A 112229-nucleotide genomic window follows, 5' to 3' on the forward strand; every position below is an offset into this window, starting at 1 on the left:
GCTTCCGCCGACACGCTGACCGAACCGGTGACGGTCGTGCCGGAGGCTTCGATCACGCTGTTGTGCGCGCCGGTGGCGTTGCCGTCGCTGTCTTCCGGGGTGATGACCGGAGGCGCGTCGGTTTGACCGGTGACCGTCACGGTCAGTGTGGCGGTCGCGGTGGCACCATCCGCGTCCGTGACGGTGTAGGTGATCGAAGTCGTGGCGGTTTGGCCGCCGTTCAGGAACTGGAAGTCCGGACCCGGATTGAACGAGTACGAGCCGTCGGCGTTCAGGGTAAACGTACCGCCATGGGAACCGGCGACCGGCTGGCCGACGCTGGCGTCGTTGTCATTGACCTTCGAGACCTTGATGGTGTCGCCGTCGGGATCGCGGTCGTTGGCCAGCACGCCGTTCTGGGCGTCGACGTTGAAGGAGGATTCCTCATCGGTCGTGCCGGTGTCGGACGTGGCGACCGGAGCGGGGTTATTGACGTCCCATTCGAATGTCTGGGTGACCGTGGCGCCAGCCGCGTCCTTCGCCGTGACGACAATGGTGTAGACGCCCTCGTTGCCGCCCTGCGAGGCCGACGAGTCGAGTTTGCCCGTGATCAGGCCGGTGACGGGGTCAAGGGTCAGGCCAGGCGGGAGGCCAGTGGCGCTATACGTCAGCGTGTCGCCCTTGTCGGCGTCCTGGAATTGCTTGGCGATATCGACCGGAGTGATGGTGTCGCTATCGTCGTTGGTCAGATCGCCGAGCGTGACGCCCGGGGTCAGGATCGGGGTGTCGTTGGTGCCGGTGACCGTGATGGTCAGCGTGGCGGTATCCGTCGCGCCTTGCGCATCGGTCACCGTGTAGATGACCGATGTGGTCGCCGTCTGGCCCGCGGCCAGTTCCTGGAACGACGAGCCGGGGTTGAACGTGTAGGTGCCGTCGGCGTTCAGCGTAAACGTGCCCCCATTGCTGCCAGCCACGGCTGCGCCCACGTTGGCTGCGGCACCGGCGACCGTCGAGACGCTCAGGCCGTCGTTATCCGGGTCAGCGTCGTTGCCAAGCACGCCTTCGGTGCGATGCTCGACCACCAGCGTGTTGTCTTCCGTCGTGGCGCCGCTGTCATCGGTCGCAACCGGCGCGGGGTTACCCACGTTCCAGACGAAGGTCTGGGTGACCGTCGCGCCGGACTTGTCGGTGGCCGTCACCGTGATGAGGTATTCGCCCTTCACGCCCGTATTGGTGTGGTCCGACGCCCAGTTGGCGAACGTGCCGGAGAACGTGCCGGTGGCGGAATCGAACACCAGACCGCCGGGAACATGGTCGACGGTGTAGGTCAGGACATCGTCGTCGTCCAGGTCGCTGAATGCGCTGGAGACGTTGTAGGTGACGGTATCGCCATCCATGTCGCTCTGGTTCTGCAGCGCGACCGCGGTGGGAGCGTCATTCGTGCCCGTTATCTCGACCGTCAACGTGGCGATGCTGGTGCCACCTTCACCGTCCGAGACCGTATAGGTAATGTAGCTGGTCGCCGTCTGGCCGGCGGGCAGGTGCTGGAAGCCAATACCCGGATTGAACGAATAGGTGCCGTCGGCATTCAGGGTGAACGTGCCGCCGCCTACGCCCGAGACCGGTTTGCCCACGTCGCCGGGAACGCCGTTGACGGCGGACACAACCAGCGTGTCGCCGTCCGGATCACTGTCGTTGGCCAGCACGCCGGCGCTGGGATCCGTGACATTCAAGACCGCGTCTTCGTCCGTCTTGCCGGCATCGTCAATGGCTACGGGGGCCGGGTTCGTGACGTCCCAGGTGAAATCCTGCGTCACAGAGGCGCCGCTCTTGTCCGTAGCGGTGACGGTGACGGTGTAGACCCCGTCGTTTCCGCCTTGCGAAGCGGAATGGTCCAAGGTGCCGGAAATGATGCCGGTGACCGGGTCGATGGTCAGGCCCGGGGGCAGCCCGTCGGCCTTGTACGTGAGGGAGTCGTCATTGTCGGCGTCGGAGAACTGGCCGGAGACGTCGACCGGGGTGATGGCCTGCGCGTCGGCGCCGTTCTGGTTTTCCAGGGTGACGCCCGGGGTCAGGATCGGGGTGTCATTGGTGCCGGTGATCGTGACAGTCAGGCTGGCCGTGCTGGTGCCGCCTTCGCTGTCCGTGACCGTGTAGGTGATGGAACTGGTGGCCGTTTGGCCCGCGCCCAGCGTGTTGAACGTGGAGCCCGGGTTGAACGTATAGGATCCGTCGGCGTTCAGGGTGAACGTGCCGCCATGAGAACCGGCTACGGCGGCGCCTACGTTGGCGGTGACGCCGTTAACCTGCGAGACGGTCAGCGTATCGCCATCCGGATCCTTGTCGTTGGCCAGCACCCCGTCCTGGGCAGTGACGGTCAGCGTCGTGTCTTCGCCGGTCGTACCAGCATCGTCATTGGCCGTGGGCGCGGGATTGGTCACGTCCCAGTCGAACGATTGGGAGGTCGCCGCACCGGCGGGGTCCGTGGCGGTGACGGTGACGGTGTAGACGCCGTCTTTTCCGCCTTGCGACGCGGAATGGTCAATGGTGCCGCTGATGACTCCGGTGACCGGGTCGATGCTCAGCCCAGGCGGAAGGCCGGTCGCGGTGTAGGTCAGCTTGTCGCTGGTGTCCTTATCCGAGAAGTGGCTGGAGACGTCGTAGCGCACTTCCGTTTGGGCGTCGATGCCGGAGGTGTCCGAAATGACGGTCGAGACCGGACCGTCATTAGTCCCCGTGATCGTGACGACAACAGTCGCCGTGGAGGTGGCGCCGCTTGGGTCCGTGATGGTGTACGAGATCGTGCTGGTGGTCGTCTCGCCCTGGGCCAGGTTGTCATACTGCCCGCCCGGCGTGAAGACGTAGCTGCCATCTGGCTGGACGGTGAACGTGCCGCCATTGCTGCCGACGACGGTGACGCCGCCCGGGGTCATGGGACGGCCGCTGACCGAAGTGATCGCCAGCGGGTCGCCGTCGGGATCGGAATCGTTGTTGAGCAGGTTGCCGCGGACCAGGCTGTTCTGGTCGCCGCGGCCTGCGTCGTTCAAGGCATTGGGCGCGTTGTTGACGGTGGCGGGCGTGGCCGCGTCGTCGTCGTCGTCGCCCAGGCCGGCGCCGGACACACGGGGCAGCGTGTCGTTGGCGCGGGCCGGGTTCGGGTAGGCCAGATCCAGAGGCGTCGTCGTTTCCAGGATGCGGGCCAGGCGGACAAAGCTGCTGCCGCCGGCATCACCGCTGCCGGCCACGATGGCGGCGGTAGGGTCCAGTTCGTCGAACGGGTCGCGGCCGGCTTGCAGCGCAGCCAGCAGGCGGTCGGAGTCGGTGCCGGTGGGCGGGACCACGGCGGCTTCGCTGGGGTCGGCCAACGGACCGCCCATGTCGCCATTGACGGCGACTTCGCGGCCTTCACCGATGACGATCGGCATGCCGTTTTCAACCTGAAGGGAAACCGTGGCGCCCGAGGCAGTGACGATGTCGCTACCGGCAGGGACTTTGCTGCCTTGATGCAGTTCGGTCAGGGAACCGTCGCTATTGCGTATCCACGCGCGACCCGAGATTTCATTGACGACTGCGGGGGAGGTGTTGGCCATGTTGGTTCCGATTCAGGGAGTTATCCAAGATGGCCAGATACTAGAGGTCGCCGCTGGGGCGGGATATTGTCCTCAAGGACAGTATCAAGACGTAATTTTGCTCCGCGTGTCGGCCGGCGCGGAAATGCCGTGAACGAGCAGGGCCAATTGCAGGCGGTCGGACACCTTCAATTTTTCGAAAACGGCTGAAAGGTGCGCCTTGACGGTGCGTTCGGTGATGCCCAGGGCCTCGGCGATCGCGGCGTTGGGTTGGCCGCTGGCGGCGTACCGCGCAACCGTGATTTCCCGTTCAGTCAGCCTGCCGCCGTCCCAGGAATGGGAATCCTGCGCGCGTTCCGTTACCAGTTTAAGCAGGCGCGTGACCAGGGAACGGCCCATCCAGATGCCGCCGGACGCCACGACTTCCAGCGCCTGCGCCAACGCCGCGGCCGGCGCATGCGTATGGCAATAGCCGTGCGCACCCGCGCCCAGCGCTTGTGTGCCTTGCTCGTCGTTGGGGCTTGGGCTGGCGACGACCAGATGCATGCCAGTCAGGGTGGACGGCCAGACGGGATCCTGCCAGGAGGGCAGGCGGGGCACGTCGGTATCCAGCACGGCCAATGAGCGGCCTTGCTCGCGCCAGCGCTGCAAGTCGGCCAGGCCGCGTCCGCGGGCCGCCAGCCAGCGCGCGGAGTCCAGCGCGCGCCAGTGTTGCCACAGCAGATCGTCGTGCGTAATCAACAAGACGGGAACAGGTTTCATAAAGGCTTCCAGCTCTCCTTTAACGTTCGGTGAAGGCATTTGCCTTGGCACGCAAAATCGGTTTAAGCAGGTACTGCAGCACAGTGCGCTTACCCGTCAAGACATGAACCTCCGCCACCATCCCGGGGATGATGGGCAATAGCTTGTCGCCCACCGTGCTGCGATCCGTGCGGACGCGCACGATATAGTAGGAATTGCCTTTCTCGTCGGTCACGGTGTCCGCGCCGATCTGTTCGACCTTGCCTTCCAGCCCGCCATAAATGGCGAAGTCATAGGCCGTGAATTTCACTTCCGCCTTCTGGTCGGCATGCAGGAAACCGATATCGCGCGGCTGGATCCGGACTTCAAGCAGCAGCGTGTCGTCCTTGGGCACGATTTCGATAATGTCCTTGCCCGGCTGCACCACGCCGCCCACGGTGTTGTTGAATAGCGTTTTGACGGTACCCGCCAGCGGCGCGCGGACTTCGGCCAGCTTCACGCGGTCGGCCAACGCCAGCTTGCCCTGACGCAGCGTGGACAGTTTGGTGTTGGTTTCCGACAGTTCGCTGCGCGCCTGGTTACGGATGTTCAGCTCCGATTCTTCAAGCTTGCTTTGCGCTTCTTTGATCGACGCCTGGAATCGGTCGATCTGCGCTTCGGCCCCTTTCTGCTCACCGCAGTAGCGCGCCACGTCGCGTTGCAGGCGCAGCAAATCCACTTCGGACACCGCTCCGCTCTTGAGCAGCGGCCGCGTGACCTGCAGTTCACGGGAAGTCAGGCCGCAACTGGCCGACGCTTGATCGCGCTTGGCGATCGTTTCGCGCAGGTCTTCCTGGCGCTGCTTGAGTTGTTCGCGGGCGACGTTGACGGTGGCGTTCAACTCGGTATTGCGGGCTTGCCAGGCGTTGCGCTCCATTTCCGCAAGGCCGGGCGCTTGTTTAAGCACTTCTTCCGGCGCCACGAAAGGTTCGCCAGTGGCCAGCGCATGCAGACGGGCCGATTTGGCCAGCAGGGACAGGTATTCCGCGTTGTTCTCGCCCAGCGACGACGCGAAACGCGTGGAGTCGATTTTCAGCAGGATTTCGCCGGCCTGCACTTCCTGCCCCGGGCGAACCAGGATTTCCTCGACGATGCCGCCATCCAGGCTCTGGATGATCTGCACTTGGCGCGATGGCACAACTTTGCCTTCGCCCCGGACGACTTCATCGATACTTCCGGTGCCTGCCCAGACCAGCAACAGCACTACGGCCAGCAGCGCCACCCATAACAGGATGCGCGAACTGCGGGCCTGGGATTCGTGGATCACCCATTCCGCATTGCCGACGTAATCGGAACGCTTTTCCTGCTTGCCCTTGTCGGCGCCGTCCAGCAGCCGGTCGAAGAAGAATACGAAGACATTGCGCAGTTTGAGCCACAAGCCTCCGATCAGGCCATGCTGAGTCTCGCCTGGATTTTTCTGCATGAGGTCCCTTAGCTCCCGCGTCCAACGCGTCCTTGACGCAGTGCTTCGACAACTTGTTCCTTCGGGCCGTCCGCCACGATGTGACCGTTGTCGATCACGATCAGGCGTTCAACCAGGTCCAACAGCGCGGTACGGTGCGTGACCAACAGGATCGTCTTGGTGGCGCTGGCCTCGCCAAGCCGCTTGCGCAACTGGGATTCGCTCTGGTGGTCCATATTGCTGCTGGGTTCGTCCAGCAGCAGAATCGGGGGATCGTTGATCAAGGCGCGGGCCACGGCAACAGACTGCCGTTGGCCGCCCGAGAGCGATTCGCCGCGCTCGCCGATCACCATGTCGAACCCATTGGGGTGCAGGTTGGCGAAATCGGTGACGCCGGCCAGGTTGGCCGCGGCCAGGATGCTGGCGTCATCGGCGTAGGGCGCGCCCATGGCCAGGTTGTGTTTCAAGCTGCCGTAGAACAGCGTCGGATCCTGCGGCACGTGGCCGATCGCCCGGCGCACGTCCGCCGGGTCGATCTGGCGCACGTCCACGCCGTCCAGCAGCACGGCGCCTTCGGTGGGCTGGTAGAGCGCCAGCGCCAGCTTTTCCAGTGTGGTCTTGCCCGAACCGATGCGGCCGATGATGCCGACCTTTTCACCGGGTTTGAGCTTGAACGACACCTTCTTCAGCACCGGCTGCGTGCTGCCGGGATAGGTGAAGCTCACGTCGCGGAATTCCAGGCCGCCATGGAACACCGGGCGGTGCAGGAACTCGGCCTCGGCCGGGCGTTCGATCGGCAGCTTCATATAGTTGTCGATCGAGCCCAGCGACGTGCGGGCGTTCTGGTATTGCATCAGCAGGCCGGCCACCTGGCCCAGCGGCGCCAGGCAACGGCCGGCAATCATGGACGCGGCGATGATGCCGCCCATGGACATGGCGGATTCCTGTGCCTGGTACACGCCGATGATCACGACCGCGATGGACACCAGTTGCTGCACGGCTTGCACGAAGCCCACGGTGGATGACGAGATCAGCTTGAGCTTGCCGCCGGTCTGCGCGATGAATTCGGTGGCGCGTTCCCAGTTGCGCTGGATCGCGCCCTGAGCGTTCAGGGTCTTGACGGCCTCCAGGCCGGTCAGCGCCTCGACCAGCGTCGCGTTGCGTTGCGAACTGGCCTGGAAGGAGGCCATCGTCAAGGATTCCATGCGCGCCTGCGCGGCCAGCGACACCAGCAGAATCAGCACGATCGCCACGAGCGGCGGCAGGATCATCCACGGCGAGATCCAGGCCAGAGCGGCCAGGAACAGCACGATGAAGGGCAGGTCGACCAATGTCGTGATGGTGGCGGACGCGATGAAATCGCGGATGGATTCGAACGACCGCAGGTTCGCCGCGAAAGACCCGACCGACACCGGGCGGCCCTCCAGGCGCAGGTCCAGCACGCGTTCCATGATCTGCGCCGACAAGCGCACGTCGACCCGCTTGCTGGCGCTGTCCACGACGTGCGAACGCGCGGTGGAAAGGATCATGTTGAAGATCACCACCAGCGTGATGCCGATCGCCAGCACCCACAGGGTCTCGACGGCGTTGTTGGGCACCACGCGGTCATACACGTTCATGGTGAACAGCGGCATTGCCATGGCGAAGATGTTGATCAGCAGGGCGGCGATCAACGCGTCGCGGTACAGGCGGCGGTTTTCCATGATGGCGGCCCAGAACCAATGGCGCTCGCGCACCTTGGCCACTTCAGGGGACCGCGCGTCGAATCGGAATTGCGGACGCACGAAGCACACCAGGCCGGTGTACTGCGCGGCGAGCGCTTCGGGCGTCATCTCGACGGAACTGCCGCCCAGCTCGGGGTGGCTGACGACATACTTGCCATCTTCTTTCTTCAGCAGCAGGCAGGCGCGTTCACCCTGCAACAGCAGAATGGCGGGCAGCAGGTCCTGAGAGATGCTGTCGAGCGTGCGCTTGACCACGCGCGCCGACAATTGCGCGCGCGCGGCGGCGCGGGGCAACAGGGCAGGCGTCAGGCGATGTTCTTCCAAGGGCAGGCCCGAGGACAGCGCCTGGGCCGTCGCCGTCACGCCGTGCAGGCGCGTGATCTCCACCAGGCAATCCAGCAGCGGATCATCATGCGCCGCGCGAGCGTCCGCGCGCCATTCCCTGCCGACCTTTTCAGATAACTTGTCCATCTTCGTCATCCAATAGGTCCAGATGTTCCGAGAGGCGCGCGCGTTGCTGCTTGCGCTGCGAGAGCTTTTGCTGCGCCTGAATAGGCAGGTCCGTCATGCGCAAGGTGCCATTGGCGATCAAGGCGTCGATCAGGTCTTCCAGAACGCGGACAAAGTCCGCGTCCAATTGCGAAAATTCGTTGCCCTGGGGCGTCATATGGCCTCCTTGCGACCCAACCCCGGTCAGGGCTTGGCGTTGGGCGCGTTCAGCGGCACGAGCGTGGGCGGCAGCGTGCCTTCGTTGTATTGAACGCGCACCGGAGCCAGGCGGGCAGAGTCGGGAACCGTCGAGTTGCAAAGCTTGATCACTTCGTCGGTCACCGCCAGCTTGCCGTTTTCCTCGGGCATCTCGTTGCGCGCGGGTTGCAGCGACAGCGCGGGCAACAGCGCATGCGACAGCGCCAGCCAGCGATATTGCGCAAGCTTGAGGTCATACAGACCATTGGTCAATGCGCGGCGCGATTCAAACAATTCGTTTTCGGTGTCCAGCAAGTCCAGCAGCGAACGCTGGCCAATCTGGAACTGTTGGCGATAGGCATCGCGCACCTTGGTGGTGGCCACTTCGTGGTCGCGCAGGAACGGCAGCTTTTGGCTCAGGCTGGTGATGTTGTTCCAGGCCACGGCCAAGTCCTGCTGAACGTTGCGGCAGGTGTAGTCACGGATGTCGCGCGCCGCGTAGGACTGCGCCGCAGTCTGGCGCACGCGAGCGGAATCCGCGCCGCCGCGGTACAGGTTGTAGCTCATGACAACCTGAACGCTGGAGCTTTGGATGTCGCGGGTTTGCGGGGTGGGGTCGTTCTGGTCGCGGCCGGTGGAGGCCACGAACTCGAACTTCGGAGAGAACGCGCCCTTCGACGACGATACGCCAGCCTCGGCGGCTTGCAGCCCCGCTTGCTTGGACAGGAAGCTGGGATTGCGGCGCAGCGATTCATTGAAATCGCCCGGCTTGGTGGGCAGCTTGCCGGCAACGTCGGGCGGCGGCTGCATGGACTCGGGCGGGAAGGCGCCGGTCACGCGCTGGAAGCGCTGCTGCACATCCAGCAAGTTGGCGGTTTCCGTCATCAGGTTGGTCTGCGCCAACGACAGGCGGCCTCCGGCCTGTTCCAGGTCGACACGACGGCCGACGCCTGATTCGGTGCGTTCGCCGATTTGCTTCAGCGTTTCTTCATGCAGGGAATAGTTCTGGCGGGCCAGCAATTCCATGTCGCGATAACGCTGCAGATCGATATAGGCCTGCACGGCGGCAAAGGCGGTGGAGTCGCTGGTGGCCAGCACGTCATAGAAACGGGCCAGCTTGTCGAACCCTGCTTGCTTGACGTCGTTGCTGGTGCGGAAACCGTCAAAAATCAGCTGGCGCAGCTCGACGTTGTAGCCCGGCCGGCTCCAGCTTTGCGAACCCACGGCGGGCACGTTGCTGCGGTATTCCCGGCCCAAGTAGCCCTGTGCATTGATCTGCGGAAAAAATGCGCCGCGGGCCACGGCCTGGCCTTCCAGGGATGCCTGGAAGTCATGGTATTTGGCCTGGATCTCGGGATTGCTAAGCAGGGTTTGCTCAACGATCTGGTTCAACGTCACTGCGGACTGTCCTGCGGCAGGGGCGGCGGGTGCCGTCGTCTGCGCGAAGGCAGCGGGAACAAAAGCCAGGGCAAGTATCGAAGTCGTGCGTTTAAGCAAAAACGAAGCCATAGTGATTATTCGCGAGTCAGGTTGGATTGAGTGGCCGCCATGTTGTATGCAAATGTCATATTGTTCGAGTCAAGATTTGTTAAGTCTTGCGGGATGCAACGGACAGGCCAGGAGGTTTCTTCGCGCAACATCATCTAAAAACACCGAATTTGCACGAACTTAACAATATATGAGCGCCGCAGTTTTTATTAATACGGTTTATTGCGTATTATTTCGAATGCTGGGCGAACATCTTGAAACGCGATTATATCGTTTAGATAATTCTGTATCTGTTTTCTTTAACTAAATCTTTCTGTGTGATTAATTTTCCACACTCTTTGCCCGGCTGGACTGATGACGCGCCGGGACCGGCATCCACATCAACATGGTAGTTGTTGTACTAGTATGTCTGGTGTGGTTGTACTAGGTTCAGAGCCTGTGCATAATTCCTCCATGCCGCAGTGGCCGGCGCGGGAGCGATTTGCTTTTCAACCGCGCGAGGCTCAAGCCGGATTGTCTATTTGCAGAGCGCATCCATGGCCCAAACCCTTTACGACAAACTCTGGGACGCCCACATCGTCCACCAGGAATCAGACGGCACCTGTTTGCTGTATATCGATCGCCACCTGCTGCACGAAGTCACCAGCCCGCAGGCGTTCGAGGGCCTGGCGATTGCCGGGCGCAAGCCGTGGCGCACCGGCGCCAACCTGGCCGTCGCGGACCACAACGTCCCCACGCTGAACCGCGCTCAGGGCATCGATGACCCCGTGTCGCGTTTGCAGGTAGACACGCTGGACAGCAACTGCGACAAGTACGGCATTACCGAATTCCGCATGAACGACTTGCGCCAGGGCATCGTGCACGTGATCGGACCCGAGCAGGGCGCGACCTTGCCCGGCATGACCGTCGTCTGTGGCGACTCGCACACCAGCACGCACGGCGCGTTGGGCGCGCTGGCCTTCGGCATCGGCACGTCCGAAGTCGAGCACGTGCTGGCGACGCAGACGCTCTTGATGAAAAAAGCCAAGAGCATGCTGATCAAAGTGGAAGGCGAATTGCCCTTCGGCTGTACCGCCAAGGACGTAGTCCTGCACATCATCGGCATCATCGGCACGGCGGGCGGTACCGGCCACGCCATCGAATTCGCTGGCAGCACGATCCGCGCGTTGTCCGTGGAAGGCCGCATGACGGTCTGCAATATGGCTATCGAAGCGGGCGCCCGTTCAGGCATGGTGGCGGTGGACGACAAGACCGTCGAATACTTCCGCGGCCGTCCCTTCGCGCCCATGGGCGTGGTGTGGGATCAGGCGGTTAAGTACTGGCGCACCCTGCACACCGACGACGGCGCCAAGTTCGACACCGTGGTCGAGGTCAATGCGCGCGATATCAAGCCGCAAGTCACCTGGGGCACGTCGCCCGAAATGGTGCTGCCGGTGGATTCCCGCGTGCCGGACCCCGACCGCGAAAAAGACGACGTGCGCCGCAGCGGCATGGAACGCGCCTTGGCCTATATGGGCCTGAAGCCCAATACGCCGCTGACCGATATCCGCGTGGACCGCGTCTTCATTGGTTCGTGTACCAACTCGCGCATTGAAGACTTGCGCGCGGCCGCCGTCGTGGCCCGCGGCAAGCGGGTGGCGTCTAACGTGCGCCAGGCAATGGTGGTGCCGGGTTCCGGCCTGGTCAAACAGCAAGCCGAACGCGAAGGCCTGGATAAGATCTTCATCGAAGCCGGCTTCGAATGGCGCGAGCCGGGGTGCTCGATGTGCCTGGCCATGAACGCCGACCGCCTGGAACCGGGCGAGCGTTGCGCGTCCACGTCGAACCGCAACTTCGAAGGCCGCCAAGGCCAGGGCGGCCGCACGCACCTGGTCAGCCCCGCCATGGCAGCCGCCGCCGCGGTGGCCGGCCATTTCGTCGACGTCCGCACGTTCCGCTAAGCGAATCAGCCCCGAGTACCGACATCATGCAAGCATTTACCACTCACGAAGGCCTGGTGGCTCCGCTCGATCGCGAAAACGTCGACACGGACCTCATCATTCCCAAGCAATTCCTCAAATCCATCCAGCGCACGGGTTTTGGCCCGAACCTGTTCGACGAACTGCGTTATCTGGATCATGGCGAACCCGGCATGGATAACAGCAAGCGTCCGCTGAACCCGGATTTCGTGCTGAACCAGCCGCGTTACCAGGGCGCCTCGGTGCTGTTGGCGCGCAAGAACTTCGGTTGCGGCTCCAGCCGCGAGCACGCGCCATGGGCGCTGACGCAGTTCGGATTCCGCGCCATCATCGCGCCGTCTTACGCCGACATCTTCTTCAACAACAGCTTCAAGAATGGCCTGCTGCCGATCGTGCTGTCCGAATTGGAAGTGGCGCGCCTGTTCGACGAGGTCAAGGCCTTTCCGGACTACAAGCTGAACATCGATCTGGACCGCCAGGTCGTGATTGCCCCGGACGGCCGCGCGATGGGCTTCGATATCGAACCCTTCCGCAAGTATTGCTTGCTGAACGGTTTTGACGACATCGGCCTGACCTTGCGCCATGCCGACAAGATCCGCGCCTTCGAGGCCGAGCGCCTGGCCCGCCATCCGTGGCTGGAAAGCCGTCCCATCGCCTGAACCCCATTCTGACCCTAGGATCGTTCCTTAAATGACCCACAACATTGCAGTCTTGCCGGGTGACGGCATCGGCCCGGAAATCGTCGAACAAGCCGTGCGCGTCCTGAAGGCGCTGGACGTTCCCTTCGATATCAAGCAGGCCCCCGTGGGCGGCGCCGCATTCGACCAGTTCGAACATCCGCTGCCGCCGGCCACGCTGAACCTGGCCAAGGAATCCGACGCCGTGCTGTTCGGCGCCGTCGGGGATTGGAAATACGACAGCCTGCCGCGCGAATTCCGTCCGGAACAAGCCATCCTGGGCCTGCGCAAGGCGTTGGGCCTGTTCGCCAACCTGCGTCCGGCCATTCTGTATCCCGAACTGGCCAGCGCCTCGTCGCTGAAACCAGAGATCGTGTCCGGCCTGGATATCCTGATCATCCGCGAACTGACCGGCGATATCTATTTCGGCACCCCGCGCGGCGTGCGCTCGTCACCCGACGGCGCCTTCACGGGCGAACGCGAAGGCTACGACACGATGCGCTATGCCGAATCCGAAGTGCGCCGCATTGCGCGCATCGGCTTTGAATCGGCGCGCAAGCGCAACAAGAAGCTGTGCAGCGTGGACAAGGCCAACGTGCTGGAAACGTCGCAATTCTGGCGCGACATCGTCATTGAAGTGGCGCGCGAATACCCCGACGTCGAGCTGTCGCACATGTATGTCGACAACGCCGCGATGCAGTTGGTGCGCAACCCGCGCCAATTCGACGTCATCGTCACGGGCAACCTGTTTGGCGACATCTTGTCGGACGAAGCCGCCATGCTGACGGGCTCGATCGGCATGTTGCCCTCCGCGTCCTTGAATGCGGGCGGCCAAGGCCTGTACGAACCCAGCCACGGTTCCGCGCCCGATATCGCGGGGCAGGGCATCGCCAACCCGCTGGCGACGATCTTGTCCGCCGCCATGCTGCTGCGTTATTCGCTGAACCTGGCGCCGCAGGCCGATCGCATCGAAGCCGCCGTGCGCCGCGTGCTGGCTGACGGCCTGCGCACCGCCGACATCTTCGAAGCAGGCACAACGAAGGTCTCCACGGCGGGCATGGGCGACGCCGTGCTCAAAGCCTTGGCCTGAACGCCGCAAGGGGCGCGCCCTTGCGGGCGCCCCGTTTCTCAAAGGGGCCGCTTCTTGTAGCGGCCCTTTTTTCGCCCGTGTTGTGACGGCGCCGCGAAAGCAGTTGGGCGGTCTTCCGACCCTAAATTTTTCTAGCTGCGCCGCAACATCTCTCCGTGCATTCTGATAAATTGATGAATTGCACGACTTTTTCTACCCGGACCTTGTCTCCACCTTTATAGAGCGATTGAAATGAATCAAGCAGTAGGCCTTGTCGGCTGGCGCGGAATGGTCGGCTCGGTGCTCATGCAACGCATGCGCGACGAGAACGACTTCGCACTGATCGAACCGGTGTTCTTTTCCACCAGCAATGCTGGCGGCGCTGCGCCCACGTGGGCCGACGGCGCGGGCCCGTTGCAAAACGCCTACGATATTGATGCTCTGAAAAAACTGCCGATCATTTTGACGGCACAAGGCGGCGACTACACGTCCGAGGTCTACCCCAAGCTGCGTGGCGCGGGCTGGAACGGCATCTGGATCGATGCGGCCAGCACCTTGCGCATGGCCGAAGACGCCATCATCGTCCTGGACCCGGTCAACCGCCCGGTCATCGACGCGGCGCTCAAGCGCGGCGTGCGCAACTTCATCGGCGGCAACTGCACGGTCAGCTGCATGCTGATGGGCCTGGCCGGCTTGTTCAACAACGACCTGGTGGAGTGGATGACGTCCATGACCTACCAGGCCGCATCCGGCGGCGGCGCGCAACACATGCGCGAATTGCTGACCCAGTTCGGTGAAATCAACCAGGCAGTCAAGCCCCTGCTGGACGACCCGGCGTCGGCCATCCTGGAAATCGACCGCGGCGTGTTGGGCAAGCAAAAGGATCCGGCGCTGCCCCACGAGCATTTCGGCGTGCCGCTGGGCGGCAACCTGATTCCCTGGATCGACAAGGACTTGGGCGACGGGATGTCCAAGGAAGAGTGGAAGGCCGAAGTCGAAACCAACAAGATCCTGGGTCGCGGCGCCGCTTTCGGCACGGCGCCCACCCCGATCGACGGCTTGTGCGTGCGCATCGGCGCGATGCGCTGCCACAGCCAGGCGCTGACCATCAAGCTCAAGCGCGATGTGCCGCTGGACGAAATCGAATCGTTGATCGCCCAAGGCACGCAATGGGCCAAGGTCATCCCCAATACCAAGGAAGCCACCGTTTCGGGACTGACCCCGGTCGCCGTCACCGGCACGCTGGACATCCCGGTGGGCCGTCTGCGCAAGCTGTCGATGGGTTCCCAGTACCTGGGTGCCTTCACGGTGGGCGACCAGTTGCTGTGGGGCGCCGCCGAGCCGCTGCGCCGCATGCTGCGCATTGCGCTGGCTGAAGCCTGATGCCGTTTCAGGCGTCGCAAGCGCGACGCCTGATCTTGCAGCAAGGCAATCAAGGGCACCTGCGGGTGCCCTTGACGTTTAAAGAAGGGTCGATGCAATGTGGCGCGTGTGCCTGCGAGCCAACGCCGATGCGCCTTTCAGGTTTGTGAAATGCGCGTCATCCATTACACTTTTCCCGTGAATTAAGGCCTGTTCCCACTTAAATGGGTGCGAACGGGCGATAGCCCGTAATTCGACTACAAGAACGGAATTCCAGCTTATGACCCAGCGTTCGCGCCACGTGAAGCATGCCCGCCGTTTGAAAACCCTTCAATGGGCGATCGCCTTGGCGATAGGGTCGAGCATGTGCAGTTCGGCGCTGGCCATGCGCGTGGGGCATTCGCGCGTCGTTTCCGTGCCGGGTGCGCCGTTGCAGGCCGTCGTGGGGCTGCAGGAATTGACGCCCGACGAAGTGGCGTCGCTGAAGGTCTCGGTGGCGGATGAAGCCGCTTGGCAGCGCGCCGGCCTGAAACCGCCGGTACCGTTGGCCAGCATGGTGGTCAGGGTCGAGGACGGTTTGGATGCCACGCGCAAGAACTTGCGCGTCCGCGGCGCGCAGCCGCCGGCAAGCGGCGCCGTGGACTTGTTGTTGGATATCAGTTCCAGCTCTGGGCAGCGCCAAGTGCAGGTCAGCGTCCTGGTGCCGCTACGCGGTACCGGCGCCGACGTGACACCCGCTGCTGTCGGCACGCCAGCGCGCGCCGGTGGCACGGCGGGCTCCGTCAATGTGAAGTCGGGCGACAACCTGTTTGCCATTGCCCAGCGTAATGCGGTGCCCAACGCGTCGGTCTACCAGATGCTGGTTGCGCTGTGGCGCGCCAACCCCGAGGCGTTCATCCAGAACAATATGAATCTGGTGCGGGCCGGACAAAAACTGAATATCCCGGACGCAGCGACGGTCCGGGCGGTCGATCCCGCGGAAGCGCGCCGAATCTTCAATGAACACGCCGAGGCGTTTGCCAAGTACCGCGCCCGGCTCGGCGCGGCTGCAGGCGCCAATCCGTCCGTGGTGAAGGGCCAAGACGCGGCATCGGGCACCGTCGCCCGCCCGGGCGACAACGGCGTGGCCAGCGCTGCGCCCACGCAAGACCGGGTGCGCCTGTCCACCGGCCAGACGCAGAACGGCGCCGCGGCGCAGGCGGAAGCGCAAGCCGATGCCAGGACGTCCTCGGAACGCGCGATGAAAGACGTCGAAGGCCGCGTGAACCAGTTGCAGGCCAATGTGGACGACCTGAACAAGGCCGTCGGTCAGCAAGGGGGGGCAGGAGCAGGCGACGCGGCGGGTACGCCGGGTGCCGCCGGGGCTTCGGGGGCATCGGGTGCGGCAGGTACCTCTGGCGCTACGGGCACGCCGGGCGCAGCGGGTACCCCGGGCGCAGCGGGCACTTCGGGCACTTCGGGCACTTCGGGCGCTGCGGGCACGCCAGGCGCAGCAGGCACGCCGGGCGCAGCAGGCACGCCGGGCGCAGCAGGCACGCCGGGCGCAGCAGGCACGCCGGGCGCAGCAGGCACGCCGGGCACAGCAGGCACGCCGGGTGCAACCGGCACGCCGGGCGCAGCGGGCACGCCGGATGCAGCAGGCACTTCGGGCCCAGCAGGTACGCCGGGCCCAGCAGGCACGCCAGGCGCAGCGGGCACGCCAGGCGCAGCAGGCACGCCAGGCGCAGCAGGCACGCCAGGCGCAGCAGGCACCCAGGGCGCCGCAAGCACCCCCGGTGCATCCGCGGACAAGGCCGCCGGAAGCCCGACGGCCAACGCCAAGGACATCACGTCCGGCATGCCTGCCTGGCTTGCCGACAATCTGCTCGTCATCGTGACCGCGGTGCTGGCGCTGATCGCGTTCGCGATCGCCTGGCTGCTGCGCCGTGCCGGCGCCCGGCGCGGGGACGATGATGAGGAAACCTACGCCTATAACGAGCCTGCGCTGGACACGGCAGCGCTGAACCGCAAGCTCGATACGATCAATCTCGACCTGGACGAACCGCCCACGGACGAACCGCGCCGAGTCAGCGGTCCCAGGGTTTGAATAATGTCTAGAGTTGCATTGGGGCTGGCGTATGACGGCTCCGCTTGGCAGGGTTGGCAGACGCAGCCGCATCGGCAGACGGTGCAGGACACGCTGGAGTCGGCCTTGGCAAGTTTTTGTGGGGTGGAAGGCGTCGTCCCCACGGTCTGCGCAGGCCGTACCGATACGGGCGTGCACGGCGCAATGCAGGTGGTCCATCTGGATACGACGCTGGATCGCCGGATGGAATCCTGGGTGCGGGGCGTGAACGCGTTCCTTCCTTCCAGCGTGTCGGTGCAATGGGCGCAGCCGGTGTCCGACGAGTTTCACGCGCGCTTTTCCGCGCACGCCCGCACGTATGTCTATTTGCTGTGGCGCGGCCGGGTTCGGCCGGCGCTATGGGCGGGGCGGGCCGGCTGGTGTTTCCAGCCGCTGGACGTGGATGCCATGCGGGCTGCGGCGCAAACCTTGCTGGGCGAACATGATTTCTCCAGCTTCCGGTCTTCGCAATGCCAAGCCAAGCACCCGGTGCGCCACATGCACCGGCTGGACATCGAGGAGCGCGGGCCGTTCCTGGTGTTCACCTTGAAGGCGAATGCGTTCCTGCACCATATGGTGCGCAACATCATGGGCGCGCTATTGCAGGTCGGGCAGGGCAGGGAGTCCGTGGACTGGATGGCGCAGCTGCTGTCCTGGCGCGACCGCAAACTGGGCGCGCCAACGTTCTCGCCGGATGGCCTGTATCTGTCCGCGATTGATTACCCTGCCGAATTCGGCCTGGAAGAACTGGACGGCGGTTCGCTGTTGTTGTCGCCGTTCACGCAAACCTATTAGGAAGCCGCCGCAACCCAAGGCGCCTTTTCCGCGCTCACTTGGAGGTCTTTGCCATGCAACGCCGCGCGTTTTTGAAACAAACCGCCTTGGGCGCCGCCACGGCAGGCAGCGCCGCGCTGGCCGTGCCGGCCTTGGCCCAGGAAGCGCCTACCATTACCTGGCGGTTGGCTTCCAGTTTTCCGAATGAATCGCCCACGCTGTTCGCAGGCGCCGAAGATGTCGCGCGGTATGTCGCTGAAGTCACCGATGGCCGCTTCAAGATTGAAATCTTCCCCGCTGGTGAGCTGGTGCAGCCCGGCCAGGTGCTTGAAGCCGTTCAACACCGCGTCGTGGACTGCGGCCATACCGCGTCGACCCGATATTTCGACATTGATCCCGCGCTGTGCTTCGACGCAGGCGTGCCGTTCGGCCTGAACACCCGGCAAATGAACGCCTGGATGAGTCAAGGCGAAGGCCTGGCGCTGACGCGCGTGCTGTTCGACAAATACAGCATTCTGAATTTTCCCTGCGGCTATACCGGGGCGCAGATGGGTGGCTGGTTTCGCGGCGAGGTCAAGACGGTCGATGACCTGCGTGGCTTGAAGGTCAAGGCCGGTGGCTTCGCCCGCCATGTGCTGTCGCGGCTGGGCGCTACGCCGGTCGATGTGCCGGTTGCCGAATCCTATGCCGCGCTGGAGCAGGGCACGGTCGACGCCGTGGCATGGATCGGGCCTTATGATGACGAGAGCCTGGCGCTCTATAAAGTCGCCCGGAACTACTATTTTCCGGGGTGGTGGGCGGGCACGCTGCAGCTGTCGCTGTACGTGAACCAGGACGCCTACGACGAATTGCCCAAACCGTTTCAGTCGGCGTTGGCGCTGGCATGCCAGATGGCAACGGGCAACATGATCGCCAAGTACGATGCGGGCAACCCCGACGCGTTGCGCCGGCTGGTGGCGCGCGGCGCCCAACTGAAAGCATTCCCCAAGCCGGTCCTGCAGGCGTGTTACGAGGCGTCGTTGGCCGCCTATAACGAAATGAGCGCCAAGGATCCGATGTTCAAGAAGCTATACGAAAGCATGGCGGCGTTTCGCGACAAAGAGGTGCCGTGGTTCCGCGTGGCCGAAGGCGGCTTCGATAACCTGACCGCGACGATGGGCCAGCCCCGCGGCTGAACGTTTTTTTGACCCCGGATATACTGGTCCGACATGTCGCGCTGGGCGACACAGGTATGGATGTCATGCGTACTCGCATCAAGATCTGCGGCTTGACCCGCGAACAAGACATCGAAGCCGCCGTTTTGGCCGGCGTCGATGCGATCGGCTTCGTCTTCTACGCCAAAAGCAAGCGCTGCCTGACGCCAACGCGCGCCGCGCAACTGCGCCGCACGGTGCCGGCGTTCGTGGACGTCGTGGCGCTGTTCGTGAACCCGGATCCCGCCGACGTTCAAGCTGTGCTGGACGAGGTCGGCCCCGAATTACTACAGTTTCATGGTGACGAGACGCCGCTGGATTGCGGCCGTTACGGCCATCGTTTCCTGCGCGCGTTCCGCGCTGGCGCGCCGGGCCTGGATACCGCCGAACGCCTGGCTACGCACTGCCGCGCCTACGGTGAAGCGGCAGGGTGGCTGTTCGACAGCTACAGCGCCGGATACGGCGGCAGCGGCCACGGGTTCGACTATGCCTTGCTTGACGACGTCCGGGCAGACCCGGTGTCGCGCCCATTGATCCTGTCGGGCGGCCTGAACGGCGACAACATTGGTCAGGCGATCGAGTTGGTGCGGCCTTGGGCGGTCGATGTCAGCAGCGGCGTCGAGGTCGAGCAAGGAATAAAAAGTTCTGATAGAATCTCGTTCTTCGTTGATGCGGCACACGCTGCGGACACGAAGTTGAAGGGAAAAAAGTAGTGCTTATGTAGTGGTTATGCTGTGGTTTTATGGACGGGGTTTGACCCCGCGGTTGTGAACGAAAACCAGGCCTTGCGCCAAGTTTTCAAACGCAATGAAAACAGCAAAAAGTCGGCAAAGACGATTTGCACAGTTTAAAAAAGCACTATATAATTCTTCTTCTTTGCAGGCGGTTAGCTCAGTTGGTTAGAGCGCCACGTTGACATCGTGGAGGTCGTTGGTTCGAACCCAATACCGCCTACCAGAATTCCTGCAAAGCAGTGCCCAGCACTGCCTTAAAAGCCGCATAAGTCTATGACTTTGCGGCTTTTTGCATTGGGCTTGTGGTGATGGCGGCGGGGGATGGCAACTGCATTTGCGCGTTGCGTATGTCCCTGCATTTGATTACGCCGCATGATTAATGCGCCTGCCTTCGCATTGACGGATACCGGATACCGGATAACGGATTTCCCCTTATTTCCGCTCGCTTTGGATAATCCGCGGAATTCCTTCGGATATTTATCTGATATGTTCGCGGTAATCTTTATCACCGGCATGGACATGCGTCACTCCCTTCAGGCAATACTCCTGGTCCCCGCGCTGATGCTGGCTGCCTGCGCAGCCAAGCCGCGGCCGGAGGCGCCGGCCCAGTCGCGCATCGATGAATTGCCGATGTATGGCGGCATGGATCGGGCGGCCGCCGCGGAACGGCAGACGGGCGACAAGAAACTCATTGCCGACGCCACGCAGGCCTTCGGCTCCGCCGAAAAAGCCTCAAGAGCGTGGGTCTCGCAAGGCTATCGCTTTTATCAATCCGACCAGCTCGGCATGGCCATGCGGCGCTTTAACCAGGCATGGTTGCTGAACCCGGATAACCCCGAGGTGTATGCGGGCTTCGCGGCGGTGCTGCATGACCAAGGCAAATATTGCCAAGCCATGAGCATGATGGACCAGGCGATCAGCCATGATCCGCCCACCTTCCAGGGCATCTACGCCGATGCGGGCCGTATCGCGGCCCGCTGCGCGGCCGAGGACAAGACCTTGCCGCCGGAAGCCCGGGTGGCGGCCACCGCCCGGTCGGACGCGTGGTATCGGAAAGGCGAAGCCGTGGAGCCCAACAAGGGCTATTTGTATTCGTCGTGGGCAACGGCCTATTACTGGCGGGGCCAGTACGACGAGGCATGGGCGATGGTCGTCAAGGCGCGCGCCGCAGGCGGATCGCCCGGTCCGAAGTTCATGGACCTGCTGCGCGCCAAAATGCCTGAACCCCGGACATAGGCCTTGCGTCATATCGGCCAATCCGATTCCTGCCCGGCATTTGCGATATTCTGCTGACCATCATGATGAAAGCGCTTTGGTTGGTGTTGGGCTGCGTGATGTTGGCACTGGGCGTCATCGGCGCGTTTTTGCCGGTCATGCCGACGACGATATTCCTGATTCTTGCCGTGGGCTGCTTCTCGCGGTCTTCACCGCGGCTGGAAAAATGGCTGCTCGAAAGCCCCACCTACGGACCCGCGTTGCGCACGTGGCGCGAACAAGGCGCGGTGTCGCGCAAGGGCAAAGCCTATGCTTGCCTGGGCATGGCCGCGGGCTATGCGCTGTTTTGGTGGAGCGCGCATCCGTCCTGGCCGCTGGCCGTGGGCGTTGGCCTGTTTTTTATCGCCAGCGCGGCATACGTGGTCAGCCGGCCGGCGCCGAAAATCTGATTGGGTCGGTATTCAGACGCGCGCGCGGGTCGGGATGCGCGATTCTTCGCAAGGCCGACACAGACGAGGACCGGGCAAGCCCGGCACGAGGAGCCCCGTGACCGGGCGGGTCCACCGAATGGGCCGCGTTCAGCGGCTTTTTCGTGGCCGCTTAGTGGGAATGCCGCGGATCGCCGCGCGTTTCGATGACCTTCAGATATAGCGTGGCAGGCTCCAGGCAGCCGCCCGTTGATAACTGACCGACCAATTGCCGGTACAGCTCTTGCCAGGGCGTCTGTGACGCCGGCACCTGGTAGGGCGGTTCCTGCTTCCGTCTGGCCATTTCGGCATCGTCCACCAAGGCGGTGACGCTACGCTGGTTCAGGTCGACGCGGATCTTGTCGCCGGTGCGCAGCAGCGCCAAGCCTCCGCCGACCGCTGCTTCAGGCGACATGTTCAAGATCGAGGGGCTGCCCGAGGTGCCGCTTTGCCGGCCATCCCCCAGGCAGGGCAGGGAATCAACGCCGCGCTTGATCAGGTGGGAGGGCGGCGCCATGTTGACGACTTCGGCGCTGCCCGGGTAGCCCACGGTGCCGGCGCCGCGGATAACGAGAATGCAGTGTTCGTCGATGTTCAGCGACGGGTCTTCGATGCGGGCGTGGTAATCCTCCGGCCCTTCGAACACGATGGCGCGCGCCTCGAAAGCGTTCTCGGAGCCGGGCTCGGACAGGTAGGCGCGGCGGAATGCTTCGCCCACCACTGACATCTTGATGATGGCGCTGTCGAAGAAGTTGCCCGACAGCACGATGAAGCCTGCGCGGTGCTTCAACGGCGCGGCGCAACTGCGGATGACATCGGCGTCGCGCGTCTTGGCGCTTGAGGCGATGTCGCCGATGGTCTTGCCGGACACGGTAGGGCAGTCCGGGTGAAGGCGTCCGGCCACCAGCAGTTCGTGCATGACGGCGGGGACGCCGCCCGCACGGTGGAAGCCTTCGCCCAGATGCTCGCCCGCCGGCACGCAGTTGACCAGCAGCGGCACGTCTTCGCCCAGCCGTTGCCAGTCTTCCAGGCCCAGGTCAATGCCGGCATGCCGCGCCATCGCTATCAGGTGGGGCGGGCAATTGGTGGACGCGCCCAGCGCGGATGCCACGACGATGGCGTTCTCGAACGCCTGCCGCGTCAGGATGTGGGAAGGCCTCAGGTCTTCGCGCACCATGTCGCAGATGCGCATGCCGGTGGCGTAGGCCATCTGGGCGCGTTCGCGGTAGGGGGCGGGGATGCTGGCGCAGGTGGGCAGTGACATGCCCAGCGCTTCAGCCAGCGAGTTCATTGATAGGGCGGTGCCCATGGTATTGCAGTGGCCGACCGACGGCGACGACGCAGTGGCCAGCGTCATGAAGCCCTCGTAATCCAGTTTGCCGGCCGCCATCAGGTTTCGGGCGTGCCAGATGACGGTCCCGGAGCCGACCCGCTGGCCGTCGTGCCAGCCGTCCAGCATCGGCCCGCCCGACAGCACGATGGCGGGCAGGTCGACCGTGGCGGCGGCCATCAGGCAGGCGGGCGTGGTCTTGTCGCAGCCCGTGGTCAGCACCACGCCATCCAGCGGATAGCCGTGCAGGATCTCGACCAGGCCCAGGTAGGCCAGGTTGCGGTCCAGCGCGGCCGTGGGCCGCCGGCCTTGTTCGGCCAGCGGATGCACGGGGAACTCCATTGGGATGCCGCCCGCGTCCCGGATGCCCGCCTTGACGCGCTCGGCCAGCGCCAGGTGATGGCGGTTGCAGGGCGCCAGATCGCTGCCGGTCTGGGCGATGCCGATGATCGGCCGCCCGGACTGCAGCTCCTGCCGCGTCAGGCCGTAGTTAAGGTAGCGCTCGACGTAGATCGCCGTCATGTCGGCGTGCGCGGGATCGTCGAACCATTTCTGGCTGCGCAACTTGCGGGGTATCTGAGACATGGGAACTCGCTTGCTTCGCGTGGGCGTCAGTGAAAAGGCGTCAGTTGCGCGCCTTCTGGATCTCGTCATTCAACTGCTTGACCAGGTCGGGGCCCAGTTCTTGCGTGTATTTGTCGACCACCGGTTGCACCTTCTGGCGCATGCGCGCGACTTCTTCGGGGCTGACCGTGTTGATCTTCATGCCGGCTTTCTCAAGCGTGGTCATGGCCTTGGTGGAATCCGCGCGGCTGTCCTTGCGTTCGAAATCACGCGACGCCTCGGCGGCCTGGCGCACCAGTTTCTGTTCGTCGGGCGACAGCGTGTCCCACCATTTCTTCGATGCCAGCACGACCCACGGCGTGTAGACGTGGCGCGTGATCGTCAGGAAAGGCTGCACCTCATAGAACTTGCTGCTTTGGATGGTGGTGATGGGGTTTTCCTGCCCGTCGACCGTGCGCGTTTCCAGGGCGGTGAACAATTCCGAGAACGGCATGGGCACGGCGTTGGCGCCCAGCGTATTGAAAACGCCCAGCGCGATCTGATTCTGCATGACCCGCAGCTTGATGCCTTGCAGGTCTTCCGCGCGTGCGATCGGGCGCTTGGAATTGGTCATGTTGCGAAAGCCGTTTTCCCAATAGACCAGGCCCACCAGCCCCTTGGCTTCCAGCTTCTTCAGCAGGTCTTGGCCCAGTTGGCCGTCCAGCACGGCGTCGGCTTCCTTTTCGCTATTGAAAAGGAAGGGCAGGTCGAACACGCCGAATTCCTTGACCATCCCCGCCAGCGGCGCGGTTGATCCGACCATCATTTCCTGGGCGCCGCCGGCCAGCGCGCCTTGCATCTGTTCGTCCGAACCCAGGTTGGCCGACCCGAACGTCTTCATTTTCAACTTGCCGCCGCTGACTTTTTCAAGCTCTTGCGCCAGGAAGCGCGCGGCGCGGCCCTGGACGCTTTCTTCGTTCAGGCCGTAACCGAAACGGATCAGGCGCGGCTTGACGTCGGCCGCGGCGGCCACGCCGGCAACGGCGCAGGACAGCGCGGTGGCCAGCACGAGTAAACGGGTTTTGAATCGGTGGGTCATGGTGCGTCTCCTTGGGGGTTTTTTGCCGCTAGTGCATCCAGCGTGCGGGTACGGTGATCAGCTCGGGGAAGATCACCAGCAGGACCAGCAGGCCCGTGTACGCCACGACGTAGCGCCACACGCCCCTGCAGATGGTTTCCATATTGATGCGGGCCACGCCGCAGACCACGTTCAGCACGGTGCCGACGGGCGGGGTCAACAAGCCCACGCAGCCGACCATCACGAACATGACGCCGAAGTAGACGGGGTCGATGCCGGCCTTGGTGACCACGGGCATCAACACCGGCGCCAGGATCAGGATGGTGGGCGTCAGGTCCATGACCGTGCCCACCAGAGTCAGCAAAAGCAGCAGGGCGAACATCAGCAGCTTGGGCTGGTCCATGACCGGTTCAAGCAACGCAATCAGGTCTTGCGGCATGTCCGCCAGCGTGATCATGTAGGACGACACCATCGCGGCGGCTACCAGGAACATGACGACGGCGGTGGTGCGCGCCGCGTTAACGAACAACGGCAAGAGGTCCCGCAGCCCGATCTCGCGGTAGACGAACAAGCTGACGCCCAGCGCGTACACGGCGGCCACCACGGCGGCTTCGGTCGGCGTAAAGATACCGCCGCGCAGCCCGCCAATGATGATGACGGGCAGCATCAGCGCCCACACCGATTCGCGCAGCGCCTTCAGGCGGTTGCGCCACGGCTCACGCGGCGATGGGGTGATGCTGCCGTGCTTGCGGGCCACCCAGGTCCAGACCGCCACCAGCGTCAGGCCCATCATCAGCCCGGGCGCGATACCGGCGAAGAACAGCTTGGTGATCGACACATTGGTGGCCACGCCGAAGATGATGAAAGAGATTGACGGCGGAATGATCGGGGCAATGATGCCGCCGGCGGCGATCAGGCCGGAAGCCTGGCCGGCGTCGTATCCTTTTTCACGCAACATGGGGATCAGCAGGGAGCCCAGCGCGGCGGCGTCGGCCACGGCCGAGCCGGACAACGCGGCCAGCAGGACGCTGGCAAAAATCGCCACGTAGCCCAGCCCGCCCTGGATATGGCCAACGAACATGCTGGCCAGGCGCACGATACGGCGCGATATGCCGCCGGCGTTCATCAGTTCACCCGCCAGCATGAACAGCGGTACGGCCATCAGCGTGAAGCTGTTGGCGCCTGTCAGCATGTTCTGCGCGAGGATCTGGGTGTCGAAAAAGTCCAGCTGGAACATCATGGCCAGTGCGCTGAGCAGCAGCGCGAAGGCGATCGGCATGCCCAGGGCGATCAGCCCCAGCAATACAAGCAAGAAGATGGTCAGGATCATTGCAAAGGTCCGGGCGGGGAAGGGGCGGGCGCGTTGGGGGGCGGGCGGGGCCCGACTCAGACCGAGGGGTCTTCGGGGCTGGATTCCGCCGGCAGGGGGCCGCCGGCCAGGACACGAATAAGGTCGATCACGGTCAAAAGGCCCATGGCCATGGACGCGTACAGCGCCGCCGTGTTGAACACCGCCAGGCGCATGCCCGTAACCGGCAGCACGGTGTCCATGCCGATCACCGTCTGCACCCAGCTGCCACGTGCCATCAGCCACAGCACCCACAACACCAACAGTTGGCAGAAGATGTGTGAGACGCGACGCGCGGCGGGGCCGAAGCGTTCAACCAGCATGGTCACGCCGATGTGCTGGTGGTCGCGCAGCGCAATGACGGCGCCCAGGAAGATCAGCCAAACGAAGGCCAGTCGTGACACTTCGTCAGAGGCGTTGATGCCGGAATTGAACAGGTAGCGCAGCGCCACGTTGCCGAATAGCAGCACGACCATGACGACCAGACAGGCCACCATCAGCCAGGTCTGTAGCGCAAAACACCAATCGGCGGCGCGGGCTAGCGGTGACCCGCCGCGCCGCCCGGAGGGCAAGGCTTGCATGTTTGTCTCCTACCCCGTTTTTCGGGGCTTTTTTCGTTTATGCTTTGGCGGATGTTAGCGCTAACATTTCAACTTTGGCAAGCCCCTGTTTTTTGCGTCAGACTACGCGCTTCCCACCCGATTACGAGGGTCAATGTCCGTCCGTAAACCCCGAAGTTCGCACGCTGGCCGCGTCACCATGCAAGAGGTGGCGCGCCGCGCCGGCGTCAGCGCCATCACCGTGTCGCGCGCATTGCGCACGCCGGACAAGGTGGCCGAAGCGCTGCGGCTGCGCATTGCGCGCGTCTGCCAGGAACTGGGCTATGTGCCCAACCACGCCGCCAGCGCGCTGGCGTCGGCGCGGTCGCAGACCATCGTGGTCTTGATCCCGTCGTTAAGCAACGTGGTGTTCGTCGACATTATTTCGGGCATCAAGGAAGTGCTGGACCAGCATGGCTATCACATGCTTATCGGGGTTACCGGGTATTCGCCGGACGCCGAAGAAGCCTTGCTGCGCAAGTACCTGCAGCATTCGCCGGATGGGTTGATCTTGACGGGCATCGACCACAACCCCGGTACGTGGGCGTTGCTGCGCACGCAGCGGATCGCCACGGTGCACACCATCGAAACGCTGGCGGATGACGGCGACATGAGCGTCGGCTTTTCGCAGTTTGACTCTGGCTACGCCGCGTGCCTCCACCTGGTGGAACGCGGGCGTCGGCGCATCGGCATCATTGGGGCCCAGCTGGATCCGCGTTCCTTGCGCCGCTGCGAAGGCGCGCGGCAGGCGTTGCGCGATGCGGGCTGCTACGACGCCACGCTCGAAATCATGACGCCCGAAAAATCTTCCATCAGCCTGGGCGCGTCCTTGCTGGAAACCTTGCGCCAGCAACATCCGGATTGCGACGCCGTCTTCTTCTGCAACGATGACTTGGCGCAAGGCGCGGTGTTCCAGTGCGGCAGGCTTGGCGTGCGCGTGCCCGAGCAAATGGCGTTGATCGGCTTTCATGACCTGGCCGGTACGGCCTGGACCACCCCGCCGTTGTCCACCATTGCCACGCCGCGTTACCAGATCGGCGTGTCCGCCGCCGGCTTGCTGATGCAGCATCTGGCGGGCGAACCGGTTGCCCAGCGGCACGTGGACCTGGGTTTCACGCTGGTGCAGCGTGAAACCAGCTGACACGGCAGGAGTCAGGTTGCGCGGCGCATGGCTAGAAAAACGCCCGAAGCCATGATCAGCGCCATGCCCGCCAGCGCCAGGCTATCGGGGGGCCGTTGGAACCAGAATGTGCTGAACAGCACGGCCAGCAGCAGCTGAAAGTAATTCAACGGCGCCAGCGTCGCGGCCGACACCCGTTGAAATGCGGCGATCAGCAACACCTGCGCCAGCCCGCTGCATGCACCCAGCGCAATGATAAGCGCGGTGTCGGCGGGCGTGGGCCACGGATCCGGCAGGAAGAAGGGCGCTGGCAGCGCCGTGACGACCAGGCAGATGATGGCCGTGTACGCGTACTGCACCGGCCCGGGCACCTTGCCCGACAGCTTGCGCGTCAACACCTGGAAGATCGCATAGCAGACCGCCGATACCGCCATCAACAGCGTGCCCAACAGCGGCAAGTCGGCGCCGGGCCGCACAATCAGCAGCATGCCGCCAAAGCCCACGGCCACCGCAAGCCACTGCACCGGCCGCACGCGTTCGCCCAGCAGCCAAGGCGACAGCGCCACCATGATGAGCGGCGACGTGAAATAAATGGCGGTGGCTTCCGACAAGGGCATCCAGATCAGCGCGGTCATGAAGCAGGTGGCCACCGTGGCCAGCGTCACGCCGCGCAGCACCAGCAACGGCTTTTCGGGCGCGTCACGCAGGCGCAGCCCGTTACCGTGACGCCACAGCATGAAGACCGCCAGCACGATCACGGCCAGATACCGCATCACGTTCAGGAACGGTGCGGGGTAGCGCTCCAGCATGTGCTTGGACCCCGCGTCAAAGGTGGCGAATGCCACCAGCGCGGCGAAAAACAACAGAATCCCGGCGTTGCGGGTGGCGGACGAAGGCGGCAGGACGGCCGAGGGCAGGGTGGACATGGCGGGGGGCGGGCGTCAGGCGCCGCGTCCCATGCCTTGCAGGAACGCATCCAGCGCCGGGCCGATCGCCTGCACCATGTAGCCGCCTTCCTGGACGACGACGGTGGGCACCCCCAGGCTGGCGACGCGCGCGCCGATGTCCCGGTAGGCGTCGATATCCAGCTTCAGCACGCTGATGGGGTCGTCCTTGTACGTGTCGAATCCCAAGGCCAGCACCAGCGCTTCGGGGGCGTAACGGCCAAGCGCCGTCAACGCGGTGTCCAGCGCGGCCAGGAAGGGGGCGTTGCCCGACCCGTGCGGCAAGGGCAGGTTCAGGTTGTAGCCTTCGCCCTGGCCGTGCCCGCGCTCGTCGGCATAGCCCGAATAGAAGGGGTAATAGGCGATGGGATCCGCATGCAGCGATACGGTCATCACATCCGCCCGGTGATAGAAGATGTTCTGCGTGCCGTCGCCGTGGTGCGCGTCCACGTCCAGTACGGCCACTTTGGACCAGGTCTGCAATAGCCGGCTGGCGGCCGCGGCGCTGCTGTTCAGATAGCAGAAGCCACCGGCCCGGTCGCGATGCGCGTGATGGCCGGACGGCCGGCACAGGGCATAGGCCATGCCGCCGGTGCTGGCCACGTGATCGGCGGCGGCCACCGCGCTATGGGTGGAGCGTAGCGCCGACCGCCAGGTCTGGGGCCCGATGGGGCAGGACAGGTCGCTCAGGTAGTAACCCGTCTGCGCCACGATGGACGGCGACGGGCACGGGCCGCGGCCCGCCTGCTCGACGCGGCCGTTGTAGTACGGCGACAGGTTCGGCAGCACCTCGGGCCCCGGGTCCACGCCAGGCGCCTTCTGCGATTGCCAACGGGCGTAGGCCGTTTCCAGGTAGTCCAGGTAGTCGGCGCTATGGATGCTTTCCAGCGGCTTGCGGCCGTAGTCGGCCGGCGCCTCGACTTTGATTCCCCTGGCGGCCAGCGCGCCTTGCAGGCTTTCGGCCCGCGACGGCAAGTCGGTGGGCGCGCTGAGGCGGCCCAGCCGCATGAATTGCTGCGGGGTGTGCAGCAATTGCTCTTCCGAGAAAAACGCCTTCATGATGGTCCTCGCTGACGCGTCAAGCCTGCTTGATTTCGATTTCGACGAAAACAAACTCGGTTTCGCTGGGGTTGATGACGTTGTGCTCCACGCCAACAGGCCGATAGTAGGCGACGCCGGTCGTCAGCTGGCTGGTGATCGGGCCGTCGGGCGTGTCCAACAGTAGCGGGCCTGTGGTTTGCGGCACCACCACGTAATTCATGCCGTGGCGGTGCCAGCCGGTTTCCCCGCCGGGCGGAAAGCGCCATTCGGTGACGGTGACCATATCGTTGTCGATCTGCACGGTGGGGACGGCTGCGGGGCGTTGCACGGGGCGTTCTCCTGGTGTTGTCATCGGGTTGGCGGAAGCGTGTTCACGCCGTTGTGGCCTGCGTCGGGTCCCAGTGTTGGCCGGGCACGGCGGCGATCAATTGCCGGGTGTAAGCGTGTTGCGGGTTATCGAAAATCTGCGCGGGCGAGCCGTATTCAACGACTTTACCGCGATGCATGACCAGCACCGAATTGCAGATCTGCGCGGCGACGCGAAGGTCGTGGGTGATGAACACCAACGCGATCTTCAGGCGTTGCTGCAGGTCATGCAGCAGTTGCAGCACCTGGGCTTGCACGGACACGTCCAGCGCCGACACCGATTCGTCGGCCACCAGCACCTTGGGCTCAAGCGCCAGGGCGCGGGCGATGCCGATGCGCTGCCGCTGCCCGCCCGAGAACTGGTTGGGATAACGGTCGAACGCGGACGGGTCCAGCCCCACCAACGACAGCAGTTCCCGCACCCGGGTCTCGGCTTGGGCGCGCGGCACGCCGTTGGCGACGGGGCCATCGCTGATGATGCGCCCGACCGTATGGCGTGGATTGAGCGAGGCGAAGGGGTCTTGGAAGATCATCTGGATGTCGTGGCGCAATGGGCGAAAGCGCGACTCGGACATGGCAGCGATGTCCTGTCCATTGAAGATCAATTGGCCGCCATTGATGCCCACCAATTTCAACAGGCATTTGCCGATGGTCGACTTTCCCGATCCCGATTCGCCCACGATGCCCAGCGTCTCGCCGCGCCGCACGGCGAAGCTCACGCCATCCACGGCGTGCACCTCGCGCTTTTTACCCAGCCAGCCGTGGCCGATCACATACGTCTTTTTCAGATCCTTCACTTCCAGTACGGGCGTGTCGTCCGCCGTGGCGACGCGTTCTTCGCCGCGGCGGTGCGGCACTGCTGCGATCAGGCGCCGGGTATACGGGTGGCGAGGGCGGTTCAGGACCTCGTCGGCGGGGCCCTGTTCCACCAGCACGCCCTTTTCCATGACGGCGACGCGGTGGGCGATCTCGGCCACGACGCCGAAGTCGTGCGTGACGAACATCACGCCCATGCCTTTTTCCTTCTGAATGCGGGCGATCAGCGCCAGGATCTGCGCCTGGGTCGTGACGTCCAGCGCGGTCGTGGGTTCGTCGGCGATCAGCAGCGCCGGCTCCAGCGCCAGCGCCATCGCGATCATGACGCGCTGCCGCTGTCCTCCGGACAGGCGGAAGGGGTAGACGTGATACAGGGTGGCCGGGTCGGGCAAGCCCACGAAGGCCAGCAGTTCCAGCGTGCGCTTCAGCCGTTCGGCGCCCGGGTAGGCGTTGTGGACGCGCATGACTTCACTGATCTGATCGCCCACCGTCATCAGCGGGTTCAAGGCCGACAGAGGCTCCTGGAAGATCATCGCCATGTCTTTTCCGCGCATGGCTTGCAGCGTGGCTTCATCCTGCCGTAGCAGGTCCTTGCCGCGAAACAGAATGCGGCCCTGTTGCGGGGTCAGGTAGTCGGGCAACAGGCCCATGATGGCGTTGGCGCTCATGGACTTGCCCGAGCCCGATTCGCCGACGATGCACAGGATTTCTCCCGCCCGGATGTCGTAAGACACGTCTTGCACGGCAAAGGGGCGGTCGCCGCCGCGGGGCAGGGCGATGCTGAGGTTCTGGATGGACAGCAAAGGCGTGGCTTCGGTCATGTCGGCCTCCTATTCGCCGCGCTTGCGCAGTTGCGGGTTCAGGGCGTCGTTCAGCCCTTCGCCGATCAGGTTGATGGCCAGCACGGTCAGCAGGATCGCTACGCCGGGCCAGACGCTCATCCACCAGGCTTCGCGGATCATCGTGCGGGCGGCGCCGATCATGAATCCCCAGCTCATCAGATTACGGTCGCCCAGCCCCAGGAAGGACAGCGACGATTCCGTCAGGATGGCGGTTGCCACCATGAACGACGCCGACACGATGATGGGCGACATGGCGTTGGGCAGGATCTGGGTGCCGACGATGCGCGCGGGTGTCTGGCCGATGACAATCGCCGCCTGCACGAACTCGCGCTGCTTGAGAGTCATGAATTCCGACCGCACCAGGCGCGCCGCCGGCGGCCATGACACGATGGCGATGGCCCCCATGATGGAATAGACGGACGGGCTCAGGATGGCCACCAGCACGACCGCCATCGCCAATTGCGGAATGGTCTGGAAGAACTCGGTAAAGCGCATCAGCGCATCGTCCACGCGGCCACCGCAGTACCCCGCCACGGACCCCACCAGGATGCCGAAGAGCAGCGCCACGGCGGTCGACAAAAGCCCCACCATCAGCGACACCCGGGCGCCCCATACCAGGCCGGCTGTAATGTCGCGGCCCAGCATGTCGGTGCCAAAGGGATAGTCGGCATTGGTGAACGGCGGAATCAGCGGGTCGGCCACCATCATCCACGGCGACTCCTCGTACAGCAGTGGGGCGGCCAGCGCCACGACGACCACGACGAGCATGATGGCAAGGCCCGCCACCGCGCCATAGTTGCGCATATACCGTTGGGCGAATGACTTCATGCGGCGGCTCCTTGCTGGGCGCCGGCGCCGATGCGGGGATCGATCAGGCGGTACAGCACGTCGGTCAGCAGGTTGAACACCACCACCATGATGGAGGTGACCAGGAATATGCCCAGCAGTAGCTGGTAGTCGCGTTGCAACAGGGCGTCGAACATCAGGCGCCCGATCCCGGGCCAGGCGAACACGGTTTCAGTCAGCACCGCGCCGCCGGCCATCTGGCCCAGCTGGATGCCGGCGAAGGTGATGACGGGCAGCAGCGCATTGCGCAGCACATGCGTGCGGATCACACGGCTGGGGCTGACGCCCTTGGCGCGCGCCGTCTTCACGAAATCCATGCCGATGACTTCAAGCATGGAAGCGCGCGTGAGCCGCACGTACACGGCCATGAAAAAGCAGCCCAATGTGATGGTGGGCAACACCAGGTGCTGGGCGATGTCCGCCGCGCGCGCCAAGCCGGTCAAGCCGGAGCCCACCGTCTCCATGCCGAAAGCCGGCAGCCAGCCCAGCACGACCGAAAACAGCAGAATGCCCATCAGCGACAGCCAGAAGAGCGGCGTGGCGTATAGCAGCAGCGCACCCGTCATGACCGAACTGTCGATCCAGCGGCGCTTGTTCCGGTAGCGGGCTTTTGCAGCGACGACACCCAGGAAAACGCCCAGCACGATCGAGAACACGAAGGCGCAGGACATCAGCAGGAAGGTCGCGGGCAGGCGCTCCACGATCAGGTCCAGCACGGGCACGTGATTGCGGTAGGAAAAGCCCAGGTCCAGCTGGACCACGCCCTTCAGATACAGCATCAGCTGGGTCAGAATCGGCTTGTCCAGTCCGAAGGCCACGCGCAACTGATCGACATAGGCGGCGTCGCCCGCGCCGGCCTGGCCCGCCAGCACGGCGGCGGGATCCCCGGGCGCCAGGCGGATCAGGAAGAAATTGATGATCACCACGCCCAGCACGACCACCAGGGCCTTGCCGATGCGGGAAACGAGGAAAGACAGGAATTTCATGCTCTGGGTCCTCTCTGGACGGGCGCGGGATGCCTGGGCAACCTCCGTCGCGCGGCCGGGATCTGCCGCCGCGGGGACTCCGCGGCGGCGTCTTGCTGCGCTTACTTCTCGATGTACACGTCGTCGAACGACTCGTTCAAGCCGATGGCGGTCTTGACCAGGTTCTTCACGTTGCCGCGATACAAGGTGGGGAACTCCATATCCACCAGGAAGCCGTTGGCGACTTCATTGACCAGCGTCGTCTGCAGCGAGGTGTACAGCGCTTGGCGCTTGGCCGGATCGACTTCCGACGCGGCGGCTTCCCATTGCTTGTCGGTCTCGGGGTTGCTGTAGCCCTGCACGTTGGCGAACGGCGAACCCTTGACGATGTTCGACGTGATGTACAGCCGCTGCACGCCCAGCGCGGGGTCGCCGTACTGGTAGGTGAAGGTCGTGGTCATGTCGAAATCCCAGTTGCCCGTGCGGCTGGCCCAGCCGCCCGCATCCGTCGATTCCAGATTGACCTTGAAGCCCAATTGCTCCAGCGCCTGCTTGGTGTATTCGCCCAGACGGTCCCAGGTGGATCCGTAGGGGAAGCTCAACTGGCGGATCGTGTAGTCCTCGGGCTTGATGCCCGATTCCTTGATCAGCGCGCGCGCCTTCTTCATGTCGAAGGGCATGGCCGGCATGTTCTTGTCATAGAACATCTCGGTGGTCACGAAGGGGCTGGTCGACACCTTGCCCAGGCCGAAGAAGATGTTGTTGACCACCATGTTGCGGTTCATTGCCGCCATGACGGCCTGGCGCACCTTCAGGTTGTCGAACGGCGGCTTGCGCATGTTGAAGATCAGGTACGCCTGCGGCGAGAACATTTCCCAGCCCGCCGTGGTGTATTCCACCTTGGGTAGCGCGCGCAGTCGTTTGATGTCGACGTTGTCCACGTCGCCGCCGCGCAGCACGTCCACGCTGCCGCGTTCGAACGCCACGGCGCGCGAGGCCGCGTCGGGGATCACGTTGAACACCAGCTCGTCCAGATACGGCAGGCCCGGCTTCCAGTACGCCGGATTCCGCGTCAGCTTGATGTATTCGCCGCGCTTCCATTCCTTGAACATGAAGGGGCCCGTGCCCACCGGTTTCTGGTTGGCCGGGTTGGTCATGTAGTCGGTGCCGGCATAAAGATGCTTGGGCATCATCGGCGCAAAGCCGGGCTCGAACATCAACATGAAGGCGGGAAAGGGCGTCTTCAGTTTGATGACAACGGTCTTGGCGTCGGGCGCCTGCACCGAATCGACGAACTTGTTCAGGATCACGCGGGCGCGTGCATGTGTCTTGGGCAGCATGTCCGCCAGCGAGAACACGACGTCTTCCGACGTGAATGGCTTGCCGTCATGCCACTTGACGTTGTCTTGCAGGTGGAACGTATAGGTCAGGCCGTCGGCGGCGGCCTCCCACGATTTGGCCAAGCCCGGCTGCGGCTTCAGGTCGGTGGAGTAGGTCAGCAGGCTTTCATAGATCTTGCCCGCGACGAATTGCGTGGGGCCTTGCTGGTTGATGGCCGTGACGATCACGGGCGGCTCTGGCTGAACGATCATGTTCAAGGTGCCGCCCTTGGTCTGGGCCAGGGCTTCTGTGGCGGGCAGCGCGGCCGCAAGGACCAATGCGCCGAACTTCAAGGAGAACCATTTCTTCGATTTCACTGCGAGCCTCCGGGCTGGAAAGGGACTGACAGGTGACCGCCGTCGCGCGGCGGGATGCCGGGCAATAACAAGCAAACCTCGTGCCACCTGCATTTCTCAGGGGTACTACGGGTGAAGCCGATACATCCATGCTTCATACAGGTGCTGGGTAAGGCGGCCGCGCACCATTGCGGCGAAATCGGCGGTGCTAGCGCGCGGCGTTGGCACGCGCCACCATGGCATCAAGCAGCACGTTGCAGCCTGCTTCCAGATGCTCGGGCCGCGCGTCTTCAATCTCGTTGTGGCTGATGCCGTCCTTGCAAGGCACGAAGATCATCGCGGTCGGGGCCACCGCGGCCATATAGACCGCGTCGTGTCCCGCGCCGGTCACGATGTTCATGGCGGGCAGGTGGCGGTTGGCCGCGCCTTGGCGCACCTTTTCCACCAGATCCGGGTCGAAGGGCGTGGGAAGGAAGGTCTGCACGTCTTTCAGTTCAACCCGCACGCCGTGCGCGACGGCGATGTCGTCGCAGGCGCGGCGCCACGCCTGGTCCATGCGCGCCAGCGTCGCCTCGTCTTCGTGGCGAAGGTCCGCCGTGAACCGGACCTGGCCCGGGATGACGTTGCGCGATCCCGGGTAGGCGTGGATTTCGCCTACGGTGCCGCGCCCATGCGGCTGATGCGTGTTTGCGATGTTGATCACGGCCTGCACCAGGAAGCTGGCGGCGAACAGGGCGTCGCGGCGGATTGCCATGGGTGTGGGGCCGGCGTGCATTTCCATGCCGGTCACCGTGATGTCGTACCACCGCAGGCCCAGCGAACCCGTCACTACACCGATGATCTTCTCTTCATGCTCCAGGATCGGGCCTTGTTCGATATGCGCCTCGAAGTAGGCGTCGACCGGCCGTCCGCCTACGGGTTCGGCGCCCGCGTAGCCGATCGCCTGGAGTTCGTCGCGCACCGCCAGGCCTTGCGCGTCTCGGGCCGACAGCGCCGTCTCTAGCGGGAACTTGCCCGCGAACACGCCGGATCCCATCATGACCGGCACGAAGCGCGATCCTTCCTCGTTCGTCCAGATGGCCAATTCCAGCGGCGCTTCAGTTTCGATGCCTGCGTCGTTCAGCGTGCGCATGACCTCAAGCCCGGCCAGCACGCCAAAACAGCCGTCGAACTTGCCGCCCGTGGGCTGGGTGTCGATATGGCTGCCGGTCATCACGGGCGGCAGATCGTTGTTGCGGCCCGCGCGGCGCGCGAAGATGTTGCCGACCTGATCTACGCGCACGGTCAAGCCGGCGTCGCGCATCCAGCCCGTCACAAGGTCGCGGCCCTGTCCATCCAGTGCGGTCAGCGCCAGACGGCAATTGCCGCCCTTGGGCGTGGCGCCGATCCGCGCCAGGTCCATCAATGATTGCCACAGCCGCTTGCCGTTGATGGAAAGGGAAGACGATGTCATGGATTGCCTCGAAGGTCGGTGAATGAATCGAAGTCTTCGCGCAGGCGCGCCAGAATGCCCAGCAGGTGCGTGTGCATGGCATGCCGTGCCCGGATGGGATCCCGTGCCAAGATGGCGTTCAGGATGCGCTGGTGTTCGGCATGGGCCGCGGCCCACGCCTGAGTGGTGACGAAGTAGTCCTGCATGCGGCTGTACATCGGGCTCGCCTCGCTGAGATTCCACAAATGGGCGACCGCCGAGGCCAGGGCCGCGTTGCCGCAAGCGGCGGCGATGGCGCTGTGGAATTCGCGGTCGTGGCGGCCCGGGGAATCCGTCAGGTGCATGTCGGCATGCGCGTCGCGGATGGCGGCGATTTGCGCGGGCGTCGCCTGGTGCGCCGCAAGCGCGGCGCATTCCGGTTCGATCAGCATGCGGGCTTCCAGCAGATCGAAGGGGCCGAAGTCGTCGCGGTCGGCCGCGCCGTGCGGCGTCGAACCGGCCGAGGGCGGAAATCCGGCTCCGTCCGGCGCGATGGTGACGAACACGCCCGAACCGACGCGCACTTCCACATAGCCCTCGATCTCCAGGGCGATCAACGCTTCACGGATCGACGCCCGGCTGACCTGCAATTGTTCCGCCAGTTCGCGCTCGGACGGCAGCCGCCCGCCGCGGGGAAAATCACCCGCCCGGATACGGCCCGCGATCTGGTCGGCGATCATTCGGTATAGCCGGGTTGCCGCGACAGCCTGGAACGTGCTCATGGCGTGTTTGCCAACTTTAATGGCCTGGTGGTCAGGCCACCAATATAGGCATGCCGCTATTGAAATAGAAGAGAAATATCGGCTATTCAGGGAAAACGATCAGAGGGATTCCACGTCTTCCAACGAAGTGGTCAGGCCAGTTAGGCGCGATCTGAAAGGGCCCTGGGCTTTACAGTTTTAGAACAATTGGTGAACAAAACCCCCGGGCTTCGGGCGCTCCGCAAACCGATAATTCGGCCGGCCCGACGTGGGCAAGCAAGGCCGGCCGCCGGCGGGCGCGCAGGGAGATACGGAGTGGGAATGGAGGCAAAGCGGGCGGCCCGGTTTGAGGGTTGGGCGATTGGCGTAGGGCTGCTGGTGTTTGCCCTGTGCTGGCTGCCGCTGCTGGATCGGGGCGCGCTGACGCCGCCTACCGACAACATCGAGCAATTGACTTGGGTGCGCAGCCTGGAATGGGGGTATTACAAGCATCCGCCGTTGCCGACGTGGCTGTTATGGCCGGTGGTCCAGTTGGTGGGATGGTCGGCGTGGGCGACGTATGTGGCGGGCGCCGCGTGCACGTTGGGGGCGTTCGCGCTGCTGTGGCGCTTGATGCGCGAACTACGTGGGCGAGCCTACGCCATGACCGCCTTGCTGGCCGGCCTGTGCATTACCTTTTACAACGGCCGCCTGTACTTCTATAACCACGAGATCGTGCTGATCCCGCTGGTGGTGGGCTGCGCGGCGGCTTGCTGGAAGGCCTACACGACGCGCCGCATCGGCTGGTGGATCGCGCTCGGCGTCTGCCTGGGGTCAGGCGCCTTGGCCAAGTACCAGGTCGCGGTGGCGGGCGTGGCCGTGCTGGTTTTCTGGCTAAGCCAGCGTGGCTGGCGCGACCCCATGCAGGTGTTTGGCTTGCAGGTGGCGGGGTTGACCGCGTTGGCGGTGTTTTCGCCGCATCTCGTCTGGCTGGCGGCCAACGACTTTGAGTCGCTGGGCTATGCCATGTCGTCGTCGCTGGCGGCTGGTTTGTCGTGGCCCGCCCGCGCACAAGAGGTTGCGCGATGGTGGGGCGACCAATTGCTGAACCGGGCCATGCCCGCATGGGTACTGTTGGGAACGTTGTGGCTGCTGGCGCGGCGCCGGCCAACCCGGCGGGTCGTCCCGGTCGCACCGGCCGTAGTGCGTGGCGACCCGGCACGCGCGCTACTGTTGGCCTTCGGCTTCACGCCGCTGGTCTTCGTCAGCATGATGACGCTGGCCACGGGGTCCCACGTTCAACTGCATTGGGGCACGCCGTATCTGTTGTTCGCGGTGCCGGCCGTGATGGAGCTGCTACGCGGCCGCGCAAAGTGGCGGCATGTCAGGCCGCGTGACGCGCTGGTGGCCTTTATGCTGATCCAGTTGCTGCTGATGGCGCGTGTGGAGCTGACTTCGCCTGTCGGGGCGGGCTGGGCACGCCGCGCGGCGGACTGGCGATATTTCGATTCCCAGGCATTGGCGCTGGCCCTGCACGAACGGGCCAGGCAAGCCTTGGGCGGACCGGTCCGAGTGATTTCGGGGCCGCCGGCGGAAGCTGGCGCGCTGGCTTTGCGGCTGCCCGAGCAGCCGCTGGTGCTGATCGACGGGCAGCCACGCTTCAGCCCCTGGGTGCCGCCCGGGCTGGCCGCCGCATGCGGTGCACTGGAGCTGAGCATGAATGCGCGTCCGCCAGGTTTCGACCCGGTCGGCGCTGGTTTTCCCGGCCTGTACTGGCGGGTGCTTCCGCCTGGGGCCGCCTGCGCCATCACCGGCTAGCAAGCGGTTACTGCGCGTCGCCGTCCGGCTCCGGCGTCTGCGTGAAGGCTCGCACCAGGCGAGCGATGCCGTCCAGTTCATCGTGCGCGCCCACCACCCATTCCGGTTTTTCGAACGGGCTATCCGACGGCGTCCGGTCCATGTTCGCCTTCAGGTCATCCAGCAGTTCCAGCGCCATATCGGTCGCCTGGGGGCTGCTGCGGGTGGAAAGGGCGATGGCGATTGCCAACGCCTGGCGCATGGCCAGCAAGCGGCCTTCCAGTTCAGTGTCCATAAGGTGCGTCCTTGTTCTGCATCGTGAATGGGCGCATTTTAAGGGCCAGACCGGGCGCGCAACCGCTTGGCGCGAGGTTTGCGCAAGATCAAAGTGGGAAGGGCGCCACAGGCGAATAATCCGGGTTATGCAAGCCGCCCTACGCCCATTCGTTTCAGAACCGCCGGTTCCTGCCGCCGTCAAGCCTTTTTTCCCGCCGCAGTTGCTGGCCAGGCTAGACAAAAACGGGCCTCGCTACACGTCTTATCCCACGGCTGACCGCTACCACGCGGGTTTCGGCGAACAGGATTACCGGCAGGCGTTGCAACAGCGGCGCGCCGCCACGCCTGACGAGCCCCTCTCGCTCTACGTGCACATTCCATTTTGCGATTCGGTCTGTTATTACTGCGCCTGTAACAAGGTAGTGACGCGGCATCATGACCGGGCGGCCCGCTACCTGGATGCGCTGGCCCGCGAAATTGCCTTGCATGTCCAGGAACTGGGCGCGGGCGTCCCGGTGTCGCAACTGCATTTCGGCGGCGGCACGCCCACCTTCCTGTCCGACGACGAACTGACCCGTCTGATGCAAGACTTGCGGGCGGGTTTCCGGTTCGAGCCGGACGCGGAAATCTCGATCGAAGTCGACCCGCGCACGGCCACCCCGGCCCGTCTGGCTCATTTGCGCCAGTTGGGTTTTAACCGGCTGAGCTTCGGCGTGCAGGATTTCGACCCGAAGGTGCAGGTGGCGGTCCACCGGGTGCAGTCCTTCGAAGACGTGCGGGCGCTGATGCAAAGCGCCAGGGCGCTGGGCTATGAATCGGTCAACGTGGACCTGATCTACGGGCTGCCCTTGCAGACTACCGAATCGTTCGCGCGCACGATCTCGCAAGTGGTGGCGCTGCGGCCCGACCGCATCGCGTTGTACGCCTACGCGCATTTGCCGGAACGTTTCAAGCCGCAGCGCCGCATCAACGACGCGGACCTGCCCGACCGCGCCACGCGCGTCGGGCTGCTTAGTTCGGCCATCGACGGTTTCCTGCAGCAGGGCTACACCTACATCGGGATGGACCATTTCGCGCTAAACACCGACGCGCTCGCCATCGCCAAGCAGCGGGGCGAACTGCACCGGAATTTCCAGGGCTACAGCACGCAGCCTGATCGCGATCTGGTCGCGCTGGGCGTATCCGCCATCGGCCGCATCGGCAATACCTACAGCCAGAACGCCAAAGTCCTGGACGCGTACTACGCCGCTATTGAGTCGGACCATTTCGCCGTCGAGCGCGGTTTGGCGCTTAATGCCGACGATCTGGCGCGACGCGAGGTCATCATGGACCTCATGTGCCAGGGCCGCGTGGAATTCGCGCGTATCGAGGCGCGCCATGGCCTGCGCTTCGGCGACTATTTCAGCCCAGAATTACTGCAAATGGCGAACCTGGCCGAATTGGGCCTTGTGAATTTGCGCGCGGGGGAGGTCCAGGTCACCGGCTTGGGCTGGTACTTCGTGCGCGCCGTTGCCATGGCCTTCGACGGCTATCTGCGCACGGTGAGCACCGGCGCCAGCTACTCCCGAATTATCTGATCGGCGGGCGAAGGCGCCGCGGCGCCTTTCGCTTCATTCGGCGAACTTCTCGCGCAGGTACAGCGCCAGCGACAGGTCGTCGGCCAGTTGCAGCTTGCGCATGGCGCGGCGCTTGTGCGTGCTGACCGTCTTTTTGCTGCGCATGAGCCGTACCGCAATCTGCGTCACGGATAACCCCTGGCTGATATGTCGAAGGATCTCCACTTCCGACGTGGTCAGGAGCGCTTGCGGGTGCGTGGGTTGCACGGGGCGGACCTTGCCTTCCACGACCGACAGGAAGGGATCCTTGCCGTTCAGCACGCCGCGGATCATATCCGGCAGCAAGATCATTCCCCATTGTTTGGCCAGGTAGCCGTTGGATCCCGCCCGGAACGCGGCATACTGCGTTTCATAGAGGTTGCCGGCCGAAAAGGTGATGATCGCCATATTGGGGTGGTAGCGGCGCAGGCGGCGCAGGTAATTGACACCGTCCCAGGGCTCTTGGGGCAGGTAGAAATCTATTAGGGCCACATCACAGGGCGCATGGCTGAGTTTTTCCAACAGAGAGCGCGCCGATGTTTCCCGATGCACGACCCGGAAGCCCGGGCGGCTTTCCAGATAAGCGGCGACACCTAACGCCACGACGGGGTGGTCGTCCAGAACGGCGACTCGAATGGTGGGGGGAGGGCGCGACAGCAGCAGGTGCCGGCGTGCGCCCGGGCGGTCATCGCTGTCGCCGCCGCGAGGCGGAGACGAAAAGAATGACGCCACGGTCACAGGCGTTGAAACAGATTTCATCGGTGCCCCATAGGCCGGTAAAAAGGAACGCCGGTTGCGGTTTCATCCGGTTCAGGGCGAAATCCGAAGCATGCGTCGCGGTTGTCTGAAATTTGCGAAGGCAGATTACGTTTTCGTTCGGTTGTGCGGACGGGAAAAGCGCCAAAATCAGACTGTTGCACCCTTGGCCTGATATAGAGCGTGAGCATGTTGAAGAAGATCCTGGTGTTAGGTCGAGACGGTCAATTGGGTTTTGAGCTCAGGCGCAGCCTTGCGCCGCTGGGCGACGTGGCGGCGGTGGGCAAAAGCGAGTGCGACCTGACCTACCCCTTGCAGTTGGCGCGTTTGGTCCGCCGTGAAAAACCCGACGTCATCGTCAATGCCGCCGCGCTGACGTCGGTCGAGCGGGCCGAAGAAGACGTGGTGAGGGCCATGCGGATCAACGGCGAGGCCGCGGGCGAACTTGCCGCCCTGGCGGCAAGCCGGGGCGCGCTGATTGTCCATTACTCGTCCGATTACGTGTTTGATGGCGCCAAACCGGATCCTTACACCGAAACCGACGAGCCTGCGCCGCTGAACGCCTATGGGCGGAGCAAGCTGGCGGGCGAGCGTGCCGTCCAGGTCATGAACCCCGCCCACCTCGTGTTCCGCACATCGTGGATTTATGGCGTTTTCGGCAACAGCTTCCTCAGATCCATGCTGATGGCGTTGCGACAGCCCGAGCCGTTGCGCGTGGTCAGCGACCAGCGGGGCGCGCCGACTGGCGCCGCCTATGTCGCCGACGTGACGGCGCTGGCGGTGGCCCGCTACCTGCGCGGCGGTGACGCATTTCCGTTCGGCCTGTATCACCTCGCGGCCGCGGGCCATGCCTCCTGGCACGAATACGCCCGCTATGTGGCAGAGCAGGCGCGGATCGCGGGGTTGCCCATCACCCTGACGGCGGCCGACATCCGGCCTGTCCCGTCCCGCCAATACCCCTCCACGGCGCGCAGGCCCTTGAACTCTTGTCTGGACACCGGTCTGCTCGAGCGGCAATTCGGAATCCACGCGCCGCCGTGGCAGGACGGCGTGCGGCACGCGCTGGCCGCCATCGCGGGCAGCCGCAACCTGGCGTGACGGCATCGGTTGTCTCGTTTACGCGACGGAAAGCGCGCGAATGGTGCTACAATCGGCAACGATAAACGCAATTGATCCGTTGATCCCGATTGCGCCATTTTGCTTCGCGCCGCCTCGGGCGCGTACCAACAGGCTTAGAACCATGTTTTTCCCGCTGGCACGAACTACGACCCGGAACTTTCGCCCTATGTCGCGTTAGTTTTTCGTGCGTCGGGTTTCACCGTGTCAGGTCAGCGGTAGGACTCAGCAAGACAACCAATAGAACGCGGCTCTCAGGCCGCGTTTTTCGTTTCCGATTTTCGTTTTTTCCAGTTCCAAGAACCCCAGGAAGCACTCCCGATGGTACAGATCACATTGCCCGATGGTTCGCAGCGCCAATATCCGGGACCGGTAACGGTCGCCGAAGTGGCGCAATCGATCGGTACGGGCCTGGCCAAGGCCGCCTTGGGCGGCCGCGTGACGGTCGAAGGCGCGGAATCCAAGCTGGTCGACACCAGCTTCCGCATCGAAGGCGACGCGCGCCTGGCGATCGTGACCGCCAAGGACGCCGACGGCCTCGACCTGATCCGCCACTCCACGGCCCACTTGCTGGCCTACGCCGTCAAGTCCTTGTTTCCTGACGCCCAGGTCACCATCGGCCCCGTGATCGACAACGGCTTCTACTACGATTTCTCGTACAAGCGCCCGTTCACGCCGGAAGACTTGGCCGCCATCGAAAAGAAGATGGCCGAATTGGCCAAGAAGGACGAAATCGTCACGCGCGAAGAATGGTCGCGCGACGACGCGGTCGAATTCTTCAAGGGCATCGGCGAGACTTACAAGGCCGAGATCATCGCTTCGATTCCCTCGAACGAGCCGCTCAGCCTGTACCGCGAAGGCGATTTCCTCGACCTGTGCCGCGGCCCTCACGTGCCGTCCACGGGCAAGCTGAAGGTCTTCAAGCTGATGAAGGTGGCGGGCGCCTACTGGCGCGGCGACAGCAAGAACGAGATGCTTCAACGCATCTACGGCACCGCCTGGGCGACCAAGGAAGACCAGGAAGCCTACCTGCACATGCTGGAAGAGGCCGAACGCCGCGACCATCGCAAGATTGGCCGCGAACTCGACCTGTTCCACTTCCAGGACGAAGCGCCGGGCCTGATCTTCTGGCACCCGAAGGGCTGGGCCCTGTGGCAGCAGGTCGAGCAATACATGCGCGCCGTGTACAACAACAACGGCTACCAGGAAGTCAAAGCACCGCAGATCCTGGACTTGTCGCTATGGAAGAAGACGGGCCACTGGGACAATTATCGTGAAAACATGTTCACGACCGAGTCCGAAAACCGCGTCTATGGCCTGAAGCCGATGAACTGCCCGGGCCACGTGCAGATCTTCAATTCCGGCCTGCATTCCTACCGCGAGTTGCCTTTGCGCTATGGCGAATTCGGCCAGTGCCACCGCAACGAACCCTCGGGTTCGCTGCACGGCATGATGCGCGTGCGCGGCTTCACGCAGGACGATGGCCACATTTTCTGTACCGAAGAACAGCTTCAAGACGAATGCGCCGACTTCACGGCCCTGCTGCAGAAGGTCTACCGCGACTTCGGCTTCACCGAAGTGCTGTACAAGGTCGCCACGCGTCCTGAAAAGCGCATCGGCTCGGACGAAGTCTGGGATACGGCCGAACAGGCGTTGATGGAAAGCCTGCGCCGCACGGGCTGCGAATTCGAGATTTCGCCCGGGGAAGGGGCGTTTTACGGCCCGAAGGTGGAATACACCCTGAAGGACGCCATCGGCCGTCACTGGCAATGCGGTACCATCCAGGTCGACTTCTCCATGCCCGTGCGTCTCGGCGCCGAATACGTGGACCAGAATGACCAGCGCCGTCCGCCGGTCATGTTGCACCGTGCCATCCTGGGTTCGCTCGAGCGTTTTATCGGCATGCTGATCGAAAACCATGCCGGCGCGATGCCTCCCTGGCTGGCTCCGGTGCAGGCTGTCGTATGCTGCATTTCCGAACCTTCGGCCGATTATGCGGCTGAAATCACACAAAGCCTGAAAAAACAAGGCTTTAGAGTAGAGTCCGATTTGCGTGGTGAAAAAATCACTCGTAAAATTCGGGAGCACAGCCTGCAAAAGGTGCCGTACATTCTTGTCGTCGGCGACAAGGAGAAGCAAAACGGCACCGTAGCCGTACGCGGTCTGGGCGGACTGGACCTTGGCGCCATCGCATACGACGAGTTCGTCGCGCGATTGTCCGAGGATGTGTCCACCCGTCGCGACGTCAATCAACCTGATAGCAGTGCTGCTTAACATTTCTAGGAGCTTTCAACATCGCCACTGAAAAAGCCAATCGCATCAACGGTGAAATCCGCGTCCCCGAGGTGCGCCTGATAGGTCTGGAAGGAGAACAGCTGGGCATCGTCAAGATCGCCGATGCGTTCCGTCTTTCCGAGCAAAGCGACGTGGATCTGGTGGAAATCGCGCCGAACGCCGAGCCGCCGGTCTGCCGTTTGATGGACTACGGTAAGTTCAAGTACCAAGAGCAGAAGCGCCAAGCCGAAGCTCGTTCCAAGCAGAAGGTCATTCAGGTCAAGGAAGTCAAATTCCGTCCGGCCACCGACGAGGGCGACTACCAGGTCAAGCTGCGCAACTTGCGCCGCTTCCTCGAAGAGGGTGACAAGGCCAAGGTGACGCTGCGATTCCGTGGTCGCGAAATGGCTCACCAGGAACTCGGTATGCGGGTGCTTGAACGTGTGCGCGACGATCTGCTGGAACTTGCCCAGGTCGAAGCCATGCCGAAGCTCGAAGGCCGTCAGATGGTCATGGTGCTGGCACCGAAGAAAAAGGCCGTGCCCGCAGCGGGCAAGCCTGAATCTGCTGCCTGAGTTCCAGCCGCAGCCTTCTCTTCCAGGCTAGGCCGCTACGCTTCCGACCCGCCGTCCGTCCTGTGACCGGCGGGTTCGCTTATTGGGCGGCTCTGCGCTACGATGTAAAAAAGCCGCCTTCCCCCCGGGAAGGCGGCCTACGTTCGGGGTGTCGCGATGCATGTTTTGTTCGTTTTGGATCCCTTGCCGCTGCTGAAGGCGTACAAGGACAGTTCGGTCGCCATGATGCGTGCCCTGGTGGCGCGCGGCCATACGCTTAGCGTGGCCATGCAGGGCGACCTTTATATCGAGGCAGGCGTCGTCAAAGCCGTCACCACGCCGATCGAGCTTACGGCGAACGCCGACTTGCACGGCCACGACTGGTGGACCGAATCCGCTGCCCAGGATCTGCCTTTGGCGGATTTCGGCGCGGTGGTCATGCGCAAAGACCCGCCTTTCGACATGGAATACGTGTATTCCACGCACCTGCTCGAATACGCCGAAGCACAGGGCGCCCGCGTCTTCAACAGCGGTGCGGCGATCCGCAACCATCCCGAAAAGCTCGCCATCACCGAGATCAGCGAATTCACCGCGCCCACGCTGGTGACCCGCAACATGGCCCGGTTGAAGGCGTTCCACGACACGCACCACGACGTGATCGTGAAGCCGCTGGATGGCATGGGCGGCACGGGCGTATTCCGCCTGCAGCCCAAGGATCCCAACCTGAACGCCATTCTGGAAACGCTCACCGATAACGGCGCGCGCACCATCATGGCCCAGCGCTACATCCCCGACATCGTCAAGGGCGACAAGCGCATCCTTCTGATCGGCGGCGTGCCCGTGCCGTACTCGCTGGCCCGCATCCCGCTGGCCGGTGAAACGCGAGGCAACCTGGCCGCGGGCGGCCGTGGCGTCGCACAGGAACTGTCCGCGCGTGACCGCGAAATCGCCGAAGCCGTGGCCCCCAAGCTTGCCGCGCGCGGGCTGCTGTTGGTCGGCCTGGACGTCATTGGCGACTATGTCACCGAAGTCAACGTCACCAGCCCCACCTGTTTCGTAGAGATTGCCGAACAGACCGGTTTCGATGTCGCGGGCATGTTCGTCCAGGCGCTTGAAAGCGCCGTGGCGATCACTGCCCGGGCGGCCTGATCTCTCTGGAATCCGTCATGACCACGGGTATTGTTATCGTCGTGCACGCGCCTTTGGGCGCGGCGATGCGCGAATGCGCCAGCCACGTCATGGGCAACCTTGACGGCATGCTGGCCATTCACGATATCCAGCCCGAAGATCGGCCGGATGACCTGGCGCCTGATGTCTTGAAAGACATCCTTGGGCAAGACCACGGCGCCGGCGTGCTGGTGCTGACGGACCTGATCGGCGCCACGCCCGCCAATATCTCCAAGCGGGCGGTGGCCGACGCCCAGGCGCAAGGCATCCAGTGCTGCGTGCTGGCGGGCCTGAATACCCCGATGCTGCTGCGGGCGCTGACCTACCGCAACTTGCCGTTGGCGGAAACCCGCGAGAAGGCCTTGGCCGGCGGGGTGCAGGGTGTCTTGCGTGTAGACTGACGGGCAGGAATTTGCCCTATTATGTCGGCTGGCAATTCAAGCCGAAAAGCAGTTTGCGGTTTGGCGTTTTGCTGTGATCAACACTGCGGCGTTCATCCGCGGTCATAATATTCCCTATGCCTACTACAGACATCGTCATCAGCAATAAATTGGGTTTGCATGCGCGCGCGGCCGCCAAGCTGACGCAGCTTGCCAGCAAGTTCTCAAGCGAGATCTTCATCTCGCGCGGCGCCCAGCGCGTGAACGCCAAGAGCATCATGGGCGTCATGATGCTGGCGGCCGGGCTGGGCGTGACGGTCAAGCTGGAGGCTTCGGGCGGCGACGCCGAACAAGCCCTTTCCGAAATCGAAACTCTGTTCGACAGCAAATTCGGTGAGCAGGAATAGACCCCCCCCTGATTCCGCCGGCCTGAGCGTTGCCCGGGCCGGTTCGTCCTCGACCCGGGACCCCGCTTACGACGGATCTGGCGCTGCCAGCCCCGTCGTTTGTCTTTACGGCAAGGGGGTTGCCAAGGGATACGCCATCGGGCGGGCGGTCGTCATGGGCGCCGCCGCGCTTGAAGTGGCGCACTACCGGATATCTCCGGAAGACGTGCCCTCGGAAAGTGCCCGCCTGACCGACGCCCTGGACTCCGCGCAGCACGAGCTTCGGCAATTGGCCGACACCTTGCCGGCGGATGCGCCGCGCGAGCTGGGCGCCATGCTGAACGTGCACAGTTTGCTGCTGGGCGATCCGTTGCTGGCCGAGCAGACACTGGCCCTGATCGCCGAGCGCCATTACAACGCCGAATGGGCGTTGACCACGCAAGGCCAGATTTTGGGGCAGCAGTTCGACGCCATGGAGGACGAATACCTGCGTGAACGCGGGGCCGATGTCCGCCAAGTCATCGAGCGGGTGCTGCATGTGCTGGCCGGCACGTCCGCCATCTTGCCCGACATGTCTCACATGGGCGGCGACGATGCGTTGGTGGTGGTGGCGCACGATATCTCGCCGGCCGACATGCTGCGCCTGCGTGGCGGCCGCTTCGCGGCGTTCGTGACCGACCTGGGGGGCCCGACCTCGCATACGGCAATCGTCGCGCGCAGCATGGGCGTGCCTGCCGTGGTGGCCATGGGCAACGTGCGCGAGCTGGTCCGCGACGGCGACATGTTGATCATTGATGGCGCCGCGGGCGCCGTGGTCGTCAATCCGTCTGACCGCATCCTTCAAGAGTATCGCCGCCGGCAGGCCGCCTACGCCGACGAACGGGCCGAACTCGGCCTGTTGCGCGACGAGCCCTCGGTTACGCTGGACGGCATCGATGTGGTGCTTCACGCGAATATCGAGCTGCCCGACGAGGCTGCGCTGGCGCTGGCCTCGGGAGCGGACGGCATTGGTCTGTTCCGCAGCGAATTCCTGTTCATGGGGCGTCCGGACCTGCCCAGCGAAGAAGAGCAGTACGAAGCTTATTCGTCCGTCGTGCGGGTCATGGCCGGCCGGCCCGTCACCATTCGCACACTGGACATCGGGTCGGACAAGACGCTGGACGGCGAGGCCACCGTGGCCACCAATCCTGCGCTGGGCCAGCGCGCAATCCGCTACTGCCTGGCGCGTCCGGAAATGTTCGCGACGCAGTTGCGCGCCATCCTACGGGCTTCGGCCCATGGGCCGGTGCGTTTGCTGATCCCGATGATCGCTCACATGCACGAAGTGGTGGCGACCAAGGCGGCCATCGAATCCGCCCGCCGCGAGCTTGATGCCCGCGGGCAGGCGTATGCGCCGCATATGGAAGTCGGCGCCATGGTCGAGGTGCCCGCTATCGCCATCGCGATCGAACCCTTCGTCCAGGCGCTGGACTTTCTGTCCATCGGCACCAACGACCTGATCCAGTACACCCTGGCGATCGACCGCGGCGACCACGACGTGGCGACGCTTTACGATCCCCTGCATCCCGCCGTGCTGCGCCTGATAGCCAACACCATCAATGCAGGCGAACGTGCGGGCAAGCCGGTGGCGGTCTGCGGCGAAATGGCAGGCGATTCCCGCATGACCCGGCTGCTGCTGGGCCTGGGCCTGACCGAGTTCTCGATGCACCCGCAACAGTTGCTGGACGTGAAGCGCGAGGTGCGCCGCGCGCATTCCAACGCGTTGCGGATCAAGGTGGCCACCGCACTGAACCGCGCCTTGCCGGTGGATCTGGACGCCCTGGATCCGACCTGAACCAGCGTTGCGCTTCGGCGCCGTCAAGCAGCGAAATAGAAAAAGCCCGGACCTTGCGGTCCGGGCTTTTTTGTCCTTCACAACCCGATTGCTGTGATCAGCTGTGGTACGCCGATTCGCCGTGGCTCGTGACGTCCAGGCCTTCGCGCTCCTGGTCTTCGGGCACACGCATGCCGCACAGGGCATTGGCGATCTTGTAGGCAATCCACGCCACCACGCCGGACCAGACGATGGTCAGCAGCACGCCTTCCAGCTGGACCCACAGTTGGTGGGCGATCATGCCAGGCTCGGCCAGGCCGGGGCCACCGAGGACTTGTGCATTGAACACCCCCGTCAGCAGGGCGCCGACGATACCGCCCACGCCGTGGATGCCGAACACGTCCAGTGCATCATCGGCACGCAGCAGGCGCTTCAGGCCATTCACGCCCCAGACGCAGACGATACCGGCAACCACGCCGATGATCAGTGCGCCCACCGGGCCAACCAGGCCGGCGGCGGGGGTGATGCCCACCAGGCCGGCAATCGCGCCGGAAGCGGCACCCAGCATCGAGGGCTTGCCCTTGATGGCCCATTCCGTGAACAGCCAGGCCAGGACGGCGCCAGCAGTCGCGATCATCGTGTTGAAGAAGGCCAGGGTGGCGTTTTCGTTGGCGGCCAGGGCCGAACCCGCGTTGAAGCCGAACCAGCCCACCCACAGCAGGGCGGCGCCCACGAAGGTCATCGGCAGGTTGTGCGGCTGCATGGCTTCGCGGCCGTAGCCTACGCGCTTGCCGACTACATAAGCACCCACGAGGCCGGCTACGCCAGCGTTGATGTGAACCACGGTGCCGCCGGCAAAGTCCAGCGCGCCCTTGGCATTGAGCAGGCCCGGCGCCGTTTCGGACGCGAACCACACCATGTGGGCGATCGGCACGTAGGCGAACGTGAACCAGATGACCGTGAACACCAGCACCGCCGAGAAACGGGCGCGTTCGGCGAAACTGCCAACGATCAGCGCGCAGGTAATGCCGGCGAACGTGGCTTGGAATGACGCGAACAGCAGCTCGGTCAGCGTGTTCGACATGGCGTACTTGCCGTCAGCCGGGGTGAACATGCCAGAGAAGAAGGCGCGCGACAGGCCGCCGAAGAAGGCGTTGCCCTCGGTGAACGCAAGGGAATAGCCGTAGATGAACCAGAGCACCAGGCCCAGCACGAACGTGCACAGCACTTGCAACAACACAGAAAGCACGTTCTTGCTGCGTACCAGGCCGCCATAGAACATCGCCAGACCGGGTACGGCCATCATCAATACAAGCAGGGTAGAGACGAGCAACCAGGAGATATCTGCTTTATCCATTTTCAGGCTCCAATGAGTCTTTCTTTATTTATTTACAGCGCAGCTTCGCCAGCTTCACCCGTTCGGATGCGGATCACTTGTTCCAGCGGGGCGGCGAAGATCTTGCCGTCGCCGATCTTTCCGGTACGGGCGGCTTGTTCGATCGCTTCGATGACCTGATCGACAAGGTGGTCGGGCACCGCGGCTTCAACCCGCAGTTTGGGCAAAAAGTCGACGGCGTATTCCGCGCCGCGATACAGCTCGGTGTGACCCTTCTGGCGTCCAAATCCCTTTACTTCGGTAACGGTCAGACCTTGGACCCCGATTCCGGATAGAGCCACCCGCACTTCGTCGAGCTTGAAGGGCTTGATGATGGCGATGATGAGTTTCATGGCATTTCCTCTCATGGTTGCACGTTGGCCTCGACTATCAAGCAAATTCCGTGCCATGTGAGTTGGACCCGACGGAGCGGGGCGCAGGCGCTTGAGTTGTGCCTGTTTGCACCAGTGTGGTGCTTCATGCACCACGTCCCAGCCTCAATTTGGTGCGTAATGTGGGGAATCCGGGAGTTGAAACGAAATATGTTTCAACGCCGCCATTTGTAGCCAGTTGATGCTGGGGTTGTTGCGGTTTGTAGTGGATGGTGAAGCGGCTATGCACGCTTTCTGCTCCGTCACGGCAGGCCGCACAGCGTTACAGGCCGTGGATGTCCACCAAACCGAGGGTCGATTCAGCCGCCCGCCGGTTGGGGTCAGACCGCCAAAAAATGGGGATGCGCTTGATACCGGGGTTTACACGGATACGCTTGTTGCCGAGGGGGCACTGAAGAAGAATCAACAACAGCCCATGGCTTATTTAAAAGAGCCAGGCGAATCGGGCTGCTGGAGAGACGTTACCGGTGTGGCGGCCCGCCCAAATAAGAAGCAAGAACGGAAAGAGGACACCATGAAGATTCAACGCAAGATGATCGGCATTTTGGTGCTGGCCGCATCGGTCGGCGTGCTGGCGGGCTGCAACAAGAGCGACGAAAAGGCTGCCCCGCCTGCCGCTTCCACGGCGCCCGCGCCGGCCGCTACCCCGCCGGCGTCCGCGCCGACGACGCCCGCGCCGGCTGCGACGACGCCGCCGGCGACGGGCTCCTCGGCTTCCGTCCCGGCCGAGTGCGAGGCATATCTGGCCAAGGTCAACGCTTGCATGGACAAGCTGGGCAGCAGCAACCCGGCGGCTGCCAGCATCAAGCAGCAGCTCGAATCGGCCAAGTCGCAGTGGGCCGCGATTCCGGACAAGACGCAATTGGCCGCGCAGTGTAAGCAATCGTCGGACCTGTTCGCGCAGTCGGCAACCCAGATGGGCTGCCCGTAACGATGTTGGTAGGGGGTTGCCGCCATGGCAGCCCGGTTTTCTCCTGTGCTTTGATGGGCGGTCACCGCATGCGGCCCGCCCTCTTTTTTGCCCATTCGTCCTGCAGCGCGGGGCTCGAAGCACTACACTCGAGGCATCAAGAACACCGAGAGGCCGCTATGAATAACCGCACCCAATGGATGGAAGACATCCAGAAGAATATTTCCGACCTGATCGCCCGCAGCCCCGCGGCGGACGTTGAAAAGAACGTGCGCGCGATGATGGCCCAGGCCTTCACCAAGATGGATCTGGTCACGCGCGAGGAATTCGACGTGCAGGCCGACCTCCTGGCGCGCACCCGTGCGCGCGTGGATCAATTGGCGGCGCAGGTGCAGCAGTTGGAAGAGCGCTTGTCGGCATTGGACAAGTAGGCTGGCGTAGCCCGCGCTGGCACGACGACGACCGCCCAGAGCGGTCGTTTTTTTGGCCGTCTTTTTTGGTCGTCTCATGTGCCGCGATCGGCAACGGAATGATCGTCACAGCGCCTTGGATGCCGGTTGTTTTTGTCACGCTCCCGCCTGCGGGCGCGTTGTAATTGCGGATACTGATGCTCTTGTTCCCTTCGGGAGAGCGTCTTGACGCTTGCCGTTCTTGCCAGCCGTGCGCTTAGTGGGCTGCATGCGCACGCGGTCCGGGTTGAAACCCATCTGGGTCCCGGACTGCCCAGTTTCAATGTCGTGGGGTTACCCGACACGGAGGTGCGCGAAAGCCGGGAACGCGTGCGCGCGGCCATTCTCAATAGCGGCTTCGGGTTTCCGCCCGGGCGTATCACGGTGAACCTGTCGCCCGCCGATATTCCCAAGGAATCCGGCCGGTTCGATTTGCCCATCGCGCTGGGGTTGCTATTGGCCTCCGGCCAATTGGCCGCGCCTGCCGACGGCAATGGGCCGGATGTGCCGGTGGCCGACCCTACGCTGGCCGGCTTGGTTCTGGCAGGCGAATTGTCCTTGACCGGTGCGCTGGTGCCTGTGGCCGCCCCGTTGGTGATTGCGTTGAGCGTGGCCCGCGAGGCGCCCGATGCCACGCTGATCCTGCCGGCGGGCAGCGCGGAGCAGGCGGCTTGGGTGCCGGGGCTTAGCGTGTTGTCGGCGCGTAGCTTGGCAGACGTGGCCGCGCACGTCACGGGGGCGTGCCGGTTGCCGAACGCGGTGCCCAAGGCGTGGCCTGCGCCGCCGCCTGCGCCTTGCCTGTCGGACGTGCGGGGGCAGCCCGGCGCGCGGCGTGCGCTGGAAGTGGCCGCGGCCGGCGGCCATAGCCTGCTGATGATCGGGCCGCCTGGCGCGGGCAAGAGCATGCTGGCATCCCGCCTTCCGGGCTTGTTGCCGCCCTTGCAGCGTAGCCAGGCCCTGGAAGCGGCCGCGGTAGCCGCGCTGGCGGGAATGCCCGAGGCGCTGATGGGTCATCCTCCGTTCCGGTCGCCGCATCATTCGGCTACTGTCGCGGCGCTGGTCGGCGGCGGCAGCCGTCCGCGTCCGGGCGAAATCAGCCTGGCGCACCATGGCGTGCTGTTCCTGGATGAACTCCCGGAATTCAGCCGGCGCGCGCTGGAAGCGCTGCGCGAACCGCTTGAGGCGGGCAGGGTGGTGATCGCCCGTGCCTTGCATGCCGCCCAGTTCCCGGCGCGCTTTCAATTGGTCGCCGCCATGAATCCTTGCCCTTGCGGCTGGCGCGGCCATCCGGCCAGGGCCTGCCTTTGCTCGCCCGACCAGGTAACGCGCTATGTCGGCAAGATATCGGGGCCGTTGCTGGATCGCATCGACCTGCATGTGGCGCTGCCGCCATCCGACCCCGAGTCCATGGGCGGCCCGCCGGGTGAGGCGTCCGGCCCCGTCCAAGAGCGGGTGATGCGCTGCCGGGACCGCCAGCAAGCCCGTCAGGGCAAACTGAACGCGGCATTGATGGGGGCAGAACTGGACCAGCATTGCGTCATGGACAACGAGGCCCAGGCCCTGCTGTTCCAGGCCATGCGCCGCATGGCGGGCTCTGGGCGTGCGTTGCACCGGGCGTTGCGGGTGGCGCGGACAATCGCCGATCTTGATGGGGCCGATGTACTGGCTGCCGGACACGTGGCGCAGGCGGTGCAGTACCGGCGCCCGGGCGTATGATGGGCCGCAGGCGTTCCCGGCCCGGTCCGCTTGGCCTTTTGCCGCGCCCGACTCGACAACGACCAGGAAATCACCATATAATCAAAGGCTTTCCCGGATCTCGGCCATTTTTTTGCCAGGACCTGGGGGAGACTGTGCGTGGCAGCAATGCCATGGCAGAGGGAAATAACCCGTGGGAAATGACCCAGTGGGAAATAACCCAGCAGTGCCCCGAAGTACCCCCAAGAAGTGGCAACAGGTTTACAAGTTTTGCCGTCGCATCGGTGCTAGCCCTAGGGCTTTCGGCCAGCAACGCCAAACACCTCGCGTCATGTCAAATCAACAATGAGTTTAGTTTAGGGAATCATCATGCCCAAGATGAAAACCAAGAAAAGCGCCTCCAAGCGCTTTAAGGTTCGCGGCAGCGGCTCCATCAAGCGTGGTCAGGCGTTCAAGCGCCACATTCTGACCAAGAAGACCACCAAGGCCAAGCGTCAACTGCGTGGCTCGGCAGCGGTTCATGAATCCAACGTGGCCTCCGTCAAGGCCATGATGCCTTTCGCTTGATAAGGGAGATCTAATATGCCTCGCGTCAAACGCGGCGTAACTGCCCGCGCACGTCACAAAAAAGTCATTGCCGCCGCCAAGGGTTACCGTGGTCGCCGCGGTAATGTGTTCCGTATTGCCAAGCAAGCAGTCATGCGCGCTGGCCAATACGCCTACCGCGACCGTCGTAACAAGAAGCGCACGTTCCGTGCTCTGTGGATCACGCGTATCAACGCTGCTGTCCGCGAACATGGCGTTAGCTACAGCGTGTTCATCGCTGGTCTGAAGAAGGCTTCGATTGAACTCGACCGTAAGGTCCTGGCCGATCTGGCCGTGCGCGACAAGGCCGGCTTTGCCGCCATCGTGCAGCAAGCCAAGGCTGCCTTGGCTGCCTGATCGCGCGCTTTAACTCATCGCGCATCGCTGCAAACGGGGCTGTAATAGCCCCGTTTGCGTTTTGAAGGCTGGATTTCATGACTCTATTGGTTGACGACCTGGTCTCCCAGGCGCAAGAACGGTTCGCCGCGGCTACGGATGCCGCCGCGCTTGAGAACGCAAAGGCTCGATTTCTGGGTAAGGAAGGCGCACTGACGGTGCTGCTGAAAGGCCTTGGCAAACTCGATCCCGAGCAGAAGCGCGAAATGGGCGCCCGGATCAATCAGGCCAAGCAACAAGTCGAAGAGCTTCTGACTGCTCGCCGTGCCGCGTTGGCGCAGGCGGAGTTGGATGCCCGGCTGGCTTCTGAAACCATTGACGTCACGTTGCCTGGACGCGGCCGCGCGCCGGGCGGCATCCATCCGGTCATCCGGACCTGGGAACGCGTGGAAGCCATCTTCCGTTCCATTGGCTTCGATGTGGCCGACGGCCCCGAAGTGGAAAACGACTGGACCAATTTCACCGCGTTGAACAATCCGCTGGACCATCCGGCGCGTTCGATGCAGGACACGTTCTACGTCGACATGAACGATGCCGACGGGCTGCCGCTGCTGCTGCGCACGCACACCAGCCCCATGCAGGTGCGCTACGCCCGCATGCACAAGCCGCCCATCAAGGTCATCGCGCCGGGGCGCACCTACCGCGTCGATAGCGACGCCACGCATTCGCCCATGTTCCATCAGGTGGAAGGGCTCTGGATCGCCGAGGACATCTCGTTTGCTGATCTGAAAGGCGTATACACCGACTTTCTGCGTTGCTTCTTTGAAAGCGACGACCTCGTCGTGCGCTTCCGTCCGTCGTTCTTCCCGTTCACGGAACCGTCCGCCGAAATCGACATGATGTTCACGTCGGGTCCCAACCGCGGTCGCTGGCTGGAGATCTCCGGCTCGGGCCAGGTGCACCCCGAAGTGGTGCGTAATTTCGGCCTTGATCCCGAGCGCTACATCGGCTTTGCCTTCGGTTCCGGACTTGAGCGCCTGACGATGTTGCGCTACGGCGTCAACGATCTGCGCCAATTCTACGAAGGCGATTTGCGCTTCTTGCGCCAGTTCAACGAATAACAGACGGCTGATCATGCAATTTCCCGAATCCTGGCTGCGTACGCTGGTCAACCCTCCGATCGCAACCGATGAACTCGCGCACCGGCTCACCATGGCCGGCCTGGAAGTCGAAGACACCGTGCGCGCCGCGCCCGCCTTTACCGGCGTGGTGGTGGGCCACATCGTCGACATCGCTCCGCATCCCGACGCCGACAAGCTGCGCGTCTGCCAAGTGGACGATGGCTCGGGTGAGCGTCTGCAAATCGTATGCGGCGCGCCGAACGCGGCCGCCGGCCTGAAAGTGCCGCTGGCCCGCGTGGGCGCGGAACTGCCCGGCGGCATGAAGATCGGCGTGGCCAAGATGCGCGGCGTGCAATCGTCGGGCATGTTGTGCTCGGCCCGCGAACTCGGCCTGTCGCAAGACCACGCCGGCTTGCTGGAACTGCCCGCCAACATGGCGCCTGGCGAATCCATCCGCGAAGCGCTGGACCTGGACGACACCCTCTTCACGCTCAAGCTCACGCCCAATCGTGCCGACTGCCTGTCGATCCTGGGCGTGGCGCGCGAAGTGGCTGCCCTGACAGGCGCGCCGCTGTCCGTGCCGACCGCCGTCGCCGTGCCCGTCACGCTGGACGAGCGCCTGCCCGTCAAGATTGAAGCGCCTGATCTGTGCGGCCGTTTTGGCGGCCGCGTGATTCGCGGCGTGAACGCCCGTGCGGCAACGCCCGGCTGGATGAAGACGCGCCTGGAGCGCGCCGGCCAGCGCTCGTTGTCGGCGCTGGTGGATATCTCCAACTACGTCATGCTGGAACTGGGCCGCCCGTCGCACGTGTTCGATCTGGATAAGATCGGCGGCGACATCAGCGTGCGCTGGGCGCATGAAGGCGAAACGCTCGAACTGCTGAACGGCCAGACCATCACGCTCGACCCGAAGGTCGGCGTGGTCGTGGCGGGCGACCAGGTGGAAAGCCTGGCCGGCATCATGGGCGGCGAAGCCACTTCCGTGACGCTGGACACGCAAAACATCTATCTGGAAGCCGCGTTCTGGTGGCCGCAAGCCATTGCGGGCCGTGCGCGCCGCTATAAGTTCAGCTCGGAAGCCAGCCATCGCTTCGAGCGTGGCGTGGACTACGCCAGCATCCCCGAGCACCTGGAATTCATCACCCGCCTGATCGTCGACATCTGTGGGGGGCAAGTCGGTCCCATCGACGACCAGATCGTCAACCTGCCGGCCCGTCCGCCCGTGCGCATGCGCCTGGCGCGTTGCCACCGCGTGCTGGGCGTGCCCGTCACGCAGGAACAGGTCGCGAAGATCTTTGGTAGCCTGGGCCTGGATTTCACGGTCGAAGGCGATGACTTCATCGTCAGCCCGCCGTCGTACCGTTTTGATCTTCAGATTGAAGAAGACCTGATCGAGGAAGTGGCCCGCATCTACGGTTTCGAGAGCATCCCCGATGTGCCGCCGATGGCGCGCGCCAAGATGTTCTCGCAGCCGGAAGTGCATCGCGGCGCGCATGCGCTGCGCCGCCTGGCCGCCGCGCAGGACTACCAGGAAGTCGTGAACTACAGCTTCGTCGAAGCGGATTGGGAACGCGACTACGCCGGCAACGAAACGCCGGTTCGCCTGGTCAACCCCATCGCCAGCCATCTGTCGGTCATGCGTTCCAGCCTGATCGGCGGCCTTGTCGCCAACATCCGCCACAACGCCAACCGCAAGCAGTCGCGCGTGCGCCTGTTTGAATTGGGCCGCGTGTTCATGCGCGACGCGTCCGTGCAAGACGGCCCGCTGGAAGTGGCGGGCGTGAGTCAGCCGATGCGTTTGTCTGGCGCGGCCTGGGGGCCGGCAGTGGAAGAGCAGTGGGGCGTCGCGACGCGCCAAGTGGACTTCTATGACGTGAAGATGGATGTCGAAGCGCTGTTCGGCGCACGCGGCCGCCGCCTGCGTTTCGAAGCCGCCGCGCATCCCGCGTTGCATCCGGGCCGCAGCGCCCGCATCGAACTGGACGGCCGCGCGATCGGCTGGATCGGCGAACTGCACCCGCGTTGGGCACAGCAAGCCGACCTGGCGCATGCGCCGGTGGTCTTCGAATTGAACGTTGATGCCTTGTCCGAAGGCGAATTGCCCGAAGTGCGCGAGCTGTCGCGCCAACCCGTGGTAGTGCGCGATCTGGCATTGTGGGTCGATGCGCCGGTGTCCACGCAGTCGATGCTGGACACGGTGGCCGCGGCCGTCAAGGCGGATGCGCAATTGGCCGTGGTGCAGGATGTGCGCGTGTTCGACGTGTGGCGCGAGAAGTCCCACGGCAGCGAGCCCGTCACCGAGAAAAGTCTTGCTTTCCGATTCTGGCTACAGGACACTGAAGTTACTCTGGACGAAGCCCGTGTGGCGGATTGCCTGTCCCGCATCAAGGATGCATTGGTCAGTGCCCACGGCGCGCGCCAGCGTGCTTGAACCATGGGGAACAGTATGCTTGCTGCCGAGCCGCGCACTCTGACCAAGGCTGAGCTTGCCGAACTGCTCTTCGAGCGTGTCGGCCTGAACAAGCGCGAAGCCAAGGACATCGTCGATACCTTCTTCGAAGAAATCCGCGATGCCCTGGCTCGCGGAGATTCGGTCAAGCTTTCGGGCTTTGGCAATTTCCAGGTGCGCGACAAGCCGCCGCGCCCTGGCCGCAATCCCAAAACCGGCGAGACCATTCCCATCGCCGCACGCCGCGTGGTCACGTTCCACGCGAGTCAGAAACTCAAGAGCGTGGTGGAGCAGGCGACCCCTGCTGCGCCCGATGCCGCGGACGCCGCGGAGTGATACGCTTTGTCGGTAATTGTTATCGGCTTCCTGCGCCCGCGCGGCATAAAATTCGCTTATGACACGTACTGAACCCACCGTTACCTTACCGCCCATTCCCGCCAAGCGTTACTTCACCATCGGCGAAGTCAGCGAGCTGTGCGGCGTCAAGCCCCACGTCTTGCGGTACTGGGAACAGGAATTCACGCAGCTTAAACCCGTGAAGCGCCGCGGCAACCGCCGCTACTATCAGCATCACGAAGTGCTGCTGATCCGGCGCATCCGCTCCTTGCTGTACGAGCAAGGCTTCACGATCAGCGGCGCGCGCAATCGCCTTGGCGACGCGCGCGACATGCCGCACGATCAGGACGCCGCGGTGCGTTTGTCGGGCGCTGAAATGCAGGCCTTGCGTAACGAGCTCGGCAACGTCTCGACGATGTTGGCCGATGCGTTGGGCTTGCCGCCAAACGCAGCGGCGAGCGTACCGGCCAACGCAAGTGCAAGCACCGTCGGCACCGCCGCTTAAGCGGTGAAGGCGCAGTCGTCCAAGATCGTTTGATCGAACGTAGTATCTGCATCGCGCGTGGCGCTTGAAGCGGCGCGCGATGCCAGCAAGCAGTACGTTGCGCTTCGTGCGCCGCCTTGTACATCGCTTGTGCAGGCGACGAACATGAAGCGCAAATTTTTTTGAGTATTCAGCACTTTTTTTGCACCAATGCGTGCAAACAAATTTTTGTTCTGCTATACTCTTTTTCTTTCGGGGCGTAGCGCAGCCTGGTAGCGCACTTGCATGGGGTGCAAGGGGTCGCGAGTTCGAATCCCGCCGTCCCGACCAGAAGTTCCAAGGCCGTTAGTGAGAAATCACTAACGGCCTTTCTCATTGGTTTTTCGTATTCGTATTTCGGAAGCCGTGGCGCATCGACCTTCGCAGGGTACATCTATGAGCGATGATCGCTGGGTAGGGCCCTAAGATGTGTTATTGCGAAACAGCGATATCTTTATGGAGGCGAATCGCCCATAGTGGCCCCGGGAATATTTTTTCCCTGTACCTCTAGGACATACATTGAAGATTGAAACTGGTATCGTGAAGTGGTTCAACAACGACAAGGGCTACGGCTTTATTTCCCCGGAACTGGGTGGTAAAGACCTCTTCGCGCATTACTCCGAAATTCAGGGTGACGGGCACAAATCGCTTGAAGAGAATCAGCGCGTTTCGTTCGTCGCCGGCCAAGGGCAGAAAGGTCCTCAGGCGACCATGATCAAATTGATCTAATTATGCTGAGCTGCTTGCCGTAGCGTAAGCAGCTTGATGGCAGATTGGCAGGGCCGGATCCTTTGAAACATTGGATCCGGCCCTTTCGTTTTGGGCTTTACGTCAGTCAAAAACGTCGAAAAGCACATCGGCGACGATAGCGGTAGCCACCGCTACGAGAATCAGATCCGAACCGGCGACTCTCCATTCATAGCCGGGATAAACCGGCAGGCGAGCCAGCATCGGGCCGGGGACCATCTTCTTTGCAATTCCCGGAGGCAGAGGCTTGCCGCGAGCCAGGTTCTTGCGGACCCCTGGCGGCAACGAGCTGTAGCCGGACATCCCATATTCTGAGGCGTAGCCTCTGGCGGTGGTGATCGTGATGCCGGCGTGGCGAAGCGTGACATTCACGTCACCGGAACCGCCTCCGCCGCCTTTTGACGAACCGCCATTGCCGTTATTGCCGCTATTGCCCTTGTTTGAGCCGTTGCCGTTGCCGTTGCCCTTGCCCGAGCCTTTACCGTTGCTTGAATTCCCCTGGCCTTGACCCGAATTGTCGGACTTGCCTTTTCCTTCGGGAGGAGCGGCCAGGGCATTGCCGCCCAGGAACACACAGCAAATGGCAGCAGTAATGAATCTTTTGGTTGTGAGGGCGCTCATGGATGGCTCCTGGTTGGCGGATTAGCCGAAATACAGCAATCCAATTCTAGGGCGGGCCAGCCTTTTGGCGTAGATGCCAAACTGATAAAGATGTAAGCAGGTCTGGAGCCAGTAGACGAAAGGATTGGAGGGCGGTCTGGCCGCGCGCGGTTTGGGTGGCATGCCGAAAGGGCAAAGTGCTGGTATAACTTCCGCGCATCAGAGCAAAACCAATCGTGCAAAGGATCCCCGTGTCGAGCAACCTCCCGGCAAGCCGCTATTTCGCGTTGACCGCAAGTACGCTCCGGCAGCAAGGCGGCCGGCTATTGAAATCGACGCCATGGGCGCTTGCCGTGTTTGTCATGACGCTTCCGGTCGCGCTGCTGTTGCCGCATCGGTCCTTGGGGTCTTCGGCATTTTTCCTGTTTATCGGCATAAATTTGCTGGCATTGACGCGCGTGTCGGTCGCCTGGCTTCGGCAAGTCGTTCCCGGCGGTCATGCGAACAGCCCGGACTGGCGCTTGGGCAAGCCCGAGTGGATGTCTCTTGGCCTGCTGGCGCTGCTTATCGCGATAGGCACGGCTTTGATGTACGCCACCGCCCGGGTGCCCGTGGTTCTTTATTTTGCGTTGGACGGCGTTCTCGATAGCGTGTTCTTCGTAAGCCTGTTCCTGGCGCTGGCGGCTATCTGGTTGCCGGTACTGTATCTGGTCAGCACGTTTTTCCAGAGCCTTGCGCGGGCGGCCGTATCGGGGCGCTACGATTTTTGGCGGACGCGTCAGGAAGGGCAGACACCGGCTTGGCCCATGATGAGCGTGCTGTTCTTGCTGGCGGTATTTTTGGTGCTTACGGGCGCCTTGCTGTCGAAGGCGATATCCAACATGTCGGTTGCCGCGATTGCACTTGGCCTGTTGGGCATCCTGCTCTGTCTCGGAATGGTGATGATGGTCACGACGATGTGCGCCATTGCGTACCGCGAGCGTCGGTAAGGTCGATCCCGTTATCTTCCTGCATGCGGCGGTTTGTGATCGCCGGATGTGGCGGGCGCAGATGGGAGTGACGGGCACGGCCCATCTGCCCACCCTGGATCAGCCAGACGCGGTTTCACGCCTGCTGACGAGTTTCATTTAACGGCGCTTGTCTGCCCGCCGCGGCGCGGGCGGCAGGGGATTGCCGACGTGGCTGGCCAGCCAGTGTTCGATCTTGTCGTCCCTGCGGGCGGCCCAATCGCGGCCGATTTCCAGCACCAGCATATTGCGGGTATCACCGTAGTCCTGGCCGGGTTCCTTCTGGAACATTTCCCGCCAGATGTCGGAGGCGACCAGATCCGTCGTCAACAAGACGCCAATACCCTTGGCGTCGATCCACAACGGGGCGGCGCGCTCGTCGACGTGTTTCTTCAGGTTTTCAAGCAGCTTTTGTGCGAGCGAGGCGTTGTCTTTCGATGCCGAAATCAGGACCAGATATTGCCGGTGGTCGCTGGAGGGTTCGTCGGAGTCGCCAAAAGGGTTTTCCATGGTGCATTCCTTTCGGGTAAGCGTGCATTGGGGCGCGAATGCGTCCTTGGCAGACAGGTTACTCGACCCGGACGCCGCGCCGTGCTGTTATGGCGAAAGTTCCGCCGTTCTGTGCCTGTCGCGCGGTGGCCGCGCCCTTGCATACTGCGTCCTTTCCTCCGCACAAAGAGAAGCCTGCATGCGCTACCGATACGTCACCGCCGATGTCTTTACCACCGAACCCTATAGCGGCAACCCCTTGGCGGTTGTGCTGGACGCGCGCGGCCTGGAATCCGCGCAGATGCAGCGCATTGCGCGTGAATTCAATTATTCGGAAACCAGCTTCGTGCTGCCGCCGAAAGACCCGGCGCATACCGCGTGGGTGCGCATCTTCACGCCTGACCGCGAGGTGCCTTTCGCGGGGCACCCCAATGTGGGCACCGCGGTGGTGCTGGCGCGCGAAATGATCACTGCTGGACGTCCTGCGCCGGACGCATTCGTTTTCGAAGAGGCGGCGGGCTTGGTGCGGATCTCGCTGAAGACGGGCGCCACGGGCGTGGAGGGCGTGGAACTGTTGGCGCCGCAGCCGTTGTCCCGCGCGAGTGAAGCGTCGGTAGCCGCGGTGGCTCGGGCCTTGAAATTGGAGCCGGCCGACATCGATACGTCGGCGCACGCGCCGCAGGTGGTTTCGGTGGGGCTGATCTTTCTGGTCGTGCAGTTGTGCAGCCGCGATGCACTGCGCCGCGCGGCGCCGGACGCCGATGGCTATGCCGCGTTGTTCCCGCTGGACGGCGCGAAATCCATCTATGCCTACACGACGGACACGGCCGCCGACGCCGGCCACGCGCCGACGGACATCCAGGCCCGGATGTTCACCGGACGCATGACCGAAGACCCCGCCACGGGCAGCGCGACGGCGGCGATGACGGCGTTGCGGGCGGCACTGCGAGGCGACGGGATGTTGCAGCTACGCGTGGGGCAAGGCGTGGACATGGGCCGCGCCAGCTTGCTGTTGGCGCAGGCCGAGCCCCGCCCCGACGGCGTCTGGGCGGGCGTTGCGGGCCAAGCGGTCATCGTCATGGAAGGCACGTTGCCTGCGCCGGAGGCGTCTTGACGGCTTAGGCGGTGTTGCCTGCCGCGCAGGGGCTCGTGTATCCTCTTTTGCATGAACGCAATGCACTCCGCGCCGGCATGCCGGGCAGATAACCGACGAATCACTCGACGTCTACGTTGAGTGGCGAGTCACGTTCAGGCGCCGAATTTTCGGCGCTTCATCCTGAAGGCCACGATACCCCTCGTGGCCTTTTTGTTTGGGCTTTGCCGTTCCCGCTAGCGAGGCGTATCGCCAGGCTTTCGTCTCCCTTGTCAAAGGAACGAAGCATGACCCCTCAAGACCTTTCCATCCGGCCCTACCACCCCGCCGATGAGTGCGCCATCGTCCAGCTATGGCACGATTGCGGCCTGACGCGCCCCTGGAACGATCCGGCGAAGGACATCGCGCGCAAGCTAACCGTGCAGTCCGATCTGTTCCTGGTGGGTGCGGTGCAAGGCGTGATCGTAGGCACCTTGATGGGCGGTTATGACGGCCATCGCGGTTGGATCAACTACCTGGCGGTTTCGCCCGTGCATCAGCGGCGCGGCTACGCCACCGCGCTGATGCGCGCGGTGGAGCGAAAGCTGCTGGAAATGGGGTGCCCGAAGATCAATCTGCTGATCCGCACGGGCAACGTGGCGGTGCAAGGGTTTTACGAATCGCTGGGGTTTCAGCGGGACGAGGTGGTCAGCCTGGGCAAGCGCCTGATTCCTGACCTTTAGATAAAACAGATTCGTAAAACAGATTCGGCACGGGAACGTGCCGAATCTGTCCAGGGGCCACGAAGCTGCTGTTTAGATCGCGACGGTTAGATAGACGGCCTCGCGGCCGACGATCGGCATGCGGGTCGGCATGAAGATCGTGCATTGGTCGCAGGGCGAGCGGATCTCTTCGGTGCCGTTCATGGCGATCAACTCGTCTTTGTCGAAGGTCTCGAAGCCGATGACCGGCCGCATGAAGCGGAAGTCGTCGGACTTCACCATGTGGACCTCCAGCAGGCGGTATCGCTGCGGGGCCGGGGGCGGCACCGCCCCGGCCGGGGCATCGATCAGGCCGGTGTGCGCCAGGAACCGCATCGTGACATCGGTAGCCAGGTCGGCGGCGGACTTGGCAAAGTGCTGCCCGCATTCCACCACCAGCGAACCGCCGCTGTCGGAGAGCGGATCGCCGTGATGGCCATAGCCCATGACGCCGGTGCCGGGAAACTTGTGCTGCGGCATGACCAGATGCACCAGCGGCGCGCCCACGGCGGCGGCCAGCGCGGTGTTGCGATCCATCTCGTTGTAGACCCAGAAGGGCTGCACCGGCGCGCGGGTCGAATGGATGTCCAGGACGAAATCGGCGGCATCCAGTACCGGGCGCAGTTCGCGGGCGCGGCGCAATTCGGGGCTGTCTTCTGTGCCGTCCAGCATGGCCGCCGACCAAATGCGGTTCAGGTTGTGCACCAATTGGCGGTTTTCGTAGGGCTGCTCGATGTCGAACGCCTCATACGCTTCAACGTGAGCGAAGCTGACCGTGAGCGTGCCGATCTTCGGCCGCACGCCAGTGTCCAATAGATGGGTCGCGGCGACCATGCCGCAGATCTCATTGCCGTGGGTGATGGCGTTGATGAGCACGTGCGGGCCCGGCACGCCGGACTCGAAACGGTGCACGTAAGGGATGCCGGTGTTGCCCTCCCGGTAGGCCGAGAGGTCGCGGGGCAGGACTTCAAGCGGAGCGGTGTCGGGTTCGAAAGCGGGATTTTGCATGGGATGGGGCCTATTCGGGGCGGATGCCGGCGCGGTCGATCAGGTCTTTATACAGCGCCAGGCGTTCGGTCATCATGGTGGTGAACTGTTGTGGGGTCTGGTTTTCTGGCGGCAGGGCGCCGGCCTTCTCCAGCGCTTGCGGCATGCCGTCCTGGCTGGCGGCGGCGCGCACGGCCGCAAGCAGCGCCTGGATGATGTCGTCTGGCGTGCCGGCCGGGGCGGCCAAGCCGATCCACGACATGGCGTTCAGCACCGGGTAGCCCAATTCGGCGAAGGTGGGTACGTCGGGCAGGGCGTCCAGGCGCTTGGGAGCGGCGACGGCCAGGGCGCGCATCTTGCCGACCTGAATGTGCGGCAGGAAGGGCGCCAGGTTATCCAGCGCAAACTGCGCCTGATTGGACAGCAGGGCGTTGATCAAGGGCGCGCCGCCGCGGTACGGCACATGCATGGCCTGCACCTGCAGCGTGTTCTTGAACAGTTCCGCATTGAGCTGGCCCATGCTACCGATGCCGGCCGTCGCGTAGTGCAGTTCGTCGGGGCGGGACTTCAGCAAGGCCACGAATTCGGCCAGGGTCTTGGCCGGTACGTCGATATTCGTGACCAGCACATTCGGCGTGCGTGACAGCTGCGAAATCGAAGTGAAATCCTTGATCGGGTCGTAACCCAGATCACTGCGCATCAGCGGGTTGGCCAGATGTGAGCTTTGCGACGAGGCGACCAGCGTGTAGCCGTCGGGTTTGGCACGCGCCACGCGCTGGCTGCCGATGGCGCCGCCCGCGCCGTCGCGGTTTTCGATGATGACGGTCGTGCCAAGCGCCTTGCCCAGCGCTTCCGCATAGATGCGGCCGATCAGGTCGACGGAGCCGCCTGCGGGGAACGGCACGACCAGGGTAACCGGGCGGGAAGGGTAGGCGTTGGCCCGTGCGGCCAGGGGCAGGATGGCTGCGCCCAGCCCGGCAAGGACGAGGCTGCGGCGCGTCAGGGACGGCGCAGCGAAGGGGTGCTTCATGACGCTCTCTTGTGGTCGAAGTCGGATTGGTCTATTTTGCAATATTCATTGCAGATAGAAATATAAGATGCAATGAATATTGTGGAATTTGGGGTTATCACCTAGTACCGCCTATTGTGGAATCGCCGCCATCATGAATCTGAACCAACGCATCGCCACTTACGCCAAGAAGCTCAGCAAGACGGAAAGCCTGCTGGTCGAAGAAATGCAGGCGCGTTATCCGCAAAGCCTGCTGGAATCGGCGACCGCCCTGGCCAAGCGCGTGGGCACCAGCGCGTCCACCGTCGTCCGCTTATTGGCCAAGCTGGGCTATGAGAGCTATGCGCAGGCGCAGATGGAGGCGCGGTCGGAAGTGACGGCGCGCCTGGCTTCGCCGGGCGAACGCGCGGACGCGGTCAGTGGCGACAACACGTCGGCGCGGGCCTGCCTGCACAACGCGTTGCTGCATGATCAGCACAATCTGCAGGAGACGTTCGCCGCGCTCGATGTCGGGGCGTTCGAAGCGGCCGTGCGCCTGCTGACGCAGCGCAAAGCCCGTGTGCATGTGCTGGGCTTGCGGCAGGCGGCGCCGTTGGCCAGCCATGTGGCGCTTTATCTGAATCTGTGCCTGCCTGCGGTCAGGCCGATGGGCGGGGCGGGGCCGATGTTCCTGGAGGATCAATTGCTGTGGATCGGCGCGGATGATGTGCTGCTGGCGTTCACGTTCAGGCGGTATTCGGTTGCCACGGCGAATGCGGTGAAGGTCTTCAGGCAGCGCGGCGGCAAGGTGGTGCTGATCACGGACGCTGCGTCGGCGCCCGCGGCCGCATCGGCCCACCATGTGCTGGTCGCGCGCAGTTCCAGTGCGTCACCGTTCGATTCCTACACGGCGGCGTTTTCGGTGTGCAACGCGTTACTGGCCGCAGTCGCGCAGCGCTGCCGGAAAGCGTTGGGCGCGGCCTTGGCGCGGGGCGAGGACCTGTGGGAGTCGAAGTGGATCCGGCCGGCGGGCGAAGACCCGGCGCCGAAGTAGGGTCGTCGGGCTGTCGTTTGCCCCGGTCCGGAAAAATGTGCCCGGGCACGAAAAAAAGCCGGATTTCGTGCGTTTTTTACCCTCTGCAAGATACGCCCGCACTATCCCGATTAGTGCGCGATGACCCGTTGAAAGGACTCCTTTTCAAGCGCTTCTATTTTTGGCATATTGCGGCCGGATACAACCGTTTCAGGAGCGATAAGCATGAGCGCGGGGCCGCAGCGCCATATCGATGGCTTTCAAGTGGGATGTGAGATCGTAAGCTTGGACGCTGGCGTGCTGGCCATCGAAGTGACGGTCCGACGCCCGGGCGACGGCGATGGCTTGCAGCGCTGGTCGTTGCCCAGGTTCGTGACGTTCGCGGATGCGGCAGTGGCCAGGCGCCACGCCGAGCTGGTGCTGTCGGGGATAGTTTCGGTGGACAAGGCCACGGGCGAGCCCCGTTATGGCATTCTATAAGGGCACGGACCCCGCAATTGCCCTACCAAATGTTGCCGGTTTTCGGCCGCTGCATTGGGTCTGGCAAGCGCATGATGCTTGAACGGGGCCCGCGTTAAGGGAAGCGGCAACCGGTAGGTTTTGTTTCGTTTATCACAATCGCGTGCCTTGTACGGACGGGTTTGGCCGGTACAGTGGTAGCGGGTGACAACAAAAAGGAGAGTTCCATGTTTGATACTTTTCCTGTCCTGCGTCGTGTTGGCTTGGCGGCCGCGACCATCGGTGTAGCGGGTCTGCTGTTCGCAGGCTGCACCACGACTAGTCCTAAATCTTCCGCGACATCCTCAGAGAAACGCGAGTCGATGAATAGCGCGGCCAACGCCACGTTGACCAAGCTTTACGAGGCTTCGCCGCAATCCAAGGAATTGGTGGCGCGCGCCAAGGGCGTGCTGGTGTTTCCTGACGTGCTGAGCGGCAGCTTCATCGTGGGCGCCGAGCATGGCAAGGGCGTGTTGCGAGTCGGTGGCGCCAATGCCGGCTACTACAGCACGACGGCGGGTTCGATCGGCTTCCAGGCCGGTGCCCAATCGAAGGCCATGGTGCTGCTGTTCATGACGGATGATGCGTTGAACAAGTTCCGCAACAGCAGCGGGTGGACCGTTGGCGCCGACGCGACGGTGGCAGTCGTCAATGTAGGGGCGAACGGCCGTATCGATACCAATACGGCGCAGCAGCCTATTGTCGGTTTCGTGATGAACAATGGCGGCCTCATGGCTGGTGTGTCGCTGGCTGGCACCAAGATCTCCAAACTTGATTGGTAAGCGCGCAGCGCTCAAAACAAAACGCCGCGGAGAATTCCGCGGCGTTTTGTTTTTGGGTCGGCGTGCTTAGCCGAGCAGGGTGTCGCCATTATTGCGCACGGCGTTTTCGCGCTGCATTTCGGCTTCTTCGATATCCGGATCCAGGCCGCGCCAGCGCACGATGCGGCCGCGGTCTTGCTCGGGTTCCCAGCCCAGCATGCCGTAGCGCGTGATTTCAGTTTCGCCTGTGTCGAATTCCACTTCAAAGTAGCCCTGACGATCGGGTAGCGTGCCACCAGGGAACCATTCAGTTTCGGGCATGGTTTGCTCCTTGCTAAGCGATGGGAGGGATGCCGGGGCGATCACCGCCGACGGGCTCATTGTGCGGGCGGCGGCGGTATCCCGCAAGTTTCCGAAAAGCGACGCCCCGTATCCTCAGGCGAGCGGTACGGCGGTGGTGTACAGCACCTGCTTCAACGCGAAGCTTGAGCGGATACTGGCGACGCCCGGAATGCGGGTGATGTGTTCGACGATCAGGCGTTCCAACGCGTCCACGTCCGGCACCAGCGCGCGGATCAGGTAGTCGGCGTCTCCTGACATCAGATAGCACTCCATGATTTCCGGCAGAACGGCGATTTCGCGCTCGAAGACGTCCAGGGCGGCCTTGCGCTGCTTGTCCAGCGAGATCTGGATGAACACGTTGACTTTCAACCCCAGCTTGCGTGCGTTCAGCAGCGTGACCCGACGATCGATCAGACCTTCGGTTTCCAGGCGGCGAACCCGCGCCAGGCAGGGCGAAGCCGACAGGTTCACGCGGGCGGCAAGCTCGACGTTCGTCAGACGCGCATCACGCTGAAGTTCGTTGAGGATTCGGATGTCAGTGGCATCCAGGTTGATTTCCGGCATAAGTTACCTAGGGATTGTGAATGTGCAGTCGCTTTGTGCTGTATGCAGAGTTTATCGAAGTGAATTGAAGTGAAATATGCTGGGGTTTACCCTATAGACTATTCCTTCCTTTGGCTAATCGGCCAAAGCGCAGAATAACCAAGCGGTAGATTGGCAGTAATGAGTCAGCACAGCGCGTTGCGTAGGTTTTTGCCATTGATCGGCGCGGTCATGGTTTGGGGCGGGAACTGGCCAGTCATGAAGTTGGGCCTGACGCACATGAGCCCGCTGTGGCTGGCTGCCAGCCGCTTCGGGTCCGCCGCGCTGGTCAGCGTGCTGGTGCTGGGCGCCATGGGACGCCTGCGCCTGCCGACGCGGCAGGAATGGCCGTTGGTGGCGGGCGTGGCGCTGTTGCAGATGGGCGCATTCACCGCGCTGGCGCTGTGGGCGCTGCAATACGTGGCACCCGGGCGGGCGTCCGTCATCGCCTACGCCACCTCGATCTGGGTCATTCCGTTGTCGGCGTTGATTTTGAAAGAACGCTTGTCGGCAGGCCAATGGCTGGCTACCGCATTAAGCTACGCGGGCATCGGCGTGATCGTCGCGCCCGCGTTCAGCCCCTGGCAGGCGCACACGGTGATCGGGCTGGCCATGCTGCTGGGCGCCTCGTTCGCGTGGGCTTGCAACATCATCCAGCTACGCGGCAATCGGCATGTGCGGCTGGGCGCGGACATGATCCCCTGGCAAACCGCCATCGCCACGGTGCCGCTGGCCGCGCTGGCGTGGATGCGCGACGGCGCGCCGGGCTTTCTGGCCGTGCCCGAGGCCTGGCCCATCATCCTTTATACCGGCCCGCTGGCCACCGCGTTGACTTTCATCGTGGTGCTGGGCATGACGCAGAAGATGCCGCCTGTTGCCACGTCCATCGCGATGCTCTGTGTGCCGGTGATTGGCTTGATCGTGTCCTCGCTGGTGTTCCACGAACGCATGTCGGGTGATTTGGCATTGGGCCTGTCGCTGATCGGCGCAAGCGTGGCCGTCTCTGCGGTGGCCTCGCGCTTCAAGCGCCCCATGGTGCTGCAACCTTCGTAGAACGTTCTAGAATGGCTTGCGCCGGGAAGGGCCTGGCACGTCATCCGGGTGCGCGGCTGAAATGGATTCGCTATCTGTGCTGGTTGTGGTGGGCGCCATGGCCGCGGGCTTTGTGCAGGGCCTGTCGGGCTTCGGCTTCGGGATGGTCGCCATGTCGTTCTGGGCGTGGACCATCGACCCCAGGCTGGCCGCCGCGATGGTCGTGTTCGGTTCCCTGACCGGGCAGTTGCTGGCCGCTTTCACGGTGCGGCGCGGTTTCGCGATGTCGCATCTGTTGCCCTTCATCATGGGCGGGCTGCTCGGGATACCGTTGGGCGTGATGCTGCTGCCCCATCTGGAGCCCTTGATATTCAAGGCTTTCGTGGGCGGATTGCTGGGAATCTGGTGCCCGGTCATGCTGTTGGCGGCGCGTCTGCCGCGGATCACCGCAGGCGGCAAGGTCGCGGATGGCGTGGCGGGCGCGATGGGGGGCATCATGGGCGGCATCGGCGGATTCACGGGCGTCATTCCCACGTTGTGGTGTACCTTGCGCGGATTCGACCGCGACGTGCAGCGTTCGGTGATCCAGAATTTCAACTTGTCCATGCTGACGGTGACGATGGCCACCTATGTGTTCACGGGTGTGGTCACGCGCGACATGTTGCCCCTGTTCGCGCTGATCGTGCCCGCGATGTTGGTGCCCACATTGTTGGGCGCGCGCTTGTACGTGGGCATCAGCGATCTTGCATTTCGGCGGATCGTGCTGGGGTTGTTGACGCTGTCGGGCATTGCGTTGCTGGCGTCGTCGGTGCCCCAGTTGCTGGCCTGAGCGAAGCGGCAAGGCGCGCATGCTATCGTTGAGGCATTCAAGAGAGAATCACGCATGGCATTGCATCGTTTCCAGAAGGGTGAATTGAGTCATTGGCTGCGGCTTGTGGCCGAGAATTCCGAACCCGGCGCCACTCAAGTCGAGGTGCCCGACGAGGTCGCGAAAGCGCTGGTCACGCTGCGTTGCGTTCAAGCCGGCGCCGACGGCCGCTGGTTGATCACCGAAAAGGGCAAGCTCGCCCTGCGTATGGAAGAGCCGGGCGCCATACACGTGCGTTGACCGGCAAGCACGCTGGCGTTGCGTGCCCCGCGCTGCCATCCGGCCCCCCCAGCAGCCAATCCGTTATCCCGCATCCCCTCAGGTCACCGTGCCCGAATATCGGCATAGTTTGCGAATGATTTCGCTGTATGTCGCCCGTTCGCGGTTATTGGCGGGACAGTACGGGAATCTCCTGAGACGGAATGTTCGATTTGGCATCTTCCGGACGTATCGCACACGCTTCGTCGCCAGTAAGATGAACTTGCGTGACGCTTTCAGGTCTATTTATTTATGCGGGATTTTCTGCACCCGCCACGTCACGCGTGGTTCACGCGTTTAGGTAACCGACTGGGAGGTAGCACATGCAGCATCGTGACCAGGAAGTACTGATCGACGTTTCCACAGCGGCCATGGATACCGGCGGATATGGCGTATTGCTGACGGTAACGGCCGAGGGCGGCACCGAAGTGGATGCCGCATTTTCCCACTTGGGCAACTGCGCTTCGTTGGACGAAGCACGTGATCGCGCGGAAATCTTCGCGCAGAACTGGGTTGAGGAAAATATCTTCCGATAGGGCATTCCGCCCTGGGCGAAGCTAAGCGGGTAAACCGGTCTGTGCGTGCATGACGCTGCGGAGAATGCTCGAAAGTTTGCGACGAAAATTTCGGTTATCGTTGCTGCTCCAAAACCTGGGGCCCTATTCGGGCATGCGTCGTTCCAAGATGACTGCCGCACAGACCAACCACTCTCTCGCGGAACATATCCGCGCGTTGCGCGAGCATTTCGATAGCGTCATTCTGCCTTTGTGGATGGGGCAGGGCTTCAATGACGCGGCCGGTCTCCCTTACGAATCGCTGGATGCCGCGACGGGCGCGCCGCTTGCACCGGTGCGCTACCGCGCCATGGCCTGCGCGCGTCAACTGTATGTATTCGCGCAGGCGCCCGGCGCGGCGGCCGGCCAACATGCCGACCGCCTGTTCGGGTCTTTGCGCCGCGTGTTCCGCGACGAGGCGCGCGGCGGCTGGCGCTACAGCGTAGACGCCGATGCGCGGCCGCTGGATGAAACCCAGGATCTTTATACCCATGCGTTTGTCGTGCTGGCGTGTGCTGCCTATTTTCAGCGCAGCCGCCATGCCGATGCCCGCAAGCTCATGCTGGCCACCGCGTCGACCATCGAGGCGCGTTTCAAGACCCGCGACGGGCTGTATCACGCTGCGCTCAGCCCTGACTTGAGCCAGCCGTTGCGCCCGCCCGCGCAGAATCCCATGATGCACCTGACCGAGGCGTATCTTGCCGCGGCGCAGGTGGCCGAGCCCGCGCTGTTCGCGCAGCATTTGCGCAGTCTGGCGCAGGCGATCAGCCAGTTCTTCGTCCATGTGCCGACGCAGTGCATTTCCGAAGCGTTGCAAGGCACCGCCGATAACCGCCTGGAGCCCGGGCACCAGTTCGAATGGTTGTCGCTGGTGCATGGCGCCGCCGAGGTTTTCGACGGGCTGGACTTGGTGGAATCGCTGCCGCGCGCCGTGCTGTGGTCGCGCCAGCATGGCGTGGATGTTGCCGGGCCGGGCGTGCTGGCGTCATTGGACGAGTCGGGCGTGGTCATCGACGATACCCGGCGCATCTGGGCGCAGACGGAATACCTGCGCGCCTTGGCGGTGCTGGGCGATCGGTCCGCGCTGGCGTCAGGACTGGCCGATTTCCGCGCCCGGTTCCTGCATGACGGGGGCTGGTTCGAATGCCTGGACGCAAGCGGGGCGGTGGTGCGCGCCGACATGCCGTCTACGTCCCCCTACCATCTAGCCACTTGCCTGGCGGCCTTGCCCGACGTTGTTTAATTGCGGCGTTAACAATTATTGTCACGTTGTTGTTAGGATTTGATAGAAAAACATTGGTGAAATCCCTTACAATTTGCTAACACTGTTTGTGGGGAAGCATCAATGAGCGTTATGTGCTTGGCTTGCCAACGCATTAACCCAGGGCTGTCTGGCGTTGCGCCGCATTCGCACCTGGGGCACCAAGGTTTCACCAATCCGACCCAGAAAGGGCGTGAGGAAAGCCGTGAAGACCATTTCCGCTGCTTGAGCTGCGGGGCGAAATGGCTGCGTGAAACCGATAAGTGGGGCGTGGACCTGGGCTTCAAGCTGGCGCCTTGAGCGCGTCGCGTTGCCGTGTGCCGACCGGGCCTCTGAGAAGAGGCCCGTTTCATTTTGAAGTGATTGGCAGGGTTTCAGTGAAACGCTATGCGTCCGCGCCGCTGGCTCCAGCGGTTTGCCGGACGGGTCGCGCGGCCGCGACGTCGGGGTCCGCGCTGGCGGTTTGCAGCAACCATTGCCGAAAGCAGGCCAGCGCGTAGTGGTCGCGGCGCTGGGCGGGCGCGCAAAGATGGTAGCCGCGGCGCAGGCGGATGGGCAGATCGGGAAAGGGCGCGGCAACACGGCCGGACTGGAGCTCGTCGCGCACCAGGCAACGCTGCAGAACCGCGATCCCCATGTCGGCCATCACGGCGCGGACCAGGATGGATACTTGATCGAAACCGTTCGATAGCGTGACGGCGTCGCGGGGCACGCCTGCCGCGGTAAACCATTGCGCCCAGTTGTCTTTGCCGTTCGAGTGGTAGAGCAGCGGTTCGCCAAGCAGGCCGTTGGGCGTGCACCATAGGCCCTGGGCCTGCCTTGCGGCCAATCGGTCCGGGTGGCAGATCACCACCATTTCGCGGCCGATCACGTAGTCGGCCTGCCAGCCGGGCCACTGTTCGGGCGTGCCGGACAGGATGCTGGCATCGGGCGTTGCGCCTGAAAAATCCTCATTGCGCCGATAGGCCGCGAAGCTCAGCTGGATCTCGGGATGGCGCCGATGGAAATCGGGCAGGTGCGGCACCAGCCAGGCGCTGGCCAGCGTGGGAACGGTAGACAGCGTCAGCTGGAAGCGGCGGTCGTCGGCTCGCAATTCGGTGCTGAGCATTTCGATCGCCTGCAATGGCGCCTGGGCGCCTTCGTAAAGCCGCTTTCCCATGTCGGTCAACGTCAGGCCATGTGCGTTCCGGTGCATCAAGGGCTGGCCAAAATGTGCTTCCAGACGAGAAATGGCGCGGCTGATGGCGCCCTGGGTCACGCATAGGGTCTGGGCCGCTTGCGTGAAGCTGCCCAAACGCGCTGCCGTGATGAAGGCGTGCAGCTCTGACATGGACGGCGAGTGCAGGCGCATCGAGCATGATCTTTGGTAATGAAGGAGTGCAATATAGTCGTTTGAAAGGGGACCGTAAAGTTCGGACACTGGCGGCCGTATCTCAGACCCACTACGACTTTTCACTTTTCGGAGTAGCCCCATGTTTCGCCGCCAGTTGGGCCGGTCCGCGCGTTTCGCGCTTGCCGGCATGTTTGCCACGCTGTCCTTTGCCGGTGTCGCCCACGCCGCCGACTATCCTTCCCGTCCCATCAAGCTGGTGGTGCCGTTTGCCGCCGGCGGTTCGACCGACATCGTTGCCCGCCTGGTGGCGGAATATGCCGGCCGCGATTTGAAGCAGACCATCGTCGTTGAAAACAAGGCGGGCGCGGGCGGTTCGATGGGCATGGAGCAAGTGGCCCGTTCCACGCCGGACGGCTACACGATCGGCATGGCCACGATGAGCACGCATGGCTCGAACCCGGCCGTGTACCGCAAGATGAATTACGACCCGGTGAAGGACTTCGTACCCGTGGCCAACGTGCTGGCCGTGCCCAGCATCTTTGCGATCAATCCGAACCTGCCGGCCAAGAACATGGCCGAATTCGTGGCGCTGGCCAAGGGCGCGCCGGCCGACCGCTACAGTTTCGCGTCGCCGGGCGTGGGCTCGTTGGGCCACGTGAACATCGAGAATTTCATGATGCTGTCTGGCATCAAGTTGCTGCACGTGCCGTACCGTGGCGCGGGCCCGGCGTTGAACGACGTGATGGGCGGCCAGGTGGATGCAATCACCGACAACCTGTCGTCCACCTTGCCGCAGGTGTTGGGCGGCAGGCTGCGCCCGCTGGCCGTGTTGGGCGCCGAGCGTTCGCCGCTGTTGCCGGACGTGCCCACCTATATCGAACTGGGTTATCCCGACATGGGCACCGGCGGCTGGTTCGGCCTGGTGGCGCCGGCAGGCACGCCGTCGGCCGTGGTCGACCGCTTGAACCAGGCGGTGCGCGCCGCGATGCAGGACCCGGAGTTCCGCAAGAAGGCCGAGGACGTGGGTGGTACGCTGATGCCGACGACGCCGCAAGAGTTCCAGGTCCAGATTGAACAGGCCCTGGCCCGCTACGCCAAGGTGGCCAAGGCCGCCAACATCCAGGCTGACTGACGATGAGAAACGCCGATTTCAACGCGGTTTCCGTGCATGAACCCCAAGGGCCGGCCTTGCCGCTGGTCTGTGATTCGCCCCATAGCGGTGAACGCTATCCCGATGACTTCGGCGCTGCCGCGACGCGCGCGCAGCTACGCCAGGGCGAAGACACGCATGTGGACGCGTTGTGGTCGGCGGCGCCCGCGTTGGGCGCCACGCTAATCGCGGCGAATTTTCCCCGCGTGTATATCGACCCGAACCGGACGTTGCAAGACCTGGACCCGGAGCTGCTGGCCGAGCCCTGGCCCGAACCGCTGTCGCCGGGCGAGAAGACCCGGCTAGGCAAGGGCTTGATCTGGCGCCGGATGGACAAGGCCACGCCGATCTACGACCGCAAGCTGTCGCTGGACGAAGTGCGTCACCGCATTCAGGCGTATTACGCGCCCTACCATGCGGCTTTGTCGCAGGCGATCAGCCGGGTCGAGCAGCGTTTCGGCGCCGTCTGGCACTTGAACCTGCATTCCATGCCCAATGACGCCTACGAACGCCTGGGCCGGCAGAGCGAACATCCGTTGGCGGACTTCGTGTTGGGCGACCGCGACGGCACGACCTGCGAGCCCGAATTCATCGCGCTGATCGAGAAGGCGCTGCGCGATCTGGGTTACACGGTGGCCCGCAACGACCCCTACAAGGGCGTGCAGTTGATCGCGCAGATCGGACAGCCGGCGTTGAACCGGCACAGTCTGCAAGTGGAGATCCGGCGTCCGTTGTACATGGACGAAGCCACGCGCGAGCGCAACCCGGGCTTTGAATCGCTACGCGGACATCTGTCGCAAGTGTTGGAGCTTGTGGCGGATTACGTGCGGGTAAGGATGAACGCCGTTACGTCGACAAAATAGACTCGCGTGTGCGTAAACGCGCCAAACAGCCGGAATTGATGTGGATCAATTCCGGCTGTTTTTCAGTGGCTTAAGTTTTCTTTGCGCCGGCCGTTGTCGCTAACAACGAGCTGCGCCGTCTTTGGCCGTGGCGATAGGAAACCGTAATGCTAGAAAAGACGATCAACGGATTTTCGGTGGTGGCGTATGCGACGCAACCCGAGGGCCGCACGCCGCCGCGGGCGTTCCTGGAGACGAGGCGTCTTGCGTCAAAGTCCAAGCCTGAAGCGGCGGACGGCGATGCGGGCGCGCAGGGGACGGACGCCGCGGACGCAGGTGAGGCTGAGGCCAAGCCCGAAGGCCAGCCTTTCGAGATCTTCGTCAGCCGTCGTTTCCGCAGCGCGATCGAAGCCATGTCGGCGGCGCGCAACGCATTGGACCGCGTGAAAAGCGTGGACGAGGACGGCGTGCCCGACCACCTGCCGGAGTAGCGCGCAAGACGGGCCCGGGCGGGCCGCATGCGTGATGGCCGGCGGGGCCCTCATATTGTTATCCCGACTGTGTATTAAGGGGCGGCACCGCTCCAGACGTGCCACATCGATGCGCGGTTCAGGTCAGGTCAGCGTGCTGCGCATCAGGATTTCGGTCAGCGCGCGCGTGGGTTTGTTGGGGGCAGGGGCCGCGATGACGATGAATTCCACTTGCGGCAAGGCGGGCAAATGGGCGGCGCCGGCAGGCGCGGCCAAGCCTGCCGTGGACAGGTGAGAAGGCTGCACCGTGATGCCCAGGCCGGCGCGGGCGGCAGCCTGACAGCCGGCGTAGCTGGTGCTGGTGCAGACGATCTGCCAACTGCGGCCGGCGCGCGCCAGCGCGTCTAGCGTCAGCGTGCGGGTCACGCTGGGCTCGCGCAGCAGAATCAGCGGTAGCGGTTCGTCGGCCGCGATACGCAAGCCTTCCTTGGCCCGCCACAGCAAGGCCTCTTTGTGCAGGGTCTGCCCCCGGCGGTCGCCGCGGCGGCGTTTGCCGATCATCACGTCCAGGCCGTTGTCGTCCAGCAGCTTGTAGAGCTCGCTGGTGACGCCGATGGTCAGGTCCAGCTCCACTTCGGGATGTGCCAGGCGGAAGGCGGCCAGCACGTCGGGCAGCGGCCCCATCGCCAGATCGTCTGACGTGCCCAGACGGACGCGGCCGCGCAGCCGGGGCGCATCGAACAGCCGTTCGGCGCGTTCATGGGCGTCGAGGATGATTTCCGCGTGCACCAGCAGGCTGCGGCCGTCGCTGGTCAACGTAAGCGAATGCGTGTCGCGCAGGAACAGGCGGCGGTTGACGGCCTGTTCCAGTTGCCGGACATGTTCGCTGACCGTCGGCTGGGTCAGGCCCAGGCGCCGGGCGGTTTCGGTAAAGCTGGGCGCGGCGGCGGCCGCGGCAAAGGTCTTGAGCCACAAAGGATTGAGCATGGCGGCGATGGCGGGCTATAGGGTTTTCCGATGACAGTTAAAGTAATCAGTGGACTTCACGATGGCAAGAGGCGCGCCTATAGTTTTCCGTAACTCCTCGGAAAATTCTCCCGCCATGCGCCGCTTCCTGCCCGACTCGTTCACGCTCACCCTGATCGCCACCGTGGTTTTCGCCAGTTTTTTCCCCGCCGTGGGCAAGGGCGCGTCATTCATGATGGTGGCCAGCAACATCGCCATCTCGTTGCTGTTCTTCTTGCACGGCGCGCGCCTGTCCACCGACGCCATCGTGGCGGGCGTGAAGGATGTGCGCTTACACGCGCTGATCCTGGCAAGCACCTTCATCTTGTTCCCGGTGCTGGGCCTGGGGCTGCGGGCGCTGTTTCCTGGCTTGCTGGCGCCGTCGTTGTGGTTGGGCGTCTTGTTCGTCTGCACCTTGTCTTCCACCGTGCAGTCGTCGATCGCGTTCACGTCGATGGCGCGCGGCAACGTGCCCGGCGCCATTTGCGCCGCGACGGCGTCCAATCTGCTGGGCACCGTGCTGACGCCCTTGCTGGTGGCCGTGCTGTTGCATCGCCAGGGGGGCGGGCACGGGTTGGCCGACGCTGGCCGCATCTTGCTGCAGTTGTTGCTGCCGTTCGCGCTGGGCAGCCTGCTGCGGCCGTGGATCGGGGCGTGGGCGCAGCGCAATAACCGCGCCTTGTCCAAGGTAGACCGCAGCTCGATCCTGCTGGCCGTCTACACCGCGTTCAGCGAAGCGGTGGCGCAGGGCATCTGGCATGCGTTTCCCGCGATCGACCTGGCCACGATGGTGCTGGTGAACGCGCTACTGCTGGGGGCGGTGCTGCTGATCACGACGTGGGGCAGCCGCAAGCTGGGTCTGTCCAAGGAAAACGAGATCACGTTGGTCTTCTGCGGATCGAAGAAGTCGCTGGCGTCGGGCATCCCGCTGGCGGCGGTGCTGTTCGGCACGGCGCAGATGGGCGTGGTGGTGCTGCCGTTGATGATCTTCCACCAGATGCAATTGATGGTCTGCGCCGTGCTGGCGCGCCGTTATGCGGAACGCGGCGAGCCGGCACGGGAAGCGGTGGCGGGCGCCTAGCGGCAGCCGCCCTGTCAGGCCTGACCGTCCAGGGGGCGGATCTTGCCGCCGGGCTGCCAGAACACGTCGCCATCGCGTTCCTCGACGGCAAGTACCGTCAGGCGGCCGTTCTTGCAGGGGCCGCCCACGCACAGGCCCGTGTCGGGTTCGTAGGTCGCGCCGTGGCGCGCGCACATGATCAGGTCGCCGGCACGCGTGAAAAAACTGCCTTCCCAGTCGAGTTCGACGCCCACGTGGGCGCAGCGGTTCAAGTAGCCATGCACACGGTCTTGATAGCGCACGAAGAACGCGGTCGTCCGGCCCGCGCTATCGGTTACCGGCACTTTCACGCCCAAGCCGCCGTTGAGGAGCTCGGCGGCGGCGCAGACTCGGACTTCGGGGGCGGCGGAAGAATCCTGCATGGCGGGCCTCGTTGGGAAAAGGGTGCGATCTTCGGGCAGGGGGCGGGGCTTGTCAATCCGCGGGCAGGACCGGGGCGCTGTCCTGCTGACGGGCCCACATGCCGGCGTAGACGCCGCCTTGCGCCAGCAACTGCGGATGGCGGCCGCGTTCGATGACACGGCCTTCGGACAGCACGATGATCTCGTCCGCGTCGGCGACCGTCGACAGCCGGTGGGCGATGATCAGCGTGCTGCGCCCTTGGCTGACTTCCCGCAAGTTGGCCTGGATTTCGCGTTCGGTATGGGTGTCCAGCGCGCTGGTGGCTTCGTCGAAAAGGAAAATGGCGGGATTTTTCAGGATCGTGCGGGCGATCGCCACGCGCTGCTTTTCACCGCCCGACAGCTTCAGGCCGCGCTCGCCCACCATGGTCTGGTAGCCATCGGGCATCGTCATGATCAGATCGTGGATATGCGCCAGCCGCGCAGCGGCCTGGATGTCGGCATCGGTTGCGCCGGGACGGCCGTAGCCGATGTTGTAGTGGATGGTGTCGTTGAACAGCACGGTGTCCTGCGGCACCACGCCGATCGCGGCCCGCAGGCTGGCCTGCGTGACGTCGCGCACGTTCTGGCCGTCGACAACGATGGCGCCACTATCGGTGTCGTAGAAGCGGAACAGCAGGCGGCCGATCGTGGATTTACCAGCCCCGGACGTGCCCACGACCGCCACCGTCTTGCCGGCCGGGATGGTGAAGCTGACGCCCTTCAGGATGGGGCGGCGCGCGTCGTAGCCAAAATGCACGTCGCGGAATTCGACTTGCCCGCCCGTGATCCGCAGCGGATGCGCGTCGGGGTGGTCGGCCACTTCGCGGTCCTGGCCTAGCAGTTCGAACATGCGTTCCATGTCGATGATCGCCTGCTTGATCTCGCGGTAAATGAAGCCGAAAAAGCTAAGCGGCTGGTACAGCTGCAGCAGGTAGGTGTTGACCAGCACGAAGTCCCCCAGCGTGTAGCGGCCTTCGGCGATGCCGGTGGCGGCCATCCACATGACCAGCGTCAGGCCGACCGAAATGATGGCGGCCTGGCCCACGTTCAGGATCGACAGGCTGACCTGGCTGCGCACGGCGGCGCGTTCGTAGCGGGTCAGCGAGGCGTCGTAGCGGCGCGCCTCGTGCTCTTCGTTGCCGAAGTACTTGACGGTCTCGTAATTCAACAGGCTTTCGATGGCCTTGGTGTTGGCCTCGGAGTCGGTTTCGTTCATCTGGCGCCGGAACTTGGCCCGCCACTCGGTGACGGCAAGCGTGTAGGCCATGTACAGGATCACGGTCGCGCCGGTGGCCAGCGCCAGCCACACGTCGAACATCTTCCAGAGCACGATGCAGACCAGGCCGATTTCAAAGAACGTCGGCAGGATGTTGAACAGCAAAAACGACAGCAGCGTCTGGATGCCTTTGGTGCCGCGTTCGATGGCCCGGGTCAGCCCGCCGGTCTGGCGCGACAAATGAAACCGCAGCGCCAGGGCGTGCAGGTGCCGGAAGATCTGCAGACCGACGGCGCGGATGGCGTGCTGGCCGACCCGCGCGAAAATCGCGTCGCGCAACTCAGAGAACAGCAACGACAGCACGCGGGCCGTGCCGTAGGCCAGGATCAGCCCCAGCGGCACCGTCACGGCGCCCGGGGCGCCTTTGCCCAGTTCGTCGATGGCATGTTTGTAGATCAGCGGCACGTAGACGGTCGCCGCCTTGGCGGCGAACAGACAGAGCAAGGCGGCGACGACGCGCACTTTCAGCCCCGTCATGCCCGGCGGCCAAAGGTAGGGAAACAGGGTGCGCAGGGTGGAAAAACCGCCGCGGTTATTGGGCGGCGCGTCAGGGGAATTCATGGTTGGCTGGGGACCGGGTGCGGGGGGCGAGGGGGCGTCTGCGGGCCATTATCGGGCACCGGCGCTATTATTTGGCTGATAACCCCTGGTGCATACGGACCATTGCCGGGGGACGTTCATCCGGTATTGCGATGCGGGCGTAGCTCGGCAAGCCCGCTCCTTTTTCTCTTCAATCCTGGGGTAAGCCGGGCTGTGCCCAGGATTGCGCGACCTGGCGCATATTCGCCGCGCCGGTGTCGCGGTGCAAGCAACGGAGGGTCTTATGGCGAAAGTACCCGCAGTGAAATTGAACGACGGTAACAAGATCCCGCAACTGGGTCTGGGCGTTTGGCAAGTGCCGGACGAGCAGGCCGCCTCTAGCGTGAAGGAGGCGCTGGCGGCCGGTTACCGCTCGGTGGATACCGCGGCCATCTATGGCAACGAGCAAGGGGTGGGCGTCGGGCTGCGAGCGGCCGGCGTGGCGCGCAAGGACCTGTTCGTGACCACCAAGCTATGGAACGATCGGCACGGCTACGACGACGCCCACAAGGCGATGGACGAGAGCCTGGAGAAGCTGGGCCTGGCCTATGTGGATTTGTATCTGATCCATTGGCCGGTGGCGGGCAGCACGAAATTCCTGGACGCCTGGCGTGCCATGGTCGAGATGAAGGAAGACGGCCGCGCCCGTTCGATCGGCGTATCCAATTTCACGCAGGCCAATCTTGAGCGGCTGATGGAAGCGTCCAAAGTGGTGCCGGCGGTGAACCAGATCGAGCTGCATCCGGGCTTCGCTCAGCGCGAGCTGCGGGCATTTCATGCCAAGCACGGGATCGCGACGGAATCCTGGAGCCCGCTGGCCCAAGGCGGCATCACCAAGGAAAAGGTCATCGTGGATCTGGCCAAAAAGCACGGCAAGTCGCCGGCACAGGTAACCCTGCGATGGCACTTGCAAAGCGACCTGATCGTGATCCCGAAATCGGTTACGCCCGCCCGCATCCGTGAAAACATCGACGTTTTCGACTTTGAATTGTCGGGGGACGACATGGCGGCGATCGACGGCATCAAGGAAGGCGCGCGCCTGGGGCCGGACCCGGAGCGCTTCGGCAAATAAGGCCGGCAAGCGCAAACCGGCGGGGGGCGCGGGACCCCCGCAACCCCTCTGCCTGACGGGCTAGTGCTTCAGCGGGAAGCCCCAGTAACGCACGATGACCACCAACAGGGCGGTCAGGGTGATCCAGGAGGCCCAGTGCCAGCCGCCCGTGCCAAGCAAGGCAGCCAGCAGGCCGAACACGCTCAGTGCGCCCAGCAGGATGGGCACGCCCCAGACGAACATGAAACCGCGGCCACCTTTGTTTTTCCGGGCGTTCATGCGGGAGTCCTTTGCGGGGTGGCGGCGGCTTGGTGCTTTTTCACGAGTTCGTTGATGCGCGCTTCGGTGGCGCGGCGGCGCGCCACCCACAGGTAGAGGCCGCTGACGAGGACCACGATGGTGATCAGGTCCAGCAGCGCCCAGATGATTTTCAGGGGCAGGCCGGCGTAATCGCCGAAGTGCAGCGGGCGGGACACTTCAAGCGCGGTCAGGTACCACGGCATCTTGGCCACGGTCGTCAGCGCGCCGGTTTTTCCGTCCACCAGGACCGGCGTGTTCAATTTGGACGTCAACGGCGTATCGCCGCGCATCCAGGCAATGTAGTGGTGCGGGCTGCCGAAGGCGTTGCCGGGAAAGGCGATGAACGACACTTCGTTGCCCGGCAGGGCTTTTTTCGCCGTGTCGGCGGCCAGTTGGGCCGATGCCAGTTCCGTCGGCACGGTCTGGCCCTTGTAGGGCTCCAGGATGCGCACGAGTTCGGTCGATTGCCACAGGCGGAACAGCGGCGTCGACAATTCGTTGATGACGCCCGTGACGCCCACCACGAACGCCCAGACCAGCGTGACGATGCCCAGCAGGTTGTGCAGGTCGAGCCATTTCAGGCGCGAGGACCGCGCGGCGCGAACGGTGCCGAACTCCAGCTTTTTCATGAACGGGCCGTACAGCACGACGCCGGACACGATGGCCACGCAGAACAGCAGGCCCATGAAGCCCAGGAACAGTTCGCCCGGCAGCCCCGCGAACAGGTCTACGTGCAGGGCCAGCATGATGCCCATGAAAGAGAACTTGTCCTCGGTATAGAGCGGGCCCTCGAGCAGCACGTCACCCGTGCGGCCGTCCATGCGAATCGCGTGCCCGGACGCTTGGCCGTCGCCCGGTTTCTTGGCCATGCCCACCCAGACCTGGGGTTCGTCCGGGTCGAAGAACAGGTAGTCGATCACTTCGCCGGGATACATGGCCTTGGCGCTTTCGACAAGCTTGTCCAGGTGCGCCGGCGGCGTGTTGGCCGGCACGTCCGACAGAGGCTTGGCGTCATCCAGCCAATGTTCGATCTCGTGGTGAAACACCAGCGGCAAGCCGGTAAGACAGATGATGAGCAGGAAGATGGTGCAGACGAGACTGGTCCATTTATGGATCCAGTACCAAGTCTTGATGGTGGAGGCGGCTGTCATGGCGACGGCAAAAGGCGGCCTGCGCGGCCCCCTTTCAGTTATTAGTTGGGAAAGTCGGAACATTATCACGAACAATACCGATTCTCGTAACGCAATATTTTGACCCCGATGGCGAGGGGGGCGCAAAGCCGCCCGGCAGGAAAGCGGGTTAAAAAGAGGGGTCAGGTTTCAACAGGCAGGCATCGCCACGGCCAGGAGCGGGAACGGATCCGTCCCCCTTCTTGGCAGGTGGTTTTCGGATCATCATGGAGCAGCGATTTCTAAAAATCCCGCGCAATGAACGCGGCCGCGATTTTGCGGTGGGCGACGTGCATGGGCATTTTTCCCGTCTACAGGAAAGTTTGGACCGGCTGGGTTTCGACCCGGCGCGCGACCGGCTGTTTTCGGTCGGCGACCTGGTCGATCGGGGCCCGGAAAGCGAGGCCGCGCTGGAATGGCTGGCCCAACCCTGGTTTCATGCGGTGCAGGGCAATCATGAAGACTATGCGATCCGCCATGTCCGCACGGGGCAAGTGGACGTCATGAATTGGCGCGGCTATGGCGGCGGCTGGTTCCTGGACCTGCCGCCCGACCGGCAGGAGGTTTTTGCCGAAGCGTTTGCGCGGTTGCCCATTGCCATCGAGGTCGAGACGTCAACCGGCGCGGTCGGTTTGCTGCATGCGGATTGCCCGGTGCTGTTCTGGCCAAGGCTGGAATCCGCGTTGCAAGACCGCTACAAGCGCACCAGTGCCGCGTGCCAATGGTCGCGGGAACGCTTGCGGCAAATGGACAGGACGTTCATCAAGGGCGTGCGGGCGGTGGTGGCGGGGCATACGCCAGTGGCGGCGCCGCTGCTGCTGGGCAACGTTTATCACATCGATACCGAGGGGTGGCGGTCGGGCTATTTCACGTTCCTGGACCTTGAGTCCCTGCTGGCCTGGCCGCGCGAGGTGGTCACCGAGCTGGCTACCGAGGAAGAATAGGCCGCCGGCCGTTATTGGCCGGTGCAATGACGAAGGGCGCCCTGGAGGCGCCCTTGGCGTTTGCGGACGGCGCGCGTCAGAGCGGCCGGGCCGCCACGGGCGCGGAGGTGGTGACCGCGCTGGCGCTGACGCCATTGCCGTCCAGATTGATAGCGGCGGCCCCTGCGGCAGGCGATCCTGCGGCAGGCGATCCTGCGGCAGGCGATCCTGCGGCAGGCGTCCCTGCGGCGGGCATGTTGTCCGCGCGGGGCGCCGGGATCGGCATCAAGGGCGCCTGGACGGCGCTGTTCGGGTTCGACGGCGCCAAGGCTGCGCCAGGAGTCGGCAGCGGCTTGACCGAGGTGTCGACGCCGTCGGTGGAGCGGTTGTTGTTGAGGAAATCGGTCAGGGCATCGCCCGAGGACAAGTCCAAAGAGGCGACGGCCTGGCCCGGCGGGAATTCCGAGAAGTAGTACTCGCCGTTCTCGACCAGCAGCCCGTCCGGGCGCGGCGCCTGCTTGGCGTCCGGCACGCCCTTGAGCACTGGCTGCATGAAGTCCAGCCAGGTCGACAGAGCCAGGCCGCTGCCGAATTCATTCGTGCCAAGTGATTTTGGCTGGTCGAAGCCCATCCAGACCGTGGTGGCCAGCGCGGGCGTGAAACCCGAGAACCAGACATCCACGGCTTCGTTGGTGGTACCGGTCTTGCCGCCGACGTCGTTGCGCTTGAGCACCTGGTGCGCGCGCGCCGCGGTGCCGCTGGTGGTGACGCCGCGCAGAATATCGTCCATGACCCAGGCGGTGCGCGGATCAATGGCGCGGGCGGCTTCGTCGCCTGCGTGGACGGGCTGCGCCTGCATCAGCACTTTGCCGGAACGGTCGGTCACGTGATCGACCAGATAGGGCGTGACGCGATAGCCGCCGTTGGCGAAGACGCTGTAGCCATTGACCACCTGCAAGGGCGTGGCGCCGCCGGCACCCAGCGCCAGCGGCAGCACGGCGGGCCAGCGCGACTTATCGAAGCCGAAGCGGGTCAGGTAGTCCTGTGCGTACTGCGGCGAGATGGCTTGCAGGATGCGGATCGACACCATGTTCTTGGACCGGTACAGGCCCTGGCGCAAGGTGAGCATGGGCTCGTACTTGTTGCCGTCGTTCTTGGGCTGCCAGTCCTTCGAGCCGGTCTGGGCCGCCGTCAGCATGAACGGCTGGTCCGAGATCTGCGTGGCGGGCGTGAAGCCGCGCTCCAGCGCCGCCGCGTAGACGAACGGTTTGATGTTGGAACCGGGCTGGCGCCAAGCCTGGGTCACCCGGTTGAAGGTGCCGCGGTTGTAGTCGAAGCCGCCGATCATGGCGCGGATGGCGCCGTCCTGGGGCGCCATGGACACCAGCGCCGCCTGTAGCGCCGGCATGTTGATGATTTCCCAGCCCTCCGCGTCCTTGTCGCCGGTCTTGTGGATGTAGACCACGGAACCGCGGCGGATGCGCTGGCTGTCGCTGGCCTTCGGGTTCAGGGCGCGGGCCACGACGGCCAGTGCCTTTTTGTCCGAAATGGTGATGATGTCGCGACCGCTGCGGGCCACTTTCACTTCCGTGGGGCTGGCCGCCAGCACCACGGCCGCCAGCAGGTCTTCGCTGTCGGGCGCCTTGTCTTGCACGCCGTCCAGGATCTCGTCCAGCGCTTGCGGGTCGTTTTCCACGCCGTCGGGGAGGTCAAGCTGGTCTTCCGGGCCGGGGTAGACCGCGCGGCGCGTGTAGTCCAGCACGCCGTCGCGCACGGCGCGATAGGCGGCTTCCTGGGCCTTGGAATCGATCGTGGTGTAGACGTCGATGCCTTTGGAATAGGTCTCTTCCTGGAATACGCCGTACATCAGCTGGCGCGCCAGTTCGGCGGGGTAGTCGCCATGCACGGCGAAGCCGCGTGCGCTGGTGCCGTCCGCGCCGCGGATCGTCAGGCGCTGCTTCAAGGCTTCATCGGCCTGCTCGGGCGTCAGGTAGCCCAGCGTCTTCATGCGGCCCAGCACGTAATGCTGGCGGATTTCGGCGCGCGGAAAGTTGGTGATGGGGTTGAAGCGCGACGGGGCCTTGGGAATGCCGGCCAGCATGGCGGCTTCGGCCGGGGTGACCTCCGACAGCGGCTTGCCCAGGTAGGTGCGCGAGGCCGCTGCGAAACCATAGGCGCGGTGGCCCAGGTAGATCTGGTTCATGTAGAGCTCGAGGATCTGGTCCTTGCTGAGCTCGTTTTCGATCTTGAAGGTCAGCAGCAGTTCGTAGAACTTGCGCGAATAGGTCTTTTCCGACGACAGATAGAAGTTGCGCGCCACCTGCATGGTGATCGTGCTGCCGCCTTGCGACTTCGAGCCTTTGACGACGTTGGTCAGCACCGCGCGCGCGACGCCCATCCAGTCCACCCCGCCGTGGCTGTAGAAGCGGTCGTCCTCGGCCGCCAGCACCGCCTGGCGCATCACGGCCGGGATCTCGTCGAAGCGCAGCACGTTGCGGTGCTCTTCGCCGTATTCGCCGATCAGTACTTTATCGGCCGTATAGATGCGCAGCGGCACCCGCGGACGGTAGTCCGTCATGGCGTGCAGGTCGGGCAGGCTGGGCCAGGCCAGCGCCAGGGCAAGACCAAGCAGGACGGCCCCGCACACGCCAGCGCCGGCCGCGGCGATGCCCGCTTTGACCAGGATTCGTTTCCAGGGAAGGCCCGATTTGCCGCCCGGGGTGGCGGAGGATTGCTGGGGGGTGCTCATTGCAGGCGATTCTAGGACAGAACGCTATAGACCGGCCATGGCGCAATAAGGTTTCAGTAACCAAAGTTGCCGGGGAGCGGTGGGGGGCGTATGCCACGTAAATACAGGGACGGGGTCTAGGATACGCGCGGCGCGGCTTTTACGCGCGCGCGCATCGGAATGCGCTGTGAAATGTATTGCGCGCGGTGACAAACGGCAAGGCCGGTTGCACGCTTTTGTCGGAATTCAGCGTCGGTTCAGCGCATCGGCGTCTTGCAGGTACCGTTGCGGCGGCGCGCCTAGTGCCCGGTGGAACATTGCGCTGAATGCGCTGGGGCTGCGGTACCCCAGGTCGGCTGCGATTCGCGCTACCGGCACCCCCAGCGACAAGCGGCACACGGCGTCCGCCAGCCGCACCTGCTGCACCCACTGCCGATAGTTCAGGCCCAGTTCGGCCTGGAACAGACGGATCAGGGTGCGGGCGCTGGCGCCCACGTCGTTGCCCCAGTCTTCGATGCTGCGTTGCAGGCCCGGCTGGTCCAGGATGGCCATGCAGATGGTTTGCAGGCGGCGGTCGCGCGGCCAGGGAATCTGGATGGGCACCACGCGGGCGGCCGCCAGTTCGGACAGGATCAGGGTGGCGACCTGTTCTTCGCGGCCGCCCAGCGGGTAATCGGCCGGCGCCGCCGTCAGCGCCAGGATCAGTTCGCGCAGCAATCCACTGACTTCGACTACCTGGCACTGCGGCCAATAATCCGCGGCGGCCTCGGCCTGTATGTAGAGCGAACGCATGGACACCGCGCCGACCATGTCGACCCCGTGCGGCACGCCCGCCGGCACCCACAGCGCGCGTAGCGGCGGCAGCGCCCAGAAGCCGCTGGGCGTGGTGACGCGCATGACGCCGTCGACCGCATAGATCAACTGGGCGCGGGGATGGGAATGCGCACCGGTTTGCGCGCCCGCCGGGAATTCCTTGGCCATGGCCGTGACCGTGCGCGGCAGGTGCTGGTAATCCAGGGCATTGATGCTGCGGGCAGCATCCGGCAAAGGCGGGCGGGTAGGCACGAGTGTCACTTCCGACAAAAGGATGAGGCGAAACCTGAAAGCGCCGTAGCCGTATTTTGTCACTTTCGCGACGAAAATTGGCAGATCTCCGGGACGCTGGATTCCTACACTGTCCTCTGGTCCCCGGCATGGCGCCGGGCCGCCCGGACCCTTTTGCATGCGCACCATGAATTCTGCCCAGAATCCTGTCGCCGGCGTCACGGACGCCACGCTTTCCACTCCCACTCCCACTTCCACGCCGGCAGCGGCGCCGGCCGCGTCGGACCCGTCCACCGCGTTCAAAGTGCTGGGCGCCATCAGCGTGGCGCATCTGATGAACGACATGATCCAGTCGATCCTGTTGGCCATCTATCCGATGCTGAAAGCGTCGTTCAGCCTGTCGTTTGCGCAAATCGGGATGATTACGCTCGTCTATCAGCTGGCGGCGTCGCTGCTGCAGCCGTTCATCGGCTTCTACACCGATCGTCATCCCAAGCCGTATTCCTTGCCGGTGGGCATGGGTTTCACGTTGGTGGGCCTGCTGCTGCTGTCGGTGGCGCCGTCGTTCGGCTGGCTGCTGGCGGCCGCCGTGCTGGTGGGAACGGGATCGTCCGTGTTCCATCCGGAATCGTCGCGGGTGGCGCGCATGGCCTCGGGGGGGCGGCACGGTCTGGCGCAGTCGCTCTTTCAGGTGGGCGGCAACGTGGGGTCGGCGCTGGGGCCGCTGCTGGCGGCCTTGTTCATCATTCCGCACGGGCAGGGCAGCGTGGCGTGGTTTTCGCTGGCGGCGCTGTTCGGCATCGTGGTGCTGACGGGCATCGGGCGCTGGTACAGCGCCAACCGCGTGCGGCTCAAGCCGCGCGCGCGCAGCGGCGGGGCTGGCAACGGCTTGTCGCGCAACCAGGTGCTGGGCGCGCTGACCGTGCTGGGCGTGCTGGTGTTTTCCAAGTACTTCTATCTGGCCAGCTTGAACAGTTATTTCACGTTTTACCTGATCGGCAAGTTCGGCTTGTCGGTGCGCGAGGCGCAGCTGTACCTGTTTCTTTTCCTGGCCGCGGTGGCGGTCGGCACAGTGGTGGGCGGGCCCATCGGCGACCGCGTTGGCCGCAAGATCGTGATCTGGGCGTCCATCCTGGGCGTGGCGCCGTTCACCCTGATGCTGCCCTATGCGAACCTGTTCTGGACCGGCGCGCTGGTCGTCGTGATCGGCATGGTGTTGGCATCGGCGTTTTCCGCCGTCGTGGTCTATGCGCAGGAGCTGGTGCCGGGCAGGGTGGGCATGATCGCCGGGCTGTTTTTCGGCTTTGCTTTCGGGATGGGCGGCGTGGGCGCCGCGGCGCTGGGCAAGCTGGCGGACGCGACCAGCCTGGGCTATGTGTACCAGGTGTGCGCGTATCTGCCGTTGCTGGGTGTGGTGGCGATCCTGCTGCCGAATGTAGAGAAGCCCCGGGCCGGCAACGCCCGGGGCTGAAGGGAAGCGCCGTCAGCCCGCTTGCACCGAGCGCAGGCGGGGTTGGCTTTTTTCTATCTGCTGGATATCGCCGTCGGGCCCATGGTGGATGATTGAGACCTGCGCCGCGCGCAGCTCCGCAAGCTGGGTGGCCGTGACGGCGAAGCTAAGCGCCAGCCGGTGGTCCGAAAGCGGCCGGATCGACTTGCGGCGGTCCTTGCCGCCGAAGCGGCGGTGGTTGTAGACCGCCCAGGCCACCAGGATGGCGGCGTTCGCCACCGCCAGCAGTCCGTAACCCCAGAGCGTGCGCACGGTGGGCAGAAAGACGGGCCACAAGGCCACGTCCGGCCCGCCCGCCGCGGCGCGCAGGATCGCGACGATGCCCGATCCAAACAGGTAAACGAAGGCGAACCAGCCGACGGCGGTCAGCAGCAGGTCGACGAGGTAGCCCGCGCGCGAGCGTTGCGTGGTGATGATCATGATGCGTCCGGTGATTTGATGCCCCGGTCCGGGCTGGTCCAGCGCGCGCGCCGGGCCTGCTTGCGAAGCATGACTTTGGGAAAACTGACCAGCGTGGTGAACAGGGTGACCATCCAGTAGGCCAGCGGATACCAGATGACCCAGTACAGCGCGCGGGTCAGGCCGGGTTCATAGCGGCGGTCGATCAGGATGCTGACGACGAATTGCAGCAGGCACACCATCGCCAGCATCATGCCGGTGAAGGCGGGCGGCATCAGGCTGGCGATCTGCATCTGGTTGGGCAGGGCGACGAACTGGCTGACCACCCATAGCAGCACCGAAACGGCGAACGCGAACGCCCAGGCGGTGGACAGGCAGAATTCCGCCACCAGCGGCCACAGCCGGCGATGGCGCCAGCTCCAGATGGAACGCAGGTTCTTCAGGAAGACCTCCGCGCCGCCTTGGGCCCAGCGCAAACGCTGCTTCCACAGTCCGCGCAGCGTTTCCGGCATCAGGATCCAGCACAGCCCGCGCGGTTCGTAGAAGATCGACCAGTGATCGCGCTGGAGTTTCCAGCTGATGTCGATGTCTTCGGTGATCATGTCCAGGCTCCAGTAGCCCACGCGGTCCAGCGCTACGCGGCGGAACGCGGCCACCACGCCGGATACGGTGAACACCTGCCCGTAGACGCGCTGCGTGCGCTTGATCAGGCCGATGATCGACGAGAACTCGCCCACCTGGATACGGCCGATCAGCGTGGAGCGCGTGCGGATGCGCGGGTTGCCGGTGACGGCGCCCACGCGCGGATTGTCGATCAGCGGCGCCACCAGATACGCCGCGGCATCCGGGTCCAGCACCGCGTCGCCGTCGATGCAGACCAGGTATTCGCTGCGGGCGGCCAGCGCGCCCATGCGCAACGCCATCGCCTTGCCCTGGTTCTGGGCCAGATGCACGACGCGCAGTTTCGAGTGCGATGCCGCCAGCCGGTCCAGCATGGCGGCGGTGCCGTCGCTGGAGCCGTCATTGATGGCGATGACTTCGATATGCGGATAGTTCTGGCCCAGCGCGGCCAGCAACGTTTCTTCGCCGTTGGCGGCTTCGTTGAAACACGGCACCAGGATGGACACCAGCGGATCGCCGGCCAGCGCGGGCGGCTTGCGGTCCTTGCCCCAGGTCCAGTGCCGCTCCCAATGCCACCAGAAATAGATGCCGCCAGCCATCCACATGCCGGACATGAAGAGCGGGTAGAAAAAGACGAAGCCCAGCAGCGCTTCTCCGGTCAGCATCAACGTGAAGCCGAACGGCGCGCCGAGCACTGCGCAAAGGATTATCAGGGCGAGCAGACGATCGATCATCGGAGGGGATACCAGGCTTCGGAGATGGCGGGCCGGATGCCTTGCAACCGGGGCTGGTCTTGCGAGAAGTCATCGGGGTAGTAGCCGAAACTGAGCGCGCCGCGCCGTTGCAGGCGCTGCATCCAGCCGGCCAGCACCGCGGTGTCCACCGGCGCGCCCTCGGGCTGGCCGGGGCCTGCGCGCCAATCGCGGCTTTGCAATTCGAATACGGTCTTGCCGAGCGCGCCCGGGCGGCTGGCGACGGCGTCCACCATCGAATCCAGCCAGGCGTTCTCGCGTCCCTTGGGCACGTTTTCCATCAAGGGCATCGCCATGGGGGCGGTCCAGTCGTATGCGCCCAGGAAGTCGTCCAGATTCTGCGCGAACCAGGTCTCGGACTCGGGGTTCAACACGGGTTGCGCATAGATGTTGCGCGCCGTTTTGATCTGCGGGCCGCGTACCGCCCGCACGCGTTGCGCGAGGTGCGCAGTGAAGTCCACCAGCGCCCGGCTTTTGAACCGCGTCCAACGTTGCAGGGTATCCGGATCCGCGCGCAGCGCCGCGATGCTGTCGGGCAGGCCGGCCGCGCGGTACGCGGCAAGCGCCCCGGGGCTGGCGTCCTCGAAATCGGACAACAGGGCGTCGTCGTGGAACAGCACGCCGTCGAAGATCGCGTAACGCGCCAAGTCTTCGTACAGGTCGCCGATGCGGGCCCGCACCGTAGCGTCGAAGGGGGACAGGCGAACGTATTGATCGGGGTCGGGCTGCGCGGGCGTTTGCGCCTCCGGCTCCCAGCGGGTGACGCGCGGCAAGGACGGATCAAGGTCGAACGCCAGCACCGGCATCCAGGCGTAGACCATCACGTTGGCGCGATTATGCAATTGCCAGGCCGCGCGATTGAAAAGGTCTGCGCGCATCGGCAGCCAGCGGTTGGGAAAGTACACCGACTTCACCAGACCGTCGCCTTCGGGGTCCGCATAGGCCTGCAGGAAAACGGTGTTGATCTGCATGTCCAAGATGCGCTGTACCAATTCGCCCAGGTTGCGGTCCGTCTGTGCGGGATCGGGGTCGTAGACGTAGTCCAGATCAATGTGGGCCACCCGCATGAAAGGGTTTGCTTCCATGCCGATGACGCTGTTGGCGAAGGGCTTTAACGCGGGGTCGCTGGACAGCAGCAACCGTGGGGTGGACATCAGGCGGCTTAGCCGGCCTGCGCCGTCTTCCAGCGTTAGCGCCAGTTCATAGCCGTGTTCACCCGCGATGCGCAGCGTGGAACCGCCTTCCGCCCCATAAGGCCAGACCCACACGCGGGGCGCGCGGCCGGTTGCGCGGCGGATTTTTTCGGTGATGGCGGCCACGTCGCGGCCCATGCGGGCGTTGAACTCGGCTTCGGTCTCGTACTGGCGCGTCTGCGCGTGGTAGGCGCGGATGGCCGCTGCCGGTTCGGTATTGCCCTGGGGGTTGGCCAGCGCGCCGTAGTGGGACGCGTTGGTGTGCGCGGCAATCTCCACCAGACCGGATTTCGAGATCTCGCGGATTTCGTCCCAGTTCAAGAAGCGCTTGCGCGCCTGGGGGCTGCCGCCGAAGTCCACCGGCTGGTCGGCCGGCGTATCCATCCAGACACCGACGGGAGCCAGCAGCGCGGGCCAGCCGTAGGCTTTCAGAATGGGCAGCACCCGGGTGTAGAAGCTGCGGTAGCCGTCGTCGAACGACAGCAGCACGGCGCGGTCGGGCAGCGGCTTGCCGCCCTGGCGCGCCGCCAGGATCTGGTCGACGGACACGGCCTGGTAGCCGTTGGCGCGCAGCCAGGCCAACTGGTCGACCAGCCGGTCGGTGCGAACGCTGAGAAAGCCTTGGTCGGGGTCCTGGTCTTCAACGTCGTGATAGGCCAGCGCCAGGAACTGGTCCGGCTTCCAGGGCTGTTCGGCGGCGGCCACCGGGCGTTCGGCCGGCGGCGTGTAGACGGGGATGTCCTTGGCGCAGGCGGTCAACGCCAGGATGACCAGCAGTAGCAAGCCTGCCAGGATCAAACGGGTAGGGGTGTTAAGCGGCATGACGGGTTCCGGGTCCGGGTTCGGATCGATGTTCAGAAACGGTAGGCAAGGTCGAATACGATGCGCAGTTCGCGTTCGCGCACACCGTCGTAAGGCCGGCTGATGCCGGTGACCATGGCGCCCATGTCCAGCACGTCGTTGGCGCGGTAGCGTTGGCCGTATCCCAGCGCGATGACGCCGCCGGTGCCATAGCCTTGTTGGCTGTAGACGCCGGCGCCCAGCGTGCCGATCTGTTCCCATGCGGTTTCGTAGCGGCGGTAGAGCGTGTGCGTCAGGCGCACGCCGGGCACCGCCATGAAGTCGGCGCTGGGGTTGAAATAGGGGGCGTCGTCGCGCGTATTGCGCTGGGACGACATGTCCAGTTCCAGGTCAGCCTTAAGGTGCGGGGCGGTGTAGACGCGTTCGCGGCCGTTTAGGCCCAATTCCCATCGCTGGTTGCCATCGCTGAAACGGGAAGGCGCCACGGCCAACGTCCATTCGCGCCGTTCGTTGGCGCGCCAGCGCACGTAACCCGCCAAACGGTTGGACGAGATATCGTTGGTCAAGGCGCGCAGCGGCGTGTCGCGCGACATGATTTCGCCCGAGCCGCCGATTTGCCAGTGGTCGTTCAGGTCGTAGGCGGCCGACAGGCGCACACCGGGCTTTACGCCATGTCCGTAATCGTGGGTCGAGACCTCGCCCTCGACCGTCAGATCGCGGCCGCGCCATTCCACGCCGGTCCGCAGCCAGCGGTAGTCGCCCCGGCCCTCTTCGAAGTCGCCGGTGGCATAGCCGCCGCCGCCGAATACGCGCCAGTTGTAATTGATGGGCGATGAATACAAAACGGCATCGATGCCGAAGTCGCCATTGCCGTTGACGGGGCTGTCCGAGGCCAGGCCGCGGTAGCCGCTAATGCGCAGTTCGGCCTTGTTGTGGACTTCCCATTCGCGCGCCAGGCGGCGGCTGGTCAGGTTTTCTGGCGCGCGCGCCAGCGTGTCGGCGGACAACGCTTCCGCCTGCCGCCATTCCTGCAGATCCAGCGCGGTGAAGCCCTGGCCGTTTTCCACGCCCAGGCTGCGCGGCGTCTGGGTCTCGGCCATTTTCAATTCGGCCTCCGAGGCGCGCGGCAGCGCACGCGCACGGTAGACGACGGCCAGGTCGCCGCGCAGGCCGGAGTTATTGGGCGCGTTGGCGACCATGTCTTCCAGGCGCTGCTGCGCGGCAACGGTGTCGTCGGCCTGCAACTGGGCCGCCGCAAGCGTTTGGCGGCTTTCCAGGTTCAGGTCGTTGGGCACGCGGGTCGCCTGGCCCTTGGGGTACAGCCAGGGGGCATAGCCCGACTGCACGGCTTCGGTCACGGCGCCGGTCTCGTCGTACTGTTCGCCTTCAGCCAGCGCGTAGTAGCGTCCGGTCTGGTTGGCCAGCCGCTGTTCGGGATCGTCGTGGTCGAAGGCCTCGTCCGCGGCAACCTGCCGGTAGAGGTCGCGAGCGCGTTCGGGCTGGCGCTGGTACAGATAAGCCGATGCGACATCGTTCAGGGCGTAGCGCGGCACGCTGATGCCTTCGGCGACGAGCGCTTCGTATTCCTGCGTCAGGTCCGCCATGCGTGCGCGGGCATGCAGGGCGTGCAGGCGGTCGATGCGGGCGCGGGCCACATCGTCCTGGGCTGCCTCGCCCAGCTGCCGCCACGCGGGGATCAAGGTGTCATAGCGGGCCAGCGCCCGATCGGCGATCACGAAGCGTTCGGCCTCGCTGCGGGTCGGCATCGCCGCCAGGCGGACCTGCTGGGCCAGCGCGTCGGCTTCGAAGCCCCGCATCTGCGCCGCGTTAAACAGGTCCGGGCGCCGCTGCGCGCGTTCCAGCGCCACGTCGGCCATGCGTGCGCGCTGCAGCGCGTAGATGTACTCGCGTTGCACGGCAGGGGACTCGGGCGCAAGGCCTTGCGCCAAGTCCGTCTGGTGCAGGGCTTCGAAAGGCTGGCCTTGGCGGGCATGGACATAGGCCAGCGCCAGGCGCGCGTCCGCGTTCCTGGGCTGGCGCGCTACCCATTTCAGGCCGGCTGCCCTGGCTGCGTCGAACTGGCCGGCGTCCGCCAGCGTCATGACTTCGCCGGCGGCAAAAGCGGCCTGCGTCGGGTGGCGCCGCAACCCTTCGCGGTAGCGGGCCAGGGCTTCTTGCCAACGGTGTTCATCGCGATAGGCCCGGGCCACCGCCAACTGGACATCGGCGGGCAGGGCTGCGCTGGCCGGCAGCGTTTCGTAGGCCGCGATGGCCTCGGCGGGCTTGCCGGCCCAACTGGCAATGATGATGTGGTCGTGGATGGCCCGTGTGCTGGCTGCCTGGCCTTGCTGGCGCAGCATGGCCAGTGCGGGCTCGTAGTCGCCGGCGCGGGCGCGCAAGATCAACGCATCGTAATCGTCTGCCGGGCCGCCAAGGGCCAGGGCCGGCGCCAGGGCCGCACAGGCGGCCAGGTGGCGAAATGTCGTTCGGGCAACCCGAGGTTGCTTGGGGCCTCTATTTTGCATCTGTTGTACTTCCGCAGTTGCGACTAGGGATGTTCATGGCTCCACCGCCCGGCGGGCGCGCTGGCGGTTTAACCGGCGGCGGCTCGCGCGGCGCGCAAGGCGCGCTCGGGAGGAGAAGCGAACATGTGGTTTGGACTGCGCGGCGCCCGCTACGGGGACCTTCGCACGCGCGCTGAGGCGGTGCATGGCTAGTACGCGCCACGCCCGTGGGGCGTGGTCGAGGAGCTTCTTTTGGCTTCTTCGACAGGAGTGACTGTAGGGGTTTTCCGCAAATTCAACTGTCAATTACTGCAAAGGGTGATCCCGGTGCGTTGCCCTTGGCGTATTCTTCGTCGCATACCGTGCAATCGTCCTGGCGCGGGTGGTAAAGGTTCTGGACACATCGCATTCGCCTCGCGCCGGCCGTTGGCCGGCTTGCGTGCAATGCGGCTTTTTGTCCTTCTGGTAACAAAAAGCATCAAAAATGCTGACGTGTAACGCGTTTCCACTTACGAACCCAGTGCAACGGCAATTCCAAGCGACGGTAAGCGCCCTGCGGCGCAAGCCGTAAAAACCATGACGACTTCCTTGTTCTTCCTGATGTGGGGGCTTGCCACGGCGTTGGCGTTGCCGCTGCTGCTGCCGTTCCAGGCGCGCGGCGTAAGCGGCGTCCGGGCGTTCATCGTGGCGAATGCGTTGGCCGTGCTGTCCCTGCTGTCGTATGCGTCGGGCGACTTCATGGCGCCCGGCGTCTATGTGATGGTGTCCAACGCCGCGTGGGTGTGCGCGGTGGGCCTGGTCTACGTGGGCCTGCGCCAGTTTTTCGGGCTGCGTCCGCACATCGCGCGCACCGTGGGTATCGGCGCGGCTTGTCTGCTGGCGTTTGCGCTGATGCTGTACGGCAAGGACGACATGGGCGGGCGCATGATGCTGTTTTCGGCCTACACCTGTGTGTACATGGCGATGGCGGGGCGGGTGATCTTCCTGCGGCGCACGCAGATCCAGACCCGCGGCGTCACGCTCTACCTGATGTTGGCGACGCTCGGGCTGGCTGCCCTGCACGGGCTGCGCATCGTGGTTTACGGCGCCGGCCTGGAGCCGCCGGTCTCGCTGCTGCAGCCGTCAACGTGGGGGCTGTTCTTCATCGTATGCGGGTCGGCCACCGTGCCGGCCCTGTTCCTGGCGTTGCTGCTGCTGATCCAGACCCGTCTGTCGGAACAGATGCAGGCCGCGCTGACGTTCGACAGCCTGACGCGCGCCTACTCCCGCCGCAGCATCCTGGACGAACTGGAACACGAACTGCAGCGGTGCAGCCGCATGGGCGGCCAATTGGCGGTGTTGGTGCTGGACATCGACCATTTCAAATCGATCAACGACCGCTACGGCCACGCGGCCGGGGACACGGCGTTGCGGCACTACGCGCACGTCGTGCAGAACGCGGTGCGCGGATCGGACCGCTTCGGCAGGCTGGGAGGCGAAGAGTTCGTGCTGCTGATGTACGACTGTGATCCGGCGCGTGCGTTGATCCACGCGCAGCGGGTGTGCGACGCATTGCGGGATACGCCGCTGTACTTGCAGGGGTGCGAGGTGCAGATGACCACCAGCGGGGGCCTGGCGTCTTACCAGGCGGGCGACAGCGCCGATGTGATTCTGGCGCGCGCGGATGTGGCGTTGTACCGCGCCAAGGAGCAAGGGCGCGACCGTGTGGAGATGGCGTTTTCCGGTCGCGGCGCAGGCCGCGCGCAAGTGGCGGGGCTGACGGCCAACGCGCCGTTGGCCGCCCAGGAGGCGTTGGGGGATTAGCCGCCCCGCAGGCGCCTCCTGGCGGGGTAATGCCCCTAGGGTTTGAGGTGTTCCGTCAGGAACTTCTCCATTGCTTCGTAGAACTCGAACTTGTTCTCGTCGTTGTGGAAGCCGTGGCCCTCGTTGTCCTTGACCATGTATTCCACTTCGATGCCGCGGGCCCTTAGCGCCTTGACCATCTGGTCGCTTTCATCCTTGTTGACGCGGGGGTCCTTGGCGCCCTGCGCGATGAACAGCGGCGTCTTGATCTTGTCCGCGTGCAGCGCCGGCGAGGTGGCCGCCAGACGGTCGCGGTCGCGCTCCGGATGCCCGACCATGTCTTGCATCTTGTCCAGCATGGGCTTCCAGTACGGCGGAATGGACTTCATGAACGTGAACAGATTCGACACGCCCACGTAATCCACCGCGGCGGCATAGAGGTCGGGCGTGTAGGTCACGCCGGCCAAGGTGGCGTAGCCGCCGTAGCTGGCACCGTAGATGCCGATGCGTTTGGGGTCGGCGATGCCTTCCTTGATCAGCCATTGGACGCCGTCGGTGATGTCGTCCTGCATTTTCAGGCCCCATTGCCCGAAGCTGGCCTCCCAGAACGCGCGGCCATAGCCCGTCGACCCGCGGAAGTTCATTTGCAGCACGCAGAAGCCGCGGTTGGCCAGGAACTGCGTTTCGGGGTTGTAGCCCCAGCCGTCGCGCGCCCACGGGCCGCCATGCGGGTTCACGATGCAAGGCAGGTTCTTGGGGTCGCGTCCGGCCGGCAGCGTGAGATAGCCGTGGATGGTCAGGCCGTCGCGGCTTTGGTAGCTGATCGGGCGCACGTGCGACATGTCTGCTTCCGGGATGGCCGGGTTGATGTCGGCCAGCTTGGTCAGCGTGTCGGTGGCGGCATCGTAGATGTAGCGCGAACCGGGCGTGCGGTCGTTGTAGGCGGCGACGATGAACTTGTTTTCATCGCGGTTGGAGCCTTGCAGCGCGATCTCGTAGCCTTTCAGCTTTGTCGACAAGGTCTTGAACAGCGCTTCGGATTGGGCGTCGAAGAACTTGTATTGCGGCTTGTCCGTCTGGTAGGCGGCCAAGGTCAGTACGCGGCGCTTGCGCGAATAGCCTGCGCCGTCCAGGTCCACGGTATCCGGGGTGAAGACTTCTTCTTCGGCGTCGGGCTTGGCGGGGTCGATAACGACCAGCGAGAGCTTGTCGCGGCCGCGGTTGCTTAGCGCGTAGATCTTCTTGTCGTCGAACGTGAAGAAGGACGGGCTGACGCTGGTGCGGTAATCGGTCGTGATCAGCGGACGGAAGTCGGAGGCTTCGTCGTCGCGGTAGAGCAGGGTGGTGTTCAGGCCGTCGCTGGTGACGGCGGCGCGCACCTTGCCCGCGTGGTCGGTTTGCCAGCCGACGATGTTGCCGGGGTTCTGCGCCACCAGCACGGCGGCGCCGGTGTGGACGTTGACGCGGTAGACGTCGAAGACTTCAGGGTTGCGCTGGTTGTGGCTGATCAGGACGTGGTCGGGATCGTCTTCCAGGTCGTCTTCGATGCTGGCGCGGGCGCCTTCATACGGGGTCAGGTCGGTGATCGTGCCGGTCTTGGCATTGACGGCGAGCACATGGTAGTTCTCGTCGCCGCCAAAGTCCTTCTGGTAGAGCACGACGTCGCCGCCCTTCCAGAAATAGTTGCTGATGTCGCGGGCGGTTTCGCGGGTCAGTTGGCGGGGCTCGCCCACCAGCTTGCTGCCTTCCAGCGGCTGCACGTAGATGTTCATGCGGGCCGGATTGCCGTCCACGCTGGTGGGTTGCATGAACGCCAGCGTCTGGCCGTCTTCGGCCAGGCGGAAGAAGCCGCGTTCCGGATTGCGGAAGAAATCTTTCAGGGGGTAGGCGCGTGGGGGCGGCGGCGTGGCGCAGCCGCCCAGTGTGGTGCCGACGATGCTGGCGGCGAGAACGGTGCGCGTCATGAATGAAAACAAGGGGAGACCTCCGTGATTTCAATGCCTTACGTTATTGCAATACGTGATCGGCATTGGCGGACTGCGGCGCGTGCCGGCGCCGGGCGCCGGCGGCTCGTCGATAATGCCATAGTCGCGCGGGGGGTGTCGAACCGGCCCCACTTATGCCGCCGGACGGTTTGCGGGATAATCGCGGCAATTCATCTGGAGAATTACATGTACAGGAATCTGGTCGCGGCATCGGCGCTGGCGCTGGGCCTGGCGGGCTGCTCGGTGGGCATTTCGCAGGACAGTGCGTCGCCGCACAGCGAGTTCAAGGCGCCGGTCGCCTTCAAGGATGCCTACGCCACGGTGATCCGGCAGTCGAACAACTGCCTGCGCAGCACGGACAACGCCTACCGCGTGATCCCCGAACTGAATGAAAGCGCGCAGTCGGCCGTGGTGCGCGTGCTGGCGCCGTATACCGACAACGAGATGTCGCGGGTCGACCTGAAGGCCGCCGGCGAGAAGACCACGGATGTGCGTATCGTAATGTGGGGCAAGGGCACCTGGGACGCCGCGGCAATGCGCGCCATGCAGGACGCCATCTACTACAGCATCACGTCGTGCAGCACCTACATGCCGCTGGATCCGCGGCCACCGGTCAAACCATCGCGCGACCTGCCAAACTAAGCTGGCCGCGGGACGCCCGGGGGTATCGTCAATCGCCGCCCGGGCGGCGGCGGATGATCTTGAACGTGGCGGTGGCGCGGGCGACCAGTTCGCCATCGGCACGCCGGATGTCGCCTTCGCAGAAGGCGATGGACGCGCCACGGCGCAGGCAGCGCGCTTCAATGACCAGGTCGCCCGTACCGGGCGACAGGAACGTGGTGTTCATGTCGATGGTGGCCATGCCTTCGGTGGCGTCGGCCGAACCCCGAGCCGCGGCGCTGAGAGTGAAGTCCAGCACGCTCATCAGCGTGCCGCCGTGCACGTCGCCGCGGCTGTTGGTCAGGTCCTGGCGCCACGGCAGCGTGGTGCGGGCGTAAGCCGGCGCGATGCTCTCGGGCACCAGGCCGATGAAATTCATGAAGGGTATCGTCAGGCCGAAGTAATCAGTTTGGGCGGGTGCGGTCATGGAACGGTTGTGGACGGAAAGGGATAGCGGGATCAGCCGGTCATAATATATTTTTTTGCAGTGGCCGCCAGCGCATCGCTGCGCCGGCCACGGTGTTCCGAGCGGAATGTCTGAATTTATGCGCAAGATCGTGCATGTGGACATGGATGCGTTCTACGCGTCCGTGGAGCAGCGCGACAACCCTGAACTGCGTGGCAAGCCGGTCGTCGTGGCCTGGACCGGCCCGCGTTCGGTCGTGTGCGCCGCGTCATACGAGGCCCGGCGTTTCGGCATCCATTCGGCCATGTCCGCCGTCCGGGCGGAACGGCTCTGTCCACAGGCCATCTATGTGCCGCCGGACTTCAACCGCTACCGCGAAGTTTCGCGCCAGATCCGCCAGATATTCGCCCGCCATACCGACCTGATCGAGCCGCTGTCGCTGGACGAGGCCTATCTGGACGTCACGGTCAATAAATGCGGGCTGCCGTCGGCCACCGAAGTGGCGCAGGTCATCCGGCACCAGATCCGGGAAGAGACGGGGCTGACTGCGTCGGCGGGTATCGCGCCCAACAAGTTCCTGGCCAAGATCGCGTCTGACTGGAACAAGCCCGATGGGCAGTTCGTGGTCCGGCCAGGCAAGGTGCTGGCCTTTTTGCAGCCCTTGCCGGTGCGCAAAGTGCCGGGGGTGGGCAAAGTGACGCAGGCCCGATTGGAACAACTGGGCATCCACACCGTGGGCGATCTGGCCACGCACAGCGCCGAAGAGCTTGAACATTACTTTGGCCGCTACGGCAGGCGCCTGTACGAATTGGCCCGCGGCATCGACGAGCGCGAGGTGCAGACCGACCAGCCTTTGCAGCAGGTGTCCGCGGAGACGACCTTTTCGGAAGACATCCGACTGGATGCGTTGGGCGACGCCATCGACCGCATGGCCGACCGGGTGTGGGATCAGGCGCTGAAGAAAGGCGCGCTGGGGCGCACGGTGGTGCTGAAATTGAAGACCGACCGTTTCCGGATTCTGACGCGAAGCCAGACCAGCCCGAATCCGCCGGCTTCGGCGGCCGAGTTGGCCGCCGTGGCGCGGTTGTTGTGCGAACGCGTGGAATTGCCGCCGCAAACGCTGTACCGGCTGGCCGGCGTCGGAATGAGCAACTTTGCCGATCCCGCCGAGCAGTCGCGCCAGCCGGATCTGTTCGGCGGCGCGTTCTGACTGCCGGGATCAGGCCAGGCGGGCCTTCACTTGCTGGGACAGCGCGGTCATGTCGGCACGGCCGGCCAGGGCTTGCTTGAGCAGCGCCATGACCTTACCCATCGCGGGTGCGCCGGTCACGCCTTGCGCGGCAACTTCGGCCAGGGCGGCGTCGATGGCGGCGGCCACTTCCTCGGGCGTGGCGGCTTGCGGCAGGAACTCCTGCAGCACGGCCATTTCGGCCTTTTCCTGCTCTGCCGTTTCCGTGCGGCCCGCCTGTTCGAACGCGGCGATCGATTCGCGGCGTTGCTTGACCTGCTTTTCGATGATGGCGGTGATTTCAGCGTCGGTCAGGTCGCGGCGTTCGTCCACTTCCTTCTGCTTGACGGCAGCCAGCAGGAAACGCAGCGTCGTCAGGCGCTCGGCGGCCTTGGCGCGCATCGCATCCTTGACGGAATCGGAGAGGCGGGTCTTGAGCGTAGCAGTGCTCATCGGGGAACCTTTTGTGTGGTGTTGCGGCAAACCGGAAGTGTAAACCGGACGGGCCTACTTCAATTGGGTCAGGTCGCCGCGCAGGGCTACCCCGGCGACCACCGCGCCCGCATGGCATTCGTAGTCGGTTTTGCTGGTGTATTCGTTCTTGCGATAGTAGCTGACGATGTTGGTCACGGCGTTCGCATTGGCCTTCTTGGCCGCTTCGTGCAGGGCGATGACGGCGGACTGGGCCACCCACTCGCAGGCCTCGGCGTCTTTCTTTGCGAACGCGTTGGTCTTGCGGTTGGTCACGACGCCGGCTTCCACGACCCGTCCCTTGGGCCCGGTGCCCGCCAGATAGAACTTGACGCTTCCGTCGATCTTGCCGGCGGCAAGCGCCGCATCGATGGCGGGCTGCAGCGGCAGGAACACGGTGCGGTCGGCGGCCAGCGCCTGCGCCGAGCAAGCCAGTGAAAGGGACACGGCTCCAAGCAGCTTGGAAGTAAAGGTCATCAAATGCGCTCCAGGGATAGAAAGTGGGAAAGGGCGGGCGCCGCGCTTAGCGCCAGCGCCGGAAAATCAGGGAAGTATTGATGCCGCCGAAGGCGAAATTGTTGTTCATGACGTACTCGTTGCTCATGCGCCGGCCTTCGCCCTGCAGATAGTCAAGGTCACCGCAGCGGGGGTCGACGTTGCGCAGGTTCAGCGTGGGGGCGTACCAATCGCTGTTCAGCATTTCGATGCTGAACCAGGATTCCAGCACGCCGCACGCGCCCAAGGTGTGCCCCAGGTAGCTCTTTTGCGAACTGATGGGCATCTGGCTGCCGAACAAGCTGTGCGTGGCTTGTGTTTCGGCGATGTCGCCCTGTTCGGTCGCCGTGCCGTGTCCGTTCACGTAGCCGATGGCCTGCGGCGGCAGCGCCGCGTCCGCCAGCGCCATCTCCATGGCGATACGCATGGTGCGGGCCTCGGGGCGCGTGATGTGCGTGCCATCCGAATTGCTGCCGAAACCGACGACCTCGGCGTGGATGCGGGCGCCGCGGGCCAGGGCGTGGTCCAGCGACTCCAGCACCAGCATGCCGCCGCCTTCGCCGATCACCAGTCCGTCGCGGTCGCGGTCGTAGGGGCGGGGGGTGAGTTCCGGCGTGTCGTTCTGCTGGCTGGTGGCGTAGAGCGCGTCGAACACCAGCGCTTCGCTGGCGCAGAGCTCTTCCGCCCCGCCGGCCAACATCATTTCCTGGCGGCCGTAGCGGATGGCTTCGTAGGCGTAGCCGATGCCCTGGCTGCCCGACGTGCAGGCGCTGGACGTGGGGATGATGCGGCCTTTGAGCTCGAAGAAGATGCCGACGTTGGCCGCGGTGGTGTGCGGCATCATGCGCACGTAAGAGTTGGCGTTGAGGTCTTCGGTGACCCCGTTGAGCAGCATGTTGCCGAAGGCGCGGATTTCGGCCGTGCTGCCCACGGAAGACCCGCAGGCCACGCCCATGCGGCCGTCGGTGATGCTCGGGTCGCCAAGCAGCGCGGCGTCCGCCAGCGCCAGTTCGGCGGCGCGGACGGCCAACTGCGACACGCGCCCCATGCTGCGCAATTGCTTGCGAGTCCAGTGCGCGGGCACCTGGAAATCTTCGACGGGGCCCGCCAACCGCGTATTCAGTTCGGCGTACCGGGACCAGTCCGGCATGTGCCGGATGGCGCTGCGGCCCGACGCGAACGCCTGCTGTACGCGGGCCCAGTCGGAACCCAGGGCGCTGATGCCGGCCATGCCGGTAATGACGACGCGCTTCATCAGCACAGGCCTCCGTTGACGGCAATGACCTGGCGGGTGATATAGGCCGCGCCCGGCGACATCAGGAACACCACGGCCGCGGCCACTTCTTCAGGGCGGCCCATGCGCTGGGCCGGCACGGCTTTCAGGATCTCTTCCACGGGCACGTGTTCGTCGATCATGTCGGTATCGATCAGGCCGGGGGCCACGCAATTGACGGTGATCTGGCGCTTGGCCAGTTCGACGGCCAGCGCTTTGGCGGCGCCGATCAATCCGGCCTTGGACGCGCTGTAGTTGACCTGGCCGCGGTTGCCCACCAGCCCCGAGACCGAAGCCATGCACACCACGCGCCCTGCGGCGCGGCGGCGGATCATCGGCATCGCAAGCGGACTGAGCACGTTGTAGAAGCCGTCAAGGTTGGTCCGCAGCACCTGGTCCCAGTCGTCGCCCGTCAGGGCAGGGAAGGCGCCGTCGCGCGTCAGGCCGGCGTTCAGCACGACGCCATAGTAGGCGCCGTGGGCATCGACATCCGCTTGCAGGACGGCGGCGCATTGCGCGCGGTCCGACACGTCGAACTGCAGAATACGGGCTTGGCGTCCACGGGCCACGACGTCGGCCTGCACGGCCTCGGCCTGGTCGCGCTGCTGGCGGCAATGCAGCACCAGATCGTGGCCGGCGTCGGCCAGGGCCAGCGCGATGGCGCGGCCGATGCCGCGGCTGGAGCCGGTTACAAGGATGGGGGCAGCGCTCATTGGAGGGGGGCTTCCTGGATAAATGCGTTGGGGTCTTGGGGCTGATACACATTCAGCCGGGCCTGGGCCAGCAGGCGGGTCGCGTCGCGCAGTTCGCATTCGAAGACGCTCATTCCGCTGGCGTCGATCAGGCCGCGTCGGACATGGATGTTCAACGTGGCCCCGGCGGGCAGGCGGTCGGCGTGGCATTCGTAGCGCCGCGTGCCAAGCAGAAAGCCCAGCTTCACGGCCTGGCCTGCCTGGCGCGCCTGGCAGCCCGCCCAGGCGCCCACGGCTTGCGCCATGAGTTCCATGCCCAGCCAGGGCGGTAGCGAGCCGTCGGGCCATGAATAGGGACCGGGGCGCACGACGGCGCGCGCGCTCAGGCTGTCGGCGTCGTAGGCTTGCACGTCGTCGATCAGGATCATGTTGCCGGCGTGAGGCAGCAGGCTGGCGACGGGCCAGGGGCATGCGTTCATGCGCGGGCTCCGAAGATCAGGCTGGCGTTGTTGCCACCGAAGGCGAAAGAGTTGCTCATGGCGATGCGCGGGCGGCCTTGGGCGTAGCGGTGCTGGCCGGTGCTGAAGTCCAGCGCGGGCAGCGCGGGGTCGGGGTGGCCGTCCCACACATGGGGCATCAAGCGGCCATCGGGGTTGCCCGCCGACAGCGTGATCCATGCCAGCGCGGCTTCCATGGCGCCGGCCGCGCCCAGCGTGTGGCCGGTCAGCGCCTTGGTGGAGGCGCAGGGCACGCCTTGCGGGAACACGGCCTGCATGGCCTGGCTTTCCATGGCATCGTTGTGCGTGGTGCCGGTGCCGTGCAGGTTGACCCAGCCGATGTCGGCGGGCGATACATCCGCGGCGCGCAGGGCGGCCTGCATGGACAGGCGCGCGCCGGCGCCGGAGGGCTCGGGGGCGGACATGTGCCAGGCGTCGGAACTGGCCCCGCCGCCCAGCAGGGCGACGGCGTGCGGGTCGGCGGCATCGCGTTCCATCAGGAACAGGACGCCGGCTTCGCCGATGTTGATGCCACGGCGGTTGGCCGAGAACGGCAGGCACAGCGCGTCGTCCACGGCTTCCAGCGTGGCGAAGCCGTTGATCGTCAAGCGGCACAGCGTGTCCGCGCCGCCGCAGACCACGGCGTCGCACAGGCCGGCGGCCAGCATCCGGTGCGCCGACAACAGCGCGCGGGCGCTTGAAGTGCAGGCCGTCGACAGCGTGTAGGCCGGCCCCGACACGCCCAGATAGGCCGCCAGGAAAGCCGCGGGTGAAGACAGGGCCTGGCGGCGGTAGTCGTAGCTGGCGGGCCAGGCTCCCTGGGCGGCCAACTGGCGGAAGGCGGGCGCGTTGTCGTTGACTCCCGACGTGCTGGTGCCCAGCACGACGGCGACGCGCGCCGGGCCATAGCGGTCGATGGCACGTTGCAGCTGCGGTTCGATCTGCGCGGCGCAGGCCAGCAGCAATTGGTTGTTGCGGCTGTGATGCTGCGCGGGCTGCGTGTCGGGTATTGCCGGCAAGGCGCCGGTGTAGCCGCCCAGCGTCAGGCTGCGGCCGTCGACCCAGCCCGTCTGGGCCACCATGCCGCCCGTGTCGCCGTTGAAAGCGGCTTGCGCCGCCGCATCGATGCCGGCGCCCAGCGCGCACACGATGCCGGGTGTGCCCAGCCAGCTGTTCATGGCTGCTCCTTGAGCGGGGCGATCCGCCAGGTGACGCCGTCGGCGCCCGTGATGGAAAAAACGTTCGGTTCGGCGGCCCGCGGCCAGCGGACGGTCCAGCCCGCCGCGCCGCGATCCCGCAAGCGGCGTTCGGCCGCGCCGTCAGGCGTGTGGCTGGCCTGCCAGGCGCCAGCGCCGTAGGCGGCGTCAAGGTCGGATTGCGGCGTCCAGGCGAACATCAGCGCGGCAAACAGGCTGCGGGCCTGGGCGTTCGGGCGCAGGAATCCGTCGTTGCGCCACTGTCCGTGCTCAAACATCTGGCGGGCCTGCGGCACGCCCATCGGGTCGAACAGCGACCAACGCAATGCGGCGCCTTCGCGTTGCACCACCAGCATCGTATCCAGTGGCGGCTGGCCGGCGGCCACTTGCACTACGTGCAGTTGGCGCGGCACGGTGAAGGCCGTTTCGCGCGCGGGCACGGGCGGCGCGCCGGCGCAGCCCGCCAGCAGCGCGATGGCGGTCGCCGCGGCGATGGCGCGGCACGTGGGCAAGAAGGGCAGGGACGAGCGCATGGGGGTATCAGGCGGGTGCCGCCTGCGCATTGGCGCCGCGGCAAAGTTCACTCAGCATGCGCAGACGGCGTTGCGGGCTGGCGACAAAAGGATTGTCGGCGTCCCAGGCGTAGCCGGCAAGGATCGAACTGATCATGCGGCGGATGTCGGGTTGCGCGTTTTTATAGAAGACCACATCCTGGAATTCGCCGCTATACCAGCCTTGCACGTAGGCGCGGAACGTCTCGACCCCCACCATCAGCGGATCGGCGAAATCGCGTTGCCAGTCGACCGGTTCTCCGCCCAGTTGGCGGTGCAGGGCGTCGGCGGCCAGCTTGGACGAACGCAGGGCGATGGTGACGCCGGACGAGAACACCGGATCCAGGAACTCGGCGGCGTTGCCCAGCAGCGCGTAGCCCGGGCCGTGCAGGCGCGTGACGCTGGCCGAATAGCCGCCGATGGTATTGGCGGGCGTATCCCAGACCGCGTTCGCCAGGATGCGCTTCAGGTTGGGCGCGGCGTCGGCCATGGCGCGTAAGGTCGTCATCAGGTCCTGGTCCGGTGCGCCGAACAGGTCTTGCCCGCCGACGACGCCGAACGAGCAGCGGCCGTTCGAGAACGGGATCAGCCAGTACCAGATACCCGATTGCTCGGGATGCACGCTGATCAGGATTTTCTCGCGGTCAAAGCCGGGGTCGTCGATGCGGTCTTCGATGTGGGTGAAGATGGCTTTGCGCGGCGGCATCGACGAGGGCCGTTCAAGATCCAGCAGGCGCGCCAGCACGCGGCCGTAGCCGCTGGCGTCCAGCACGAAGCGGCTCTTGACCTGATAGACGCCGCCGTCGGCGCCGCGCACGTCCAGAAGCGGAGCGTCGCCGCTGAAATCGGCGGCGGTGACTTCCTGCTGGTAGCGCACGTCCACGCCCTGGCGGGCGGCATCGTCGGCCAGCACCTTGTCGAACTGCGCGCGCTGCACCTGGAATGTGGTGCCCGGACCGGCGGTGAACTTGTCGCGAAAGTCGAAGTAGGTGTATTGGTCGCCGCGGGCGAAGGCGGCGCCGTTCTTCACCTGGAAACCCGCCGCCGCGACGGCGGGCATCATGCCGGCTTCTTCCACGAATTCCAGGCAATGCGCCAACAGGCTTTCGCCGATGGAAAAGCGCGGGAACTGCTGGCGCTCCAGCATCAACACATCGCGCCCTTGCCGTTTTAGCAGGGCAGCGGCGACGGCGCCGGCGGGGCCGGCTCCGATGACGACGACTTCACGATGTTCCATGCGGGGTGATTCCATGTCGGTACGAAGAATGGGGAAGGAAGGGGGTTCAGGCTGTGCCAGGCGGGCGGATCCAGGGGGCCCATAACAAGGAAAAAGCGACGCCAAGGGCGACCGCCAGGCCGAAGTTGGCGATGGCTGGCGTCTGGCTGATGGCCAACAACCCGAATGACAGCAGCGTGGTGACGGCGCCCAGCAAGATGCCCACCAGGCTGGCGGCGGCGCCCGCGACGCGCTCATACATGAAGATGGCGTAGTCCACGCCGATGGCGGACACCAGCAGCAGCCCGAACAGACTGAACAAGGTCAAAGGCTGACCCAGGTAGCCCAGGGCGGCCAGCGAGCAGGCGGTTGCGGCCAACGGCACCGCCAGGATGCGCCAGGCAGCGGCGCGCCCCAGGGTCAGCAGCAACAGTACCGCGGCTACCGCGTAAGACAGCAGCTTGAGTTCGGCGGCCTCGATGCGGGTCGAGGCGAACATGCGGTTCAGCTCGCCGCTGCGGTCGACCAGCACGACGCCGGGCATATTGTGCGCAATGCCATTCAGCGCGGCCGCGTTGCGCAGGCCCAGCAGCGTGACCATCCCCGCCGCCTCGCCGTCGCGCACGCCCAGCCATTGCGCGCGCCAGCGTTCGGCCAATGGGCCTTGCAACGCGCCGTCGATCGTGACCGCGGGCAGCGAGGCCATCGCCTGCAGTTCGTGGCGCAGCGCGTCGAAAGGAATGCCGATATCCGTCAGGGGCTTCCAGGTGTCGGGCTGCGACGCCAGGGCGGCCAGCCGCTGGCCCAGCGCGAGTTGGTCGGCGGCCGGTGAAACCAGTTGGCTCAGGGCGCTGTAGGCGGCCAGGTCGCCGCGCTTGACCAGGGCGTCCAGCTGTTGCGCAAGCTGCGATTGACGGCGCAGCAGCGCGTCGGCGCTGTCGGCGCGGACCAGGAAAAACTGGCTGGTCGGTGTAAAGCCGGTGATGTCGCCGATTTGTCGGGCTTGTTGCAGCAGGGGGGCGGGCAGGCTGAGCCACTGGCGCAGGTCGTCCTGGACGGCCAGCCGGCTGATGCCGCCGATGGTTGCCGCCGCCAGCACCAGCGCGCCTGCGCCAAGCAGGGCGCGCCGATTGGCCAGGCGCGCGCGCAGGCGCAACGCCGCATCGGCTGCGCGCAGCAACGGGGGCCAGGGCTGCGGCCGCCAGCCGTCCATCCAGGCGGGCAACTGGCACACCGTGCAGGCATAGGCGCCCAACAGGCCGGCTGCGGAGAAGACGGCCGTCTGCGTCAACGCGGGGAAGGGGGTGAAGGCCAGCGCGATGTAACCCACCAGGCTGGCGGCCAGGCTGATCGTCAGGCCCGGCAGCACGCGCCGTAGCGCCGGCCAGGCCTGCCAGTCGGCCATGCCGTAGCTTTTGCCGAGCCAGTGCATGGGAAAGTCGACCGCCACGCCGATCAGGCTGGCGCCGATCACCAGCGTCAGCACATGGATCGAACCGAACACCGCGACGCAGGCCACCGCACCGGTCAACAGGCCCACCGCGACTGGCACAAAGGCCAGCAGCGCGCGCGCGCGGCGCAAGGCCAGCAGCAGCACAAGCACGATGCCGACCATGGCGCTTGCGCCAATCCAGGTACTTTCCGCCACGGCCTGTGCGCGCCCAGCGGCTGCGTACAGCGGCCCGCCGGCCACCAGCAGTTGCGCGCCGCTGGCGTGCAGCGCCTGGCGGTCCTGATCGATCTGCGCGGAAATGCCTTGGGGGGCGTCGCTGTCGAAGGCGTCGGCACGCGTATCGGCTCGCACCAGCACCCAACGCTTGCCGTCGTGTTCGGCTTGCAGCGTGCCAGTGCCCATGTCGTACTGCACCGCGCCGCCCGGGCGCAGCGCTTGTTCGGCGCGGCGTGTCAGGCCCAGCCAATCCTGATCGGCGGGCACCAGGCCGGACGACGAGAACGGGTCCGACAGTTCGCGGGCGCGCCGCTGGGCGTAGGCGGTGGGATCGGACGTCAATTGCTCGCGGTCGGCCGCCGGCAGCATGGCCAGGCGGCCGGCAAGCAACTGCGCGCGCAGCGCGGCAACGTCCACGTTCAGTTCGATCTGCACGGACGAGAACAGCCCGCTGCGGGTCCAGCGTTCGGCCAGCAGGCGCGCGGGCGCCACGGGATCCGCGTCGGGCGGCGCCGTGACCAGCGCCACGATTTGGCGGGATAGCGGTTCCTGGATGCGGGCTTCGGCCAGCTGGCGCGTGGCGTCGGCCGTAGCCCGCGGCACCAGCTCCATCAGGTTGGCGGATACCGGCCACCCGTTGCGGCACTGCCAGGCGCCGGCGCACAGCACCAGCAGCAGGCCCAGTTTGAACAGCCGAGGCAGCCAGCGCTCAGTCGGAAAACGCACGTTGCTCCTCGGGGGTCAAGCTGTCGGCGGCGGCCGCGTCCGTCATCTGGAGGACGCTGCGGTCGCCTTGCGTTTCACGCAGTTCGATGCGGTCAACCAGTTTGCCGCCGTTGATCTGGATGTTGTCGAATATCTGGCGCAGCAAGGCCGAACGCGGCGTCAGCAGCAATTGCCAGGCGTCGGCCTTACCCGTCAGCGCCAGGTCGAAATTCTCTTGCAACCCGCGGGTGTCGCCCGCCAGCACCGACAGGAACAGGCGGTTTTCGCGGCCCGATCCCGTCTGTTGCGGCAGCGCCTGCCAGGCGCCGGATTCGTCGCGCCGCGAAATGCCGTTGGCGTTGATGCGCAGGTCCTGGGCAATAGGCGTGCGCAGCAGCCACAACAGCCCTTTGCCGGCTGCCAGCGTGAAGTCGCCGCGGCTGGTCAGCGGCTGGGGCAGCGAACGCAGGAATTTCTGCTGCACGAAATGTCCGCGGACGACCGGCGTGGCGCGCAACTGGGCCTGCAGGTCGTTCAGGTCGAATGCCCGGGCGGTCCAGGGCAGGGCGGTCAGCGCCAGCAACAGGAACAGGCGCGTCGCCGTCTTCAGGAAAGCCATGGGTGTCATGCCCGGACCTCCAGGGATTGCAGCTTGCGTTGCACCGCATCCACGAACACGGCCGGCGACGCCAGTTGCATTTCACGGGTTTCAATGCAGACCGCGACCTGTTCCGAGGTTGCGCGGGTCAGGCGGGTGCCGGTCGCCGCATCCAGGATCAGGTAGTTGATCTTCAAGCGGTTTTCCCATTCCACCAGTTCGGCGCGCACCGTCAGGCGCTGGCCAAATTGGGCGGGCTGCGCGTAGCGAAGATGCATATCGATGACCGGCCAGGCGTAACCGCTGGCGCGCATGGCGTCGTAGTTGTGGCCCAACAGGTCCAGCAGCTCGCAGCGCGCCTGTTCCAAATACTTCACGTAGTGGCCATGCCACACGACGTTGAGCGAGTCCACGTCGAAGAAGGGGACGCGGACTTCCACTTCGGCGCCAATAAGGCCTCGTTTACGCATCGTCTTTCCAGAAGGGGTAGAAGTTGAACCATTGCAGCGGCGCCTCGCGGCAATGCGCGGCAAGGCGGTCGGCGTAGCGTTGCGCCCAATGGGCGATGCGCGCCTGGCGCGTGGCGCGCGTCCATTCGATGCCGTCGGACAGGCGTTCCATCGCGACGCGGTAGCGCGCGCCGTGGCGGGTGCAGAACAGCAGGTTGACCGGGCAGCGCA

At 64.4% G+C, this 112229-nt stretch carries 108 protein-coding genes, 2 tRNA genes and 1 pseudogene (1 of these 111 running past the window's edge); 55 read left to right on the forward strand and 56 right to left on the reverse strand.

Annotation, left to right across the window (positions count from 1 at the left end):
• The 6 genes from ACI0FO_RS19525 to ACI0FO_RS19550 all read right to left on the reverse strand — a co-directional run.
• The coding region (locus ACI0FO_RS19525) for a retention module-containing protein (RefSeq protein WP_416029307.1) at nt 1–3569 on the reverse strand (3569 nt) is incomplete at its 3' end.
• 84 nt (nt 3570–3653) lie between these two features.
• Entirely contained in the window at nt 3654–4310 is a 657-nt protein-coding gene (locus ACI0FO_RS19530; protein ID WP_416029309.1) for a response regulator transcription factor, read from the reverse strand.
• A 19-nt stretch (nt 4311–4329) separates the two neighbouring features.
• Nucleotides 4330–5751, reverse strand: coding sequence for an HlyD family type I secretion periplasmic adaptor subunit (locus tag ACI0FO_RS19535; RefSeq protein WP_416029311.1), 1422 nt, complete (start codon nt 5749–5751; stop codon nt 4330–4332).
• An 8-nt stretch (nt 5752–5759) separates the two neighbouring features.
• Nucleotides 5760–7925 carry a type I secretion system permease/ATPase gene (locus ACI0FO_RS19540; RefSeq protein ID WP_416029313.1) on the reverse strand — a complete coding sequence of 722 codons (2166 nt, stop codon included), beginning with the start codon at nt 7923–7925 and terminating at the stop codon, nt 5760–5762.
• On the reverse strand, nt 7909–8121 hold the full coding sequence (locus ACI0FO_RS19545; RefSeq protein WP_006218695.1) for a hypothetical protein: 213 nt from the start codon (nt 8119–8121) through the stop codon (nt 7909–7911). Before ACI0FO_RS19545 ends, ACI0FO_RS19540 begins: the two co-directional genes overlap by 17 nt.
• A gap of 26 nt (nt 8122–8147) precedes the next feature.
• On the reverse strand, nt 8148–9650 hold the full coding sequence (locus ACI0FO_RS19550) for a TolC family outer membrane protein (protein ID WP_416029315.1): 1503 nt from the start codon (nt 9648–9650) through the stop codon (nt 8148–8150).
• A gap of 515 nt (nt 9651–10165) precedes the next feature.
• On the opposite strand from ACI0FO_RS19550, the gene leuC reads away from it, so the two are divergent.
• The 11 genes from leuC (at nt 10166) to ACI0FO_RS19605 (ending at nt 21164) form a co-directional block, all read left to right on the forward strand.
• Nucleotides 10166–11569, forward strand: a complete 1404-nt coding sequence (gene leuC / locus ACI0FO_RS19555) for a 3-isopropylmalate dehydratase large subunit (protein ID WP_416029317.1) — start codon at nt 10166–10168, stop codon at nt 11567–11569.
• A gap of 26 nt (nt 11570–11595) precedes the next feature.
• The gene (leuD, locus tag ACI0FO_RS19560; RefSeq protein WP_416029319.1) at nt 11596–12246 is read left to right on the forward strand and encodes a 3-isopropylmalate dehydratase small subunit; all 651 of its coding nucleotides are present in this window, start codon (nt 11596–11598) and stop codon (nt 12244–12246) included.
• Nucleotides 12247–12277: 31 nt separating this feature from the next.
• Nucleotides 12278–13354: a 3-isopropylmalate dehydrogenase gene (gene leuB / locus ACI0FO_RS19565; protein WP_416029321.1), complete on the forward strand. Its 1077-nt coding sequence runs from the start codon at nt 12278–12280 to the stop codon at nt 13352–13354.
• Between the two features lie 231 nt (nt 13355–13585).
• A complete protein-coding gene (gene asd / locus ACI0FO_RS19570) occupies nt 13586–14716 on the forward strand; it encodes an aspartate-semialdehyde dehydrogenase (RefSeq protein ID WP_416029323.1) in 1131 nt (376 codons plus the stop codon).
• A 259-nt stretch (nt 14717–14975) separates the two neighbouring features.
• Complete coding sequence (locus ACI0FO_RS19575) at nt 14976–16781, forward strand: type IV pilus assembly protein FimV (RefSeq protein WP_416029325.1); 1806 nt, start codon at nt 14976–14978, stop codon at nt 16779–16781.
• Between the two features lie 3 nt (nt 16782–16784).
• Nucleotides 16785–17594 carry a tRNA pseudouridine(38-40) synthase TruA gene (gene truA, locus ACI0FO_RS19580; protein WP_416029327.1) on the forward strand — a complete coding sequence of 270 codons (810 nt, stop codon included), beginning with the start codon at nt 16785–16787 and terminating at the stop codon, nt 17592–17594.
• Nucleotides 17595–17647: 53 nt separating this feature from the next.
• Nucleotides 17648–18748, forward strand: a complete 1101-nt coding sequence (locus tag ACI0FO_RS19585) for a TRAP transporter substrate-binding protein (RefSeq protein ID WP_416029329.1) — start codon at nt 17648–17650, stop codon at nt 18746–18748.
• A 65-nt stretch (nt 18749–18813) separates the two neighbouring features.
• Nucleotides 18814–19479 carry a phosphoribosylanthranilate isomerase gene (locus ACI0FO_RS19590; protein ID WP_416029330.1) on the forward strand — a complete coding sequence of 222 codons (666 nt, stop codon included), beginning with the start codon at nt 18814–18816 and terminating at the stop codon, nt 19477–19479.
• 167 nt (nt 19480–19646) lie between these two features.
• Nucleotides 19647–19723 (forward strand) — tRNA-Val (locus ACI0FO_RS19595).
• Nucleotides 19724–19872: 149 nt separating this feature from the next.
• Entirely contained in the window at nt 19873–20736 is an 864-nt protein-coding gene (locus ACI0FO_RS19600; protein ID WP_416029332.1) for a tetratricopeptide repeat protein, read from the forward strand.
• Nucleotides 20737–20798: 62 nt separating this feature from the next.
• Nucleotides 20799–21164: a YbaN family protein gene (locus tag ACI0FO_RS19605; RefSeq protein WP_416029334.1), complete on the forward strand. Its 366-nt coding sequence runs from the start codon at nt 20799–20801 to the stop codon at nt 21162–21164.
• Nucleotides 21165–21315: 151 nt separating this feature from the next.
• Here ACI0FO_RS19605 and ACI0FO_RS19610 read toward each other — a convergent pair whose 3' ends face one another.
• From ACI0FO_RS19610 to ACI0FO_RS19625, 4 genes are read right to left on the reverse strand one after another with little or no spacing between them, the layout of a single operon-like run.
• Nucleotides 21316–23097, reverse strand: coding sequence for an IlvD/Edd family dehydratase (locus ACI0FO_RS19610; RefSeq protein WP_416029335.1), 1782 nt, complete (start codon nt 23095–23097; stop codon nt 21316–21318).
• A gap of 40 nt (nt 23098–23137) precedes the next feature.
• Complete coding sequence (locus tag ACI0FO_RS19615) at nt 23138–24154, reverse strand: TRAP transporter substrate-binding protein (protein WP_105560425.1); 1017 nt, start codon at nt 24152–24154, stop codon at nt 23138–23140.
• A gap of 28 nt (nt 24155–24182) precedes the next feature.
• Entirely contained in the window at nt 24183–25463 is a 1281-nt protein-coding gene (locus tag ACI0FO_RS19620; RefSeq protein ID WP_416029337.1) for a TRAP transporter large permease, read from the reverse strand.
• A 56-nt stretch (nt 25464–25519) separates the two neighbouring features.
• Nucleotides 25520–26062, reverse strand: a complete 543-nt coding sequence (locus ACI0FO_RS19625) for a TRAP transporter small permease (RefSeq protein ID WP_416029339.1) — start codon at nt 26060–26062, stop codon at nt 25520–25522.
• A 133-nt stretch (nt 26063–26195) separates the two neighbouring features.
• Between ACI0FO_RS19625 and ACI0FO_RS19630 the strand changes: the two genes are divergently transcribed.
• The gene (locus ACI0FO_RS19630; RefSeq protein ID WP_416029341.1) at nt 26196–27221 is read left to right on the forward strand and encodes a LacI family DNA-binding transcriptional regulator; all 1026 of its coding nucleotides are present in this window, start codon (nt 26196–26198) and stop codon (nt 27219–27221) included.
• 11 nt (nt 27222–27232) lie between these two features.
• On the opposite strand, the gene ACI0FO_RS19635 is transcribed toward ACI0FO_RS19630, so the two are convergent.
• From ACI0FO_RS19635 to ACI0FO_RS19675, 9 genes are all read right to left on the reverse strand, one after another.
• Complete coding sequence (locus ACI0FO_RS19635) at nt 27233–28126, reverse strand: DMT family transporter (protein ID WP_416029343.1); 894 nt, start codon at nt 28124–28126, stop codon at nt 27233–27235.
• Nucleotides 28127–28141: 15 nt separating this feature from the next.
• Nucleotides 28142–29203, reverse strand: coding sequence for a histone deacetylase family protein (locus ACI0FO_RS19640; protein ID WP_416029345.1), 1062 nt, complete (start codon nt 29201–29203; stop codon nt 28142–28144).
• 19 nt (nt 29204–29222) lie between these two features.
• Nucleotides 29223–29513 (reverse strand): cupin domain-containing protein, encoded by a 291-nt coding sequence (locus tag ACI0FO_RS19645; RefSeq protein ID WP_416029347.1) that lies wholly within the window; start codon nt 29511–29513, stop codon nt 29223–29225.
• 43 nt (nt 29514–29556) lie between these two features.
• Entirely contained in the window at nt 29557–31188 is a 1632-nt protein-coding gene (locus ACI0FO_RS19650; protein ID WP_416029349.1) for an ABC transporter ATP-binding protein, read from the reverse strand.
• 9 nt (nt 31189–31197) lie between these two features.
• The gene (locus ACI0FO_RS19655; protein WP_416029351.1) at nt 31198–32037 is read right to left on the reverse strand and encodes an ABC transporter permease; all 840 of its coding nucleotides are present in this window, start codon (nt 32035–32037) and stop codon (nt 31198–31200) included.
• Nucleotides 32034–33041 carry an ABC transporter permease gene (locus ACI0FO_RS19660; protein ID WP_006226975.1) on the reverse strand — a complete coding sequence of 336 codons (1008 nt, stop codon included), beginning with the start codon at nt 33039–33041 and terminating at the stop codon, nt 32034–32036. Before ACI0FO_RS19660 ends, ACI0FO_RS19655 begins: the two co-directional genes overlap by 4 nt.
• A 101-nt stretch (nt 33042–33142) precedes the next feature.
• Nucleotides 33143–34717, reverse strand: a complete 1575-nt coding sequence (locus ACI0FO_RS19665; RefSeq protein WP_416029354.1) for an ABC transporter substrate-binding protein — start codon at nt 34715–34717, stop codon at nt 33143–33145.
• Nucleotides 34718–34904: 187 nt separating this feature from the next.
• Nucleotides 34905–36149: a Zn-dependent hydrolase gene (locus ACI0FO_RS19670; protein ID WP_416029356.1), complete on the reverse strand. Its 1245-nt coding sequence runs from the start codon at nt 36147–36149 to the stop codon at nt 34905–34907.
• Complete coding sequence (locus tag ACI0FO_RS19675; protein WP_416029358.1) at nt 36146–36889, reverse strand: FadR/GntR family transcriptional regulator; 744 nt, start codon at nt 36887–36889, stop codon at nt 36146–36148. The genes ACI0FO_RS19670 and ACI0FO_RS19675 overlap by 4 nt, the downstream gene beginning before the upstream one ends.
• 300 nt (nt 36890–37189) lie before the next feature.
• Between ACI0FO_RS19675 and ACI0FO_RS19680 the strand changes: the two genes are divergently transcribed.
• Nucleotides 37190–38665, forward strand: coding sequence for a glycosyltransferase family 39 protein (locus ACI0FO_RS19680; RefSeq protein WP_416029360.1), 1476 nt, complete (start codon nt 37190–37192; stop codon nt 38663–38665).
• A gap of 7 nt (nt 38666–38672) precedes the next feature.
• Here ACI0FO_RS19680 and ACI0FO_RS19685 read toward each other — a convergent pair whose 3' ends face one another.
• Nucleotides 38673–38939 (reverse strand): hypothetical protein, encoded by a 267-nt coding sequence (locus ACI0FO_RS19685; protein ID WP_416029361.1) that lies wholly within the window; start codon nt 38937–38939, stop codon nt 38673–38675.
• Between the two features lie 127 nt (nt 38940–39066).
• On the opposite strand from ACI0FO_RS19685, the gene hemN reads away from it, so the two are divergent.
• Nucleotides 39067–40497 (forward strand): oxygen-independent coproporphyrinogen III oxidase, encoded by a 1431-nt coding sequence (gene hemN, locus ACI0FO_RS19690; protein WP_416029363.1) that lies wholly within the window; start codon nt 39067–39069, stop codon nt 40495–40497.
• 33 nt (nt 40498–40530) lie between these two features.
• On the opposite strand, the gene ACI0FO_RS19695 is transcribed toward hemN, so the two are convergent.
• Nucleotides 40531–41274: a response regulator gene (locus ACI0FO_RS19695; protein WP_416029364.1), complete on the reverse strand. Its 744-nt coding sequence runs from the start codon at nt 41272–41274 to the stop codon at nt 40531–40533.
• 186 nt (nt 41275–41460) lie between these two features.
• On the opposite strand from ACI0FO_RS19695, the gene rfbD reads away from it, so the two are divergent.
• The 7 genes from rfbD to ptsP all read left to right on the forward strand — a co-directional run bounded on the left by rfbD (nt 41461) and on the right by ptsP (nt 48982).
• On the forward strand, nt 41461–42369 hold the full coding sequence (gene rfbD, locus ACI0FO_RS19700; protein ID WP_416029366.1) for a dTDP-4-dehydrorhamnose reductase: 909 nt from the start codon (nt 41461–41463) through the stop codon (nt 42367–42369).
• A 339-nt stretch (nt 42370–42708) separates the two neighbouring features.
• Nucleotides 42709–44661 carry a threonine--tRNA ligase gene (thrS, locus tag ACI0FO_RS19705; protein ID WP_416029368.1) on the forward strand — a complete coding sequence of 651 codons (1953 nt, stop codon included), beginning with the start codon at nt 42709–42711 and terminating at the stop codon, nt 44659–44661.
• 20 nt (nt 44662–44681) lie between these two features.
• On the forward strand, nt 44682–45236 hold the full coding sequence (gene infC, locus ACI0FO_RS19710; protein ID WP_081534364.1) for a translation initiation factor IF-3: 555 nt from the start codon (nt 44682–44684) through the stop codon (nt 45234–45236).
• Nucleotides 45237–45392: 156 nt separating this feature from the next.
• Nucleotides 45393–46364 carry a glutathione synthase gene (gshB, locus tag ACI0FO_RS19715; RefSeq protein WP_416029370.1) on the forward strand — a complete coding sequence of 324 codons (972 nt, stop codon included), beginning with the start codon at nt 45393–45395 and terminating at the stop codon, nt 46362–46364.
• A gap of 17 nt (nt 46365–46381) precedes the next feature.
• Nucleotides 46382–46783, forward strand: coding sequence for a PTS sugar transporter subunit IIA (locus tag ACI0FO_RS19720; protein ID WP_006226963.1), 402 nt, complete (start codon nt 46382–46384; stop codon nt 46781–46783).
• Nucleotides 46784–46899: 116 nt separating this feature from the next.
• On the forward strand, nt 46900–47169 hold the full coding sequence (locus ACI0FO_RS19725) for an HPr family phosphocarrier protein (RefSeq protein ID WP_006226962.1): 270 nt from the start codon (nt 46900–46902) through the stop codon (nt 47167–47169).
• Nucleotides 47156–48982: a phosphoenolpyruvate--protein phosphotransferase gene (gene ptsP / locus ACI0FO_RS19730; protein ID WP_416029372.1), complete on the forward strand. Its 1827-nt coding sequence runs from the start codon at nt 47156–47158 to the stop codon at nt 48980–48982. Before ACI0FO_RS19725 ends, ptsP begins: the two co-directional genes overlap by 14 nt.
• A 97-nt stretch (nt 48983–49079) precedes the next feature.
• On the opposite strand, the gene amt is transcribed toward ptsP, so the two are convergent.
• Both amt and ACI0FO_RS19740 read right to left on the reverse strand, forming a co-directional pair.
• A complete protein-coding gene (amt, locus tag ACI0FO_RS19735; protein WP_105558840.1) occupies nt 49080–50318 on the reverse strand; it encodes an ammonium transporter in 1239 nt (412 codons plus the stop codon).
• A gap of 32 nt (nt 50319–50350) precedes the next feature.
• A complete protein-coding gene (locus ACI0FO_RS19740; protein WP_006218735.1) occupies nt 50351–50689 on the reverse strand; it encodes a P-II family nitrogen regulator in 339 nt (112 codons plus the stop codon).
• A 553-nt stretch (nt 50690–51242) separates the two neighbouring features.
• On the opposite strand from ACI0FO_RS19740, the gene ACI0FO_RS19745 reads away from it, so the two are divergent.
• The 9 genes from ACI0FO_RS19745 to ACI0FO_RS19785 all read left to right on the forward strand — a co-directional run bounded on the left by ACI0FO_RS19745 (nt 51243) and on the right by ACI0FO_RS19785 (nt 59114).
• Nucleotides 51243–51659, forward strand: a complete 417-nt coding sequence (locus tag ACI0FO_RS19745) for a DUF5339 family protein (RefSeq protein ID WP_416029375.1) — start codon at nt 51243–51245, stop codon at nt 51657–51659.
• 158 nt (nt 51660–51817) lie between these two features.
• Nucleotides 51818–52069, forward strand: coding sequence for an accessory factor UbiK family protein (locus tag ACI0FO_RS19750; RefSeq protein ID WP_105558842.1), 252 nt, complete (start codon nt 51818–51820; stop codon nt 52067–52069).
• Between the two features lie 204 nt (nt 52070–52273).
• Nucleotides 52274–53803: a YifB family Mg chelatase-like AAA ATPase gene (locus ACI0FO_RS19755; RefSeq protein ID WP_416029377.1), complete on the forward strand. Its 1530-nt coding sequence runs from the start codon at nt 52274–52276 to the stop codon at nt 53801–53803.
• Nucleotides 53804–54151: 348 nt separating this feature from the next.
• Nucleotides 54152–54349: a 50S ribosomal protein L35 gene (gene rpmI / locus ACI0FO_RS19760; protein WP_006226956.1), complete on the forward strand. Its 198-nt coding sequence runs from the start codon at nt 54152–54154 to the stop codon at nt 54347–54349.
• A 15-nt stretch (nt 54350–54364) separates the two neighbouring features.
• Nucleotides 54365–54724: a 50S ribosomal protein L20 gene (gene rplT, locus ACI0FO_RS19765; protein ID WP_006218741.1), complete on the forward strand. Its 360-nt coding sequence runs from the start codon at nt 54365–54367 to the stop codon at nt 54722–54724.
• Between the two features lie 77 nt (nt 54725–54801).
• Nucleotides 54802–55824 carry a phenylalanine--tRNA ligase subunit alpha gene (gene pheS / locus ACI0FO_RS19770; protein WP_105558844.1) on the forward strand — a complete coding sequence of 341 codons (1023 nt, stop codon included), beginning with the start codon at nt 54802–54804 and terminating at the stop codon, nt 55822–55824.
• A gap of 13 nt (nt 55825–55837) precedes the next feature.
• A complete protein-coding gene (gene pheT, locus ACI0FO_RS19775) occupies nt 55838–58255 on the forward strand; it encodes a phenylalanine--tRNA ligase subunit beta (protein WP_416029380.1) in 2418 nt (805 codons plus the stop codon).
• 3 nt (nt 58256–58258) lie between these two features.
• Complete coding sequence (locus ACI0FO_RS19780) at nt 58259–58609, forward strand: integration host factor subunit alpha (RefSeq protein ID WP_105558846.1); 351 nt, start codon at nt 58259–58261, stop codon at nt 58607–58609.
• 58 nt (nt 58610–58667) lie between these two features.
• Nucleotides 58668–59114 carry a MerR family transcriptional regulator gene (locus tag ACI0FO_RS19785; RefSeq protein ID WP_416029382.1) on the forward strand — a complete coding sequence of 149 codons (447 nt, stop codon included), beginning with the start codon at nt 58668–58670 and terminating at the stop codon, nt 59112–59114.
• On the opposite strand, the gene ACI0FO_RS19790 is transcribed toward ACI0FO_RS19785, so the two are convergent.
• The gene (locus ACI0FO_RS19790; RefSeq protein WP_416029384.1) at nt 59111–59317 is read right to left on the reverse strand and encodes a hypothetical protein; all 207 of its coding nucleotides are present in this window, start codon (nt 59315–59317) and stop codon (nt 59111–59113) included. The two genes, ACI0FO_RS19785 and ACI0FO_RS19790, sit on opposite strands and share 4 nt — an antisense overlap.
• A gap of 29 nt (nt 59318–59346) precedes the next feature.
• On the opposite strand from ACI0FO_RS19790, the gene ACI0FO_RS19795 reads away from it, so the two are divergent.
• A tRNA-Pro gene (locus ACI0FO_RS19795) sits at nt 59347–59423 on the forward strand.
• Between the two features lie 228 nt (nt 59424–59651).
• Nucleotides 59652–59861 carry a cold-shock protein gene (locus ACI0FO_RS19800; protein ID WP_105558848.1) on the forward strand — a complete coding sequence of 70 codons (210 nt, stop codon included), beginning with the start codon at nt 59652–59654 and terminating at the stop codon, nt 59859–59861.
• Between the two features lie 102 nt (nt 59862–59963).
• Here the strand turns inward: ACI0FO_RS19800 and ACI0FO_RS19805 are convergent, their stop codons facing one another.
• Nucleotides 59964–60500 carry an anti-virulence regulator CigR family protein gene (locus ACI0FO_RS19805; RefSeq protein WP_416029387.1) on the reverse strand — a complete coding sequence of 179 codons (537 nt, stop codon included), beginning with the start codon at nt 60498–60500 and terminating at the stop codon, nt 59964–59966.
• A 500-nt stretch (nt 60501–61000) separates the two neighbouring features.
• On the opposite strand from ACI0FO_RS19805, the gene ACI0FO_RS19810 reads away from it, so the two are divergent.
• Nucleotides 61001–61468: a hypothetical protein gene (locus ACI0FO_RS19810; RefSeq protein ID WP_416029391.1), complete on the forward strand. Its 468-nt coding sequence runs from the start codon at nt 61001–61003 to the stop codon at nt 61466–61468.
• 138 nt (nt 61469–61606) lie between these two features.
• Here the strand turns inward: ACI0FO_RS19810 and ACI0FO_RS19815 are convergent, their stop codons facing one another.
• Nucleotides 61607–61996, reverse strand: coding sequence for a hypothetical protein (locus ACI0FO_RS19815; RefSeq protein WP_105558851.1), 390 nt, complete (start codon nt 61994–61996; stop codon nt 61607–61609).
• A 178-nt stretch (nt 61997–62174) separates the two neighbouring features.
• Between ACI0FO_RS19815 and ACI0FO_RS19820 the strand changes: the two genes are divergently transcribed.
• The gene (locus ACI0FO_RS19820; protein ID WP_416029393.1) at nt 62175–63089 is read left to right on the forward strand and encodes a PhzF family phenazine biosynthesis protein; all 915 of its coding nucleotides are present in this window, start codon (nt 62175–62177) and stop codon (nt 63087–63089) included.
• 266 nt (nt 63090–63355) lie between these two features.
• On the forward strand, nt 63356–63790 hold the full coding sequence (locus ACI0FO_RS19825) for a GNAT family acetyltransferase (RefSeq protein WP_416029395.1): 435 nt from the start codon (nt 63356–63358) through the stop codon (nt 63788–63790).
• 72 nt (nt 63791–63862) lie between these two features.
• On the opposite strand, the gene ACI0FO_RS19830 is transcribed toward ACI0FO_RS19825, so the two are convergent.
• A complete protein-coding gene (locus ACI0FO_RS19830; RefSeq protein WP_416029397.1) occupies nt 63863–64816 on the reverse strand; it encodes a succinylglutamate desuccinylase/aspartoacylase family protein in 954 nt (317 codons plus the stop codon).
• Nucleotides 64817–64826: 10 nt separating this feature from the next.
• Nucleotides 64827–65825 carry a Bug family tripartite tricarboxylate transporter substrate binding protein gene (locus ACI0FO_RS19835; protein ID WP_416029399.1) on the reverse strand — a complete coding sequence of 333 codons (999 nt, stop codon included), beginning with the start codon at nt 65823–65825 and terminating at the stop codon, nt 64827–64829.
• 133 nt (nt 65826–65958) lie between these two features.
• Here ACI0FO_RS19835 and ACI0FO_RS19840 point away from each other — a divergent pair, with 133 nt between their 5' ends.
• The 3 genes from ACI0FO_RS19840 (at nt 65959) to ACI0FO_RS19850 (ending at nt 68096) form a co-directional block, all read left to right on the forward strand.
• Complete coding sequence (locus tag ACI0FO_RS19840) at nt 65959–66837, forward strand: MurR/RpiR family transcriptional regulator (RefSeq protein WP_416029401.1); 879 nt, start codon at nt 65959–65961, stop codon at nt 66835–66837.
• A 204-nt stretch (nt 66838–67041) separates the two neighbouring features.
• Complete coding sequence (locus ACI0FO_RS19845; protein WP_416029403.1) at nt 67042–67296, forward strand: hypothetical protein; 255 nt, start codon at nt 67042–67044, stop codon at nt 67294–67296.
• A gap of 206 nt (nt 67297–67502) precedes the next feature.
• On the forward strand, nt 67503–68096 hold the full coding sequence (locus ACI0FO_RS19850) for a BPSL1445 family SYLF domain-containing lipoprotein (RefSeq protein WP_416029405.1): 594 nt from the start codon (nt 67503–67505) through the stop codon (nt 68094–68096).
• 66 nt (nt 68097–68162) lie between these two features.
• Here ACI0FO_RS19850 and ACI0FO_RS19855 read toward each other — a convergent pair whose 3' ends face one another.
• Together ACI0FO_RS19855 and ACI0FO_RS19860 are read right to left on the reverse strand one after the other, a co-directional pair.
• Nucleotides 68163–68396, reverse strand: coding sequence for a hypothetical protein (locus tag ACI0FO_RS19855; protein WP_315528211.1), 234 nt, complete (start codon nt 68394–68396; stop codon nt 68163–68165).
• A gap of 114 nt (nt 68397–68510) precedes the next feature.
• Entirely contained in the window at nt 68511–68981 is a 471-nt protein-coding gene (locus ACI0FO_RS19860) for an Lrp/AsnC family transcriptional regulator (protein WP_006226939.1), read from the reverse strand.
• Nucleotides 68982–69140: 159 nt separating this feature from the next.
• On the opposite strand from ACI0FO_RS19860, the gene ACI0FO_RS19865 reads away from it, so the two are divergent.
• The 6 genes from ACI0FO_RS19865 to ACI0FO_RS19890 all read left to right on the forward strand — a co-directional run bounded on the left by ACI0FO_RS19865 (nt 69141) and on the right by ACI0FO_RS19890 (nt 73272).
• Entirely contained in the window at nt 69141–70052 is a 912-nt protein-coding gene (locus ACI0FO_RS19865; RefSeq protein WP_416029408.1) for a DMT family transporter, read from the forward strand.
• A 61-nt stretch (nt 70053–70113) separates the two neighbouring features.
• On the forward strand, nt 70114–70860 hold the full coding sequence (locus tag ACI0FO_RS19870; protein WP_416029410.1) for a sulfite exporter TauE/SafE family protein: 747 nt from the start codon (nt 70114–70116) through the stop codon (nt 70858–70860).
• 54 nt (nt 70861–70914) lie between these two features.
• Nucleotides 70915–71139, forward strand: coding sequence for a hypothetical protein (locus ACI0FO_RS19875; RefSeq protein WP_416029412.1), 225 nt, complete (start codon nt 70915–70917; stop codon nt 71137–71139).
• Nucleotides 71140–71480: 341 nt separating this feature from the next.
• Entirely contained in the window at nt 71481–71693 is a 213-nt protein-coding gene (locus tag ACI0FO_RS19880; RefSeq protein WP_006218759.1) for a hypothetical protein, read from the forward strand.
• 148 nt (nt 71694–71841) lie between these two features.
• The gene (locus ACI0FO_RS19885) at nt 71842–72954 is read left to right on the forward strand and encodes an AGE family epimerase/isomerase (protein WP_416029414.1); all 1113 of its coding nucleotides are present in this window, start codon (nt 71842–71844) and stop codon (nt 72952–72954) included.
• 102 nt (nt 72955–73056) lie between these two features.
• Entirely contained in the window at nt 73057–73272 is a 216-nt protein-coding gene (locus ACI0FO_RS19890; RefSeq protein ID WP_082386981.1) for a hypothetical protein, read from the forward strand.
• Nucleotides 73273–73357: 85 nt separating this feature from the next.
• Here the strand turns inward: ACI0FO_RS19890 and ACI0FO_RS19895 are convergent, their stop codons facing one another.
• Entirely contained in the window at nt 73358–74323 is a 966-nt protein-coding gene (locus tag ACI0FO_RS19895; protein WP_416029416.1) for a LysR substrate-binding domain-containing protein, read from the reverse strand.
• 121 nt (nt 74324–74444) lie between these two features.
• Here ACI0FO_RS19895 and ACI0FO_RS19900 point away from each other — a divergent pair, with 121 nt between their 5' ends.
• The 3 genes from ACI0FO_RS19900 to ACI0FO_RS19910 all read left to right on the forward strand — a co-directional run bounded on the left by ACI0FO_RS19900 (nt 74445) and on the right by ACI0FO_RS19910 (nt 76788).
• Nucleotides 74445–75437: a Bug family tripartite tricarboxylate transporter substrate binding protein gene (locus ACI0FO_RS19900; protein WP_416029418.1), complete on the forward strand. Its 993-nt coding sequence runs from the start codon at nt 74445–74447 to the stop codon at nt 75435–75437.
• Nucleotides 75438–75439: 2 nt separating this feature from the next.
• On the forward strand, nt 75440–76318 hold the full coding sequence (locus tag ACI0FO_RS19905) for an N-formylglutamate amidohydrolase (protein ID WP_416029420.1): 879 nt from the start codon (nt 75440–75442) through the stop codon (nt 76316–76318).
• Nucleotides 76319–76464: 146 nt separating this feature from the next.
• Nucleotides 76465–76788: a hypothetical protein gene (locus tag ACI0FO_RS19910; RefSeq protein ID WP_416029422.1), complete on the forward strand. Its 324-nt coding sequence runs from the start codon at nt 76465–76467 to the stop codon at nt 76786–76788.
• 123 nt (nt 76789–76911) lie between these two features.
• Here ACI0FO_RS19910 and ACI0FO_RS19915 read toward each other — a convergent pair whose 3' ends face one another.
• Nucleotides 76912–77754, reverse strand: a complete 843-nt coding sequence (locus ACI0FO_RS19915; protein ID WP_416029424.1) for a LysR family transcriptional regulator — start codon at nt 77752–77754, stop codon at nt 76912–76914.
• A gap of 115 nt (nt 77755–77869) precedes the next feature.
• Here ACI0FO_RS19915 and ACI0FO_RS19920 point away from each other — a divergent pair, with 115 nt between their 5' ends.
• Entirely contained in the window at nt 77870–78853 is a 984-nt protein-coding gene (locus ACI0FO_RS19920; RefSeq protein WP_416029426.1) for a bile acid:sodium symporter family protein, read from the forward strand.
• Nucleotides 78854–78867: 14 nt separating this feature from the next.
• Here the strand turns inward: ACI0FO_RS19920 and ACI0FO_RS19925 are convergent, their stop codons facing one another.
• Nucleotides 78868–79254 carry a Rieske (2Fe-2S) protein gene (locus ACI0FO_RS19925; RefSeq protein ID WP_416029428.1) on the reverse strand — a complete coding sequence of 129 codons (387 nt, stop codon included), beginning with the start codon at nt 79252–79254 and terminating at the stop codon, nt 78868–78870.
• A gap of 52 nt (nt 79255–79306) precedes the next feature.
• Entirely contained in the window at nt 79307–81112 is a 1806-nt protein-coding gene (locus ACI0FO_RS19930; RefSeq protein WP_416029430.1) for an ABCB family ABC transporter ATP-binding protein/permease, read from the reverse strand.
• Between the two features lie 262 nt (nt 81113–81374).
• Between ACI0FO_RS19930 and ACI0FO_RS19935 the strand changes: the two genes are divergently transcribed.
• Nucleotides 81375–82202 (forward strand): aldo/keto reductase, encoded by an 828-nt coding sequence (locus tag ACI0FO_RS19935; protein ID WP_416029432.1) that lies wholly within the window; start codon nt 81375–81377, stop codon nt 82200–82202.
• 60 nt (nt 82203–82262) lie between these two features.
• Here ACI0FO_RS19935 and ACI0FO_RS19940 read toward each other — a convergent pair whose 3' ends face one another.
• Both ACI0FO_RS19940 and ACI0FO_RS19945 read right to left on the reverse strand, forming a co-directional pair.
• Nucleotides 82263–82460 (reverse strand): hypothetical protein, encoded by a 198-nt coding sequence (locus ACI0FO_RS19940; RefSeq protein ID WP_416029434.1) that lies wholly within the window; start codon nt 82458–82460, stop codon nt 82263–82265.
• Nucleotides 82457–83632 (reverse strand): PepSY-associated TM helix domain-containing protein, encoded by a 1176-nt coding sequence (locus ACI0FO_RS19945; RefSeq protein ID WP_416029436.1) that lies wholly within the window; start codon nt 83630–83632, stop codon nt 82457–82459. The genes ACI0FO_RS19940 and ACI0FO_RS19945 overlap by 4 nt, the downstream gene beginning before the upstream one ends.
• Nucleotides 83633–83877: 245 nt before the next feature.
• Between ACI0FO_RS19945 and ACI0FO_RS19950 the strand changes: the two genes are divergently transcribed.
• Both ACI0FO_RS19950 and ACI0FO_RS19955 read left to right on the forward strand, forming a co-directional pair.
• Nucleotides 83878–84594, forward strand: a complete 717-nt coding sequence (locus ACI0FO_RS19950; protein WP_416029438.1) for a metallophosphoesterase — start codon at nt 83878–83880, stop codon at nt 84592–84594.
• A gap of 192 nt (nt 84595–84786) precedes the next feature.
• The gene (locus ACI0FO_RS19955; protein WP_416029843.1) at nt 84787–84930 is read left to right on the forward strand and encodes a hypothetical protein; all 144 of its coding nucleotides are present in this window, start codon (nt 84787–84789) and stop codon (nt 84928–84930) included.
• Nucleotides 84931–85168: 238 nt separating this feature from the next.
• Here ACI0FO_RS19955 and ACI0FO_RS19960 read toward each other — a convergent pair.
• Nucleotides 85169–87322, reverse strand: a pseudogene (locus ACI0FO_RS19960) (penicillin-binding protein 1A); the annotation flags it as partial.
• Nucleotides 87323–87547: 225 nt separating this feature from the next.
• Nucleotides 87548–88366, reverse strand: a complete 819-nt coding sequence (locus tag ACI0FO_RS19965) for an AraC family transcriptional regulator (protein WP_416029440.1) — start codon at nt 88364–88366, stop codon at nt 87548–87550.
• Between the two features lie 166 nt (nt 88367–88532).
• Between ACI0FO_RS19965 and ACI0FO_RS19970 the strand changes: the two genes are divergently transcribed.
• Nucleotides 88533–89816, forward strand: a complete 1284-nt coding sequence (locus tag ACI0FO_RS19970; protein ID WP_416029442.1) for an MFS transporter — start codon at nt 88533–88535, stop codon at nt 89814–89816.
• Nucleotides 89817–89828: 12 nt separating this feature from the next.
• Here ACI0FO_RS19970 and pgaD read toward each other — a convergent pair whose 3' ends face one another.
• Genes pgaD through pgaA form a run of 4 tightly spaced genes read right to left on the reverse strand, consistent with a single transcriptional unit; the run spans nt 89829 to nt 96146 of the window.
• Nucleotides 89829–90275, reverse strand: a complete 447-nt coding sequence (gene pgaD / locus ACI0FO_RS19975) for a poly-beta-1,6-N-acetyl-D-glucosamine biosynthesis protein PgaD (protein ID WP_416029444.1) — start codon at nt 90273–90275, stop codon at nt 89829–89831.
• Nucleotides 90272–91609: a poly-beta-1,6-N-acetyl-D-glucosamine synthase gene (gene pgaC, locus ACI0FO_RS19980; RefSeq protein ID WP_416029446.1), complete on the reverse strand. Its 1338-nt coding sequence runs from the start codon at nt 91607–91609 to the stop codon at nt 90272–90274. Before pgaC ends, pgaD begins: the two co-directional genes overlap by 4 nt.
• The gene (gene pgaB / locus ACI0FO_RS19985; RefSeq protein ID WP_416029448.1) at nt 91606–93642 is read right to left on the reverse strand and encodes a poly-beta-1,6-N-acetyl-D-glucosamine N-deacetylase PgaB; all 2037 of its coding nucleotides are present in this window, start codon (nt 93640–93642) and stop codon (nt 91606–91608) included. Before pgaB ends, pgaC begins: the two co-directional genes overlap by 4 nt.
• Nucleotides 93643–93674: 32 nt before the next feature.
• On the reverse strand, nt 93675–96146 hold the full coding sequence (pgaA, locus tag ACI0FO_RS19990) for a poly-beta-1,6 N-acetyl-D-glucosamine export porin PgaA (RefSeq protein WP_416029450.1): 2472 nt from the start codon (nt 96144–96146) through the stop codon (nt 93675–93677).
• A 555-nt stretch (nt 96147–96701) separates the two neighbouring features.
• Here pgaA and ACI0FO_RS19995 point away from each other — a divergent pair.
• Entirely contained in the window at nt 96702–97928 is a 1227-nt protein-coding gene (locus ACI0FO_RS19995) for a GGDEF domain-containing protein (RefSeq protein ID WP_416029452.1), read from the forward strand.
• Between the two features lie 35 nt (nt 97929–97963).
• On the opposite strand, the gene ACI0FO_RS20000 is transcribed toward ACI0FO_RS19995, so the two are convergent.
• Nucleotides 97964–99871, reverse strand: coding sequence for a prolyl oligopeptidase family serine peptidase (locus ACI0FO_RS20000; RefSeq protein ID WP_416029454.1), 1908 nt, complete (start codon nt 99869–99871; stop codon nt 97964–97966).
• A 207-nt stretch (nt 99872–100078) separates the two neighbouring features.
• Here ACI0FO_RS20000 and ACI0FO_RS20005 point away from each other — a divergent pair, with 207 nt between their 5' ends.
• Complete coding sequence (locus ACI0FO_RS20005) at nt 100079–100534, forward strand: BPTD_2524 family lipoprotein (RefSeq protein WP_416029456.1); 456 nt, start codon at nt 100079–100081, stop codon at nt 100532–100534.
• 28 nt (nt 100535–100562) lie between these two features.
• Here the strand turns inward: ACI0FO_RS20005 and ACI0FO_RS20010 are convergent, their stop codons facing one another.
• Entirely contained in the window at nt 100563–100979 is a 417-nt protein-coding gene (locus tag ACI0FO_RS20010) for a PaaI family thioesterase (RefSeq protein WP_105558885.1), read from the reverse strand.
• A 106-nt stretch (nt 100980–101085) separates the two neighbouring features.
• On the opposite strand from ACI0FO_RS20010, the gene dinB reads away from it, so the two are divergent.
• On the forward strand, nt 101086–102168 hold the full coding sequence (gene dinB, locus ACI0FO_RS20015; protein ID WP_416029459.1) for a DNA polymerase IV: 1083 nt from the start codon (nt 101086–101088) through the stop codon (nt 102166–102168).
• Nucleotides 102169–102177: 9 nt separating this feature from the next.
• Here dinB and ACI0FO_RS20020 read toward each other — a convergent pair whose 3' ends face one another.
• The 12 genes in view from ACI0FO_RS20020 to ACI0FO_RS20075 are tightly spaced (at most 54 nt apart) and all read right to left on the reverse strand, a layout consistent with a single transcriptional unit that may run on beyond the window.
• Nucleotides 102178–102639, reverse strand: a complete 462-nt coding sequence (locus tag ACI0FO_RS20020; RefSeq protein WP_105558887.1) for a GatB/YqeY domain-containing protein — start codon at nt 102637–102639, stop codon at nt 102178–102180.
• 54 nt (nt 102640–102693) lie between these two features.
• Nucleotides 102694–103134, reverse strand: coding sequence for an excinuclease (locus ACI0FO_RS20025; protein WP_416029461.1), 441 nt, complete (start codon nt 103132–103134; stop codon nt 102694–102696).
• 46 nt (nt 103135–103180) lie between these two features.
• Nucleotides 103181–104407, reverse strand: coding sequence for a beta-ketoacyl-ACP synthase (locus ACI0FO_RS20030; protein ID WP_416029463.1), 1227 nt, complete (start codon nt 104405–104407; stop codon nt 103181–103183).
• Nucleotides 104407–105138 carry a 3-oxoacyl-ACP reductase FabG gene (fabG, locus tag ACI0FO_RS20035; RefSeq protein WP_416029465.1) on the reverse strand — a complete coding sequence of 244 codons (732 nt, stop codon included), beginning with the start codon at nt 105136–105138 and terminating at the stop codon, nt 104407–104409. Before fabG ends, ACI0FO_RS20030 begins: the two co-directional genes overlap by 1 nt.
• A complete protein-coding gene (locus tag ACI0FO_RS20040) occupies nt 105135–105596 on the reverse strand; it encodes a 3-hydroxylacyl-ACP dehydratase (RefSeq protein ID WP_416029467.1) in 462 nt (153 codons plus the stop codon). The genes fabG and ACI0FO_RS20040 overlap by 4 nt, the downstream gene beginning before the upstream one ends.
• The gene (locus tag ACI0FO_RS20045; RefSeq protein WP_416029469.1) at nt 105593–106792 is read right to left on the reverse strand and encodes a beta-ketoacyl-ACP synthase; all 1200 of its coding nucleotides are present in this window, start codon (nt 106790–106792) and stop codon (nt 105593–105595) included. The genes ACI0FO_RS20040 and ACI0FO_RS20045 overlap by 4 nt, the downstream gene beginning before the upstream one ends.
• Nucleotides 106789–107343 carry a DUF3261 domain-containing protein gene (locus tag ACI0FO_RS20050; RefSeq protein ID WP_416029471.1) on the reverse strand — a complete coding sequence of 185 codons (555 nt, stop codon included), beginning with the start codon at nt 107341–107343 and terminating at the stop codon, nt 106789–106791. The genes ACI0FO_RS20045 and ACI0FO_RS20050 overlap by 4 nt, the downstream gene beginning before the upstream one ends.
• Before the next feature lie 7 nt (nt 107344–107350).
• Nucleotides 107351–108598, reverse strand: a complete 1248-nt coding sequence (locus tag ACI0FO_RS20055) for an NAD(P)/FAD-dependent oxidoreductase (RefSeq protein WP_416029473.1) — start codon at nt 108596–108598, stop codon at nt 107351–107353.
• Nucleotides 108599–108644: 46 nt separating this feature from the next.
• The gene (locus ACI0FO_RS20060) at nt 108645–110972 is read right to left on the reverse strand and encodes an MMPL family transporter (RefSeq protein WP_416029475.1); all 2328 of its coding nucleotides are present in this window, start codon (nt 110970–110972) and stop codon (nt 108645–108647) included.
• Nucleotides 110956–111579 (reverse strand): outer membrane lipoprotein carrier protein LolA, encoded by a 624-nt coding sequence (locus ACI0FO_RS20065; RefSeq protein ID WP_416029477.1) that lies wholly within the window; start codon nt 111577–111579, stop codon nt 110956–110958. Before ACI0FO_RS20065 ends, ACI0FO_RS20060 begins: the two co-directional genes overlap by 17 nt.
• On the reverse strand, nt 111576–112019 hold the full coding sequence (locus ACI0FO_RS20070) for an acyl-CoA thioesterase (RefSeq protein ID WP_416029479.1): 444 nt from the start codon (nt 112017–112019) through the stop codon (nt 111576–111578). Before ACI0FO_RS20070 ends, ACI0FO_RS20065 begins: the two co-directional genes overlap by 4 nt.
• Nucleotides 112012–112229 carry the 3' end of a glycosyl transferase gene (locus ACI0FO_RS20075; RefSeq protein ID WP_416029481.1) on the reverse strand. The gene runs 706 nt beyond the window's last position, so only the last 218 of its 924 coding nucleotides appear in the window; the start codon falls outside the window, past its right edge; the stop codon is at nt 112012–112014. Before ACI0FO_RS20075 ends, ACI0FO_RS20070 begins: the two co-directional genes overlap by 8 nt.

This window comes from Achromobacter marplatensis (assembly GCF_049060505.1).
GTDB classification, from domain to species: domain Bacteria; phylum Pseudomonadota; class Gammaproteobacteria; order Burkholderiales; family Burkholderiaceae_B; genus Achromobacter; species Achromobacter marplatensis_A.

Coding starts and splice junctions, on each gene's coding strand:
- ACI0FO_RS19530 (WP_416029309.1), bottom strand. CDS start 4,310: ATGAAACCTGTTCCCGTCTTGTTGATTACGCACGACGATCTGCTGTGG.
- ACI0FO_RS19535 (WP_416029311.1), bottom strand. CDS start 5,751: ATGCAGAAAAATCCAGGCGAGACTCAGCATGGCCTGATCGGAGGCTTG.
- ACI0FO_RS19540 (WP_416029313.1), bottom strand. CDS start 7,925: ATGGACAAGTTATCTGAAAAGGTCGGCAGGGAATGGCGCGCGGACGCT.
- ACI0FO_RS19545 (WP_006218695.1), bottom strand. CDS start 8,121: ATGACGCCCCAGGGCAACGAATTTTCGCAATTGGACGCGGACTTTGTC.
- ACI0FO_RS19550 (WP_416029315.1), bottom strand. CDS start 9,650: ATGGCTTCGTTTTTGCTTAAACGCACGACTTCGATACTTGCCCTGGCT.
- leuC (WP_416029317.1), top strand. CDS start 10,166: ATGGCCCAAACCCTTTACGACAAACTCTGGGACGCCCACATCGTCCAC.
- leuD (WP_416029319.1), top strand. CDS start 11,596: ATGCAAGCATTTACCACTCACGAAGGCCTGGTGGCTCCGCTCGATCGC.
- leuB (WP_416029321.1), top strand. CDS start 12,278: ATGACCCACAACATTGCAGTCTTGCCGGGTGACGGCATCGGCCCGGAA.
- asd (WP_416029323.1), top strand. CDS start 13,586: ATGAATCAAGCAGTAGGCCTTGTCGGCTGGCGCGGAATGGTCGGCTCG.
- ACI0FO_RS19575 (WP_416029325.1), top strand. CDS start 14,976: ATGACCCAGCGTTCGCGCCACGTGAAGCATGCCCGCCGTTTGAAAACC.
- truA (WP_416029327.1), top strand. CDS start 16,785: ATGTCTAGAGTTGCATTGGGGCTGGCGTATGACGGCTCCGCTTGGCAG.
- ACI0FO_RS19585 (WP_416029329.1), top strand. CDS start 17,648: ATGCAACGCCGCGCGTTTTTGAAACAAACCGCCTTGGGCGCCGCCACG.
- ACI0FO_RS19590 (WP_416029330.1), top strand. CDS start 18,814: ATGCGTACTCGCATCAAGATCTGCGGCTTGACCCGCGAACAAGACATC.
- ACI0FO_RS19600 (WP_416029332.1), top strand. CDS start 19,873: ATGATTAATGCGCCTGCCTTCGCATTGACGGATACCGGATACCGGATA.
- ACI0FO_RS19605 (WP_416029334.1), top strand. CDS start 20,799: ATGATGAAAGCGCTTTGGTTGGTGTTGGGCTGCGTGATGTTGGCACTG.
- ACI0FO_RS19610 (WP_416029335.1), bottom strand. CDS start 23,097: ATGTCTCAGATACCCCGCAAGTTGCGCAGCCAGAAATGGTTCGACGAT.
- ACI0FO_RS19615 (WP_105560425.1), bottom strand. CDS start 24,154: ATGACCCACCGATTCAAAACCCGTTTACTCGTGCTGGCCACCGCGCTG.
- ACI0FO_RS19620 (WP_416029337.1), bottom strand. CDS start 25,463: ATGATCCTGACCATCTTCTTGCTTGTATTGCTGGGGCTGATCGCCCTG.
- ACI0FO_RS19625 (WP_416029339.1), bottom strand. CDS start 26,062: ATGCAAGCCTTGCCCTCCGGGCGGCGCGGCGGGTCACCGCTAGCCCGC.
- ACI0FO_RS19630 (WP_416029341.1), top strand. CDS start 26,196: ATGTCCGTCCGTAAACCCCGAAGTTCGCACGCTGGCCGCGTCACCATG.
- ACI0FO_RS19635 (WP_416029343.1), bottom strand. CDS start 28,126: ATGTCCACCCTGCCCTCGGCCGTCCTGCCGCCTTCGTCCGCCACCCGC.
- ACI0FO_RS19640 (WP_416029345.1), bottom strand. CDS start 29,203: ATGAAGGCGTTTTTCTCGGAAGAGCAATTGCTGCACACCCCGCAGCAA.
- ACI0FO_RS19650 (WP_416029349.1), bottom strand. CDS start 31,188: ATGACCGAAGCCACGCCTTTGCTGTCCATCCAGAACCTCAGCATCGCC.
- ACI0FO_RS19655 (WP_416029351.1), bottom strand. CDS start 32,037: ATGAAGTCATTCGCCCAACGGTATATGCGCAACTATGGCGCGGTGGCG.
- ACI0FO_RS19660 (WP_006226975.1), bottom strand. CDS start 33,041: ATGAAATTCCTGTCTTTCCTCGTTTCCCGCATCGGCAAGGCCCTGGTG.
- ACI0FO_RS19670 (WP_416029356.1), bottom strand. CDS start 36,149: ATGACATCGTCTTCCCTTTCCATCAACGGCAAGCGGCTGTGGCAATCA.
- ACI0FO_RS19675 (WP_416029358.1), bottom strand. CDS start 36,889: ATGAGCACGTTCCAGGCTGTCGCGGCAACCCGGCTATACCGAATGATC.
- ACI0FO_RS19680 (WP_416029360.1), top strand. CDS start 37,190: ATGGAGGCAAAGCGGGCGGCCCGGTTTGAGGGTTGGGCGATTGGCGTA.
- ACI0FO_RS19685 (WP_416029361.1), bottom strand. CDS start 38,939: ATGGACACTGAACTGGAAGGCCGCTTGCTGGCCATGCGCCAGGCGTTG.
- hemN (WP_416029363.1), top strand. CDS start 39,067: ATGCAAGCCGCCCTACGCCCATTCGTTTCAGAACCGCCGGTTCCTGCC.
- ACI0FO_RS19695 (WP_416029364.1), bottom strand. CDS start 41,274: ATGAAATCTGTTTCAACGCCTGTGACCGTGGCGTCATTCTTTTCGTCT.
- rfbD (WP_416029366.1), top strand. CDS start 41,461: ATGTTGAAGAAGATCCTGGTGTTAGGTCGAGACGGTCAATTGGGTTTT.
- thrS (WP_416029368.1), top strand. CDS start 42,709: ATGGTACAGATCACATTGCCCGATGGTTCGCAGCGCCAATATCCGGGA.
- gshB (WP_416029370.1), top strand. CDS start 45,393: ATGCATGTTTTGTTCGTTTTGGATCCCTTGCCGCTGCTGAAGGCGTAC.
- ACI0FO_RS19720 (WP_006226963.1), top strand. CDS start 46,382: ATGACCACGGGTATTGTTATCGTCGTGCACGCGCCTTTGGGCGCGGCG.
- ACI0FO_RS19725 (WP_006226962.1), top strand. CDS start 46,900: ATGCCTACTACAGACATCGTCATCAGCAATAAATTGGGTTTGCATGCG.
- amt (WP_105558840.1), bottom strand. CDS start 50,318: ATGGATAAAGCAGATATCTCCTGGTTGCTCGTCTCTACCCTGCTTGTA.
- ACI0FO_RS19740 (WP_006218735.1), bottom strand. CDS start 50,689: ATGAAACTCATCATCGCCATCATCAAGCCCTTCAAGCTCGACGAAGTG.
- ACI0FO_RS19745 (WP_416029375.1), top strand. CDS start 51,243: ATGAAGATTCAACGCAAGATGATCGGCATTTTGGTGCTGGCCGCATCG.
- ACI0FO_RS19750 (WP_105558842.1), top strand. CDS start 51,818: ATGAATAACCGCACCCAATGGATGGAAGACATCCAGAAGAATATTTCC.
- rpmI (WP_006226956.1), top strand. CDS start 54,152: ATGCCCAAGATGAAAACCAAGAAAAGCGCCTCCAAGCGCTTTAAGGTT.
- rplT (WP_006218741.1), top strand. CDS start 54,365: ATGCCTCGCGTCAAACGCGGCGTAACTGCCCGCGCACGTCACAAAAAA.
- pheS (WP_105558844.1), top strand. CDS start 54,802: ATGACTCTATTGGTTGACGACCTGGTCTCCCAGGCGCAAGAACGGTTC.
- pheT (WP_416029380.1), top strand. CDS start 55,838: ATGCAATTTCCCGAATCCTGGCTGCGTACGCTGGTCAACCCTCCGATC.
- ACI0FO_RS19780 (WP_105558846.1), top strand. CDS start 58,259: ATGGGGAACAGTATGCTTGCTGCCGAGCCGCGCACTCTGACCAAGGCT.
- ACI0FO_RS19785 (WP_416029382.1), top strand. CDS start 58,668: ATGACACGTACTGAACCCACCGTTACCTTACCGCCCATTCCCGCCAAG.
- ACI0FO_RS19805 (WP_416029387.1), bottom strand. CDS start 60,500: ATGAGCGCCCTCACAACCAAAAGATTCATTACTGCTGCCATTTGCTGT.
- ACI0FO_RS19815 (WP_105558851.1), bottom strand. CDS start 61,996: ATGGAAAACCCTTTTGGCGACTCCGACGAACCCTCCAGCGACCACCGG.
- ACI0FO_RS19820 (WP_416029393.1), top strand. CDS start 62,175: ATGCGCTACCGATACGTCACCGCCGATGTCTTTACCACCGAACCCTAT.
- ACI0FO_RS19825 (WP_416029395.1), top strand. CDS start 63,356: ATGACCCCTCAAGACCTTTCCATCCGGCCCTACCACCCCGCCGATGAG.
- ACI0FO_RS19830 (WP_416029397.1), bottom strand. CDS start 64,816: ATGCAAAATCCCGCTTTCGAACCCGACACCGCTCCGCTTGAAGTCCTG.
- ACI0FO_RS19835 (WP_416029399.1), bottom strand. CDS start 65,825: ATGAAGCACCCCTTCGCTGCGCCGTCCCTGACGCGCCGCAGCCTCGTC.
- ACI0FO_RS19840 (WP_416029401.1), top strand. CDS start 65,959: ATGAATCTGAACCAACGCATCGCCACTTACGCCAAGAAGCTCAGCAAG.
- ACI0FO_RS19845 (WP_416029403.1), top strand. CDS start 67,042: ATGAGCGCGGGGCCGCAGCGCCATATCGATGGCTTTCAAGTGGGATGT.
- ACI0FO_RS19850 (WP_416029405.1), top strand. CDS start 67,503: ATGTTTGATACTTTTCCTGTCCTGCGTCGTGTTGGCTTGGCGGCCGCG.
- ACI0FO_RS19855 (WP_315528211.1), bottom strand. CDS start 68,396: ATGCCCGAAACTGAATGGTTCCCTGGTGGCACGCTACCCGATCGTCAG.
- ACI0FO_RS19860 (WP_006226939.1), bottom strand. CDS start 68,981: ATGCCGGAAATCAACCTGGATGCCACTGACATCCGAATCCTCAACGAA.
- ACI0FO_RS19865 (WP_416029408.1), top strand. CDS start 69,141: ATGAGTCAGCACAGCGCGTTGCGTAGGTTTTTGCCATTGATCGGCGCG.
- ACI0FO_RS19870 (WP_416029410.1), top strand. CDS start 70,114: ATGGATTCGCTATCTGTGCTGGTTGTGGTGGGCGCCATGGCCGCGGGC.
- ACI0FO_RS19875 (WP_416029412.1), top strand. CDS start 70,915: ATGGCATTGCATCGTTTCCAGAAGGGTGAATTGAGTCATTGGCTGCGG.
- ACI0FO_RS19880 (WP_006218759.1), top strand. CDS start 71,481: ATGCAGCATCGTGACCAGGAAGTACTGATCGACGTTTCCACAGCGGCC.
- ACI0FO_RS19885 (WP_416029414.1), top strand. CDS start 71,842: ATGACTGCCGCACAGACCAACCACTCTCTCGCGGAACATATCCGCGCG.
- ACI0FO_RS19890 (WP_082386981.1), top strand. CDS start 73,057: ATGAGCGTTATGTGCTTGGCTTGCCAACGCATTAACCCAGGGCTGTCT.
- ACI0FO_RS19895 (WP_416029416.1), bottom strand. CDS start 74,323: ATGCGCCTGCACTCGCCGTCCATGTCAGAGCTGCACGCCTTCATCACG.
- ACI0FO_RS19900 (WP_416029418.1), top strand. CDS start 74,445: ATGTTTCGCCGCCAGTTGGGCCGGTCCGCGCGTTTCGCGCTTGCCGGC.
- ACI0FO_RS19905 (WP_416029420.1), top strand. CDS start 75,440: ATGAGAAACGCCGATTTCAACGCGGTTTCCGTGCATGAACCCCAAGGG.
- ACI0FO_RS19910 (WP_416029422.1), top strand. CDS start 76,465: ATGCTAGAAAAGACGATCAACGGATTTTCGGTGGTGGCGTATGCGACG.
- ACI0FO_RS19915 (WP_416029424.1), bottom strand. CDS start 77,754: ATGCTCAATCCTTTGTGGCTCAAGACCTTTGCCGCGGCCGCCGCCGCG.
- ACI0FO_RS19920 (WP_416029426.1), top strand. CDS start 77,870: ATGCGCCGCTTCCTGCCCGACTCGTTCACGCTCACCCTGATCGCCACC.
- ACI0FO_RS19925 (WP_416029428.1), bottom strand. CDS start 79,254: ATGCAGGATTCTTCCGCCGCCCCCGAAGTCCGAGTCTGCGCCGCCGCC.
- ACI0FO_RS19930 (WP_416029430.1), bottom strand. CDS start 81,112: ATGAATTCCCCTGACGCGCCGCCCAATAACCGCGGCGGTTTTTCCACC.
- ACI0FO_RS19935 (WP_416029432.1), top strand. CDS start 81,375: ATGGCGAAAGTACCCGCAGTGAAATTGAACGACGGTAACAAGATCCCG.
- ACI0FO_RS19940 (WP_416029434.1), bottom strand. CDS start 82,460: ATGAACGCCCGGAAAAACAAAGGTGGCCGCGGTTTCATGTTCGTCTGG.
- ACI0FO_RS19945 (WP_416029436.1), bottom strand. CDS start 83,632: ATGACAGCCGCCTCCACCATCAAGACTTGGTACTGGATCCATAAATGG.
- ACI0FO_RS19950 (WP_416029438.1), top strand. CDS start 83,878: ATGGAGCAGCGATTTCTAAAAATCCCGCGCAATGAACGCGGCCGCGAT.
- ACI0FO_RS19970 (WP_416029442.1), top strand. CDS start 88,533: ATGAATTCTGCCCAGAATCCTGTCGCCGGCGTCACGGACGCCACGCTT.
- pgaD (WP_416029444.1), bottom strand. CDS start 90,275: ATGATCATCACCACGCAACGCTCGCGCGCGGGCTACCTCGTCGACCTG.
- pgaC (WP_416029446.1), bottom strand. CDS start 91,609: ATGATCGATCGTCTGCTCGCCCTGATAATCCTTTGCGCAGTGCTCGGC.
- pgaB (WP_416029448.1), bottom strand. CDS start 93,642: ATGCCGCTTAACACCCCTACCCGTTTGATCCTGGCAGGCTTGCTACTG.
- pgaA (WP_416029450.1), bottom strand. CDS start 96,146: ATGCAAAATAGAGGCCCCAAGCAACCTCGGGTTGCCCGAACGACATTT.
- ACI0FO_RS19995 (WP_416029452.1), top strand. CDS start 96,702: ATGACGACTTCCTTGTTCTTCCTGATGTGGGGGCTTGCCACGGCGTTG.
- ACI0FO_RS20000 (WP_416029454.1), bottom strand. CDS start 99,871: ATGACGCGCACCGTTCTCGCCGCCAGCATCGTCGGCACCACACTGGGC.
- ACI0FO_RS20005 (WP_416029456.1), top strand. CDS start 100,079: ATGTACAGGAATCTGGTCGCGGCATCGGCGCTGGCGCTGGGCCTGGCG.
- ACI0FO_RS20010 (WP_105558885.1), bottom strand. CDS start 100,979: ATGACCGCACCCGCCCAAACTGATTACTTCGGCCTGACGATACCCTTC.
- dinB (WP_416029459.1), top strand. CDS start 101,086: ATGTCTGAATTTATGCGCAAGATCGTGCATGTGGACATGGATGCGTTC.
- ACI0FO_RS20020 (WP_105558887.1), bottom strand. CDS start 102,639: ATGAGCACTGCTACGCTCAAGACCCGCCTCTCCGATTCCGTCAAGGAT.
- ACI0FO_RS20025 (WP_416029461.1), bottom strand. CDS start 103,134: ATGACCTTTACTTCCAAGCTGCTTGGAGCCGTGTCCCTTTCACTGGCT.
- ACI0FO_RS20030 (WP_416029463.1), bottom strand. CDS start 104,407: ATGAAGCGCGTCGTCATTACCGGCATGGCCGGCATCAGCGCCCTGGGT.
- fabG (WP_416029465.1), bottom strand. CDS start 105,138: ATGAGCGCTGCCCCCATCCTTGTAACCGGCTCCAGCCGCGGCATCGGC.
- ACI0FO_RS20040 (WP_416029467.1), bottom strand. CDS start 105,596: ATGAACGCATGCCCCTGGCCCGTCGCCAGCCTGCTGCCTCACGCCGGC.
- ACI0FO_RS20045 (WP_416029469.1), bottom strand. CDS start 106,792: ATGAACAGCTGGCTGGGCACACCCGGCATCGTGTGCGCGCTGGGCGCC.
- ACI0FO_RS20050 (WP_416029471.1), bottom strand. CDS start 107,343: ATGCGCTCGTCCCTGCCCTTCTTGCCCACGTGCCGCGCCATCGCCGCG.
- ACI0FO_RS20055 (WP_416029473.1), bottom strand. CDS start 108,598: ATGGAACATCGTGAAGTCGTCGTCATCGGAGCCGGCCCCGCCGGCGCC.
- ACI0FO_RS20065 (WP_416029477.1), bottom strand. CDS start 111,579: ATGACACCCATGGCTTTCCTGAAGACGGCGACGCGCCTGTTCCTGTTG.
- ACI0FO_RS20070 (WP_416029479.1), bottom strand. CDS start 112,019: ATGCGTAAACGAGGCCTTATTGGCGCCGAAGTGGAAGTCCGCGTCCCC.